The 115,343-nt window shown below is 71.0% G+C and carries 77 protein-coding genes and 11 pseudogenes (2 of these 88 only partly in view); 49 read left to right on the top strand and 39 right to left on the bottom strand.

Annotated elements, in window-relative coordinates:
• Positions 1–194, bottom strand: partial view of a 5'-3' exonuclease gene (locus tag HUV60_RS27790; RefSeq protein WP_257850289.1) — the 5' portion only. It extends 760 nt beyond the left edge of the window; only the first 194 of its 954 coding nucleotides appear in the window; the start codon lies at positions 192–194; its stop codon lies beyond the left edge, outside the window.
• A gap of 384 nt (positions 195–578) precedes the next feature.
• Between HUV60_RS27790 and HUV60_RS27795 the strand changes: the two genes are divergently transcribed.
• From HUV60_RS27795 to HUV60_RS27820, 6 genes are all read left to right on the top strand, one after another.
• Complete coding sequence (locus tag HUV60_RS27795) at positions 579–2,168, top strand: IS1634 family transposase (protein WP_257849920.1); 1,590 nt, start codon at positions 579–581, stop codon at positions 2,166–2,168.
• 47 nt (positions 2,169–2,215) lie between these two features.
• A complete protein-coding gene (locus HUV60_RS27800) occupies positions 2,216–3,298 on the top strand; it encodes a quaternary amine ABC transporter ATP-binding protein (protein ID WP_257849921.1) in 1,083 nt (360 codons plus the stop codon).
• Positions 3,291–5,915 (top strand): ABC transporter permease/substrate binding protein, encoded by a 2,625-nt coding sequence (locus HUV60_RS27805; RefSeq protein ID WP_257849922.1) that lies wholly within the window; start codon positions 3,291–3,293, stop codon positions 5,913–5,915. The genes HUV60_RS27800 and HUV60_RS27805 overlap by 8 nt, the downstream gene beginning before the upstream one ends.
• Positions 5,916–6,428: 513 nt before the next feature.
• Complete coding sequence (locus HUV60_RS27810; RefSeq protein WP_257849923.1) at positions 6,429–6,998, top strand: helix-turn-helix domain-containing protein; 570 nt, start codon at positions 6,429–6,431, stop codon at positions 6,996–6,998.
• A gap of 5 nt (positions 6,999–7,003) precedes the next feature.
• Positions 7,004–7,726: a helical backbone metal receptor gene (locus tag HUV60_RS27815; RefSeq protein ID WP_257850290.1), complete on the top strand. Its 723-nt coding sequence runs from the start codon at positions 7,004–7,006 to the stop codon at positions 7,724–7,726.
• Positions 7,727–7,750: 24 nt separating this feature from the next.
• Positions 7,751–8,686, top strand: coding sequence for a LysR family transcriptional regulator (locus tag HUV60_RS27820; protein ID WP_257849924.1), 936 nt, complete (start codon positions 7,751–7,753; stop codon positions 8,684–8,686).
• Positions 8,687–8,726: 40 nt separating this feature from the next.
• On the opposite strand, the gene HUV60_RS27825 is transcribed toward HUV60_RS27820, so the two are convergent.
• From HUV60_RS27825 to HUV60_RS27835, 3 genes are all read right to left on the bottom strand, one after another.
• A complete protein-coding gene (locus tag HUV60_RS27825) occupies positions 8,727–9,419 on the bottom strand; it encodes a gamma-glutamyl-gamma-aminobutyrate hydrolase family protein (RefSeq protein WP_257849925.1) in 693 nt (230 codons plus the stop codon).
• Between the two features lie 32 nt (positions 9,420–9,451).
• Positions 9,452–10,861: an ethanolamine permease gene (eat, locus tag HUV60_RS27830; RefSeq protein ID WP_257850291.1), complete on the bottom strand. Its 1,410-nt coding sequence runs from the start codon at positions 10,859–10,861 to the stop codon at positions 9,452–9,454.
• A gap of 373 nt (positions 10,862–11,234) precedes the next feature.
• The gene (locus tag HUV60_RS27835; RefSeq protein WP_257849926.1) at positions 11,235–11,969 is read right to left on the bottom strand and encodes a FadR/GntR family transcriptional regulator; all 735 of its coding nucleotides are present in this window, start codon (positions 11,967–11,969) and stop codon (positions 11,235–11,237) included.
• Positions 11,970–12,064: 95 nt separating this feature from the next.
• Here HUV60_RS27835 and HUV60_RS27840 point away from each other — a divergent pair, with 95 nt between their 5' ends.
• From HUV60_RS27840 to HUV60_RS27855, 4 genes are all read left to right on the top strand, one after another.
• A complete protein-coding gene (locus HUV60_RS27840) occupies positions 12,065–13,438 on the top strand; it encodes a glutamine synthetase family protein (protein WP_257849927.1) in 1,374 nt (457 codons plus the stop codon).
• An 8-nt stretch (positions 13,439–13,446) separates the two neighbouring features.
• Positions 13,447–14,913 (top strand): aldehyde dehydrogenase family protein, encoded by a 1,467-nt coding sequence (locus HUV60_RS27845; protein ID WP_257849928.1) that lies wholly within the window; start codon positions 13,447–13,449, stop codon positions 14,911–14,913.
• The gene (locus HUV60_RS27850; RefSeq protein ID WP_257849929.1) at positions 14,910–15,704 is read left to right on the top strand and encodes a 3-oxoacyl-ACP reductase; all 795 of its coding nucleotides are present in this window, start codon (positions 14,910–14,912) and stop codon (positions 15,702–15,704) included. The genes HUV60_RS27845 and HUV60_RS27850 overlap by 4 nt, the downstream gene beginning before the upstream one ends.
• A 232-nt stretch (positions 15,705–15,936) precedes the next feature.
• The gene (locus tag HUV60_RS27855) at positions 15,937–16,857 is read left to right on the top strand and encodes a DUF2510 domain-containing protein (protein WP_257850292.1); all 921 of its coding nucleotides are present in this window, start codon (positions 15,937–15,939) and stop codon (positions 16,855–16,857) included.
• On the opposite strand, the gene HUV60_RS27860 is transcribed toward HUV60_RS27855, so the two are convergent.
• The gene (locus HUV60_RS27860) at positions 16,854–18,056 is read right to left on the bottom strand and encodes an amino acid deaminase/aldolase (protein WP_257849930.1); all 1,203 of its coding nucleotides are present in this window, start codon (positions 18,054–18,056) and stop codon (positions 16,854–16,856) included. The two genes, HUV60_RS27855 and HUV60_RS27860, sit on opposite strands and share 4 nt — an antisense overlap.
• 285 nt (positions 18,057–18,341) lie before the next feature.
• On the opposite strand from HUV60_RS27860, the gene HUV60_RS27865 reads away from it, so the two are divergent.
• Together HUV60_RS27865 and mycP are read left to right on the top strand one after the other, a co-directional pair.
• On the top strand, positions 18,342–20,099 hold the full coding sequence (locus HUV60_RS27865; RefSeq protein ID WP_257849931.1) for a hypothetical protein: 1,758 nt from the start codon (positions 18,342–18,344) through the stop codon (positions 20,097–20,099).
• Entirely contained in the window at positions 20,096–21,286 is a 1,191-nt protein-coding gene (gene mycP, locus HUV60_RS27870; protein ID WP_257849932.1) for a type VII secretion-associated serine protease mycosin, read from the top strand. Before HUV60_RS27865 ends, mycP begins: the two co-directional genes overlap by 4 nt.
• Here mycP and HUV60_RS27875 read toward each other — a convergent pair.
• On the bottom strand, positions 21,274–22,182 hold the full coding sequence (locus HUV60_RS27875) for a class A beta-lactamase-related serine hydrolase (protein WP_257849933.1): 909 nt from the start codon (positions 22,180–22,182) through the stop codon (positions 21,274–21,276). The genes mycP and HUV60_RS27875 overlap by 13 nt on opposite strands.
• A 263-nt stretch (positions 22,183–22,445) precedes the next feature.
• On the opposite strand from HUV60_RS27875, the gene HUV60_RS27880 reads away from it, so the two are divergent.
• Entirely contained in the window at positions 22,446–23,204 is a 759-nt protein-coding gene (locus tag HUV60_RS27880) for an SseB family protein (RefSeq protein WP_257849934.1), read from the top strand.
• Here HUV60_RS27880 and HUV60_RS27885 read toward each other — a convergent pair.
• Positions 23,195–23,572, bottom strand: a complete 378-nt coding sequence (locus HUV60_RS27885; protein ID WP_257849935.1) for a DUF1844 domain-containing protein — start codon at positions 23,570–23,572, stop codon at positions 23,195–23,197. The genes HUV60_RS27880 and HUV60_RS27885 overlap by 10 nt on opposite strands.
• A 404-nt stretch (positions 23,573–23,976) precedes the next feature.
• Between HUV60_RS27885 and infC the strand changes: the two genes are divergently transcribed.
• The 10 genes from infC to HUV60_RS27935 all read left to right on the top strand — a co-directional run bounded on the left by infC (position 23,977) and on the right by HUV60_RS27935 (position 35,330).
• Entirely contained in the window at positions 23,977–24,645 is a 669-nt protein-coding gene (infC, locus tag HUV60_RS27890) for a translation initiation factor IF-3 (protein ID WP_257850293.1), read from the top strand.
• Positions 24,646–24,765: 120 nt separating this feature from the next.
• Positions 24,766–24,960 (top strand): 50S ribosomal protein L35, encoded by a 195-nt coding sequence (gene rpmI, locus HUV60_RS27895; protein WP_015661694.1) that lies wholly within the window; start codon positions 24,766–24,768, stop codon positions 24,958–24,960.
• 100 nt (positions 24,961–25,060) lie between these two features.
• Entirely contained in the window at positions 25,061–25,444 is a 384-nt protein-coding gene (gene rplT / locus HUV60_RS27900) for a 50S ribosomal protein L20 (protein WP_004933571.1), read from the top strand.
• A gap of 120 nt (positions 25,445–25,564) precedes the next feature.
• Positions 25,565–26,455: a TrmH family RNA methyltransferase gene (locus tag HUV60_RS27905; RefSeq protein WP_269441243.1), complete on the top strand. Its 891-nt coding sequence runs from the start codon at positions 25,565–25,567 to the stop codon at positions 26,453–26,455.
• Between the two features lie 130 nt (positions 26,456–26,585).
• Complete coding sequence (locus HUV60_RS27910) at positions 26,586–27,731, top strand: sensor histidine kinase (RefSeq protein WP_257849939.1); 1,146 nt, start codon at positions 26,586–26,588, stop codon at positions 27,729–27,731.
• 148 nt (positions 27,732–27,879) lie between these two features.
• The gene (gene pheS / locus HUV60_RS27915) at positions 27,880–29,025 is read left to right on the top strand and encodes a phenylalanine--tRNA ligase subunit alpha (protein ID WP_257849940.1); all 1,146 of its coding nucleotides are present in this window, start codon (positions 27,880–27,882) and stop codon (positions 29,023–29,025) included.
• On the top strand, positions 29,025–31,535 hold the full coding sequence (gene pheT / locus HUV60_RS27920; RefSeq protein ID WP_257849941.1) for a phenylalanine--tRNA ligase subunit beta: 2,511 nt from the start codon (positions 29,025–29,027) through the stop codon (positions 31,533–31,535). Before pheS ends, pheT begins: the two co-directional genes overlap by 1 nt.
• A 444-nt stretch (positions 31,536–31,979) precedes the next feature.
• Positions 31,980–33,026, top strand: a complete 1,047-nt coding sequence (locus HUV60_RS27925; protein WP_257849942.1) for a PP2C family protein-serine/threonine phosphatase — start codon at positions 31,980–31,982, stop codon at positions 33,024–33,026.
• Between the two features lie 275 nt (positions 33,027–33,301).
• Positions 33,302–34,642, top strand: a complete 1,341-nt coding sequence (locus HUV60_RS27930; protein ID WP_257849943.1) for a transcriptional regulator — start codon at positions 33,302–33,304, stop codon at positions 34,640–34,642.
• Positions 34,643–34,784: 142 nt separating this feature from the next.
• The gene (locus tag HUV60_RS27935) at positions 34,785–35,330 is read left to right on the top strand and encodes an NUDIX hydrolase (protein WP_257849944.1); all 546 of its coding nucleotides are present in this window, start codon (positions 34,785–34,787) and stop codon (positions 35,328–35,330) included.
• 40 nt (positions 35,331–35,370) lie between these two features.
• Here HUV60_RS27935 and HUV60_RS27940 read toward each other — a convergent pair whose 3' ends face one another.
• From HUV60_RS27940 to HUV60_RS27965, 6 genes and pseudogenes are all read right to left on the bottom strand, one after another.
• Positions 35,371–35,628: a hypothetical protein gene (locus HUV60_RS27940; RefSeq protein ID WP_257849945.1), complete on the bottom strand. Its 258-nt coding sequence runs from the start codon at positions 35,626–35,628 to the stop codon at positions 35,371–35,373.
• A gap of 240 nt (positions 35,629–35,868) precedes the next feature.
• Positions 35,869–35,991 (bottom strand): annotated as a pseudogene (locus HUV60_RS27945) (3-hydroxyacyl-CoA dehydrogenase family protein); the annotation flags it as partial.
• Positions 35,992–36,189: 198 nt separating this feature from the next.
• Positions 36,190–36,498, bottom strand: a pseudogene (locus HUV60_RS27950) (transcriptional regulator); the annotation flags it as partial.
• 152 nt (positions 36,499–36,650) lie between these two features.
• Complete coding sequence (locus tag HUV60_RS27955; protein ID WP_257849947.1) at positions 36,651–37,937, bottom strand: cation:proton antiporter domain-containing protein; 1,287 nt, start codon at positions 37,935–37,937, stop codon at positions 36,651–36,653.
• Positions 37,934–38,173: an acyl carrier protein gene (locus HUV60_RS27960; protein ID WP_257849948.1), complete on the bottom strand. Its 240-nt coding sequence runs from the start codon at positions 38,171–38,173 to the stop codon at positions 37,934–37,936. The genes HUV60_RS27955 and HUV60_RS27960 overlap by 4 nt, the downstream gene beginning before the upstream one ends.
• Complete coding sequence (locus HUV60_RS27965) at positions 38,170–40,056, bottom strand: HAD-IIIC family phosphatase (protein WP_257849949.1); 1,887 nt, start codon at positions 40,054–40,056, stop codon at positions 38,170–38,172. Before HUV60_RS27965 ends, HUV60_RS27960 begins: the two co-directional genes overlap by 4 nt.
• A 375-nt stretch (positions 40,057–40,431) precedes the next feature.
• Here HUV60_RS27965 and HUV60_RS27970 point away from each other — a divergent pair, with 375 nt between their 5' ends.
• From HUV60_RS27970 to HUV60_RS28010, 9 genes are all read left to right on the top strand, one after another.
• On the top strand, positions 40,432–42,393 hold the full coding sequence (locus HUV60_RS27970) for a B12-binding domain-containing radical SAM protein (protein ID WP_257849950.1): 1,962 nt from the start codon (positions 40,432–40,434) through the stop codon (positions 42,391–42,393).
• A 20-nt stretch (positions 42,394–42,413) separates the two neighbouring features.
• A complete protein-coding gene (locus HUV60_RS27975) occupies positions 42,414–43,229 on the top strand; it encodes a Rossmann-like domain-containing protein (protein WP_257849951.1) in 816 nt (271 codons plus the stop codon).
• A 132-nt stretch (positions 43,230–43,361) separates the two neighbouring features.
• A complete protein-coding gene (locus HUV60_RS27980) occupies positions 43,362–54,038 on the top strand; it encodes an amino acid adenylation domain-containing protein (protein ID WP_443047438.1) in 10,677 nt (3,558 codons plus the stop codon).
• A 161-nt stretch (positions 54,039–54,199) separates the two neighbouring features.
• The gene (locus HUV60_RS27985) at positions 54,200–54,418 is read left to right on the top strand and encodes an MbtH family protein (protein ID WP_257849953.1); all 219 of its coding nucleotides are present in this window, start codon (positions 54,200–54,202) and stop codon (positions 54,416–54,418) included.
• A 59-nt stretch (positions 54,419–54,477) separates the two neighbouring features.
• Positions 54,478–55,233, top strand: a complete 756-nt coding sequence (locus HUV60_RS27990) for a thioesterase II family protein (protein ID WP_257849954.1) — start codon at positions 54,478–54,480, stop codon at positions 55,231–55,233.
• Positions 55,230–57,053, top strand: coding sequence for a non-ribosomal peptide synthetase (locus HUV60_RS27995; RefSeq protein WP_257849955.1), 1,824 nt, complete (start codon positions 55,230–55,232; stop codon positions 57,051–57,053). The genes HUV60_RS27990 and HUV60_RS27995 overlap by 4 nt, the downstream gene beginning before the upstream one ends.
• A complete protein-coding gene (locus tag HUV60_RS28000; RefSeq protein WP_257849957.1) occupies positions 57,050–58,312 on the top strand; it encodes a cytochrome P450 in 1,263 nt (420 codons plus the stop codon). Before HUV60_RS27995 ends, HUV60_RS28000 begins: the two co-directional genes overlap by 4 nt.
• Position 58,313: 1 nt before the next feature.
• The gene (locus tag HUV60_RS28005; protein WP_257849958.1) at positions 58,314–60,092 is read left to right on the top strand and encodes an AMP-binding protein; all 1,779 of its coding nucleotides are present in this window, start codon (positions 58,314–58,316) and stop codon (positions 60,090–60,092) included.
• A 26-nt stretch (positions 60,093–60,118) separates the two neighbouring features.
• Positions 60,119–60,895: an O-methyltransferase gene (locus HUV60_RS28010; RefSeq protein WP_257849959.1), complete on the top strand. Its 777-nt coding sequence runs from the start codon at positions 60,119–60,121 to the stop codon at positions 60,893–60,895.
• Between the two features lie 63 nt (positions 60,896–60,958).
• Here the strand turns inward: HUV60_RS28010 and HUV60_RS28015 are convergent, their stop codons facing one another.
• From HUV60_RS28015 to HUV60_RS28035, 5 genes are all read right to left on the bottom strand, one after another.
• Entirely contained in the window at positions 60,959–61,996 is a 1,038-nt protein-coding gene (locus HUV60_RS28015; RefSeq protein ID WP_257849960.1) for a ketoacyl-ACP synthase III family protein, read from the bottom strand.
• 14 nt (positions 61,997–62,010) lie between these two features.
• The gene (locus HUV60_RS28020; protein ID WP_257849961.1) at positions 62,011–64,173 is read right to left on the bottom strand and encodes an alpha-ketoacid dehydrogenase subunit alpha/beta; all 2,163 of its coding nucleotides are present in this window, start codon (positions 64,171–64,173) and stop codon (positions 62,011–62,013) included.
• 69 nt (positions 64,174–64,242) lie between these two features.
• Complete coding sequence (locus HUV60_RS28025) at positions 64,243–64,995, bottom strand: thioesterase II family protein (RefSeq protein WP_257849962.1); 753 nt, start codon at positions 64,993–64,995, stop codon at positions 64,243–64,245.
• A 55-nt stretch (positions 64,996–65,050) separates the two neighbouring features.
• Positions 65,051–66,235, bottom strand: coding sequence for an NAD(P)/FAD-dependent oxidoreductase (locus HUV60_RS28030; RefSeq protein ID WP_257849963.1), 1,185 nt, complete (start codon positions 66,233–66,235; stop codon positions 65,051–65,053).
• Positions 66,236–66,412: 177 nt separating this feature from the next.
• A complete protein-coding gene (locus tag HUV60_RS28035; RefSeq protein ID WP_257849964.1) occupies positions 66,413–67,291 on the bottom strand; it encodes a pyrroline-5-carboxylate reductase family protein in 879 nt (292 codons plus the stop codon).
• Positions 67,292–67,400: 109 nt separating this feature from the next.
• On the opposite strand from HUV60_RS28035, the gene HUV60_RS28040 reads away from it, so the two are divergent.
• The 6 genes and pseudogenes from HUV60_RS28040 to HUV60_RS28065 form a co-directional block, all read left to right on the top strand.
• Positions 67,401–68,018: a sugar O-acetyltransferase gene (locus HUV60_RS28040; RefSeq protein WP_269441244.1), complete on the top strand. Its 618-nt coding sequence runs from the start codon at positions 67,401–67,403 to the stop codon at positions 68,016–68,018.
• A gap of 79 nt (positions 68,019–68,097) precedes the next feature.
• On the top strand, positions 68,098–69,228 hold the full coding sequence (gene dnaN / locus HUV60_RS28045; protein ID WP_257849965.1) for a DNA polymerase III subunit beta: 1,131 nt from the start codon (positions 68,098–68,100) through the stop codon (positions 69,226–69,228).
• 19 nt (positions 69,229–69,247) lie between these two features.
• Positions 69,248–69,604, top strand: a complete 357-nt coding sequence (locus tag HUV60_RS28050; RefSeq protein WP_257849966.1) for a tRNA-binding protein — start codon at positions 69,248–69,250, stop codon at positions 69,602–69,604.
• A gap of 241 nt (positions 69,605–69,845) precedes the next feature.
• Entirely contained in the window at positions 69,846–71,177 is a 1,332-nt protein-coding gene (locus HUV60_RS28055; protein ID WP_257849967.1) for an NAD(P)/FAD-dependent oxidoreductase, read from the top strand.
• Between the two features lie 127 nt (positions 71,178–71,304).
• Positions 71,305–81,759 (top strand): non-ribosomal peptide synthetase, encoded by a 10,455-nt coding sequence (locus tag HUV60_RS28060; protein WP_269441245.1) that lies wholly within the window; start codon positions 71,305–71,307, stop codon positions 81,757–81,759.
• A pseudogene (locus HUV60_RS28065) lies at positions 81,654–85,424 on the top strand (amino acid adenylation domain-containing protein); the annotation flags it as partial. The gene HUV60_RS28060 and the pseudogene HUV60_RS28065, both read left to right, overlap by 106 nt.
• 97 nt (positions 85,425–85,521) lie before the next feature.
• Here HUV60_RS28065 and leuD read toward each other — a convergent pair.
• The 10 genes and pseudogenes from leuD to HUV60_RS28120 all read right to left on the bottom strand — a co-directional run bounded on the left by leuD (position 85,522) and on the right by HUV60_RS28120 (position 95,961).
• The gene (gene leuD / locus HUV60_RS28070; protein ID WP_257849970.1) at positions 85,522–86,109 is read right to left on the bottom strand and encodes a 3-isopropylmalate dehydratase small subunit; all 588 of its coding nucleotides are present in this window, start codon (positions 86,107–86,109) and stop codon (positions 85,522–85,524) included.
• Between the two features lie 6 nt (positions 86,110–86,115).
• Complete coding sequence (leuC, locus tag HUV60_RS28075; protein ID WP_257849971.1) at positions 86,116–87,525, bottom strand: 3-isopropylmalate dehydratase large subunit; 1,410 nt, start codon at positions 87,523–87,525, stop codon at positions 86,116–86,118.
• 27 nt (positions 87,526–87,552) lie between these two features.
• Positions 87,553–88,722 (bottom strand): LeuA family protein, encoded by a 1,170-nt coding sequence (locus tag HUV60_RS28080; RefSeq protein ID WP_257850295.1) that lies wholly within the window; start codon positions 88,720–88,722, stop codon positions 87,553–87,555.
• Between the two features lie 614 nt (positions 88,723–89,336).
• A pseudogene (locus tag HUV60_RS28085) lies at positions 89,337–89,471 on the bottom strand (IS481 family transposase); the annotation flags it as partial.
• Complete coding sequence (locus HUV60_RS28090; protein ID WP_257849972.1) at positions 89,468–89,977, bottom strand: hypothetical protein; 510 nt, start codon at positions 89,975–89,977, stop codon at positions 89,468–89,470. The gene HUV60_RS28090 and the pseudogene HUV60_RS28085, both read right to left, overlap by 4 nt.
• A 332-nt stretch (positions 89,978–90,309) precedes the next feature.
• A pseudogene (locus HUV60_RS28100) lies at positions 90,310–91,168 on the bottom strand (IS5 family transposase).
• 61 nt (positions 91,169–91,229) lie between these two features.
• Positions 91,230–91,718: pseudogene (locus HUV60_RS28105) on the bottom strand (transposase family protein); the annotation flags it as partial.
• 130 nt (positions 91,719–91,848) lie between these two features.
• The gene (gene ltrA, locus HUV60_RS28110; protein ID WP_257849975.1) at positions 91,849–93,288 is read right to left on the bottom strand and encodes a group II intron reverse transcriptase/maturase; all 1,440 of its coding nucleotides are present in this window, start codon (positions 93,286–93,288) and stop codon (positions 91,849–91,851) included.
• A 598-nt stretch (positions 93,289–93,886) separates the two neighbouring features.
• Positions 93,887–95,080: pseudogene (locus HUV60_RS28115) on the bottom strand (ISAzo13 family transposase); the annotation flags it as partial.
• Between the two features lie 72 nt (positions 95,081–95,152).
• Positions 95,153–95,961 (bottom strand): IS5 family transposase gene (locus tag HUV60_RS28120; protein WP_257849976.1). Its coding sequence is split into 2 segments (ribosomal slippage): positions 95,153–95,641 and positions 95,644–95,961, totalling 807 coding nucleotides; the frame shifts between segments, so codons are not numbered across the junction.
• A 111-nt stretch (positions 95,962–96,072) separates the two neighbouring features.
• Between HUV60_RS28120 and HUV60_RS28125 the strand changes: the two genes are divergently transcribed.
• Positions 96,073–96,435, top strand: a complete 363-nt coding sequence (locus tag HUV60_RS28125; protein ID WP_257849977.1) for a hypothetical protein — start codon at positions 96,073–96,075, stop codon at positions 96,433–96,435.
• Between the two features lie 295 nt (positions 96,436–96,730).
• On the opposite strand, the gene HUV60_RS28130 is transcribed toward HUV60_RS28125, so the two are convergent.
• The gene (locus tag HUV60_RS28130; protein WP_257849978.1) at positions 96,731–97,045 is read right to left on the bottom strand and encodes a 3'-5' exonuclease; all 315 of its coding nucleotides are present in this window, start codon (positions 97,043–97,045) and stop codon (positions 96,731–96,733) included.
• On the opposite strand from HUV60_RS28130, the pseudogene HUV60_RS34105 reads away from it, so the two are divergent.
• A pseudogene (locus HUV60_RS34105) lies at positions 97,044–97,641 on the top strand (8-oxoguanine DNA glycosylase OGG fold protein). The gene HUV60_RS28130 and the pseudogene HUV60_RS34105 overlap by 2 nt on opposite strands.
• Entirely contained in the window at positions 97,575–98,300 is a 726-nt protein-coding gene (locus tag HUV60_RS28135; RefSeq protein WP_257849979.1) for a DUF4839 domain-containing protein, read from the top strand. Before HUV60_RS34105 ends, HUV60_RS28135 begins: the two are co-directional and overlap by 67 nt.
• Positions 98,301–99,113: 813 nt before the next feature.
• On the opposite strand, the gene HUV60_RS28140 is transcribed toward HUV60_RS28135, so the two are convergent.
• Entirely contained in the window at positions 99,114–99,971 is an 858-nt protein-coding gene (locus tag HUV60_RS28140; RefSeq protein ID WP_257849980.1) for a 3-hydroxybutyryl-CoA dehydrogenase, read from the bottom strand.
• A 203-nt stretch (positions 99,972–100,174) separates the two neighbouring features.
• On the opposite strand from HUV60_RS28140, the gene HUV60_RS28145 reads away from it, so the two are divergent.
• A complete protein-coding gene (locus HUV60_RS28145) occupies positions 100,175–101,446 on the top strand; it encodes a glycoside hydrolase family 10 protein (RefSeq protein WP_257849981.1) in 1,272 nt (423 codons plus the stop codon).
• 32 nt (positions 101,447–101,478) lie between these two features.
• Here HUV60_RS28145 and HUV60_RS28150 read toward each other — a convergent pair whose 3' ends face one another.
• Positions 101,479–101,673 (bottom strand): DUF1918 domain-containing protein, encoded by a 195-nt coding sequence (locus tag HUV60_RS28150; protein ID WP_257849982.1) that lies wholly within the window; start codon positions 101,671–101,673, stop codon positions 101,479–101,481.
• A gap of 127 nt (positions 101,674–101,800) precedes the next feature.
• Entirely contained in the window at positions 101,801–102,757 is a 957-nt protein-coding gene (locus tag HUV60_RS33670) for a DMT family transporter (RefSeq protein WP_443047551.1), read from the bottom strand.
• Between the two features lie 217 nt (positions 102,758–102,974).
• Between HUV60_RS33670 and HUV60_RS28160 the strand changes: the two genes are divergently transcribed.
• Positions 102,975–104,477 carry an aminotransferase-like domain-containing protein gene (locus HUV60_RS28160; protein ID WP_257849984.1) on the top strand — a complete coding sequence of 501 codons (1,503 nt, stop codon included), beginning with the start codon at positions 102,975–102,977 and terminating at the stop codon, positions 104,475–104,477.
• Positions 104,478–104,581: 104 nt separating this feature from the next.
• On the top strand, positions 104,582–105,175 hold the full coding sequence (locus tag HUV60_RS28165) for a histidine phosphatase family protein (RefSeq protein ID WP_257849985.1): 594 nt from the start codon (positions 104,582–104,584) through the stop codon (positions 105,173–105,175).
• 56 nt (positions 105,176–105,231) lie between these two features.
• Here the strand turns inward: HUV60_RS28165 and HUV60_RS28170 are convergent, their stop codons facing one another.
• From HUV60_RS28170 to HUV60_RS28185, 4 genes and pseudogenes are all read right to left on the bottom strand, one after another.
• The gene (locus tag HUV60_RS28170; protein ID WP_257849986.1) at positions 105,232–105,651 is read right to left on the bottom strand and encodes a DUF6314 family protein; all 420 of its coding nucleotides are present in this window, start codon (positions 105,649–105,651) and stop codon (positions 105,232–105,234) included.
• Between the two features lie 248 nt (positions 105,652–105,899).
• Positions 105,900–106,403 (bottom strand): annotated as a pseudogene (locus HUV60_RS28175) (ISAzo13-like element transposase-related protein); the annotation flags it as partial.
• Positions 106,388–106,750: pseudogene (locus tag HUV60_RS28180) on the bottom strand (IS701 family transposase); the annotation flags it as partial. The pseudogenes HUV60_RS28180 and HUV60_RS28175, both read right to left, overlap by 16 nt.
• Positions 106,744–107,459 (bottom strand): annotated as a pseudogene (locus HUV60_RS28185) (GlxA family transcriptional regulator); the annotation flags it as partial. The pseudogenes HUV60_RS28185 and HUV60_RS28180, both read right to left, overlap by 7 nt.
• A gap of 213 nt (positions 107,460–107,672) precedes the next feature.
• On the opposite strand from HUV60_RS28185, the gene argC reads away from it, so the two are divergent.
• The 5 genes from argC (at position 107,673) to HUV60_RS28210 (ending at position 112,621) form a co-directional block, all read left to right on the top strand.
• Positions 107,673–108,713, top strand: a complete 1,041-nt coding sequence (argC, locus tag HUV60_RS28190; protein WP_257849987.1) for an N-acetyl-gamma-glutamyl-phosphate reductase — start codon at positions 107,673–107,675, stop codon at positions 108,711–108,713.
• Positions 108,710–109,861: a bifunctional glutamate N-acetyltransferase/amino-acid acetyltransferase ArgJ gene (gene argJ, locus HUV60_RS28195; RefSeq protein WP_257849988.1), complete on the top strand. Its 1,152-nt coding sequence runs from the start codon at positions 108,710–108,712 to the stop codon at positions 109,859–109,861. Before argC ends, argJ begins: the two co-directional genes overlap by 4 nt.
• On the top strand, positions 109,858–110,772 hold the full coding sequence (argB, locus tag HUV60_RS28200) for an acetylglutamate kinase (protein ID WP_257849990.1): 915 nt from the start codon (positions 109,858–109,860) through the stop codon (positions 110,770–110,772). The genes argJ and argB overlap by 4 nt, the downstream gene beginning before the upstream one ends.
• Entirely contained in the window at positions 110,769–111,977 is a 1,209-nt protein-coding gene (locus HUV60_RS28205) for an acetylornithine transaminase (RefSeq protein ID WP_257849991.1), read from the top strand. Before argB ends, HUV60_RS28205 begins: the two co-directional genes overlap by 4 nt.
• A 104-nt stretch (positions 111,978–112,081) precedes the next feature.
• Positions 112,082–112,621 carry an arginine repressor gene (locus HUV60_RS28210; protein ID WP_257849992.1) on the top strand — a complete coding sequence of 180 codons (540 nt, stop codon included), beginning with the start codon at positions 112,082–112,084 and terminating at the stop codon, positions 112,619–112,621.
• Positions 112,622–112,664: 43 nt separating this feature from the next.
• Here HUV60_RS28210 and HUV60_RS28215 read toward each other — a convergent pair whose 3' ends face one another.
• The 3 genes in view from HUV60_RS28215 to HUV60_RS28225 are tightly spaced (at most 55 nt apart) and all read right to left on the bottom strand, a layout consistent with a single transcriptional unit that may run on beyond the window.
• A complete protein-coding gene (locus HUV60_RS28215; protein WP_257850296.1) occupies positions 112,665–113,402 on the bottom strand; it encodes an FAD:protein FMN transferase in 738 nt (245 codons plus the stop codon).
• Between the two features lie 55 nt (positions 113,403–113,457).
• A complete protein-coding gene (locus HUV60_RS28220; RefSeq protein WP_257849994.1) occupies positions 113,458–114,624 on the bottom strand; it encodes an FMN-binding protein in 1,167 nt (388 codons plus the stop codon).
• Positions 114,625–114,663: 39 nt separating this feature from the next.
• A protein-coding gene (locus tag HUV60_RS28225) for a ferredoxin reductase family protein (RefSeq protein ID WP_257849996.1) crosses the window boundary here: on the bottom strand, positions 114,664–115,343 show its 3' portion. The gene runs 703 nt beyond the window's last position; the window shows 680 of its 1,383 coding nt (coding positions 704–1,383); its start codon lies off the right edge, out of view; its stop codon occupies positions 114,664–114,666.

Consider the following 115,343-nt stretch of genomic DNA (forward strand, 5'->3'; position numbering starts at 1 on the left):
TCGGCGTCCATACAGGCCACCAGCTCGTCCGGGTGATGGTCCTTGACCAGGCGGTCGATGAAGTCGAGCAGCCCGCGCACGGCGTTCACCGGCGAGCCGTCCGGGGCCCTGACGGAGTCCGGGACGCCGAAGTAGGCCCGGAAGTAAAGAGAAGCGGTATCGAGGAGCATCAGTCGTCCGGTCACGCTCCGCATCATGCCGTACGCCACCGACAGGGCCCGGCAGCCGCCCGGCAGCACCGGCCCGTCACGCGCCGCGCACGGCACGACACGGCTTGGATGTGACGCAGGACACGATTGTGTTTGGGGTGGACGAAAGGGGGGAGGCGCGGCCCCGGAGCGATGCCCGTTGCGAGTTCAACTCCTCTTCATTGCCGTCGAGACAAGAGGTACGCGTGTCATCCAGGCTAGACCCATCCTCCGCGCGTAGCGGTATCGGTTGAATCCGCTGGTGGGCCGTAACGGTGGGCGGGGTGTCGGTGTTGTCTGAGCATGTTGATGACTCCGCCTCCTGCCCGCCGTGTCGCTGTCCGGCGTGAGCGTGGCCCGCTGCGCATGCGTGCGGTGGTGACGCAGGTGGTGACCAAGCGTCTGGGCGCTCTGCCCGTGGTCGCGGAGTTTCTGCATCGACTGCGGGTGGCCGATACCGTCGATGGGCTGTGTCCGGTGCGGGATCTGGCGCTGGCCACGCACGGCGAGGTGATCGAGGCCCTGGTCGCCAACCGGCTCACCAGCCCCCGGCCTTTGGTCCGTGTGGAGGACTGGGCCCGGACCTGGGCGGTCAAGGAGGTCATGGAGCTCGATCCCGGGCTGCTCAACGACGACCGGCTCGGCCGCGCCCTGGACGCGATCGCCCCGCACCTGGACGAGATCACCGGATCGATCGCCGCCCGGGCGATCTGCGAGTTCGGGATCGACACCGCCACCTTGCACTGGGACATGACCTCGATGTCGCTGACCGGGGCCTTCGACCCCGAAGACCAGGACCCGGACTATCCCACGGTCGCCTACGGGCACCCGAAGGACCGGCGGGTGGACCTCAAGCAGATCCAGGCCGGCCTGGGGATCAGCGCGGACGGGGCCATCCCCCTGCTGGCCACCGCGGTCTCCGGCCAGAGCGGCGAGATCACCCAGGTGGTCTCGGCGATGGCGCGGTTCCAGAAGACCGCCGCCGTCAAGCGCTTCCTGATGATCGGGGACAGCAAACTGGTCTCCTACGACAACCTCACCGCGCTGTCCGGCGCGCAGGTCGAGTTCATCGCACCGCTCGCGGCCTCGGCCACCGACACGGCGGTGTTCGCCGCCCTCGACCCCGCCACCGCGGAGCGAGTCGACTACGTCCCGGTGCGGGTGGCCGACCGCCCCACCATGGACCGCCCCGACTACCGGGTCCTGGAAGACACCCACACCCTGACCGGCAAACGCAGAAGCGACCCGCCGATCACCGTGCGCCGCATCCTGGTCCACAGCGCCGGCAACGCCCTCGCGCAGGCCAAGGCCCGCGACAAACGCCTTTCCAAGGCCCGTGAAGACCTGGACAAGCTCGCGCGGCTGGCCGGCAGTCGCTACTACCCGACCCGCGACAAGGTCTCCGCGAAGATCGGGGTGATCGCCGCCAAGCGGCGCGTCACCGACTGCCTGCGCACCCACATCACCGACGGCCCCGACGGGAAACCCGCCCTCACCTGGCACTTCGACCAGGACGTGCTCGACATCCAGGCCAACGCCGACGGCTGGTACGCACTGATCACCAACCAGGACCCCATCAAAGCCGACGCCGCCGCGGTGTTCCTGGCCTACAAGGGCCAGCCCCAGGTCGAGCGCCGCTACAGCGAACTCAAGGGCCCCCTGGCCGTCGCGCCGCTCTTCCTCCACGGCAACAAACGCATCGCCGCGCTGCTGCACGTACTCATGCTCGCCCTGCTGGTCTACAGCCTGATCGAACGACAGGTACGCCGAGCCCTGGAACGCGATGGCAGCCCGGACGGCAGGATGACCGGCCTCTACCCGGACAACCGCCGCGAACGCCCCACCGCCCGCATGATCTTCTACCACCTCGGTGAACTCGACCTGGCCACCAGCCCCGGCAACTGCACGCCCCAAGTACTCCACATCACCCGCGGCGTGCAGCTGCACCTCCTCGACCTGCTGGAAATCAACCTGTCCTGACCAGCGCCAGCCCGACAGACGTCACTCAGACCAGTGACGTGCGGAGGATGGGGCTAGAGGCCGAACACCTCTACAAGGCGTTCGGCAGACGACCGGGCCAGGCGGTCGAGAGACTGCGCCAGAACGAGACCGACCGTGAGGAGTTACGTGCCCGCGGCACGACGGCAGCCGTCATCGACGCCTCGTTCGCCGTGGAGCCCGGCGAGATCTTCGTCGTGATGGGCCTGTCCGGTTCCGGCAAGTCCACTCTGCTGCGCATGCTGAACGGCCTGTCGGAGCCGACCGCCGGAGTGGTGCGCTTCGACGGCGAGGACCTCACCGCGCTGTCCGACCGCGAGCTGCGCGCGGTCCGCTCCAGGAAGATCAGCATGGTCTTCCAGCACTTCGCGCTGTTCCCGCACCGCAGCGTTCGTGAGAACGCCGCCTACGGTCTTGAAGTGCAGGGCGTGCCCCGCGCCGAGCGCGAACGCCGCGCCGACGAGGCGCTCGCCCTGTGTGGCCTGGCCGGCTGGGAGCGGTCCTGGCCCGACGAGCTCTCCGGCGGCATGCAGCAGCGTGTGGGCCTCGCCCGCGCGCTCGCGACCGACGCCGACCTGTTGCTGATGGACGAGTCCTTCAGCGCGCTCGACCCGCTGATCCGCCGCGACATGCAGGACCAGCTGGTGGAGCTGCAGAAGAAGCTGAAGAAGACGATCGTCTTCATCACGCACGACCTCAACGAGGCCATGCGCCTGGGTGACCGCATCGCGGTGATGCGCGACGGCCGTATCGTGCAGATCGGCACCGCGCAGGACATCCTGATCCGCCCGGCCAACGACTACGTCGCCTCCTTCACCCAGGACGTCGACCGCTCCCGGGTGCTGACCGCCGGCGCCGTGATGGAGCGCGAGGTGCGCGGCGACGAGGCCGACTGCACGTGCGAGACCGCGACGGCGCAGACGCCGTTCACCGACCTGTGCGCGATGAGTGCCCGTGCGGCGCACCCCGTGGCGGTCCTCGACGGCGAGGGCACGGTCATCGGCGTCGTGCCCCGGCAGCGGCTCGTCGGTTCCATCGGTGACGAGGAGGGTGCCCCCGGTACCTGCGACTCCCCGCGCGGCGAGGGCGAGAAGGTGATGGCCCGTGCCTAGGATCCCGCTCGGCGAATGGGTCAACAGCGGTGTCGACTGGCTGCTCGCCAACGTGACCTGGCTGTTCGACTTCTTCAAGGCCGTCTTCACCGGTGCCTACGACGGCGTCAACGCCGTCCTCCAGGCCCCCGAGCCGCTGCTGCTCGCCGGTATCTTCGCGGTGATCGCCTTCTGGCTGCGCGGCACCCTTGCCGGTGTCCTCACCTTCCTGGGATTCGCCTTCATCGATTCCATGGAACTGTGGGCGGACTCGATGGTGACGCTGTCACTGGTCCTCGTGGCCACCCTCATCGCGCTGGTCATCGGAGTGCCCGTAGGTATCTGGGCGGCACGCTCGGACCGGGTCAGCGCCCTGGTGCGGCCGGTCCTGGACTTCATGCAGACGCTGCCCGCGATGATCTACCTCATCCCGGCGATCCTCTTCTTCGGGACGGGCCCCGCCCCCGGCATCGTCGCCACCCTGATCTTCGCGCTTGCCCCCGGCGTGCGCATGACCGAGCTGGGCATCCGCCAGGTCGACAAGGACCTCGTGGAGGCGGCCGAGGCGTTCGGCACCACGCCCCGCAACACGCTGCTGCGCGTCCAGCTGCCGCTGGCGCTGCCCACTGTGATGGCGGGCGTCAACCAGGTGATCATGCTCGGTCTGTCCATGGCCGCGATCGCCGGCATGGTCGGCACCGGCGGCCTCGGCGGTGCGGTCATCGAGGCCATCGGCCAGCTCAACATCGGTCTCGGTGCCGAGTCCGGCCTCGCCATCGTCATCCTGGCGATCTATCTCGACCGCATGACCAGTGCCCTGGGCACCCAGGTGTCCCCGCTCGGCCGTCGCGCCGCCGCCAGGGCCCGCGCCGCCCAGGGACTGAAGATCTGGTCCTACCGGCCCCGCCCGCAGGTCGCCGTGATCGGTGTCGTCGTCCTGGCCCTGGTGGCCGGCGGCATGGGCGTCTTCGGCGGCAGTGGCAAGAGCGGCGGTACCGACACCGTTGCCGACGCCGGGAACGTCGGCAACGGCAAGAAGATCTCCATCGGTTACATCCCCTGGGACGAGGGCGTCGCCTCCACCTTCCTGTGGAAGGAGGTCCTCGAGCGGCGCGGCTTCGAGGTCGAGGCCACGCAGTTCGACGCCGGCCCGCTCTACACCGCGCTCGCGCAGGGCGACATCGACTTCCAGACGGACTCGTGGCTGCCCACCACCCACGCCGAGTACTGGAAGAAGTACGGCGGCAAGCTCGAGGACCTCGGCACCTGGTACGAGGAGACGACGCTCGAACTCGCCGTGCCCGCCTACATGGAGGACTTCGACTCCCTCGAGGACCTCGAGGGCAGAGCCGACACCTTCGACGGGAAGATCACCGGCATCGAGTCCAGCGCCGGCATGATGGGCCTGCTCAAGGACAGGGTCCTGCCGGGATACGGCCTGGACGAGGAGTACAAGGTCGTCGACAGCTCCACGCCGGCGATGCTGGCCGAGCTCAAGCGCGCCTACGGCAAGCAGGAACCGGTCGTCGTCACGCTCTGGTCGCCGCACTGGGCGTACAGCGACTACGACCTGAAGAAGCTCAAGGACCCCAAGGGCGCCTGGGGCGAGGGTGACGCCGTGCACACCCTGGGGCGCAAGGGCTTCACCGCCGAGAACCCCACCGCCGGCCAGTGGCTGAAGGACTTCTCGATGAGCGAGGAGGAACTCACCAGCCTGGAGGCCGGGATCAACAGGGCCGGCAAGGGCAGGCAGCAGGACGCCGTCCGCGCGTGGCTCAAGGACAACCCGGACGTCGTCGACAAGCTGGCCCCGGTGAAGTCCGGTTCCGCCGCCACCCCGGCCGAGGCGAAGCGCCCGCTGACCGTCGCGTGGTTCCCCTGGGAGGAGGACATCGCGATCACCTACCTGTGGAAGAACGTCCTCGAGCGGCGCGGCTACAGGATGAACCTGAAGCAGATGGAGGTCGGCCCGGTCTACACCGGCCTCGCCGGTGGGGACATCGACCTCAACTTCGACGCCTGGCTGCCGTATGCCCAGAAGAACTTCTGGGACCAGAGCAAGGACAGACTGGTCGACCTCGGCACCTGGTACGAGCCGACCTCGCTGGAGGTCTCCGTCCCCTCGTACGTCAAGGACGTCAAGTCCCTCGAGGACCTCAAGGGCAAGGCGGACCTCTTCGACGGGCGGATCGTCGGCATCGAACCGGGTACCGGCGAGATGGACCTGCTCAAGAACAAGGTCCTGCCGGGATACGGCCTGGACGAGGAGTACAAGGTCGTCGACGGCTCCACGCCGGCGATGCTGGCCGAGCTCAAGCGCGCCTACTCCAAGAAGGAGCCGATCGCGGTCACCCTCTGGTCCCCGCACTGGTCGTACAGCGAGTACGAGCTGACCAAGCTGAAGGACGACAAGAAGCTCTTCGGCGAGGGCAACACCATCCGCACCATCGCGAAGAAGGCGTTTCCCGGGCAGTACCCCGAACTCACCAAGTGGATCAAGGGTTTCAGGATGAGTGAGGACGAGCTCGGCACGCTCGAGAAGGAGATCAAGGACCGCGGCCAGGGCAAGGAGGAGGCAGCCGTCGCCGCCTGGCTCGAGGAGCACCCGGACGTGGTGGGACGCATGACCCCGCAGTGACGCCCGAGGTCACCGCGGCGATCACCGGTCACCGCGGCGATCACCGGCACCGCTCGCTTCCCGAGGGGCGGGCCCGGCCCCGCACCTGACAGCGGGGCCGGGCCCGCCCCTCGGGGCATGTACGCCCGAAGCGGACGGGGCGCGCGGCCCGTAACGGGCGCAGCGTCACAACGGGCGCACACCGAACGGGAACACGGTAGGAATCCGGCCAATCACACAGTGCTATGCCCACCCCGAACCTCCGGGCCTTCGCCGTGACCTCCCGCCCCTCTTCGGGGGACAATGGCGGAAACACCCTGCGTCCTGCGCACGGCGCACCGGAGGGCTCGCGCATCGGCTGGCGTGAACTGCGGGTTGTGTGCGGTCCCGCGGGACGACGACGTGACAGACGCCTGAACGGTCTGCCGAACATGCGTAGGGTGCAGACAACCCAACAGGAGGAGTGCGCCGGGACCACGGGGCACGGATGCGGGCACAGGCACGGGACGACAGGCGAAGGAGGGCGCCGAAGCGATGGGCGACCACAAAGAACAGCCACTGCGCGTGGGCGCGGCCGTGCGGCGGCGCCGTCGCACGCTCGATCTCACGCTCGCCGTCGTGGCCCAGCGCAGCGGCCTGTCTGTCCCGTTCCTGAGCCAGATCGAGAACGAGCGCGCGCGCCCCAGCCAGAGTTCCCTGGAGAAGGTCGCCGACGCCCTGCGCACCACCGCCGTGGAACTCCTCGCCGCCGCCGACCCGGCGTGCAGTGTCGACGTCGTCCGCGCGGAGGGCACCGAGCAGTTGCCGGAACCTCGTGTCCGGTCCCTGGTACGGGGCCATCACCAGATGCACGCCTCCGAGTTCACCGGCGACCACGACGCCGGGCGTGAATTCCATTTCCGCAACGACCAGTTGATGTACGTCGCGGACGGTGCCGTGGAGGTCGAGGCGGAAGGCCGCGCCTACCGCCTCGGCCGCGGCGACACCCTGTACCTCACCGGAGGCGTCCGGCACCGGTGGCGGGCCGCGGTCGCGGAGACCCGGCTGGTCGTCGTCGCCGTCGCCGAGCACATCGAGGCGGTCCGGGACAAGCCCCGCCGGTGAGTTCCGTGCGGATCGTCTCCCTCGTCCCGTCCCTCACCGAGGCCGTGGCGCTGTCCGCTCCCGGTACCCTGGTCGGCGCCACCGACTGGTGCACGCATCCCGCCGGACTGGACGTGGTACGGATCGGCGGCACGAAGAACCCGGAGGTCGGCCGGATCACCGCCCTCGCCCCCGATCTGGTGATCGCCAACGAGGAGGAGAACCGCGCCCCCGACCTCGACGGCCTGCGCGCGGCGGGCCTCGAGGTCCTGGTGACAAAGGTACGGACGCTGCCCCAGGCCTTCGGCGAGCTGGCAAGGGTGCTCACGGCGTGCGGCGTGAGCACCCGCACCCGATGGCTGGACGACGCCGAAGCCGCCTGGGAGGCCGTGGCAGCCCCGGCGGCCCGCCGGACCGCGGTCGTGCCGGTCTGGCGGCGGCCCTGGATGGTGCTGGGCCGCGACACCTTCGCCGGCGACCTGCTGTCCCGCCTCGGCATCGACCACCTGTACGCAGGACATCCGGAACGCTATCCCCGCGTACCCCTGGACGCGTTGCGCGCGAAGACCCCGGACCTCGTCGTGCTGCCCGACGAGCCGTACCGCTTCACCGCCGACGACGGCCCCGATGCCTTTCCCGGACTGCCCTGTGCCCTGGTCGGCGGCCGGCACCTCACCTGGTACGGGCCGTCGCTGGCCGAGGCGGCGGCGGTGCTGCCCCGGGAACTGCGAGCGGCAGACCGCCGATAGCACCGCGCGGCATAGGCTGGCGTGATGAGTACGACGGACGACCACGCGGGACAGCGGCCTGTGACCACGGGGACCCTGGCCCACCGGGTGCCGGACCTCGGGGCGCTGGAGCTGCTGCTGGCGGTGGCGCGGGTCGGGAGCCTGGGCGGCGCGGCGCGCGAGCTGGGCATCACCCAGCCCGCGGCCAGCAGCCGCGTCCGGTCCATGGAGCGGCAGCTCGGCGTGGCGCTGGTGGACCGCTCACCGCGCGGATCGCGCCTGACCGACGCCGGAGCGCTCGTCACCGACTGGGCACGGCGGATCGTGGAGGCCGCGGAGGCCTTCGACGCCGGCGCGCAGGCACTGCGGGACCGCAGGGACTCACGGCTGCGGGTGGCAGCGAGCATGACGATCGCCGAGTACCTGCTGCCGGGCTGGCTGCTCGCGCTGCGTGCGCAGCGGCCGGACACGGCGGTGTCCCTGCTGGCCGGGAACTCCGCGACGGTCGCGGAGCGGCTGCTCACGGACGAGGCGGACGTGGGCTTCGTCGAGGGGCTGACCGTGCCGACGGGCCTGGACTCCGTGGTGATCGCCCACGACCGGCTGATCGTGGTGACGGCGCCGTCCCATGCCTGGGCCCGCCGCCGTCGCCCGCTCGCCGCCGAGGAGCTGGCGACCACCCCGCTCATCCTGCGCGAGAAGGGCTCCGGCACCCGGCAGGTCCTGGACACCGCGCTGGGCGGCCTGGCCCGCCCGCTGATCGAACTGTCCTCCACGACCGCGGTGAAGGCCGCCGCGGTGAGCGGCGCGGGCCCGGCCGTCCTCAGCGAACTGGCCGTGGGGGAGGAGCTGGCGATGCGCCGCCTCATCCGCGTCCCCGTGGACGGCATCGCCCTGGCCCGCGACCTGCGCGCGGTCTGGCCCACCGGCCACCGCCCCACGGGCCCGGCCCGTGACCTGTTGGCCCTGACCCGAGGCTGAGCACCCGGCGCGCCGGGCACCGGGTGCCGCGCGGAAGGGGTCACGGTGGGGTGGCCGCCTGGACCAGATGGCGTACCACCCGCAGGTCCTCGTCCATCTCCGGATGCCACTGCACGCCCAGGACCCATGCACCCGTCGGGAGTTCGACCGCCTCCACGGTCCCGTCCGCCGCGTACGCCGACGGGACCAGGCCCTCGCCGAGACGGTCCACCGCCTGGTGGTGGAAGGCCGGTACGGACGTCTCCTCCGGGACGGCGTCGGCGTACCGCGTGCCCGGCACCGGCTTGACCGGGTGCCGGCCGAAGACCCCCGGCAGCACCCCCCGGTGGCCGTCGAGGTGCTGGACGAGGGTGCCGCCCAGGGCCACGTTCAGCAACTGCAGGCCCCGGCAGATCCCGAGCAGCGGAACGCGGCGGTCCAGCGCCGCTCGGATCAGGGCGAGTTCCCAGGTGTCCCGGGCACGGTCGGGCGGCCCGGTGCGCGGGTCGGGCTCGGCGCCGTAGCGGACCGGCTCCACGTCGGCCCCGCCCGCGACGACCAGCCCGTCGAGCCGGGCCACCGTCGCGGCGGCCTGCTCGGGCGCGTCCGGCGGGAGCATCGCGGCCAGTCCGCCGGCCCGCTGCACGAGCCGCGGATACCCGATGGGCAACAGCGCGGCGTCCATCTGCCACGCGCCCCACCGGACCCCGGACTCCTCGTACGTGCTGATGCCGATCAGCGGCCTGGCCGTCATGCTCTGCTCCTCTGTCTCCGACGCCGGTCCGGTCAGCCCCGGGACAACTCCGCCTCGGCCGCCGCCAGCGCCGCGAACTCCTCCTCCGGTGCCCTCGCCACCAGATGCCTGCGGCTGTACAGGCCGAAGTACGCCACGGCCACGATGTACACCGCCAGCGCGATGAACGCAGCCGTCACATCGACCAGGAAGGTCGCCGCCAGCGCCGCACAGGCGAGCACCAGCGCGACCGACGAGGTCAGCACCCCGCCCGGCGTAGGGTACGGCCGCGGCAGCTCCGGTTCGCGGCGGCGCAGCACGATGTGCGACAGGGACATCAGCGCGTAGGAGATGGTCGCGCCGAAGACGGCGACGTTCAGCATGCGCGCGCCGTTGCCCGTGCCGGCGGCCAGCGCGAAGCCGATCGCGCCGGGCACCAGCAGTCCGAGGTACGGGGCCCTGCGGCGGTTGGTGAGGGACAGGAACCTCGGCAGATAGCCCGCACGGGACAGCGCGAACAGCTGACGGGACCCGGCGTAGATCAGCGAGAAGAACGACGCCACCAGGCCGGCGAGCCCCGCGTAGTTCACGATCCGGCTGAGCACGGTCGCCTCACCGTCCGGCTGGAGCGCCTCCACCAGCGGGTTGCCCGCGTCCTGCACGGCGGCCGAGCCACGCGCCCCGGCCGCGGCGAAGAAGGTGACCACCGCCAGGACCACGAGGATGCCCATGGACCAGCGGATCGCCTTCGGCAGCGTCCTGGCGGGGTCCCTGGTCTCCTCGGCGGCGAGCGGTACGCCCTCGACGCCCAGGAAGAACCACATGCCGAACGGGAACGCCGCCCAGATGCCGAGCAGACCCATCGGCAGCCAGGAGTTCGCGCCGAAGGACGACGCGTCCACCGGGATGTCGTCGAGCGAGGACGCGTCGAACGAGGGCAGCGCGCCCAGCGCGAAGACGATCAGGGCGGCCACGGCGATCCCGGTGACGACGAAGCTGAACCGCAGCGCCTCGCCGACGCCCCACAGGTGGATGCCGATGAAGACCACGAAGCAGGCGAGGTAGACCGGCCAGCCGGACTCGAGGCCGAACAGGCCCAGCGACTCGACGTAGTCACCGATGAAGATGGAGATCGCGGCGGGTGCGAGGACGTACTCGATCAGGATGGCGGTGCCGGTGAGGAAACCGCCCCAGGGGCCGAGCGCCCGGCGGGCGAAGCCGTAGCCGCCGCCGGCGGTGGGCAGGACCGAGGACAGCTCGGCGAGCGCGAAGACCATGCAGACGTACAGGGTGCCCATGAGCACCATGGCGATCGCCAGACCGCCGAAACCGCCTTCGGCCAGGCCGAAGTTCCAGCCCGAGTAGTCGCCGGACACGACGTACGCGACGCCGAGACCGGTCAGCAGCATCCAGCCGGCGCTGCCGCGGCGCAGCTTCCTGCGGTCCAGATAGTCGTCCGGCACACCGCCGGTGCCGTGGTCCGCGCCCCCGGTGGGCGGTGAGGAGGACGACGGCGAGGGAGAGGACGGTGAGGGAGAGGACGGTGGTGGCGGAAGGCTCACGGGGTGACTCCCCAGGGGGCGGTGACGAGGAAGCGGGCAATGGAGCGGATCCAGACCTTTGTGGGCCCATACCCTCCCGGCGTGGCCGGCGGGACGCAAGACCCTCGCACCGGACCCGTGTACGAAGCCCCGTACGGGGCCCTCGCGTCCAGGGCCCCTGCCGAAGCCCGCCCGCACCCGCCGCACCCGCCGCACCTGCACCGGAGCCCCGCGCCGGCCCGCGTGGCGCGCCCCGCGCCCGGGCCGCCGGCGTCACCGCCCCGTCACCCGGGTGTCACGCCAGGAAACCCCGCAGCAGTGCCGCCGTCCCCGCGCAGTGCTCGCGCGCGATCTCCCGCGCCCCGTCCGCGTCCCCGTCCAGCACCGCCTCGGCCAGCATGGTGTGCTGTCGCTGCGAGTGCTCCAGATTGCGCACCAGCAGGGGGATGCAGTCCAGCAGGTCGTTCACCGTCGCCCGTACGGCCGCGTACTGCGCGGTCAGCGTCGGCGAGCCGGACAGCTCCGCCAGCGTGAGGTGGAACAGCGTGTCCAGGCGGCGGTACCCGGCCAGCGGGGCGTCCCGTGTGCCCCTCAGCGCCCCACGGAGCCGCGCCGCCCGCGCGTCCGACAGACCGTGGTCGGCGCACAGACCCGCCGCGCCGACCTCCAGCACCTCCCGGAACCGCAGTACGTCCTCGATGTCGACCTCGGCGATCCGCCGCCGCAGTTCGGTCCCGCCCGCGTCCGTCGGCCGGGACAGCACGAACGTGCCGCCGTACCTGCCGCGCCGGGGCTCCACGAGGCCCTGGTCCTGGAGCACCTTCAGCACCTCGCGCAGCGTCACCCGGCTGATCCCCAGCCGCTCCGCCAGCTCCCGCTCGGCCGGCAGCCGCTCCCCGCCCGGCACCAGACCCAGCCGCACCACCTGCAGGATCTGCTCCAGCGCCTCCTCGAAGCCGTTGCCCGCGCGCACCGGCCGCAGCACCGGCGCGAGACCGTCACCGAGCGCGCCGTCCTCTTCCTCCGACATGCGGCCGTGCCCCCTTCCCAAGCAATGGTTCTCAGCAATACCTTATGACTCCTGGCTGACCGAAGAAGTCCGAAGAAGCCCGAGGAGGCTCTCCCGTGCCAGACCCCACGCCCCCGCTCGGTGTCGAGGAACTGCACGCCCTCGTCGCGGGCGGTGAGATCGACACGGTCGTCCTGGCCTTCCCCGACATGCAGGGGAGGCTCCAGGGCAAGCGGTTCGCCGCGCGCTTCTTCCTCGACGAGGTGCTCCGGCACGGCACCGAGGGCTGCAACTACCTGCTGGCCGTCGACGCCGACATGAACACCGTCGACGGCTACGCCATGTCCTCCTGGGAGCGCGGCTACGGTGACTTCGCCATGTTCCCCGACCTCGACACGCTCCGCCGCGTGCCGTGGAACGAGGGCACCGCCCTGGTCGTGGCCGACCTGGCCTGGGCCGACGGCTCCCCGGTCGTCGCCGCCCCCCGCCAGATACTGCGCCGCCAGCTGGAGCGCCTGGCCGCACTCGGGTACACCGCCCAGGTCGGCACCGAGCTGGAGTTCATCGTCTTCCGGGACACCTACGAGCAGGCCTGGGACGCCGGCTACCGCGGGCTCACCCCGGCCAACCAGTACAACGTCGACTACTCGGTGCTCGGCACCGGCCGGATCGAACCCCTGCTGCGCCGCATCCGCAACGAGATGGCCGCCGCCGGCCTCACCGTCGAGTCCGCCAAGGGCGAGTGCAACCCCGGCCAGCACGAAATCGCCTTCCGCTACGACGAGGCCCTGGTCACCTGCGACCAGCACGCCGTCTACAAGACCGGCGCCAAGGAGATCGCCGCCCAGGAGGGCGTGTCGATCACCTTCATGGCCAAGTACAACGAACGCGAGGGCAACTCCTGCCACATCCACCTCTCCCTCGCCGGCCTCGACGGCACCACCAGCGCCATGCCGGGTTCAGCGCAGGACCCCGACTCCATGTCGGACGTCATGCGGCACTTCCTCGCCGGACAGCTCGTCGTGCTCCGTGAGTTCTCCCTGCTCTACGCCCCGCACATCAACTCCTACAAGCGGTTCCAGCCGGGCTCGTTCGCGCCGACCGCCGTCGCCTGGGGGCACGACAACCGCACTTGTGCCCTGCGCGTCGTCGGCCACGGCCGTTCCCTGCGCTTCGAGAACCGGCTGCCCGGCGGTGACGTCAACCCGCATCTCGCCGTGGCGGGCATGGTCGCGGCCGGGCTGTACGGCGTCGAGCACGGTCTTGAACTGCCCGAGCCCTGTCCGGGCAACGCCTACGCCGCCGGCTTCGAGCGCGTTCCGACGACCCTGCGGGAAGCCGCCGAACTGTGGGAGAACAGCAGCATCGCGAAGGCGGCCTTCGGCGACGAGGTCGTCGCGCACTACCTCAACATGGCGCGCGTCGAGGTGGACGCCTACGACGCCGCGGTCACCGACTGGGAGCTGCGCCGCTCCTTCGAACGCATGTGAGGCCCCCGTTGCCGCTGCCCGACGCACTGCCCGCCGACGTGTCGCTGACCGCCGAGCTGCACGTACTGAACCCCGCCACCGAAGAGACCGTCGCCACCGTCCCCGCCGCCTCCGCGGCCGACGTCGACGCCGCCGTCACAGCGGCCGCGCGGGCGCAGACGACCTGGGCCGCCCTGGGCCCCGGCGACCGCGCCCGGCTGCTGCGCCGGTTCGCCGCCACCGTCGACGAGCACCTGGAGGAACTGGCCCGCCTCGAGGTCCGGGAGGCCGGGCACACCCTCGGCAACGCCCGCTGGGAGGCCGGAAACGTCCGGGATTTGCTCGACTACGCCGCCGGGGGGGTGGAGCGGCTCACCGGCCGGCAGATCCCGGCCGCCGGCGGCCTGGACGTCACGTTCCTCGAACCGCTCGGCGTCGTCGGCGTCATCGCGCCCTGGAACTTCCCGATGCCGATCGCGGCCTGGGGCGCGGTACCGGCCCTCGCGGCAGGCAACGCGGTCCTCCTCAAACCCGCCGAGACGACCCCGCTCACCGCGCTGCGCCTGGCCCGGCTCGGCCTGGAGGCGGGTCTGCCCGAAGGGCTGTTCCAGGTGCTGCCCGGCCATGGGCCGGTCGCCGGCGACGCGCTCGTCGAGCACCCCGGCGTCGCCAAGATCGTGTTCACCGGCTCGACGGCCGTGGGCCGGCGGGTGGCGGCCAAGGGCGCGGCACTGCTCAAGCCGGTCACCCTCGAACTCGGCGGCAAGAGCCCCAACATCGTCTTCGCCGACGCCGATCTCGAAGCCGCCGCGGCCACCGCCCCCATGTCCTTCCTGGACAACGCCGGCCAGGACTGCTGCGCCCGCACCCGCATCCTCGTCCAGCGCTCGGCGTACGACCGCTTCCTCGGCCTTCTCGCCCCCGCGATCGAGTCCGTCGTCGTCGGCGACCCGGCCGGCGAGCGGACCGACATGGGCCCGCTGATCTCCCGGGCCCAGCTGGACCGCGTCCGCTCCTACGTCCCCGACGACGCCGACAAAATCCGCGGCAAGGCCCCCGAGGGCGGCCCGGGCTTCTGGTTCCCGCCCACCGTCCTCACCGGTGTCGACCCGCACGCGCGCGTGGCCGTCGAGGAGGTCTTCGGGCCCGTCGCCGTCGTGCTGCCCTTCGAGGACGAGGCCGATGCGATCCGCCTGGCCAATGCCACCGAGTACGGCCTGTCCGGCTCGGTCTGGACCCGGGACGTCGGCCGTGCCCTGCGGGTCTCGGGCGCCGTCCGCGCCGGGAACCTGTCCGTCAACTCCCACTCCAGCGTCCGCTACTCGACGCCTTTCGGGGGGTTCAAGCAGTCCGGCCTCGGCCGTGAACTCGGCCCCGACGCCCTGGCCGCCTTCACCGGGACCAAGAACGTCTTCATCAGCACCGAAGGTACGGCGAGCAGCGCGAGCACATCAAGCACCGAGAGCACCGAAGGCACGGAGGGCCCCGCACAGTGAGCGAAGCGACCGAGGACATCATCTGCCGCCGCCTGGCCGGCCGCACCGCCGTCGTCACCGGAGCGGGCAGCGGCATCGGCCTGGCCACCGCCCGTCGGCTCGCCTCCGAGGGCGCCCACGTCGTCTGCGGCGACGTGGACGAGGCGCGCGGCAGGGCGACCGCCGAGGAGACCGGCGGCGTCTTCGTGCACGTCGACGTCACCGACTCCGAGCAGGTCGAGGCCCTCTTCGCAGCCGCCCACGACACCTACGGCAGCGTCGACGTCGCCTTCAACAACGCCGGTATCTCCCCGCCCGACGACGACTCCATCCTGGAGACCGGACTCGACGCCTGGAAGCGCGTCCAGGAGGTCAACCTCACCTCCGTCTACCTGTGCTGCAAGGCAGCGATCCCCTACATGCGCCGCCAGGGCAAGGGCTCCATCATCAACACCGCGTCCTTCGTGGCCCGGATGGGCGCGGCGACCAGCCAGATCTCCTACACCGCGTCCAAGGGCGGCGTCCTCGCCATGTCCCGCGAACTCGGCGTGCAGTTCGCCCGCGAGGGCATCCGCGTCAACGCGCTGTGCCCCGGCCCGGTCAACACCCCGCTGCTGCGGGAACTGTTCGCCAAGGATCCGGAGCGCGCCGCCCGCCGGCTCGTGCACATCCCGCTCGGCCGGTTCGCCGAGGCCGAGGAGATCGCCGCCGCCGTCGCCTTCCTGGCCAGCGACGACTCCTCCTTCGTCAACGCCACCGACTTCCTCGTCGACGGCGGCATCTCGGGGGCGTACGTCACACCAGTCACCTAGGCCCCGTCGTCCGCCACGGATGCCGCCGTTCCGGGCCCGGCGCACGCCGCGCGTGCCGCCGGGCCCGTCGTCGCGCGCCGCCTGCCGTCCGCCGCCCCGCGCGCACCTTTCGCCACCACCCGACGCGGACGCCGCCGCCCGCGCCCGGGACGGCAACCCGTCCCGGGCGCGGACGAGTTGTGAGGACGGAGGCGGGCTTCGCCGGTCCTCGTCCTAAAGTGCTCGGATGAGCATGAAGCCCGCACCCGGCTGGTACCCCGACCCGCATGCCCCGCACCTGGAACGCCGGTGGGACGGCACGGCCTGGACCGAGCACCGGCGCATCCCGGAGGCCCCCGGCGGCCGTGCCCGGACGGTCGCCCTCGTCACGGCGGCGGCCGTGCTCGTCGCCGCGATCGTCACCGGCGCGGTGCTGCTGGGCGACGACGGCGGCGACCCGGGGACCAGGACCGGCTCGTCCGCCGCGCCCTCCGCCCTCTCACCGGACGACGGCGGCCCCGCGCCGTCCGCCTCCGTATCGGCGTCCGAGCCCTCCGCCGACGACCCGGACATCGTCGAGGACCAGCTCAACGGCGTCACCTTCCCGCTCCTCGACGGCTGGGTCCGGCCAAAGAACGTCAGCCAGGACGACGTCGTCATGACCACTTCCGGCATCCACGACTGCCCCGGCGAGGGCAGCGTCTGCCGTCACGGCCTCGTCATCTCCCGCACGGTGACCGCGACCGACGAGACCTCGCCCGAACTGCTCGCCGAGGAGGACATCCTTGACGCGGCCGAGGACGCCTTCGAGGAGGACGCCCTCGACCAGAGCCCCTACGGCGGTATCGAGTCCCACACGGTCCTGAAGTCCGGCCCGGTCGCGGTGGCGGGCCGCGCCGGGTACTACGTCCGCTGGCGGGTGACGACCGGCAAGGGCCCCGGCGGGTACGTGCAGTCGCTGGTCTTCCCCTCCACCGTCGGCACCGGGGCCCCGATCGTCGTCCGCTACGTGTTCGAAGCGGGCGACGGCGCACCGCCCCCGGCCGACATGGACCGCATCACCAAGGGCATCCGCGCGGTCGGCGGCGCTGACCCGGGCGGCGGTGTGGGCAACAGCGTCGGCCCCATCCCCCGACCCGCGGCGGACCGGGCCCCGCCAGCCGGGGCGGGCTAAAGGAAAGTCATGCCCTCGCCGCGGTACGTCGGTACGGTGTCCGTCACCGCGCCGCCCTCGACCAGCCGCAGGGCGTCGAACCGTTCGCACAGCTCGCCCGCCTTGGCATGCCGGAACCACACCTTGTCGCCGATCAGTAGATCGTCGGCCGGCGAGCCCAGCAGCGGTGTCTGGACCTCGCCGGGTCCCTCCTGCGGGTCGTAGCGCAGCCCCTCGGGCAGGTACGGCACCGGCAGCCGGTCGGTGCCGGCCGCGCCGGACGCCGGATAACCGCCGCCGAGCACCGTCACCACGCCCACGCCCGGCCGCCGTACGACGGGCAGGGCGAAGAGCGCCGCCGGACGCCCGGTGAACGACGTGTAGTTGTCGAACAGTCGCGGTACGTACAGCCCCGAACCCGCCGCGATCTCGGTGACCGCGTCCTCCTCGGCGGTGTACTGCACACTGCCCGTGCCACCGCCGTTGACGAACTCCAGACCCGGCACGACCTCCCGTACCGCCCGCACCACCGCCGCTCGCCGCGCGGCGATCTCCCGCCGGGCGGCGGCCTGCATCAGCCGTACGGCCCGGGACCGCAGCGGCTGCCCGGCCACCGCGTCTCCGACCCCCGCGACATGACCCTCGTACGCCATGATCCCCACGACCTCGAACCCGGGGCGCCGGGCCACCGCGCGGGCCGACTCGGCGACCTGCGCGGGGGAGCGGAGCGGGGAACGCCGGGCGCCGATCCGCACCCGTCCGCCGAGCAGCCTCAGCGAGGTGTCCAGCTCCAGACAGACCCGCACCACCTCCCCGCCCCCTGCGCGCGCGGCGTCGATCAGGTCCAGCTGCGCCGGGTCGTCGACCATGACGGTGACGGCGGCGGCGAGCTTGGGATCGGCGGCCAGTTCGGCGTAACCGGAGCGGTCGGCGGAGGGGTAGGCGAGCAGGATGTCGTCGAAACCGGAGCGGGCCAGCCACAGGGACTCGGCAAGGGTGAACGACATGATGCCCGCGAAGCCGTCCCTGGCGAGCACCCGTTCGAGCAGGACGCGGCAGCGCACGGACTTGCTGGCCACCCGCACCGGCTTCCCGCCGGCCCGGCGCAGCAGATCGTCCGCGTTGGCGTCGAAGGCGTCCAGATCGGCGATCGCGAGCGGGGCGTCGAGGTGGGCGGTGGCCTGGTCGTAACGGGCCCGGTCGGAGGCGCGCACAGTCATGGACGCAGCCTGCCAGAAGGGTTTGCCGCAGGGGTAGGGGGACGTTCCGGGCAGATGCCGCGGGCCTGCGGACTGGTTCCCGTTCGGCCGGTGTCACGCCGTAGAGTGACGCGCACGTCCGGCGGCCCACGCCGGGCAAAGGCCCGTGCCGGGATGATGCTCCTCCCGTGCGGGTATCTGTGCCCGGGACGGCTTCGTACCGGGTCCGGCGGCAGACACCGGCCCGCGGCGAGGAAACGGTCCGGGCACGAGGAAACGGTCCGGGCACGAGGAAACGGGGGGTGCATGAGCACGGAAGCGCAGCGCGCCCCCCACCCTCCCCGCCCCGCGACCCCTCCGCCGCCGTCCACGCCCCCGCGCCCGCCCCACCCGCCGGCCGACGACACCCACGAGCCGGACCGGTGGCGGCCGGGCACCGGCACCGGTCCGCGCGGGACCTCCGGCACGACGCCCACCGGGGGAGCGGCGAACGGGACCAACGGCACCGCGCCGGTGCAGCCCAAGGGACGGACCTCCGGCGGAACCGGCGCGTTCGACGTGCGCCGGCCGGCCGCGTCACCGTCCGCCGACACCGGCGGAGCGGAGGGCGACGCGGGGGACGCACCCGTGCCCGCCCTCTCTTCCCCGGCGTCCTCACCGCCCCGGCCCTCCTTCCCGGGTTTCGGCGCCGGCGGTCGGAGCGGCCAGGGCGGACCGGCGGGTACAGGTGCGGGTAGGGGTACGGACGGAGCGGCACCGCCCCCGCCGAGGGCGTCCGCCCGCTTTCCGGACACCCCGCCCGCCGTGGGCCGCGGGACACCGTCCCCGGCCACCTCGCCGAACGGTCCGGCCACCGTGCCACCGCAGCCCGCGCACGGACCCGACCGCCCCGGCCGGCAGCAGCGCCCCGCCGCGGTCCACACGGACACCCTCCGTACCGACGCGCGCCCCAAGAACCCGCCGGAGACGACGACCCGTCCGGGCCCGGCCCCCGTACGGGCATCCGCACCGGCACAGCCGACCGTCCCCCCGGTCACGCGACCCCCGGTCGTCCCCTCCCGGCCGGCCGCGCCCCCGCTCCGTGCGGAGCGGGACGGCGCATGGGTTCCGGCTCCGCGTCCGGGTGCCGAGGAGTCGTACGGCTCCGGGCGGGCCACAGTCGCGCACCTCGGCCCGGGCACCCCCGACCCCGCGTTCTCCTGGAGCCCTCCCGTGGCACCCGGCGGTGCCTCCGGCCCCGGCCGGCCGGTCGTGACGTTCGCGCGGCCCGAGGGGTACGACGAGAACGGCCGGCCGCACCCGCTCGGACGGCGGGTCCGCTCCCAGGCCGTGGCCGCCGCGGTCTGTCTCGTTCTCGGCGTGGGCCTCATCGGCGGTGCCGCCGCCGGGAGCTGGCTCGCCGGGGACTCCGGCGAGACGGAGGCAAGCAGCGGCTTCGCCGTCGCCGGAAGCATGTGGCACAACGTCCCGGTCGACGAACTCTTCCCGCCCACCCTCCAGGGCAAGGGAGCCGGCCCCGGCGACGCCGACCGGGTCTGGACCCGGATAGCGGTGGCCCCGGACAGCGGCTGCGAGGACGCCTTCGATCCGCTGCTGCGCAAGCTGCTCGCTCCCGCCGGTTGCGAACGGCTGCTGCGCGCCACCTACACCGACGTCACCCAGAGCCATGTCACCACCGTCGGCCTGCTGTTCACCCAGGCCGACGCCGTCGCGATGGCCTCCCTCGCCGACCGGTTCGACAAGGAGCGCCTGGACCGCCGTACCGACCTGATGCCCCGCCCGTACGCGGCGAAGGGCACCGCGGCCGCCGGCTTCGGCGCCGGACAGCGTGCCGCCTGGGCGATCTCCGTCCTCACCGACGCCCCCGTCGTCGTCTACACCGTGTCCGGCTGGGCCGACGGCCGCGGCGTCGACACCCCCCTGCCCGCCGAGGACGCCATGGAGTCCGGCGCCACCACCGCCCCCGCCCAGGCAGGCCTCGGCCACGAGGCGCGGGGCCTCGCCGACCGGGTCGAACGCGGCCTGCGCAAGAACATCGGTACGACCACGGAGCAGCCGTCATGAGGCCCGCGACCGCCCGGACCGCGACCCTGAGCGTCCTGCTGGCCGCCGGCCTCGCCCTGCTCCCCGCCACCGCCGCGTACGCCGACAGCATCCGCGACAGGCAGTGGGGCCTGGACGCCCTGCACACCGACGAGGCCTGGCGCACCACGCAGGGTGCGGGTGTCACCGTCGCCGTCCTGGACACCGGGGTCGACGCCGAGCACCCCGACCTCGACGGCAACGTCCTGGCCGGCAAGGACCTGGTCGGCTTCGGCGCCGAGGCAGGCGACCGCGCCTGGGCCCGGCACGGCACCGCCATGGCCGGCATCATCGCAGGTCACGGACACGGCGCCGGGAACGGCGAAGGCGTCCTGGGCATCGCGCCCGAGGCGAGGATCCTCCCCGTCCGCGTGATCCTGGAGGACGGCGACCCCTCCCGCGCCGAGGCCCGCAGCACCCGCGGCAACGCCCTCGCCGAAGGCATCCGCTGGGCCGCCGACCACGGCGCCGACGTCATCAACCTCTCCCTCGGCGACGACTCCGCCTCCGCACACCCCGAGTCCGGAGAGGACGAGGCCATCCAGTACGCCCTCCGCAAGGGTGTGGCCGTCGTCGCCTCCGCCGGGAACGGCGGCGAGAAGGGCGACCGCGTCTCCTACCCGGCCGCCTACCCGGGCGTCATCGCCGTCACCGCCGTCGACCGCTACGGCACCCGCGCCCCCTTCTCCACCCGGCGCTGGTACGCCACGGTCAGCGCGCCCGGCGTCGACGTGATCATCGCCGACCCCGACCGCAAGTACTACGAAGGCTGGGGCACCAGCGCCGCCGCCGCGTTCGTCTCCGGAGCCGTCGCCCTGATCAAGGCGGCCCACCCCGGACTGACCCCGGCCCAGCTCAAGAAGCTCCTGGAGGACACCGCCCGCAACGCCCCCGCCGACGGCCGTGACGACTCCCGCGGCTTCGGTTTCGTCGACCCGGCCGCCGCCATCGAGGCCGCTGCCCGCCTGAAGCCCGGGAACCTGGAGTCGGCGGCCCACGGCGAGCGGTACTTCGGCCCCGGACCGGGTACCGCCGAGTCCGACACCGGCACTTCCGACTGGGCCGCCCCCCTCGCGGGCGGCGCGGGCGGCGTCCTCCTGGTCGCCACGGTCGTGCTGTGGCGCGGCCGCCGCGAGGCGCGGCACGACGACGGCGTTCAGGTGCACTGATCACGGCTCCTGTCGACGCAGGCGGGGCTCGATCCGCCGGACAGCCCCCGACCGGAGGCCGAGGCCGCGGTGCGGCCGCCGGTGAACTCCGCGACCGCTGCCCTGGCCGCCGCCTCGACCAGCGCGATGCCCGTCGCCTGCGTCGCGTTGCCGTTGGACAGGACGGCCACCAGGCAGTCGCGTCCGCCGGCCGTCACCCGCCCGATGCTGTTGACGTCCCACAGCCCCGTGGTACTGCGTGGCAGCCAGCCGTTCTTCAGTGCCCACGCGGATCCGTCGGCGGCGGCCGAGACACCCCAGTGCTGGCCGGGGGCGATCTGCTGCATCAGATCCTGGAGATACGTCCGCGAGGCCCCGCTCAGTTCCGAGTCGTCCCCGAAGACCTGCTGAAGCAGAGTGAGCTGGTCGGCGGCCGTGGTCCGGGTCAGCCCCCACAGCATGTCGTTGCCGCCCGCGGTGTCCGCGAGTCCGAGACGCTCGTTCGCGGCGTCCAGTCCTTCCGCCTTGCCGATGATCCGCCACAGCGCCGACGCCGAGGCGTTGTCGCTGTGGCGGATCATCGCGGTGGCGCACGTCTTCTCCGCCGCGGTGAGGTGCCGGCCCGCGTCCTGGGCCTGGAGCAGGAGCGTCGCCAGTATGTCCACTTTGACGATGCTCGCCGTGTCGAAGGCGTCGTCCCCCTGGGCGGCGCTCTCCCCGGACTCCACGTCCAACACCGCCACCGACACCTTCGCGCCGGCCGGAACGGACACCGCCGCCGGCGCGCGGGCCGGTAACCGGTCCCGGTCCACGTCCGGCTCCGCCACGGGTTCCACCGATACCTCCCCCTCGGCCGACGGCTTCGCCGACGACGATACGGTGCCGGTCCCCGGGTACGCCCGCGTGGTGTCCTCCATGGTGCCCGCGGCCGTACCTCCGAGTACGGCGACCGCGACGAGTGCGGTGCGCGGGGGGAAGCCGCGCGACGGGCGGGTGCGGCGGCACCAGGGCGCTCCGGAGGACTCCGTGCCCGCGGTGATCGGGGCGGTTGGCCGTGCGGGCCGTCGGACGGAGGAGGGAGCTTCGTCGGGGGGACCTGGGAGATCCGTGAATCCCGTGCCCGTACGGTTTGGGGGGCCGCGCAAGCGCGGTGGCATCTCCCTCTATAGGCTCGACGACCGTGGCGAACAAGAACATTCCCGACCCCGGCTACCGTGACGACGACGGTTCCGCAGACCCCCGGCTGAGCGCGGCGCTCGCCGTCTGGGCCGAGGACGGCAACACCGTCGCCCCGGTCCTCGACGCGCTCAGGGGCACCCGGCTGCTGGTCCCCGTGGTGGCCGTCCTCGGCGAGACCGAGGAGGACGAACGAGGGCTGCGCCGCGAGAAGACCAGCGACATGGCCGTCCCCACGCTGAAGGCCGGCGACCGCACCGCGCTGCCCGCCTTCACCTCCACCGACTCGCTCGCCCGCTGGGACCCGAGGGCTCGCCCGGTCGCCGTACCGCTGAACCAGGCCCTGCAGGCCGCCGCGCACGAGAGGGCGGACACGGTCGTCCTCGACCTGGCCGGGCCCGTGCCCTTCGAACTGACCGGCCCGCTGCTGCTCGCGCTCGCCGAGGGGCGTACGACCACCGACCCGCTGGCCGACCCCGCGGTCACCGGCGCCCTGCACGCGGTCGTCGCCGCGGAACCCGCCGTCCTGCGTGCCCACCTCGGGCCGGGGCAGGCCGACGGCACCCTCGCCCTGGTCCTCGACCCCGCCGCTCCCGTCGCCGAGGCAGCCCGCGCCGTGGCACGGCGACTCGCCGCCGACGAAACACTGAGGGCCCGCCTGGTGCGCGGCCTCGACCTGGCGGTACTGCCGGCCGAAGCGACGCCCCCGGGCGAGCCCTTCTACGTACGCGGGGAGTCCGTGCCCCGCCGTGCTCAGCCGTAGATCGCGCCCGTGTACTTCTCGCCCGGGCCCTGCCCGGGCTCGTCCTTGATGAGCGAGGCCTCGCGGAACGCCAGCTGGAGCGACTTCAGGCCGTCGCGCAGCGGCGCCGCGTGGAAGGAACTGATCTCGGTCGCGGACGCGTCCAGCAGACCGGCCAGCGCGTGCACCAGCTTGCGGGCCTCGTCCAGGTCCTTGTGCTCGTCGCCCTCCTCGGTCAGACCGAGCTTCACGGCCGCGGCGCTCATCAGGTTGACGGCGACCGTCACGATCACCTCGACGGCCGGGACCTCGGCGATGTCTCGGGCCATGGCGTCGAAGTCGGGGGTGTCGGCGGTTGTGGGGGTGTCCGCGGGGGAGGTCTCACTCATGTCCCACACGATAGGGCCCGGGGTGTGTCCCCTTGACGGCAGGAGTGCGCCGACCAGGGCGCGATGCAGGCGGTTAGCGCACCCTCGCGGAAGCTGCTAGCCTTGTGTAACGACCGGTCGGACCCGTCTGCCCACGGCATACGCGCCCGGCCCACAAGTGGAGGCTTTCGAACTCCCACCTGGCCGTCCCCTGGATGGCAGGTCACCGGTCAGGCGGTGCCGCTCAGCGGCGGTCCGCCCGAACGTGCGCCCCGCGGTGACCGCGGCGGTGCTCCGGTAGTTCGAGGAGCCCCGCCTGTGATCGTCCGGGGTGTTTTTGTTGCTTCGGCTCGGTCAGGTCTAACGAATACAGATGTTACGCGGCTGTCCGCCAGGCCGTCGCGTGGTGCTATCTAGGAGGATCCATCAGCGCCGAGCCCCGCATCAACGACCGGATTCGCGTTCCCGAGGTGCGACTTGTCGGTCCCAGTGGCGAGCAGGTGGGCATCGTCCCACTGGCCAAGGCACTGGAGCTTGCGCAGGAGTACGACCTGGACCTGGTCGAGGTCGCGGCGAACGCCCGCCCGCCCGTGTGCAAGCTCATGGACTACGGGAAGTTCAAGTACGAGTCGGCCATGAAGGCCCGTGAGGCGCGCAAGAACCAGGCGCACACGGTCATCAAGGAGATGAAGCTCCGGCCGAAGATCGACCCGCACGACTACGACACCAAGAAGGGTCACGTCGTCCGGTTCCTCAAGCAGGGCGACAAGGTCAAGATCACGATCATGTTCCGTGGTCGCGAGCAGTCCCGGCCCGAGCTGGGCTACCGGCTGCTGCAGCGGCTCGCGGAGGACGTCCAGGACCTCGGGTTCATCGAGTCGAACCCGAAGCAGGACGGCCGGAACATGATCATGGTTCTCGGTCCGCACAAGAAGAAGACCGAGGCGATGGCCGAGGCCCGTCAGGCGCAGGAAGCCCGCAAGGCTGACGCGAAGGCCAACCCCGGCCGCTCGCAGAACGCCGCGGAGGCCGAGGAGTCGGACGACGCCGAGGCACCGGCCGAAATCCAGGCCGAGGCTCCCGCGGACGCGTGACCGCATGACCTCGGGGGCCGCAGGCCCTCAGGGACATAACCGAAACAAGTACGACGCTCCACCGTGCCCGGTTTTCGTGACCGGGCACCGGAGCGCCACCGACGAGGAGATAACGGCGCCATGCCGAAGAACAAGTCGCACAGCGGTGCCAGCAAGCGCTTCAAGGTCACCGGCTCCGGCAAGGTGCTCCGCGAGCGAGCCGGCAAGCGCCACCTGCTCGAGCACAAGTCGTCCCGCGTGACGCGTCGCCTCACCGGCAACGCCGAGATGGCCCCGGGCGACGCCAAGAAGATCAAGAAGCTTCTCGGCAAGTGACGTGCCGGCGCTCCGGCGCCGTCCGTACGTCAGGACCGGGACCCAATCGATTTCGGGCCGCGTGACCATCAACCGCGGCCCCGCTACAAGGAGTTAACAAGTGGCACGCGTCAAGCGGGCAGTCAACGCCCACAAGAAGCGCCGGGCGATCCTCGAGCAGGCCTCCGGCTACCGCGGTCAGCGTTCGCGCCTGTACCGCAAGGCCAAGGAGCAGGTCACCCACTCGCTGGTCTACAACTACAACGACCGCAAGAAGCGCAAGGGTGACTTCCGCCAGCTGTGGATCCAGCGCATCAACGCCGCTGCCCGCGCGAACGGCATCACGTACAACCGCTTCATCCAGGGTCTGAAGGCCGCGAACGTCGAGGTCGACCGCAAGATCCTGGCCGAGCTGGCCGTCAACGACGCCACCGCCTTCGCCGCGCTCGTCGAGGTCGCCCAGAAGGCGCTGCCGGCGGACGTGAACGCGCCCAAGGCCGCGTGACGCCGCGCCGGCCTCGAAACCGGCGTGATCCAACGGACCCGCAGGCGCTGCCTGCGGGTCCGTAGTCCGTCCGGGTCCGGAAGCCGGGGTGGCACCCATGCGGGAGCCGTCGCCGAAGCTGTGAGCGAAAGTGAACCGAATGCCCCCGCCACCCCCGAGTTGATCTCCTCCCGCTCGCCCCGCGTGCTGGCCGCGCGGCGGCTGGCCAAGCGGAACTTCCGGGGCAAGGAGCGGCTGTTCCTTGCCGAGGGGCCACAGGCCGTGCGGGAGGCCGCCGTGCACCGCGGTACCGGCGGGCACGGCGGCGCCGCCACTCTCGTCGAGCTGTTCGTCACCCCGGAGGCAGCCGAGCGGTACACCGACATCATCGGCGCCGCCCGGGACGCCGGCGCCCGCATCCACCTCGCCGCAGAGCAGGTCGTCGCCGACATCTCCACCACCGTCACCCCGCAGGGCCTCGTCGGGGTGTGCCGCTTCCTCGACACCCCCTTCGAGGAGATCCTCGCCGCCCGCCCCCGGCTCGTCGCCGTCCTCGCCCACGTACGCGATCCCGGCAACGCCGGCACCGTCCTGCGGTGCGCCGACGCCGCCGGCGCCGAGGCCGTCGTCCTGACCGACGCCTCCGTCGACCTCTACAACCCCAAGGCCGTCCGCGCCTCCGTCGGATCGCTGTTCCACCTGCCCGTCGCGGTCGGCGTGCCCGTCGAGCACGCCGTGGCCGCCCTGCGGGACACCGGAGTACGGGTGCTCGCCGCGGACGGCGCGGGCGACCACGACCTCGACGACGAACTCGACCGGGACACCATGGGCGGGCCCACCGCCTGGGTCTTCGGCAACGAGGCATGGGGACTTCCCGAGGAGACCCGGGCCCTCACCGACGCCGTCGTCCGTGTTCCGATTCACGGAAAGGCCGAAAGTCTGAACCTCGCCACCGCCGCCGCCGTATGTCTCTACGCGTCGGCGCGTGCACAGCGCGCCGTCGGAGGGTGCCGCTCCGTCACCGAGAGCTAGTAAGGTGACCTGCCCGGGGACCCTCCCCCCGCTCTCGGCCGTACCCCAGGCTTCCCGGCTCCGACCGGACCGGGGCACCCCGCACGGGCACGGGGCACCCCGAGGGAGTACGGAGAGGTGGGGTACGGGGATGACCGTCGGCACGAGCAGCGCACCGGGAGCACCGCGGGCGGCGCACCCGCCCGCGCCCCGGTCCGCCGGCCCCGCTGAGCTGGGCGTCGATCCCGACCAGCTGCCCGACGGCCTCGTCGTCGCCGACGAGCACGGCAGGGTCATCTGCTTCAACGCCGCCGCCGCCCGCATCACCGCCGTCCCCGCCGAGCGGGCTCTCGGCAGACGGCTCGATACGGCCCTGCCGCTGGAGGACCTGGAGGGCCGGCGCTGGTGGCAGCTCACCGATCCCTACGGCGGCCTCGCCATCCGGGTGGGCCAGCCCGAGTGCAACCTGCTGCTGCCCGGTGGCCGGGAGGTCCTCGTCTCCGCGCGCTACGTCCGCACCCGGCCCACCGGACCCGTCCAGCGCGTCGTCGTGTCGCTGCGCGACACCGAGGCCCGCCGCCGCACCGAACGCAGCCACGCCGAACTGATCGCCATCGTCGCCCACGAACTGCGCTCCCCGCTCACCTCCGTCAAGGGCTTCACCGCCACCCTGCTTGCCAAGTGGGAGCGCTTCACCGACGAGCAGAAACAGCTCATGCTGGAGACCGTCGACGCCGACGCCGACCGGGTCACCCGGCTCATCGCCGAACTCCTCGACATATCCCGCATCGACTCCGGGCGCCTCGAACTGCGCCGCCAGCCCGTCGACATCGGGGCCGCCGTCGGACGGCACATCCAGGCCTACGTCGCCGCCGGACAGAGCGCCGACCGGTTCCTGCTGCGCGTCCAGCACCCCCTGCCCGGCCTGTGGGCCGACCCCGACAAGGTCGACCAGGTGCTCAGCAACCTGCTGGAAAATGCGGTGCGCCACGGTGAGGGAACCGTCACCATCGACATCACGCCCTCGGCGTCCCCCCGAGACCGGGAGAACGGCGAGCACGCGGCCACGTCGGTCACCGTGAGCGACGAGGGCCCCGGCATCCCGGAGGAGTCCATGAACCGCGTCTTCACCCGCTTCTGGCGGGGCAGCAAGCGCGGCGGCACCGGCCTCGGGCTGTACATCGTCAAGGGCATCGTCGAGGCCCACGGCGGCACCATCACGGTCGGCCGCGCCCCCAGTGGCGGCGCGGAGCTCCGATTTACGTTGCCCGTGGCGGCCCCCGCGTATCTCACCTAGCGCGCACCCCGGGCCCCACGGGCGCGTTCACGGTCCCTCACCCCGTTAGACTCGGCCTCTGGCACCTTTGTGTCCCACAGACGGAGACGCTTCGGCCACGAGCCGGTGACGGGGACCATCAGCCAGCCAATCGGAAGTACGGGAAGAGATGTCGGCACCCAATAAGTCGTACGACCCTGTCGAGGTCGAGGCGTTGAAACCGGAAGAGATCGAGCGCATGCGGGACGAGGCGCTCGCCGCCTTCGCCGCCGCGGACTCCCTCGACACGCTCCACGAGGCCAAGATCGCCCACACCGGCCCCGCCTCGCCGCTGGCCCTCGCCAACCGGGAGATCGGCGCCCTGCCCCCGCACGCCAAGGCCGACGCGGGCAAGCGCGTGGGCCAGGCACGCGGCGCGGTGAACAAGGCCCTCGTCGGCCGTCAGAGCGAACTGGAGGCCGAGCGGGACGCCCGGGTCCTGGTGGAGGAGGCGGTCGACGTCACCCTGCCCCACGACCGCGTACCGCCCGGCGCCCGGCACCCGCTGACCACGCTGTCCGAACGCATCGAGGACATCTTCGTGGCCATGGGCTACGAGGTCGCCGAGGGCCCCCAGGCCGAGGCCGAGTGGTTCAACTTCGACGCCCTCAACATCGGCCCGGACCACCCGGCCCGCGGCGAGGCCGACACCTTCTTCGTCGAGACCGCGCCCGACAGCGGCTCAGCCGCGGGCTCGGGCGGCACCGAGTCCGGCGTCGTCCTGCGCACCCACACCTCGCCCGTGCAGGTCCGCTCCCTGCTCGGCCGCGAGCTGCCGGTCTACGTGATCTGCCCCGGCCGCGTCTACCGCACCGACGAACTGGACGCGACCCACACCCCCGTCTTCCACCAGGTGGAACTCCTCGCCGTGGACGAGGGCCTCACCATGGCGGACCTCAAGGGCACCCTGGACCACATGGTGCAGTCGCTGTTCGGCGAGGGCATGAAGACCAGGCTGCGGCCGAACTTCTTCCCCTTCACCGAGCCGAGCGCCGAGATGGACATGCTCTGCTACGTCTGCAAGGGAGAGTCCGTCGGCAACACCGACCGCCCCTGCCGCACCTGCTCCTCCGAGGGCTGGATCGAGCTCGGAGGCTGCGGCATGGTCAACCCGCGGGTGCTGACCGCCTGCGGCGTCGACCCCGAGAAGTACAGCGGCTTCGCCTTCGGGTTCGGCATCGAGCGGATGCTGATGTTCCGCCACAACGTCGAGGACATGCGAGACATGGTCGAGGGCGACGTCCGGTTCACCCGGCCGTTCGGGATGGAGATCTGATGCGGGTCCCGCTTTCCTGGCTGCGGGAGTACGTCGACCTGCCGGCGACTGAGACCGGGCGCGACGTCCAGGCCAAGCTCATTTCGGCCGGCCTCGAGGTCGAGACGGTCGAACACCTCGGCGCCGACCTCAAGGGCCCCCTGGCCGTCGGCCAGGTGCTCACCATCGAGGAGCTGGAGGGCTTCAAGAAGCCCATCCGCTTCTGCACCGTCGATGTCGGAAGGGCCAACGGCACCGGTGCGCCCCAGGAGATCGTCTGCGGCGCCCGCAACTTCTCAGTCGGTGACAAGGTCGTCGTGGTGCTGCCCGGCGCGGTGCTGCCCGGAGGGTTCGCGATCGCCGCCCGCAAGACCTACGGCAAGGTCTCGCACGGCATGATCTGCTCCGGCGACGAGCTGGGCATGGGCGACGACGGCAGCAAGGGCATCATCGTCCTGCCGCCCGAGACCGAGGTCGGCACGGACGCCGTCGAACTGCTCGAGCTGGTCGACGAGGTCCTCGACATCGCCGTCACCCCGGACCGCGGCTACTGCCTGTCGATGCGCGGCGTGGCCCGTGAGACCGCCACCGCCTATGGGCTGCCGCTGCGCGACCCGGCCCTGCTCGACGTCCCCGGCCCGAACGCCTTCGGCCACCCGGTGAAGGTCTCCGACCCCGTCGGCTGCGACCGCTTCACCGCCCGCACGGTGACCGGGCTCAGCCCCGACGCCCGGTCCCCGATCTGGCTCACCCGCCGGCTGCAGAAGGCCGGCATGCGCCCGGTCTCCCTCGCCGTCGACGTCACCAACTACGTGATGCTGGAGCTCGGTCAGCCGCTGCACGCCTACGACCGCTCCCTGCTCCGGGGGGCCATCGGTGTGCGCCGGGCCGGGCAGGGCGAGAAGCTCACCACCCTCGACGGCATGCGGCGCACCCTCGACGCCGAGGACCTGGTGATCACCGACGAGCGCGGTCCGATCGGCCTCGCCGGTGTCATGGGCGGCGCCGACACCGAGATCGCCGGCCACGGCCTCGACCAGGCGACCTCCGAGGTCGTTGTCGAAGCCGCGCACTTCGACCCGGTGTCCATCGCCCGTACGGCCCGCCGGCACAAGCTGCCCTCCGAGGCGTCCCGGCGCTTCGAGCGCGGCGTCGACCCGCAGGCCGCCGCCGCCGCCGCGCAGCGCACCGTCGACCTGCTGGTGCTGCTCGCCGGCGGTACCGCCGAGGCCGGGGTCACCGAGGTCGTCGCCCCGTCCGCGCCCCACACGATCACCATCCCGGCCGACCACCCCGACAAGGTCGCCGGTGTCGCCTACGGCCGGGAGACCGTCGTACGCAGCCTCCAGCAGGTGGGCTGCGACGTCTACGGTCAGGACGAGCTGATCGTCACCGTGCCCTCCTGGCGGCCCGACCTCACCGATCCGAACGACCTGGCCGAAGAGGTCATCCGGCTCGAGGGCTACGAGAACCTGCCCGCCACCCTGCCCCGGCCGCCCGCCGGACGCGGGCTGACCTCCCGGCAGCGGCTGCACCGCCGGACCGGCCGTGCCCTGGCCGGTGCCGGATACGTCGAGGCGCCGAACCACCCGTTCGTCGGTGAGCAGATCTTCGACCAGCTCGGCCTGGACGCCGACGACCCGGCCCGCAGGGTGGTGAAGCTGACCAACCCGCTCAACGACGAGGAGCCCGCGCTGCGCACCTCGCTGCTGCCGGGCCTGCTCGGCGCGCTGCGGCGCAACGACGGACGCGGCAGCCACGACCTCGCGTTGTTCGAGACCGGCCTCGTCTTCAAGCCGCGTGAGGAGCAGCGGACCGCCGTCCGGCTGCCCGTGGACCGACGGCCCACCGACGAGGAACTCGCCGGCCTCGACGCGGCGCTGCCACACCAGCCGCGGCACGTCGCGGTCGTCCTCGCCGGTGCCCGCGAACAGGCCGGCTGGTGGGGCGCGGACCGTTCGGCCGGCTGGGCCGACGCGGTCGAGGCCGCCCGTACCGTCGCCGCCGAGGCGGGCGCCGGACTCGTCGTCCGCAAGGGCCGGTACGGCCCGTGGCACCCGGGCCGCTGCGCCGAACTGGCGGTCACCGCCGACGGCACCGAGCGGGTCGTCGGCCACGCCGGTGAGCTGCACCCGCGCGTGGTGAAGAATTTGGGCCTGCCTTTGCGTACCTGCGCGATGGAGATCGACCTGGACGCCCTGGAGCAGGCCGGCGGAGGCATCCCGCAGGCACCGGCCATCTCCACCTTCCCGGTCGCCACACAGGACGTCGCCCTGGTCGTCGACGGGGCCGTGCCGGCCTCGGACGTCGAGGCGGCGCTGTGCGAGGGGGCCGGTGAACTGCTGGAGTCCATCCGGCTGTTCGACGTGTACGAGAACGCCGAGCAGTTGGGCGAGGGCCGCAAGTCCCTGGCATACGCGCTGAGGTTCCGCGCGGCCGACCGGACACTGACGGTCGACGAGGCGTCCGCGGCCCGTGACGCGGCGGTCGCCCTCGCGGGCGAGCGCACCGGGGCGGTTCTCCGGGGCTGACATCCTCCGGGGCCCGGAGAAGCTCGCCGGAGACGACGGGTCCCCCGGGGACCGCGTGATCAGCCGGGCACGGTTCGCCGTGCCGCGGCGGGCCGCGCGGTCCCCGCGCGTTCCAGGGCTCACTGCTCCTGGGGGCGGGGGAGGGCCTGGAGGGACGACCGGTGGCTCACACCGGTGCCGCTGGGACCGGCCCACCCGGCCCGGCTTCACCGGACGGGCACCGTCGGCCGCCTCAGGGCTTGACGGGGCGGGCAGGCCCATCCGTCCCTCGGGGACCCATGCGCCCCATACACATCTGTTCACCTCCCTTCCCGAGGGGCACCTCACTCGTTCGGATGACATTTCCGGGCGATACGTCCGGATCGGGTGATCCGGACGACAGAATCGGACCGGCCTTTCCAGGCCGGTCTACGCTGTCAGGGCCAAGAGTGGGGGGCCATCGGCATGATTCGCTTCAAGGCTGGAGCGCCCCGCACGGGGCGGTCCAGGACCAGCCCGTGGGCGTCCGACCACTGTTGTCCGCTGCGCCGGGCGCTCGCCCGTGGACTGCAGCCCGGCGTCCTCGGCGCTCTCGGTACCGGGCTGGCTCTGCACGTCGGGCGGAGCCTGCTGCGGGAGGTGCGGCAGAACCGTACGACGGCCCGCACCGCGCAGCGGATGCTGAGGCCGCCTCCCCGTGTCGACGGGCTGGCCGTCGCCGCCGTCCAACTGTCCGCCGACCGGGGCGCCCGGCTCGGCGGCGATCTGTACGAGGTGGTCGCCACCGAGTACGGCGTACGGGCGATCATCGGCGACGTCCGCGGACACGGGCTCGTAGCGGTCCCCGCCGTCAGCGCCGTTCTCGACGGCTTCCGCGAGGCCGCGCACGGCGAGTCCGACCTGAGCGGAGTCCTGCGCCAGCTGGAACGGGCGATGGGCCGTCACCTGCGGAAGCGGGCGCGTGACGAGCGCCTGCCGGCGGGCACCGACCACGGCTTGTGGATCGCCGAGGAGTTCGTCACCGTACTGCTGCTCGAGATCCTTCCCGACGGGGAGATGCGCGCCCTGAACTGCGGGCACCCCTGGCCCCATCTGCTGAGCGGTGCACGGGCCGAACCGCTCGCCCGTACCGGCCCGCTCCCGCCGCTCGGCCCGTTCCCGCTGCCCGCGAAGCTCCCTGTCGTTTCCTGCGGCAGGCTGCTGCCAGGGGACACGCTCGTCCTGCACACGGACGGAGTCGAGGACGCACGGGACGCCGACGGCACCTTCTTCCCACTGCCCGAGGTGCTCGCCTCGGCCGCGTGCGAGGCCCCGCCCGCACCGCAGTCCGTCCTGCGGACGATCCTCACGGCGCTGGTCCGCCACACGGGCGGTCCCCCCAAGGACGACGTCGCCCTGCTGGTTCTCAGGAACGAGCGCCCGTCCCCCCGCGCACCCGCAAAGCCTCGGGGCGCTGCTTGCCCGGACCCGGCCGGCCCCTCCCCGACGGGCCCGCTGCAGCACCCGGCGTGACCGGCGTGCCCGGCGCGATCGTCGTCGGGGCCGGCGGTGCCGTCCGCCCTGCCACGGAGTGTCGGGCAGGCAGCCGGGCGGACGGCGCACAAGCGGGCCGCCGCAGTGTGCGAGGGGGAGTCGCGGCCCGGCCGGCCTCTTTCGAGACACCTCAGTCAACCGGACGGCAACTCTCCGCGACAGTGCGCGCACCCTGAGGATGCGGGCACTCCGTTCACACCCCGTGTGAACGCCCGCCCACTACTCTGTCGGCACCGATCCCCCCGGGGGGCCTCATGCAGCCCAACACTCTGCTCGACGCGGTCCTGGACGAGGCCGGTGTCTCGCACGCGGGCCTGGCCGTGCACGTCAACCAGGCCGGCCGGACGCGCGGACTGTCCCTCAGATACGAACACACCGCCGTGGCCCGCTGGTTGAAAGGGCAGCGGCCCCGGGGCCAGGTACCCGACCTGATCTGCGAGGTGCTGGCCGTCCGGCTGCAGCGCCCGGTCACCCTCGACGACATCGGCCTCGGTGTCCCCGGCGAACCCGCCGCCCCGCACGCGGGCACACTCTGTGGCTTCGTCGAGCGGGCCACCGCGCTGTGGCGCTCCGACCAGCAGCGGCGCCCGCACATACTGGGCGCGCCCGCCGTCACCGGCACCCCCGCCGTGATGCCCGTCTGGGAGTGGGAGAACCCGCCCGAGGACGTCGACGTCTCACGCGGAGGCCGGCACCGGGTCACACCCGGCGACCTGGACATGCTGCGCGCCGCCCGCAGCCACTACGAGCAGATGTACCGCAAGGCAGGCGGCGTCGCGATCCGTAACCGCATCGTCGGCTTCCTCAACGCCGAGGCCGCCCCGTTGCTCCGCGGCGGCTACACCGACGCCGTGGGCCGTCAACTGCACCGGGCCACCGGCGGGTTGGTGGCCGTCGCCGGGATCTGCGCATACGACTCCGACGCCCACGGCCTCGCCCAGCGCTACTTCCACCAGGCGCTGAGACTGGCAAAAGCCAGTGAGGACCGGGGGCTTGGCGCATACGTGATCGCACTCCTCGTCAACCAGTCGCTGTTCATGCGGGAGTACCGGCAGGCCGTCGCCTTCGCGGAGGCCGCGCTCCGCGCCGCCGGCAAGCACATCACCCCGGCACTCGCCTCCGACCTGTACGCGATGCAGGCCAAGGCCTACGCCCACCTCGGCGACAGCACCGGCGCGCTGTCCTGCATCCGGCGTGCCGAGCAGGCCGCCGAGCGCATCCGGCGCGGCCACGAACCCGACGAGACCGGCTATGTCCAGCCCGGCCTGGTCAACGTACAGGTGGCGGAGGCCCTGCTCAGCCTCGGTGAGCTGGCCGCGGCGGGTGAGCACGCGGCCGCCGCCGTCGACAACCCCGCGCACGACCGGGGCCGGGTGCACCGGCTCGCCATGCTCAGCACCGTGGAACTGCGGCAGGGCAACGCCGACAGAGCGGTCGCCATCGCCATGCAGATGGCCGAGCAGGCCCGGGGAATGGAGTCGCAACGGCTGCGCGACAGACTCCGCGCCGTGCGTGAGCACCTGGTGCGCAACGGCTGTGAGGGGACCGCCGAGGCGGCCGAACTCATCGACGGGGCACTGCGCGTACCGTTGTAGTTGTGGCCGGCTGCAGCCGGGTGCTCCGCGCCGTGCGCCCGTGCCGCGCCGCCCGCTGCGCCGCGGGCGCACTCCTGTGCGCCTGCTGTCGCGCCGTAACTGCTGCGATATTGCCACCTACCGAACGGAAGGTGGCATAACCGTGCAGTGGACGAACAAGAACGAACAAACCGTGTACGCCAACCGCTGGTTCAGCGTCAACCTCGCGGATGTCGAGCTGCCGGACGGCCGGCAGCTCGACCACTTCCTCATCCGGCTGCGGCCCGTCGCCGTGGCCACGGTGGTGAACGAGGCCAACGAGGTCCTCCTCCTGTGGCGCCACCGCTTCATCACCGACAGCTGGGGGTGGGAACTCGCGGCCGGAGTCGTCGAGGACGGCGAGGACGTCGTCCGGGCGGCGGCCAGGGAGCTGGAGGAGGAGACCGGCTGGCGGCCGGGGCCCCTGCACCACCTCATGAGCGTGGAGCCGTCCAACGGTCTCACCGACGCCCGGCATCACATCTACTGGGCCGACGAGGGCGAGTACCTCGGGCATCCGGTGGACGACTTCGAGTCGGACCGCCGGGAGTGGGTACCGCTCAAGGTGGTCCCCGACCTGGTCGCCCGTGGCGAGGTCCCGGCCGCGAACATGGCGGCCGCGTTACTCCTGCTGCACCATCTCAGGCTGGGTCAGGACATCATGCCCTGACCCCTCCGCGGCCGTCAGCCGTCCGGCCCGGGTGCGTGATTCAGCGGCCGAACGCCTGCCAGGCCGTCACGACGAGCGCGCCCACGGCCGTGACGGCCGCGACCGCCTGGAGCGGCCAGCGGGCGTGTTCCAGGGCGACGAGCCGGGTGTTCAGCTCGTCCAGTTCCCTGGCCGCCTCCTCGGTGCGATGGCTGAGCAGTGCCAGTCCGCCCTCGACGCGGGCGTATGCCACATCGAGGCGGCGCCGTAACTCCGCGACTTCACCCTGGACGGCGGGCTGTTCGGGATCAGCGGTCACAAGTCCGCTCCTCTCCGTCATCCTTCTCATCCCTTGCCTGCGTAGGGTGAGTCAACTCCCCTGGCGGGTGCGGAGTAAGAGTGTGCGGGGGGCATATGCGAGCCCGGAGCGCACACGGTGTGTGAACGCCGCGGGCCCGGCGCCCTCGGTGGTCCAGGGAAGCCGGGCCCGTTCGCATGACCGGAGTGTCGCGTTCGGCGAACGTGTCGGGGCGTCAGTTCTCCGTCACCTACGGCTGTCTCAGCCGTAGGTGTAGAAGCCGGAGCCGCTCTTGCGGCCCAGCCGCCCCGCGTCGACCATGCGCTGGAGCAGCGGGGGAGCGGCGTACAGGGGCTCCTTGTACTCCGCGTACAACTGGTCGGCGCTGCATGTAGCGCTGTGACCTGCGGTTTCTTCGGTTGTGTGGCGGCTTTGACGGCGCCAGGGACTTCTCGGGGACTTTCGATCCCGCATCACACGAGCCACGTATCCATCGCGGCCAGTCCGCGCTTGCCTGCGCCCGGCATGAAAGGGTCCGCGATCCAGCGCCCTGCTCTCGTCGAACCTGCGTCCTGGTGCGTGTCACGACGTCGCGAACGTCAGTAGGTGGCAGGCCAGGTCGTGCTCGGTGCCCGGAAGGACAGCGGCGATGGCCTGTGCCCGCTGACGGCCCATGGTGTTGGGCTTCGACTCCGCCGCAGCTGCGAACTGGTGGGCGACGTACGCTCCGCGGTTTACGTCGCCGCCGCGCAGAAGTGCCGATGCCAGGTTCCCGAGGACGACCACTCCGGACTCGGGTAGTTCGCCACCGAGGCGCTCGACTGCGGAGTCGGCTGTGGCCGTCAGCTCCTGACGCTTGAGTTCGCCGAAGACCGAGAGAGCTAGGTGTTCTGTCCACGGAGGTTGGGGACGCGGCTGGCAGGTGGTACTGGCGACGGCCGGACTGCAGCAGGACGAATGCCTGTGTACCGCATTTCCGGCATGCCGCCGACGTCTACCCAGGTCATCCTTCGACAACGCGTCGAAGAGGTCAGCAGGCGTCTTCACTCGGACTTGCTGGCCTTCGTGAGGACAGGGCTGTTGGTGCATGGGACGAGAGGCGAGGCGGGCTCGGACGTTTCGGTGCGCATGATGCGGGTGAGCAGGGGGCCGGTGATCGCTGTGGTGGTCACCGCCATCACCACCATCAGGGAGTAGAGCCTGTTGTCCAGTACGCCCAGTTCCAGGCCCACGCCGAGCACCACGAGTTCGGTGAGCCCGCGGGTGTTCAGCAGGGTGCCCAGCGCGGCGGCGTGGCGGTTGTCCAAGCCGCCGAGCCGGGCTCCGAGGTAGGCGCCGAGGAACTTGCCGGTGACGGCCACGACGAGGATGGCGGCCAGTTCACCGAGGTCCGACGCGTTCAGCCGGGAGAGGTCGACCTTGAGGCCGGAGAGCACGAAGTAGACGGGCAGCAGGAGCAGGCCGCACAGCGGTTCGACCCGTTGGAGTACGCCCGCGCGCAGCGTGCCGCCGCTGCCTCGAGGCATGACGGCACCGAACAGGAACGCCCCGAAGATGTAGTGCAGGCCCAGCCACTCGGTGCAGGCCGCCGAGACGAGTAGCCCGCCCAGGACCAAGGCCAGGAAGTCCCGTCCCGATCCCGGGCCGTCCGGCTCCGAACCGGGGCCCCGCTCGCTCGCCCCGCGGAGCAGCGGGCGGACGACGGTGACCATCAGGGCGACGTAGGGCACCAGCAGCGCGAGGCGCCAGTCAAGCTGCTTGCCCGTGGTGACGGCCACGACTACTGCCAGCAGGGTCCATGCCAGGAGGTCGGTGATCGCCGCGCACGTGAGAGCGGTCGTGCCGAGCCGGGTGTGGGCCAGCTTGCGGTCGGCGATGATCCGGGCCAGTACGGGGAACGCCGTCACGGCCATCGCGACCGCGAAGAACAGCACGAAGCCCACGGACGACACATGTTGGTGCATGCCCATCAGCGGCCACGCGAGCGCCGCGCCCAGACCCAGTGGCAGCGCGGTCGAGAAGAGGGTGGCCCACAGGGTGACCGGGCCTCCTCCACGCAGGATGCCGAGATCGACCTCCATGCCGACGATGAACATGAAGAGGGCGATGCCCACACCGGCGAGCGCACCCAGCAGCGGCCGAACCTCGGTGGGGAAGAGAGCGCCGGAGAGGTGTTCGCCCAACAGCGTGGGCCCGAGCAGTACGCCGGCCAGGATTTCGCCGATGACCGACGGCTGGCCCAGGGCGCGCGCCACCGCGCCCATGACGCGGGCCAGGCCCAGGATGAGGGCCAGGTCCAGGAGGAGGTAGACCGTCTGCGAGGTCGTCACCTGGGGTCGCCGCCCTCGATGACCCGTTGGTACACGCCTTCGAGGGACTGCTCCGTGAGCAGCCGGCTCACGGAGATGCGGTGGCCGGTCTCACGCTCCAGTGCCACCACGAGACGCAGCACGTGAAGCGACTCCCAGTGCAGCAACTGATCAAAATCGGTGCCCAGTTCGAGCTTCGTCAGGGGGAGACCCAGCTCGTCGCGCACGATGTCCAGGAAGGCCGAGCGGGTGATCACGAGGGCCCCTCGAAGTCGTTGGCGAGCTGGAGGTGGTCGGGGACACCGGGCACCTCTTCGAGGCTGTGGCGGAACTCGGCCTCCGCCTCGGTGCTGTCGTTGCGGGTGAAACCGAGTGTGGGGTAGAAGTCCGCGAACCGGCGGTTGCGCTCGGTGGCGCGATACGTCCCGGTGACGGCCGTGTGGCCGAGCGCGCGGGCGTGGGTCAGGAGGGACACCATGGTCGCCGTCTCGACTCCCCGGTCGAAGACGCGGCAGCTGAGCAGCATGTTGTCGATGTGCAGTGCGCTGCCCCGGCGGCGGGCGAAGACGGCGCCGATCAGTCCGTTGTCGCCGAAGCGGTCGGCCGACCGTACGGAGAGCACCAGGCACTCGGGGTCCGCGCATCGTGTCGTGACCTCGGCCGCGCTCAGACGTTCACCGGTGAGGTTGAACTGGTTAGTCCGCAACGTCAGTTGTGAGAGCCGCTCTGTTTCGAATCCCTTGGTGCGCGATACGGCGACCGTGACACCGAGGTCCCGGAGGTAGGACTCCGCGGATCCGGCGGCGTCACGAAGCTGCTGACGCGCCGTCTGTGTGTGGTAGCTCTCGCTCCGGCGACGGTCCTCGTCGGTGAGCCGAGGGGTCGCGAACCAGTCGTCCATGAGCAGACGTTCGACGTGCAGGGCGGGTTCGTCGTCCAGCCCTACCACGGCGACCTGCGGCAGCGTGGACGCGACCAGGCCGCACTCGGCCGGGGAATCGTCGACGAAGACGAAGCTGTCCAGACCAAGATCGAGTTCCTGGGCGATGAGGCGCAGATTCGCATCCTTGGACTGCCAGTTGGCCACAATCCTGACGAAATTCCGCTGACGTAACGCCATGTCCGTGTGCTCGGCGAGAACTTGGAGGACGAGCGCCTCGTCGTTCTTGCTGCACACTGCCAACAGCACGCCCTGCGATGACAGTTGCCGAACAACGCGCTGGAAGGCGCCGAACGCCTCACCGCGCAGCGTCGAGGCCGCCGCGATGCCGTCCGGGCCGTCGTCGCCGAGTATGCCGTCCCACAGCGTGTTGTCGAGGTCCACAACCAGGATCTTCCTGCTCCGGCCACGAAACGCACGGACAAGGTGGGCCACTTCGCGGGCGTAAGCGGCAAGCAGCTCGTCACTCAAGCGCATCTTCGCGTACTGGGCCATCCGCGCGTCGCTGAGGGGACCGCTCGCGGCCATCAGCGGCTCCATGTCGATGACCGCGATACGGTCGGAGCGGGCGGCGAGCCTGAGCAGCCGGATGTTCAACTCCCGCCACACAATACCTATCTGACAGCGCGTCGCGTAATCGATGACCTGATGGGTCAGCGAGCGCGGCAGGGCGATGGTGTTGAGCACCAATCGTCCGGAGCCCTCGGTCAGGTAACGCTCGGTGAGCTCTTCGAGTTCGGTGCCGAAGTCGGATGCCGCCGCCTCCACATCGGAGGCGGTCCATGGCCCGGGGAGTCGGTCGAGTACCGCCTGTGCGTCCAGGACGCAGAGCACGGCTTCGAAGCTGCCGGTGTAGAGCCGGCCTGTCGTGTCGCTCAGATCCTTGCGATACGAGGCGAAATCGCTGACGTAAGGATCGAGTACCCAGCCATGCCTGGCGAGTTCGGCGGTCAGCGGAGCGATCAGCCCATCGAGGGTGGACCAGCCGGTCACCGCGAGCGACACCGTCTGTGTCCCGGGATGGCGCTCTTTGATCAGATCGGGGTCAAGCCGTTTCAGCAGCGTCCCGGCACGTATCAGGTCGGCGGCTGTGCCGTCTGCCGCAATGTCGGCCAGGATCCCGGCCACCGAGCCGTAGTGCTCGGCAAGATCACCTTGGCCGGCAAGGTCACGCAGGCGGGCGAGTGGCGCTTTTGTCACTCGTAACTCCTTGTCGTACACAGGAAACTGACGCGACCACACGACGCGACGGAGTTGATCGTAGGCGGTCATAAGATAGTCGCCAAGGATCAAGTTGGGCCATGTAAGATCCAAAAAATTGCTCGCCGACCGGTGGATCTCTGTCCCCGGGGACCAAAGGGCGGGCAGCGACAGTTGGGGGGCTGTGGTGACGGGACCGTGTACGGCCAATGAGGCCGACAAGACGTGTGTTCGCGTTGATCCGCCCCTGGCCCGGCCGTCGAGACCGTGACATCCACGCCCTGTTCACTCCGCGATCGCTCTGTCACTGCTCCCGCGTTCGTCCCGCTCGCCGCATGCCGATGAACGGCCGCAGGCTCACCGGAAGGGGAAGTCATGCTCGCTCGAAGGGTCATCGTTCACTCCTGTTACGCAGGAACTCCGAGCTTCGACGAGGCGTCAACAGAGGCGGCGAAAAGGGAAGTCGGGCTTCTGAGGGAGCGCCGACTCGCGGAACTGGCGGCTTTGTCGGGGCACCGTGATCCGGCGCGGATCGACTGGAACGCGCGACGATTTCCGGTCCTCGCCGCGCTCGCTCCGGTGATGACCTCCGTGGAGGGTGAGATCACCTATCCCGGCGATCCCATGTGCCTGTACGCCGCGCTGAGCGTGGTGGTGGACAACGGGCTCCGTTCGGCCCGGCACGGCGCGGGCGACGCCTCACCGTTCTCGGACCTCTGCCCGGACTGGGGCACTCCGGTGACGAAGCGGCAGCGGCTGACCGCGGAACACGGTCTGCGCGCGTGGGACGAGAACGACAGCACACCCGACCACACCGTCTTCGACCCCAGGGTGTGGGACGAGCGGGCGCAGGCCGACCTGCGCGCCGAACTCGTCCGCCGTCAGCCGCGCGTCTTACTGATCAGCACGGTCTCGCCCGGGCATCGCTACGCCCTGGAGATGGCCGCCGTCGCCCGCGACGTCGTGCCCGACTGCCTGGTCGTCTTCGGCGGCCGCCACATCGACGAGACCATGCGGTATGTGCCCGCCGGGAAGACCCTCGCCCTGGAGTACAGCAGCACCCTGCGCGCGATCGACGATGGCCGGGTGGGCCCGGTCGTGGACTTCCTGGTCTCCGGTGAGGGCTACTTCGCGCTCGACCTGCTGATGCGGGCCATCGCCCTCGCCATGGACCTGGGGCGCACCCGGGCCGGCGTTGGCGATGTGGTACGAATGCTCGACCTGCTGGGAACCGCCGGTGAGCGCATACCCGGGTCGTCCCTGATCTGCGCCGTGCTGCCCGAGGCCGTGGAGGCCTTTCCCGTCCGTGGCCCCCAGTTCGACCTGGCCAACCTGCCCTCCCCGTACCAGGGTTTCGCCGTCCGCTCCCGCTTCCCTGTCTTCCCGCTGGCCGACGGCAGCGCCGCCCGCACGGCCCATATGACCGTCTCCAACGCGTGCCCATACCACTGCGACTTCTGCTCGGAGTCGGCGGTGCTCGCCGGCGGCCTCAAGCGCTTCGTCAAGTCGCCGGCCGAGGCGGCGCTGGAGCGGGTCTGCGAGTACGTGAGCTACGGCGCGGAGGCCGTCTTCTTCGACGATTCCATCTTCTGGAGCGGCACCTTCCCGGCCATCCGAGCCTTCTGCGCGGCGCTGCGGGCCGCCCGCACCGCGTCGGGGTCCGAGGAGCTGCCGGAGCGCTGCCGGAAGTGGATCAGGGACGACGCGGACTGGGAGCGCCTGCGGAACCTCCAGGTCGGCTGTCAGGTGACGGTCGACCTGCTGACCACACTGCACAAGGAGCAGGACGTCCGGGAGGTCCTGGACGCGCTCCGCGAGGCCGGGTGCACCTACCTTTACATGGGTATCGAGAGCATGTCGGCCGAGGTGATGCAGCACGTGCACAAGAACGTCCGCCGCAGCACCGACTTCCCCTGGAACGCCAAGGTGCGCATGGCCCTGGAACGTATCCGGGACGCCGGTATCCCCGTGGGCAGCTCGGTGCTGTTCGGCCTGGAGGGCGAGACCAGGCGGTCCATCGAGGAGACGATCGCCGAGGTGGGGCAGCTCATCGACGACGGCCTGCTGGTCCTGGCCAGCCCTAACATCCTGACGTACCACCCCGGCACCCCCATCACCAGGGCGCACGGGATGACGGAGAAGCTCGACTACCACTCGCCGGACGTGGAGAACCGCCCGCCCTACACCTTCTTCGAGGAGGCGTTCCCGGGCGTGGTCTCGCTGCGGCTGAGCGAGGAGGAGGTCTGGTTCATCCATGAGGCCACCGCGAAACGCTGGGGCACCGTGCGCAACTCCGCCGAGCCGGAGCCCCGGACCGCTGCCGCGGTCACCGTATGAGGCCTGAGGAGAGCATGGGCATGGAGAAGATCCTGGACACGCTGCGCGCGGTGGTGGCCGAGCGCGGCAAGGGGCTGCCGGACGAGGATTTCGTGCTGCGCAGCATGTGGGGGGTGGACTACCGGTCCCAGCCCACGGCGTACGAACGGTTCATGGTTTACAGCTTCGTCATGGCGCAGACGGTGCGCCAGGGCTGTTGTTACGCCGACTTCGGAACCGTCGATCTCGGGGAGTCGCACGACGCGCTGATCGGCCGGGACGCCCGCGAGGTGCGCGGCGGCACGGTCGCGGAGGACATCGCGATCCTCGATTCCGCCTTCGGCGTCCTGCCCCGCGAGCCGTACCGGACACTGAGCATCGACGGCACGCCGGAGCGCAAGGCGCTGGCCCGGGCCGAGGTCGTGGTCGGCGAGGCGATGGAGCAGCTGCGCCGGACCGGGGGACGCCGGGTCGCTCAGGTCGGGGTCATGGGCAATCTGATCCACTTCCTCCAGAAAGAGGACGTTTCCCTCACGGTGAGCGACTTCGACCCGGAGCTGATCGAGCGCGGGGTCCTCGGAGTCCCCGTGGTGTCCGGCGACGAGAGCGCGCGGCTCGTCGCGGAGAGCGATGTCGCGCTGGTGTGCGGGGAAACCCTGGCCAGTGAGACGCTCGAAGAACTCGTGCTGACGGCACGTCGACACCGCACGCGGCTGGTCGTGTTCGCGGTCTCAGGCTGTCACTTCGCCCAGGAGTACTGCCGCACCTTCGGAATCGACACCGTCATCTCCGAACCGCAGCCGCAGTATCTCTTCCAGGGTCCCTCGACGCTGGAGATCCATCGCAAGGACGCTTAGGCGTGAAATGCCTTGTGATTAAAAGGCTTTGATGCGCCATCAGTATTTTTATTTCGTCAATTCGTTCGACAGCACATTGGTACGATGGTCATTCGGACCGACGGTGGTTCAGCCGCTGACTCGTCGCTAGGAGTGCAAGACATGAGCCTCGGTGAACTGTTCGAGGAGCGGGCGCGGCGCAGTCCGTCCGCGACCGCCGTCGTCTGCGGCGACGAGCGGCTCTCCTACGCCGAACTCGACGCTCGGGCCAACCGGTTGGCCCGGAGGCTGCTGGCTGGGGGAGCGGGGCCCGAGCGCCTGGTCGCGCTCGTCCTCGGCAGAGCGGCGGATACCGTCGTGGCCCTGCTCGCCGTGGTCAAGTCGGGTGCCGCGTACGTACCCATCAGCCCCGGCCATCCGGCCGAGCGCATCTCGCTGATCGTCCGTGACTCCGCCCCCGTCTGCGTCCTCGCCGACGCCGCGACGGCACCCGGCCTGCCCTCGCTCGACGTTCCCGTCCTCGTGCTGGACGACCAGGACACGGCCGATGGCCTCGCCGGGCTGAGCGACGGACCGGTCGGCGACGACGAGCGCGGCGGCACCCGCGACGCCGGTCAGGCGGCGTACGTCATCTACACCTCCGGATCGACCGGCGTCCCCAAGGGCGTTCTGACCACGCACGCCAACGCCCTGCGGCTTTTCCGCCGTGAGGACCACTGGCTGGAGTGCGGCCCCTCGGACGTCTGGGCGTGGTTCCACTCGTACGCCTTCGACTTCTCCGTGTGGGAGATCTGGGGAGCCCTGCTCACCGGGGCACGGCTCGTGGTCGTACCCCGGGACGTCAGCCGCTCGCCCGGCGAGCTGCTCCACCTGCTCGCCCGGGAGCAGGTCACCGTCCTCAGCCAGACGCCGTCCGCCTTCGACGAACTGCTGGCCGCCGGTGTCGAGACGGGGATCTGGCCCCGGCTCGCCCTGCGCCGCGTGGTGTTCGGCGGCGAGGCCCTGTCGGCGCGCGCCGTCTCGGAGCTGCACGAGGTGCTGCCCGACTGCCGCGCGGTCAACATCTACGGACCGACCGAGACCACCGTCCACGCCACCGTCGGCTACGTGGAACCGGACGGGAACCCTCCGTCGATCGGGCGCCCGGTCGACGGCTCACGGGTCTTCGTCCTGGACGCGTCGCTGCGTCCTGTGCTCCCCGGGGTCACCGGCGAGCTGTACGTCGCCGGAGCCGGACTCGGCCGCGGCTACCTCGCCCGCCCCGGCCTGACCGCCACCCGGTTCGTGGCCAACCCCTTCGGCGAACCCGGCGAGCGGATGTACCGGACGGGTGATCTCGTCCGCTGGCGCTCCGACCGCCGCCTGGAGTTCGTGGGCCGCGCCGACGGCCAGGTCAAGCTACGCGGCTTCCGCGTCGAGCTGGGCGAGATCGAAGCGGTGCTGGCCGAGCATCCCGCCGTGGCCCGGGCCGTGGTGGCGCTGCGCGAGGACCGGCCCGGGGACAAGCGCCTGGTCGGCTACGTCGTCGCGGAGCGGGACGAGGAGCTGGCCGAGCGCGAGTTCGCCTTCGCCAGGCTGCTGCGGGACTACCTCCAGCGGCGACTGCCGGAGCACATGGTCCCGTCCGCCTTCGTCGTCCTGGACACCTTCCCGCTGAACGCGAACGGCAAGCTCGACCGCTCCGTGCTGCCGGAACCCGACGCCGGGACGATCTCGATGGGCCGCAGACCCCGCAATCCGCAGGAGGAGATCCTCTGCGACCTCTTCGCCGAGGTGCTGGGTCTGCCCTCGGTCGGCGTGGACGACAGCTTCTTCGACCTTGGTGGCCACTCGCTCATGGCCACCCGCCTGATCAACCGCATCCGGGCCACCCTGGGTGCCGAACTGGCCATCCGGATGCTGTTCCAGTCACCCACCGTCGAGGGCCTCTCCCGGCGCATCGACAGCTCCGGCACCGTACGTCCCCCGGTGCGGCCGATGGAACGGCCCGGTCTGGTGCCGCTGTCGTACGCCCAGCGGCGGCTGTGGTTCCTCCAGAAGTTCGAGGACTCGCCCGCCTACAACATCCCCCTGGCGCTGCGGCTGTCGGGGGAGCTGGACCGGGAGGCGTTGCGGGCGGCGCTGGGTGATGTGGTGGGCCGGCACGAGAGCCTGCGCACGCTGTTCCCGGAAGTGGACGGTGTCCCGGCTCAATCGGTGCTGACGGACATCCGGATACCTTTCCTGCCGACAGAGATGTCCGAGGAGGAGTTGACCGCGGCGTTGGCGGCTTCGGCTCGGCGGGGGTTCGACCTGGAGCGTGAGCTTCCGCTGCGGGCGGAGGTGTTCGTGGTGGGTCCGCGGGAGCATGTGCTGTTGTTGTTGCTGCATCACATCGCTGGTGACGGGTGGTCGTTGGGGCCGCTGACGCGGGATCTGGCGCAGGCGTACGGTGCGCGGTGCCGGGGTGAGGTTCCGGTGTGGGAGCCGTTGCCGGTGCAGTACGCGGATTACGCGTTGTGGCAGCGGGAGTTGCTGGGGTCGCAGAGTGATCCGGGGAGTTTGTTCAGTGCGCAGGTGGCTTTCTGGCGGGATGCGTTGGCGGGGTTGCCGGAGCAGGTGAGTCTGCCGTTCGACCGGCCGCGTCCGGCGGTGGCGTCGTCGCGGGGTGAGGTGAGTCCGTTCGTCCTCGGTGCGGGTGTGCACGGGGGTGTGGTGGCGCTGGCGCGTGAGTGTGGTGTCAGTGTGTTCATGGTGTTGCAGGCGTCGTTGGCGGCGTTGTTCACGCGTCTGGGTGCGGGGACGGACATCGCGTTGGGTACGCCTGTGGCGGGGCGTACGGATCAGGCGCTGGATGAGTTGGTCGGGTTCTTCGTGAACACGCTGGTGCTGCGGACGGATACCTCCGGTGATCCCTCGTTCCGTGAGTTGCTGGGCCGGGTGCGGGAGGTGGATCTGGCGGCGTACGGGCATCAGGATCTGCCGTTCGAGCAACTGGTGGAGGTGCTCAATCCGCAGCGGTCCCTGTCCCATCACCCGCTGTTCCAGGTCTCTCTGGTCCTCCAGAACACCCCGCAGGGCACGTTCGAACTTCCGGGCCTCGAACTCGCCCCGGAACCGACATCGACGGGCAGCTCACGCTTCGACCTCTTTCTGAGCCTGTGGGAACGTCGCGCCGCCGACAGCTCCCCGGGCGGCCTCGACGGCGTCGTGGAGTTCGCCACTGACCTGTTCGACCGCAGCACGGTCGAGACCCTCGTCACCCGCTGGGAGCGGCTGCTGGAGGAGTTCGTCGCGGCTCCGGACCGCCCGATCGGCTCCGCCGACGTGCTGTTCCCGGACGAGCGGAGGGCGCTGCTGGACGGCGTCGCCGACGGTGGCGCCCCGGCGCCCTGGGTGCCGCTCGGTGTGTCCGTGGAGCGGCAGGTGGCCCGGGAGCCGGGTGCCCTCGCCGTGGTGTGCGGGGACGAGGAGCTGACCTACGAGGAGCTGAACGCGCGGGCGAACCAACTGGCCCGGGTGCTGCTGGAGCGTGGCGCGGGCCCGGAGACGGTGGTCGCTCTCGCCCTGCCCCGCTCCGCCGACCTTGTGGTGGGATTCCTCGCCACATTGAAGGCGGGCGCCGTCTACCTGCCGATCGACGTCCACCTGCCGGCCGAGCGCATAGCCTTCATGCTGGCCGACAGCGCCCCCGCCGCCGTGGTGACGGTGGCGCCCTGGGCGCACGTACTGCCCGAAACCACCGAGCTTCTGCTCCTGGACGATCCGAAGTCGGCCGGAAACCTGGCCGGGCGGTCCGCCACCGACGTCACCGACGCCGAGCGCGGCGCGCCCCTGACGCCCGACCACGGCCTGTTCGTCCTCTACACCTCGGGCACCACCGGCATCCCCAAGGGTGTGGTCATGCGCGCCGGTGTGTACGCGAACATGCTGGTCTGGCACGAGTCCATCGTCGGCGGCGGGGTGGGCCGCCGAGTGGCCCAGTTCACCGCGCTCACCTTCGACGTGTCGGTCCAGGAGATGCTCTCCAGCCTGGTCGCCGGCAAGGAGCTGTGGCTGCCCTCCGAGGAGGTGCGCCGCAGCGGTGAGCTGCTCGCCCGCTGGCTGGACGAGAACGCCATCGTGGAGCTGCACGCCCCCACGCTCGTCATCGACGCGGTCTGCGAGGCGGCCGACGAGCACGACCTGCCGATGCCCGCGCTCCGGCTGATGTCCCAGGCCGGTGAGGCGCTGAAGCTCAGCCGGCACATCCGGCGGTTCTTCACCACGCACCCGCACGTCGAGCTGCACAACGTCTACGGCCCCACCGAGACGTACGCCATCACCGCCGAGGTGCTCACCCGGGATGTGGCTGAGTGGCCCCCTGCGGCCTCCATCGGCCTGCCCATCCCCGGTCAGCGCGTCTACGTCCTGGACGAGGGGCTGCGGCCCGTGCCGCCGGGCGTGCCCGGTGAGTTGTACGTGGCCGCCCGGGGCGCCGCCCGCGGTTATGTGCACCGGCCCGGCCTGACGGCGGAGCGGTTCGTGGCCGACCCGTACGGTCCGGCGGGTTCGCGGATGTACCGCACCGGTGACCTGGTGCGCTGGCGCGCCGACGGCAAGCTCGACTACCTCGGACGTACCGATCACCAGGTCAAGGTCCGCGGGTACCGGATCGAGCCGGCCGAGATCGAGAACACCCTCACCGCCTGCCCAGGCGTCGGCCAGGCCGTCGTGCTCACCGACACCGACAACGGCCCCGCACGGCTGCTCGCCTACGTCCAGATGGCGGACGGCAGCGACCTGTCCTCCGGCGCGCTGCGCGAGTACGTGGCCGCCCGCCTGCCCGACTACATGGTGCCGTCCGCGATCATGGTTCTGGACGAGTTGCCACTGACGACGAACCGCAAGGTGGACCGGCGGGCGTTGCCCAGGCCCCGGCTCGAGAGCGCCGACCGCCGCCGGGCGCGCAGCCCGCGCGAGGAGATCCTGTGCGAGTTGTTCGCCGAGGTGCTCGGTGTGCCCTCGGTCGGTGTGGAGGACAACTTCTTCGACCTGGGCGGGCACTCCCTGCTGGCGACGCGGCTGATCAGCCGGGTGCGCAGGGTGCTGGGCGCGGAGCTGCCGATCCGTACGCTCTTCGAGCGGCCGACGGTGGCGGGGCTCGTGGGGGCGCTGGACGACGGGGGCGAGGTGCGTCCGCCGCTGCGGGCCGTACGGCGGCCCGAGGTCGTACCGCTGTCGTACGCGCAGCGTCGGCTGTGGTTCCTGCACTGTCTGGAAGGCGCCACGCCCACCTACAACATGCCCGCCCAGCTGCGGCTCTCCGGCCCGCTGGAGGAACAGGCGTTCCGGGCGGCGCTGGGTGACGTGGTCACCCGGCACGAGAGCCTGCGCACCGTCTTCCCCGAGATCGACGGGGTACCGCGTCAGCTGATTCTCGATCCCGCCGAGGCGGAGGTCGACGTCACGGTCACCGACGCCTCCGCCGGCGGCCTCGGAGCCGCCATGGCCCGCTCGGCCCGCCGCGGTTTCGAACTGCAGCGTGAACTGCCCCTGCGCGTCGACGTGTTCGTGCGTGGTCCCGAGGACTACCTGGTCCTCGTCGTGCTGCACCACATCGCGGGCGACGGCTGGTCGCTGGGGCCGCTCACCCGGGACCTGGAGCGGGCGTACGACGCGCGGCGCCACGGCGAGGCACCCTTGTGGGAGCCGTTGCCGGTGCAGTACGCGGACTACACGCTGTGGCAGCGGGAGCTGCTGGGCGCGCCGGACGACCCGGACAGCCTCCTCAACGCGCAGCTCGCCTTCTGGAAGGACGCGCTGGCCGGGCTGCCCGAGCAGCTGAACCTGCCCGCCGACCGGCCACGCCCCGCGGTGAACACCTACCGGGGCGACGCCCTCGGCCTGCGCTTCGGCCAGGCCGTGCACGGGGGTGTGGTGGCGCTGGCGCGTGAGTGTGGTGTCAGTGTGTTCATGGTGTTGCAGGCGTCGTTGGCGGCGTTGTTCACGCGTCTGGGTGCGGGGACGGACATCGCGTTGGGTACGCCTGTGGCGGGGCGTACGGATCAGGCGCTGGATGAGTTGGTCGGGTTCTTCGTGAACACGCTGGTGCTGCGGACGGATACCTCCGGTGATCCCTCGTTCCGTGAGTTGCTGGGCCGGGTGCGGGAGGTGGATCTGGCGGCGTACGGGCATCAGGATCTGCCGTTCGAGCAACTGGTGGAGGTGCTCAATCCGCAGCGGTCCCTGTCCCATCACCCGTTGTTCCAGGTCATGTTCGCCCTGCAGAACGCCCCCGGCGGACAGGCGGAGCTTCCTGGAGCCGGCGAGCGGCCGGAGCACGCCGACGAGCACGGCGAGCGCGTCGGAACCTCCCGCTTCGACCTGTTCTTCAATGTCACCGAGACCTACGGTCCCCAGGGCGAGGCCAACGGCCTCGACGTGGTGGCCGAGTTCAGCACCGACCTGTTCGACCGCGTCACCGTCGAGCTGATCGGCCGGCGCTGGGAACTCCTTCTCCAGGCGCTGATCAGCGCCCCCGACGGCCCGATCGGCTCCGCCGACGTGCTGTTCCCGGACGAGCGGAGGGCGCTGCTGGACGGCGTCGCCGACGGTGGCGCCCCGGCGCCCTGGGTGCCGCTCGGTGTGTCCGTGGAGCGGCAGGTGGCCCGGGAGCCGGGTGTCCTCGCCGTGGTGTGCGGGGACGAGGAGCTGACCTACGAGGAGCTGAACGCGCGGGCGAACCAACTGGCCCGGGTGCTGCTGGAGCGTGGCGCGGGCCCGGAGACGGTGGTCGCTCTCGCCCTGCCCCGCTCCGCCGACCTTGTCGTCGCCCTGCTGGCCACTGCCAAGACGTACGCCGCGTTCCAGCCCATGGGCCCCGACTGGCCGCAGGAGTGGGCCGAGGCCGTCCTCGCCGGCACGTCGCCCGTCCTCGCCGTCACCGTGTCCGGAGCGGCGGCGGCCTTCCGGCCGGCGATCCCGAAGCTGACCCTGGACGACCCGGTGCTGCTCGCCGACCTGCGTGAACGGCCCGCCCACGACCTCACGGACGCCGAACGCCCCGCCCCGGGTACCGCAGCTCAGGCCGCGTACGTCGTCCACGCACCGGGGCCCCGGCAACCTCTGCTGCCCGTCGTCGTTCCCGGCACCCGCCTCACTCAGCCGGAGGCGACCCCGGCCACCGGCGACGTACGGCCGCACCGGTCCGTCCTCACCACCGAGACGGGCGTACGGGACCTGCTGGCCGCGCTCACCTCCGGGGGGACGCTCGACCTCACCACGGCCGAGGATCATGATCCGGCGGCGTCCGCGGCACGCCAGGACCTCATCCGTGCCGAGGGCGGGACCCGCGCCCATGTGCTGGACGACCGGCTCGGGCCCGTGCCGCCCCAGGTGCCCGGCGAGCTGTACCTCGCCGGGCCGGAGCTGGCGCGCGGCTACGCCGGCCTGCCCGCCCTGACCGCCGCCCGCTTCGTGGCCGACCCGCACGGGGCGCCGGGGGCCCGGATGTTCCGTACCGGTGAGATCGCGCGCCGGGACGCCGACGGAACGCTGTACCGCCTGGGCCCGGTGGAGGAGCAGGCCGAGATCCGCGGAGTCCGGGTCGATAGACCGGCCGTCGAGGCCGCCATGGACGCGTGCCCCGGGGTGCTGCGGTCCGCGCTCGCCGTCCGCACCGCAGGCTCCGGCACGACGGACACACCGGCCCGCGAGGACGCGCTGCTCGTCGGCTACGTCGTCCCCGCCCCCGGCGCGGTGATCGACCCGGTGGACCTGCGCCGGCAACTTCAGGAGCGGCTGCCGGACCCGATGGTCCCCGACGTGGTGCTCACGCTCGACGCCCTGCCGGTGACCGCCTGGGGCACGCTCGACCGCGCGGCACTGCCGGCGCCGAGCTTCGGGCCCGCCCGGCACCGCATCGCCCGGGCGCCGCAGGAGGAGATCCTGTGCGAGCTGTTCGCGGACATCCTCGGCGTCCCCGAGGTCTCCGTGGACGACAGCTTCTTCGACCTCGGCGGCCACTCGCTGATGGGCATCCGCCTCACCTCGCGCATCCGGACCGTGCTCGGCGCCGAGCTGGGCGTGGGACACCTCTTCAAGGCCCCCACGGCCCGGGAGCTGGCCACCCTGATGAACGAGATGCGCGCCGGCACCGTGCGGCCCCCGCTGCTGCCGGCCGAGCGTGAGAACCCGCTGCCACTGTCGTTCGCGCAGCGCCGCCTGTGGTTCCTCCAGCACATCGAGCCGGGCCTGACCGCGTACAACATCCCGCTCGTGCTGCGGCTGACCGGCCGCCTCGACGAAGAGGCCCTGCACCGGGCGCTCGACGACGTACTGGCCCGGCACGAGTCCCTGCGCACCGTCTTCCCCGAGCGGGACGGCGCCCCCCACCAGCTCGTGGTGGAGGCCGGCCGGGCGCGGACCGACTACACCGTGACCGACGTGGACCCGGAAGGACTCGATCCGGCGCTGTCCGCCGCCGCCGAGCGGGGATTCGACCTGGAGCGCGACCTCCCCGTCCGGGCCACGGTCTTCCGGCTGGGCCCCGACGAGCACGTTCTGCTGCTCGTGCTGCACCACATCGCGGGTGACGGCTGGTCCATGGGCCCGCTCACCCGCGACCTGGGACGGGCCTACGCCGCCTGCTGCCGCGGACAGCGGCCCGGCTGGGAACCGCTGCCCGTCCAGTACGCCGACTACACCCTGTGGCAGCAGCGGCTCCTGGGCGCGGACAACGACGAGGACAGCCTGATCAGCAGCCAGCTGGCCTACTGGTCGCAGGCGCTGGACGGGCTTCCGGAGCAGATCGCGCTGCCGCTGTCCAGGCCGCGCCCCGCCGTGAACTCCTACCGTGGCGACGTCACGGCCTTCGCGCTCGACGCCGCGCTGCACCGGGACCTGGCCGACCTCGCCCGGACGAGCGGCACCAGCCTCTTCATGGTGCTCCAGGCCGGACTGGCCACGCTGTTGTCCCGGCTGGGCGCGGGCGACGACATCCCGCTGGGCACCCCGGTCGCGGGCCGGATGGACGAAGCCCTGGACGACCTGGTCGGCTTCTTCATCAACACCCTCGTGCTGCGCACCGACCTGACCGGCGACCCCACCTTCCGGGAACTGCTGGAACGGGTGCGGGAAGCCGACCTGGCGGCCTACGCCCACCAAGACCTGCCCTTCGAGTACCTCGTGGAGCTGCTCAATCCGCAGCGCTCGCTCTCCCACCACCCGCTGTTCCAGGTCTCCCTGGCGCTCCAGAACACACCCCAGGGCGCCTTCGAACTGCCCGGTCTCCAGGTGGAGATGGCGAGCGTCGAGGCCAAGTCCGCCAAGTTCGACCTGTCCTTCCAGCTCTACGAGCGCCGGAGGGCGGACGGAGAGAGCGCCGGCATCCAGGGAGCGGTGGAGTACTCCACCGACGTGTTCGACCGGGCTACCGTCGACGCCCTCCTGGCACGCTGGCGGAGCCTGATGGAAGCGCTGGTGGCCGCCCCCGACGAGCCCGTCAGCCGGATCGGACGGCGCAGCGCCGCGGCGGGCCGGCCGGCCACCGCGCCGTCGGCCGGGAGCGTCGAGTTCGCCGAGATCACCGCGGCGGTCACCGCGCACCCCGAGGTCGTCGAGGCCGAGCTGGCCGTGCGCGAGGACGAGCCCGGGCAGCCGCGCCTGGTCGTCTACGCGACCGTCGGCGAAGGACACGGGCTGGACGAAGGCGCGCTCATGGCCCACCTGCGGCTGCGCCTGCCCGACGCGCTGCTGCCGTCCTCGGCGGTGCTCTTCGAGCAGCCGCCGGCCGACGACGAGGACGACGAGCCGTACGACACGGCCGACGCGCTCGGCGCCGCCGCGGTCCGCCCGCCCGGCTCGCCGCGCGAAGAGCTGCTGTGCGCCGTGTTCGCCGAGGTCCTCGAACGGCCGGTGGTGAGCGTGGACGCCGGATTCTTCGAACTCGGCGGACACTCCCTGCTGGCGGTACGCCTGGTGCGGCGCGTCCAGGAGACCTTGGGGGCAGAGGTCAGCGTGCTCGACCTGTTCGAGGCACCGACCGTGGCCGAACTGGCCGTCAAGCTTGACCAGGGCACGAGCACCGATCCCCTCGGCGTGCTGCTGCCCCTGCGCCCGCGCGGCGACCGGCAGCCGGTCTTCTGTGTGCACCCGGGCTCCGGCGTGAGCTGGTCGTACGCGCGGCTCGCCCAGTACCTGCCGGCGGACCGGCCGCTGTACGCGCTCCAGGCGCGTGGCCTGACCGGCGGCGAACCGCGCCCGTCCGGCATCGAGGAGATGGCCGCGGACTACCTCCGGCAGATCCGGTCCGTGCAGCCCGAGGGCCCCTACCACCTGCTCGGCTGGTCCTTCGGCGGTGTCGTGGCCCACGCGATCGCCACGCGGCTCCAGCGGGAGGGGGAGAAGGTCGGGATGCTGACCATCCTCGACGCCTACCCGCTGAGCGCCCTGGCCCGCGAGGTGCCGGTGCCCGACAAGCGGGAGATCGTCTCGGGCCTGCTGGCCTTCCTCGGACACCCGGTCGAGGAGGGCGTCCCGCTCGACTTCGCCGAAGCCGTGCAGATCATGCGCGGCCGGGGCAGCGCCCTCGCGGCTCTGGACGACCGGGCCATCGAGGGGGTCGTGGACACCTTCCAGAACAACATCGTGCTCCAGCGCGCCTACCAGCCGGAGGTGTTCCAGGGGCCGGTCCGGCTGATCACGACCAGCGCGAACACCCACCAGAAGGACTGGCCCGGACAGGACACCTGGCGGCCGTACGTGGACGGCGAACTGCACGTCCACGACGTCGCCACCGAGCACGGCCGGCTGCTGGACGCGGAGGCACTGGCCGCGTATGGCCCGGTCGTCGCGGCCGATCTGGACTGACACCCACCGGGTCCGGACCGACCCCCACCGACCTCCCCGACCGCCGGGGTGGGCGCGCGCCGCGCCCACCGGCCGGACCGGAAGCCGTACCGAGAAGCCCGTAGGGCGAGACGTCGTACCAGAAACGCACCGACAAGCCGCACCGAGAAAGAGGGAACGACATGACGAACCCGTTCGACGACCCGGACGCCACCTACCTCGTGCTCGTCAACCACGAGGCGCAGTACTCGCTCTGGCCCGCCTTCGCTGAGGTCCCGGCCGGCTGGACCGTCGCCCACGAACAGGACACCCGACAGGTCTGTCTCGACTACATCGAGGCCAACTGGACGGACATGCGCCCCAAGAGCCTGATCGAGGCCATGGAGGGTTCCGCGAGCTGACGACGCCGTGGTGACCCGCACACCGGAGACAACGGCACGCGCTACTTCGAGGTAAAGAAATGGAAACCAGGTCCACACCACCACGATGGCTGCTCCGCCGTCCCAGGGAGGGTGCTGCCGCCCGCCTCTTCTGCCTGCCGTACTCCGGTGTCGGGGCATCCATGTACGCGCGCTGGCCGCGGCGGATCGGCCCGGCCGAGGTCTGCCTGATCCAGCTCCCTGGCCGGGAGAACCGGGCGAAGGACCCCCACTACGGCACCTACGAGGCGCTCGCCAAATCGCTGACCGGGGCCTTGGAGCCGTACCTCGACGTGCCCTTCGCCTTCTTCGGCCACTGCAGCTCGGCACTCGCCGCCTTCGAGACCGCGCGGCAGCTCCACCGCAAGGGCATGCCGGTGCCCGACCGGCTCTTCATCTCCTCCCAGGTCGCGCCGCACGACGGGCCCTACGGCCGCTTCCTCGGCATGACCGACGACGAGCTGGCGGCCGAACTCGCCGGACTCACCCGGGCGATGGGCGGCGAACCCGACCCCGAGATGATCCGGTTCGGCCTCGGTGTCATGCGTGCAGATGTCGAGGCGAACAAGCGGTACCGGCTCCCCGCCCCGGAGCCGCTGCCCAGCGGCATCACCGTGCTCGGCTGGAAAGACGACGCCGAGGTGGCGCCCGCCCTGATGACGGGCTGGCGTCAGTACGCCGACGACGTGCGCTTCACCACGCTCCAGGGCTCCCACCACAGCTTCCTCACCGCGCCGCTGGCCCTGCGCGCCGAACTCGAACTGGACCTCAAGACCGCCCTGGAGGGCAGGCAGTGACCGCCGACCTCACACCGGCCGCGCGGGCCGACGCATCCAGCGTGCACGCGCTCTTCGCGGCACGGGCCGTGGCCACCCCCACCGCCCTGGCGGTGACCTGGCGCGACCTGACGCTCACCTACGAGGAACTCGACACCCGGGCCAACCGGCTGGCGCACCACCTGCGGGCGCGGGGCGTACGGTTCGAGACGCCCGTGGCGCTGTACGTCGAGCGCTCCCTCGACCTCGTGGTCGGCCTGCTCGGCATCCTCAAGGCCGGAGGCAGCTACCTGTCCCTGGACGCCACCATGCCGACGGAGCGGCAGCGCGCCGTCCTCGAAGACGCCGGCGTGACGACGATCCTCACGCAGGAGAGCCTTCTGCCCGTCCTCGCCGACGGCCTCGACGTCGTCTGCCTCGACCGGGACCGCGCCGAGGTGGACCGGATGCCCGCCACCGCCCCGGCCGTCGACGTCCACGGCGACACCATCGCCTACCTCGCGTACACCTCCGGCTCCACGGGAACCCCCAAGGGGGTCGCCGTCCCGCACCGCGCCGTCCTGCGGCTCGCCCTCGACCCGGACCACGTGTCCGTGGCGGGCGACGACATCGTCCTCCAGTTCGCCTCGCCTGCCTTCGACGCGTCGACCTTCGAGATCTGGGTGCCGCTGCTGTGCGGGGCGCGTCTCGCCGTGTATCCGGACTCCGGCGCCTCCCTCACCACCCTGGTGGACACGGTGCACCGCGAGGGGGTCACCGTGCTGTGGCTCACCGCGGGCCTCTTCCACCGGCTCACGGAGCGGCAGATCGCGAAGCTGTCCAGCGTGCGCCGGCTGCTCGCCGGGGGCGACGTCCTCTCCGCCGCCCAGGTCGACCGGGTACGGGCCCTGCTCCCGGACCTGGACGTCGTCAACGGGTACGGCCCCACCGAGAACACCACGTTCACCGCCTGTCATCTCGTCACCGGCCCGCCCGGAGCCGGCGGCGTGCCCATTGGCCGTCCCGTCCTGAACACCGGCATCCGGATTCTGGACGACAAGCTGCGCCCCGTACCGGACGGCGAACCCGGAGAGCTGTACGCCACCGGCGAGGGCCTGGCCCGTGGCTACGCGCGGCGCCCCGCCGCCACCGCCGAGCGCTTCGTCGCGGACTTCCTCGCCGACCGCCCCGGCGCGCGCATGTACCGGACCGGCGACCTGGTGCGCCGCCGTCCCGACGGCACGCTGGAGTTCCTCGGACGCATCGACCAGCAGGTCAAGATCCGTGGTTTCCGCGTGGAGCCGGGCGAGACCGAGGCCGTGCTCACCGCGCAGCCCGGGGTGCGCGACGCCGTCGTCGTACCGCAGCCGGGCCCCGGTGGCGACCGCAAGCTCGTCGCCTTCTTCGTACCCGAGCGCGGCGCGCGGCCCTCCACGCTGACTCTGCGGCGCCGGCTCGCCGAGATCCTGCCCGGCTACGCCGTACCGGCCTCCTTCGTCCAGCTTGACGTGCTGCCGCTGACGGCCAATGGCAAGGTGGACCGGGCCGAGCTGGCCGACCGTGTCAGCGAGGAACGGCCCGAGGTCACGGCCGGGTTCACCCCGCCCGGCACCGCACTGGAGGCCGCGCTCGCCACGGTCTGGACGGACCGGCTCGGCCTGACGGAGGTCGGCGTGCACGACGACTTCTTCGAGCTGGGCGGCTACTCGCTGGTGGGCATGCAGATCACCGCCGAGATCGCCGCCGAGTACGGCGTCTCCATGACCGCGCAGCGCTTCTACGAGAACGCCACGGTCGCGGGTCTCGCCCGGGCGGTCGAGGAACTCCTCGCCGACCGCCGCGGCGGAGAGGAGCAGCTGTGAGAATCACCGTTCCGCCGCAGCGGCCGGACGTCGACCTGGAGAAGATCGACCTCTTCGACCCCGGTCTGTACGCCGACGGCGATCCGCACCCGATCTGGAAGGTGATGCGCGCACAGGCACCGGTCCACCACCAGGTGCTCCCGGATGGCCGTGCCTTCTGGTCGGTCACCCGCTACGCCGACGCCTGCCGGGTGCTCGACGACCACACGGACTTCACCTCCCAGCGCGGCACCCTGCTCTCCGCCCTGGACCTCGGCGACCCGGCCGGCGGCAAGATGATGGCGGCCACCGACCCGCCCCGGCACTCAGCGATGCGGGACCCGCTGGCCCGCGCCCTGGCACCCAAGGCACTGGCGTCACGCGAGCACCTCCTGCGGGCCGCCGTCCACGCGATGCTCGCCCCGGCGCTGACCGAAGACCGCTGGGATCTCGCCGCGGCCGCGGCCGCGTTCCCCATGGCCTTCACCGGCGCCCTGATGGGCGTCCCGGAACAGGACTGGCCGCGGCTCACCCGGTGCACGACGATGGCTGTCGCCCCGGACGACACCGAGTTCCAGGAGGGCGACAGCGCGACGACGCTGATGAGCGTCCATCACGAGCTGTTCGAATACTTCGCCGGGGAGATCCGGGAACGCGCGGGCGACCCGCCGGACGACCTGATCGGCTTCCTCATGACCATGAACGCGGGCGGCGAACCGCTCGACGTGCAGGAACTGGTCTACAACTGCTACAGCCTGCTCCTCGGGGCCAATGTCACCACCCCGCACGTCCTGACGGGCCTGTTCCTCGCCCTGATCGAGGACCCGGACAGCTTCCGCCGCATGGCCGAGACACCCTCCCTGATACCCAGCGGGGTCGAGGAGGGGCTGCGCTGGTCGTCACCGGCCAACCACTTCATGCGGTACACCCTGCGGGACGTCACCCTCGCCGGACAGCACATCCCGGCCGGCTCCGCGGTCGCGGTCTGGCTGGGCTCCGCCAACCGCGACGAGTCGGTCTTCGAGGACCCGTACCGCTTCGAGGTGGCCCGCACCGGCAACCGGCACCTGGCGTTCGGTTACGGCAACCACTACTGCGTCGGCGCCTCGCTGGCCCGGATCACGCTGCGCATGCTCGTGAAGGAGATGTTCGCCCTGTTCGAGTCGATCGAGCTCGATGGGCCCGTGGAGCACCTGCGCTCCAACTTCGTGGCCGGAATCAAACACATGCCGGTGCGCACCAGGCTGTGCCCGGGTGCCGCCCAGACGTTGGCGGTGTGACGTGACCGTACCTGGCACGGACGCCGCACCCGGCGATCCCACCACGGCGTTCCGGCAGGCCCGGGACGTGCTGCTGACCCACCACGACGATCATGAGCGGGCCTGCCGGGAGTTCTCTTGGCCCCGGCTCACCGCCTTCAACTGGGCCCTCGACTGGTTCGACGTGGTGGCGCGCACACCCGAGCGCCGCGATGCGACCGCGCTGCACGTGATGGACCTGGCGGCCGGCACGGGCGGTGACACGTCCCTGACGTACGCCGAGATGTCCGAGCGCTCCGGCCAGGTCGCCACCTGGCTGGCGGAGCTGGGCGTACGGCGGGGCGACCCGCTGCTGCTGATGCTGGACAACCGGGTGGACCTGTGGATCACCCTGCTGGCCGCGCTCAAGCTCGGCGCGGTGGTCGTCCCCGCCACCACCCTGCTCGGCGAGGACGACCTGAGCGTCCGCATGCGGCAGGCCGGCGTGCGGCACGTCGTGACAAGGGCCGCCGACACCCCGAAGTTCCGCCGCATCCCGGGAATCCGGACGAGGATCGTCAGCCTGTCCGCCACTGACGGCCGCGCCCCCGAGGGCTGGCACGACCTGGCCACGGCCCCTCGGGTCGGCTCCGCCTTCCGGCCCGAGGGGACGACCCTCGCCACGGACCCGCTCTTCCGGTACTTCACCTCCGGCACGACCTCCCGGCCGAAGCTGGTGCAGCACAGCCACGCCTCATACCCCGTCGGTCAGCTGACGACCATGTACCTCGTCGGCCAGCGCTCCGGCGACACGCACACGACGATCGCCCAGCCCGGCTGGGCCAAGCACGCGTGCAGCATGGTCTTCGCGCCGTGGTCCGCCGAGGCGGGCGTACTGGCCCTCGCGCAGCCCCGCTTCGACGTCGAGGCGACACTGGACGCGCTGGTCAGGGGCGAGGTGACCACGTTCTGCGCGCCGCCGACCGTCTGGCGCATGATCGTGCAGCAGCCACTGGACCGGTGGAAGGTCTCGCTGCGCGAGGCCGTCTCCGCCGGCGAACCGCTCAACGCGGAGATCATCGAACGGATCCGGAGGGCCTGGGGGGTGACCGTCCGTGACGGCTACGGGCAGACGGAGGCCACCGGACTGGTGGGAAACCCACCGGGCCTCCCGGTCAAGCCCGGGGCGATGGGCCGCCCGCTGCCCGGCTACCGGGTCGAACTGCTGGGCCCGGACGGACTCCCCGCAGAGGAGGGAGAGATCTGCCTCGACGTCACCGAGCGCCCGCTGGGCCTGCTGACCGGTTACGCCGACGACGAGGGACAGCCGCTGGACCCCTGCGCCGGGCGGTGGTACCGCACCGGGGACGTGGCCCAGCGGGACGTCGACGGCTACTACACCTACGTGGGGCGGCAGGACGACGTCTTCAAGTCCTCCGACTACCGCATCTCACCGTTTCAGTTGGAGAGCGTGCTGCTCCAGCACGAGAGCGTGGCCGAGGCCGCGGTGGTGCCCGCGGCCGACGAGAGGCGACTGGCCGTGCCCAAGGCCTACGTGACCCTGGCCGCCACCGCCGAACCGTCGCGCGAGACGGCCACCGAGCTGTTCACCTTCCTGTCCACGCGCCTGGCTCCTTACCAGCGCATCCGCCGGATCGAATTCGCGGAGTTGCCGAAGAACTCCTCGGGCAAGATCGAGCGCTCCGTGCTGAAGGCCTTCGAGACGTCGTCCGGGCAGCGGAGGGACACCGAGTTCCGCGAGGAAGACCTGCTGAACCGACGCCTGCCGCAGCAGGACTCATCACCCGTCGTACCCAACTGATCCACGAAATGAAGAGGGGGAACTCCGTGTTCCATCGCAAGGACGTAGTTTTCAAGAAGCCGTCGATCTTCCGGCCGGGAATCGAGGAGTACGCGGAGGCTCATTCGACGCCGTCGTCCGAGGACCTGGAGGAGCTGCACGCCGACACCGAGCGGCTCTGCCCGGAGTGGGCGGACATCGCGACGTCGTCGGCGCAAGTGTCCTTCCTGTCGATGCTGGTCGACACGGTCGGCGCCAGACGCATCCTGGAGATCGGCACGTTCACCGGCCACGCCACCATCGGACTCGCCGCCGCGCTGCCGGACGACGGTGAACTCGTCACCGTCGACAGCTACGTGGCCGACGAGCGGGCGCGGGACCTCGCCCTCAAGGCCTTCGCGCGCAGTGCCCACGGCCACAAGATCAAGCTCGTGGAGGCCGACGCGCTGGAGACCCTGCGTACCCTGGAGGGCCCGTTCGACTTCATATTCGTCGACGCGGACAAGCCGAACTACGCCCAGTACTTCGACACGATCCTCGAACGCGGGCTGCTTGCCGACAACGGGATCCTCGCGATCGACAACACCCTGTGGGGTGGCATCGTCGTGGACTCGCTGACCCAGAAGTCCGAGGACGCGGACCGGATCCTCGCCGCCGGGGACGAGCAGCAGGCCGTCAGCGGTGACGAGTGGCTCTCCACCATGCTCACCGAATGGGGCGCCTATGTGGTGGCCTTCAACGACAAGGTGGCCAAGGACCCGCGGGTGCGGGCCGTGATGCTGACGGTCAAGGACGGCATCACGCTGGTCCGGCACGCCCGCTGAGACCCCCAGGACATCGATGCCTCGGGCCCCGCGCGGGCCCGAGGCATCGACATGCCGGCCGGCCTACCAGCCGGGCGCCCGGAGCACCTCGAAAACCGCCGCCGTCCACAGATAGCCGATGCCCACCCCGATGGTGAGGATCAGGTCGCCCCGGTCGGCGCGCCCGCCGGCGAGCAGGTGATCGAGGCCCGCGAACTGGTCGCCCGCGCCGAGATGACCGTAGTCCTGCGCCCAGGCGTAGACGGTGCGCTCCGGGGCGATGCCCAGCTGGGCGACGTAGGAGTACTCCACGATGGTCCGCCCGATGGCCGGGTGCACCACGAACGCCACCTCTTCCAGCTTGGTGTCGGCGTCGGCGAGCGCCTCGCGTACGACCAGCTCCAGGCTCTCGCCGGTCCGGGCGATGACCTCGTCGTAGCGGAACGGGTCGGCCAGCAGGTAGTCCCGGGTGCGGGTGCGCAGGTCGACGGGCCACTCGGCCGGGTCGGGGCCGGCGGACCAGCCGCCCGTGCCCCGGTACACAGGCTCCAGCGCGGGCACGGAGCGGGAGGCCGTCGACCGCAGGCGCGCGACACCCTCCCGGCGGGACAGCACCACGGCGGTGCCGGCGTCGCCGTACACCTGCTGGTTCTCGGTGCGCCAGCGGTCCACGTAGGGCAGCCGGAAGGCGTCGCCCGTGGTGATCAGCGCGGCGGTCGCGTCGGGCCGGGCGGTCAGCTGCGCGGCGGCCAGCTCCAGCGCGGCGAGGCCGCCGTTGGAGCCCTGCCGGATTTCGACCGCCGGACCGTGCCCGCCGACCGTCTCCCGCTGCACGTAGTGGGCCGGGGTCCAGAAGTCCCGCCCCTGGTAGCCCATGCACCCGTGCAGCACCCACGCGAAGTCCTCGGCGGCGTGCCCCGAGCGCTCCACCGCCCGTTGTCCCGCCCGCGCCGCCAGGACGGCCGGCGCCTCGTCCTTTCCGGCGGTCCGCACCGCGCGGATGCCGTTGGACGCGTGCTCCTCGGCGGAGTAGCGCCCCGCCGCGATCGCCTCCTCCGCACTTTCCGCGTGCTCGGGGAAGTACGCCCCGGTGCCCGCCAGATAGAGATGGTTCCAGCGCATAGCGACCTCCCGGGTCAGTGGGCCTTCAGCAGTTCGTGGACCGCGGTGACGATGTCGGCGGTGCCGATGACCGCCTGCTGCTCCAGCACGGGTGTCACCGGTTGTACGTCGGCGCAGGCGAGGTACGACAGGCGGTGGACCCCGGCCTGCCGGCCCACGAGGTCGGCGATGAGCCGCGGCGCGATCGACTGGCCACGTGCCGCGGGGTCGACGAACAGACCGTGTCCTCCGGTGCGGGCCAGGGACGACTCCAGGGTGGCCCAGTCCGTCGAGAGGGTGTCGAGCGCCCGCAGGTCCACGACCTCGGCCGAGCGGCCCGCCGCCGCCAGCTCGTCGGCGGCCGCCCGCGCCCAGTTCACCCCGATGCCGTACGAGAAGATGCTGACGTCGGTGCCCTCGCTGACGACCCGTGCGCCCTCCAGTGGCAGGCGGCGGGTGAAATCGTCCTCGGAGAGTTCGAAGACCTCGTCGTACAGCGAGGCGAACTCGATCAGCAGGACCGGGTCGTCGCACCGCAGCGCGGAGTTCAGCGTGCCCAGATACTCCCGGGGGTCGGTCGGGGCGTACACGCGCCAGCCCGGGAATGAGGTGAACAGGCCGGCCGGATTCAGTCCGTGCTGCGGTCCGTAGCCGCGTCCGATCGGCACCTTGGCCCGCACGATCACCGGCGCCTGTGCCGTGTTGCCGTACAGCGCGCGGATCACGCCGATGTGGTTGAACAACTGGTCGGCGGCGATCAGGGCGAAGCTGCCGTACATCAGCTCCACGACGGGGCGCACGCCCGCCATGGCGGCCCCGCAGGACATGCCCACGAAACCGGCCTCGGAGATGGGCATGTTGACGATGCGAGAGCCGACCAGGGTCCGGTCGAGACGGCCGGCCTGCCAGAGCAGACCGCCGGGGTTGGCGACCTCCTCACCGAGGAAGACCACGTCGGGCGAGTGCCGCAGGGCGCCGGCTATGCCCTCCGCGATGGCGTTCTTGAAGGTCCACTTGGTGCGCGGTGCCTGCTCCTCCGTGCTCGCCCGCTCCTCGCGCTCCTCGCGCTCCTCGCGCTCCTCTCGCGCCTCCCGCGCGGGGCCGCGCAGCAGAGTGCGGACGTCCAGGACCGGCGGGACCGTGCTCGGCGCCGGCGTGGCGTCGAAGGCCCGCTCGACGAACGCCGTCGCGGCCGCGCGGATCGCCTCGTCCTCGTCGGCCGTCAGCAGTCCGTGGGCCATCAGCGTCCTCGGTAGCGAGGCCATGGGGTCGCGTTCCAGCCAGACGTCCTCCTCGGCCGCGCTGCGGTACCCGACGGCGCTGCCCCGCTCGGGGCCGGTGTGGTCGAAGTGCCGGTACGTCTCCACCTCGATGATCGCGGGCCCCGCTCCGCGCCGCATCGAGGAGAGGAGGTCCTCGGCCGTCCGGTGCAGCCCGGCGTGGTCACCGCCCCCGACGGTCGCGGCCCGCAGCCCGTGGGCGAGGCCCTGGGAGGCCAGCGGCAGGACGGCCGACGCCTCCTCGGGCCGGGTCGCCTCGGCGTAGCCGTTGTTCTCCATGACGATGAGGAGGGGCAGGCCCAGGACGCCCGCGAGGTTGGCCGTCTCGTGGAACGTGCCCTGGTTGACCGCGCCGTCGCCGATGAAGCAGACCGCGCAGGCGCCGGTTTCCCGGAGTCGGTTCGCGTACGCCAGACCGGCGGCGAGGGGTATCCCGCCGCCGACGATGGCGCTCGACCCCATGAAGCCGACCTTCTCGTGGCGCAGGTGCATGGAACCGCCCACGCCGTGGTTCACCCCGGTCGGGCGGCCCAGGATCTCGGCGAACGCCGAGGTCAGCAGCGCCTCCGCAGCCGCGGGCGGGGCGTCAGTGAGGGGGTTCCAGGCGTCCGCGACCGTACGGGCCAGTCCCTGGGCCAGGAAGTGGTGGTGGGAACGGTGGGTGCCGACCACCTGGTCGCCGTCCCGCAGGTGCCGGCAGACCGCCACGGCCACTCCTTCCTGGCCTATGGAGGTGTGCAGGGGACCGGAGACCTCGCCCCGGTCCGCGCACTGGAGCAGCCGCTGCTCGAAGGCGCGGATCGTGGCCATGTCGAAGAGCGTGCGCCGAAAGGCGGCCCGTCCGATGTACCGGAGGTCGGACGGCTCGCCGTGCTGGTGGGCGACGCGCCCCGAGGCCTCGATGTATTCGTTCCGCATAAGGATGACCTCACCCGTGGTGGCTGACGTGGATGGTGTGAAGAGGACCGAGCTCGGGGGTGGGTCGGTTCAGTCCTGGCGCAGTTGCTCGGTGATGTCCGCGACGAGAGCCTTCTCGCGCGGCACCACGTAGAAGTGGTCGCCTTCGAAGACCCGGAGGCGGAAACCGGCGGCGCTCACCGCGCTCCAGCCCTCCACGTCCGCCGTGGAGACCTCGGGGTCGGCGTCACCGCTGTACGCGGTGATCGGGCTCTTGACGGTCCGGACCTCCCGTGGCTGGTAGTCGCGCACCAGGCCGTAGTCCGCGCGGATCGCGGGAAGGACCAGCTCGCGCAGGGCCAGGTCGTCCAGAGCGGCGCCGCTGTTGCTGTCCAGCCGCCGTACGTCGGCGACCAGCGCCTCGTCGTCCAGGTCGAAGTGGTAGGCGGGCAGCAGCTGGGGGGCGGGGCGCGCGGAGACCATGAGCCGGTGGAGCGTGAAGCCGCGCCGTGCTTCCAGGCGGACGGCCGTCTCGTGGGCGATCGAGGCGCCCATGCTGTGCCCGAAGAAGGCCAGCGGCCGGTCCAGCAGCGGTGTCACCGCCTCGGCTATCGCGTCCGCGAGCGGCTCCATCGTCTTGATGAAGGGTTCGGCCAGGCGGTCCTCGCGGCCCGGGTAGCGCAACGACAGCACCTCCACGTCGGAGGGCACCTGTTTCGGCCAGTTGCGGAAGAAGCTCGCGGTGCCGCCGGCGTGCGGGAAGCACAAGAGCCTGATCCGAGGATCGCCGACCGGCAGATGGCGTCGGATCCAGCGGCTGGCGGGGCCGGTCGAAACGATCATGACGGGACTCCGGGAATCGGTGGGTTCGAGGCGGATACGGCTGCGGTGCCGGCGATCAGTAGAGGAGGTCCAGCAGATCGGGCGTGTACAGATCCTCCGTCGCGCAGTCCCCGGCCACGGCGGCGAAGTAGCGCTCGGTGAACTCCGGCTTGCTCGCCACCGCCCGGAGCATGGCCAGCCGGTCCTTGCGCACGGTCAGCGCCGCGGTGAACAGCGTGCTCTGGTAACCGTCGACGAGCAGGTCCTCATGGCCTTCCGCGTAGGTCCGCAGGGCCTCCTCCAGCCGCGCCGGTTCGCGCAGGTCCTCCCCTACCGCCCCGGCGAGTGCCTCGGCCTGGAGGAAGGCGTCGGTGATGCCCTTCGCGGTGATGGAGTCCTTGTGGTGGGCGGCGTCCCCCACCAGGGCCCAGCCGGGGCCCGCTGCCCTGCGGAAGAAGTTCCGCTGGTCTCCGCTGCCGTAGAACTTGTCCGCCCGCTCCTGGCCCGCCATCCGGTCGTACAGCGTGGGGGCCGTGGTCCGTACGGCGTCCAGGTAGGCCGTCTCGACATCCGCCCGGACCCGGTTGAACTCGGCCTGCGGGAAGTACGAGGCGACCAGGGTCAGTCCGTCGTTCGTCGGGATCACGCCGATCCAGCGGCCGGGCGTCTCGTGCAGCTCGAAGTGGTCGGACACGCCTTCCCAGTAGGTGTAGTACGCGCAGGTCATGAGCGGGTCCTCGGCGACGAAGGGCGCCTTGACCGCCTCGGCCACCCGGGAGCGCATGCCGTCCGCGCCGACCACCAGCGCGGCGCGCTCCTCCATCACCGCGCCACCGGAGGTGCGGCAGCGCACGCCCACCACGCGGTCGTCCTCGAAGAGCACGTCCTCGACGGTGCAGCCCTCACGGAACTCCGCGCCCGCCGCGACGGCAGCACGCGCGAGGATCGTGTCGAGGTGGTGGCGCCGCGGGGCGTACGCGGCGCGCTGCCCGGCCACCGGCCAGGAGCAGCCGGAGAGTTCGACGTCGGCGACCCGGTAGGTGACCCGGTCCAGCGCGGGGGCTCCCGTCGCGACGATGTCGTCCAGCACATCCCACTGGGCGAGCCGGGCGACCCCTGGCTGATGGATGTAGAGGGTGGACAGCGTGTCCCGGGGGAACGTGGCCCGGTCGACCATCAGTACACGGTGGCCCGCCCGTGCGAGCAGAAGGGCCGTCGAGGCGCCGGCGCATCGGGCGCCCACCACTATCACGTCATACACGGCGTGCCGCCTTCGGATCCGATGGGATGAGTTCACTGAGGTGTTGGAGAGGTGCGCGGAGGTCGGGCCGAGCGTGAGCCGGCGAGGGGCCGCTCCGGGCCCGGTCCGGCGGGGCGGTTCCCGCTGGAGTTGATCATTCGCGCGAGAAGGTCATCCTCCAGGGGGAGTTGACGGGGGTCAAGTAGCTTCGGCCGGCGTCGGTGTGACGACCCGGGCGCGGTCCACGGCCGCCCGCACCGCCTCGGCCATGTGGTCCGACACGCCGTGACTCATCAGCGAGTCGATGCCTGCGGCCGTGAGCCCGCCGGGGGTGACCAGGGATGCCCAGGGTTCGGCCGACGCGGGGCCCGCCTGCCGGAGGAGGGCGGCGGCGCATTCGAGGGCCTCCACCGTGAAGAGCAGGGCGTGCTCCGGTGCGACGCCGGCGGCGCTCGCCGCCTCGCGGACGCCGGCGGCCGCGAGGGCGAGGAACGCCGCCCCGCTGCCGAGGGTCGACGCGGCCGTGTCCTGCTGGGACTCCGGAAGGGGCACGAAGGTGCCCAGAGGGCGCAGGGCGGCCGTGACGTGTTCCAGAGACTCGGCGGGGCTGGACGGCGCCGTGGAGACGGCCAGCACCCCGGACTTCTCCAGCGCCGCGACGTTGGTGGCCACACGGAACGCGTGCACCGGCGTGGGGCCCGCGGCCGACGTCAGCCGTGCCAGTGAGAAGCCCGCCACGAAGGAGACGACGTATCGGGCCGGCTCCGCCACCCGCAGCGCCTGGGCCAGGACGGCGTCGGCCTGGTCCGGGCGTACAGCGAGGACCAGGATGTCCGCCCCCGAGGCCGCCTCGGCGTTGTCCTCGCCGGTCGCGATCCCGTATGCGGCGGCGATTTCCGCAGCGTGAGCGCGGGACCGGGTCGTGGCTCGGAGGCGGGACGGGGGATGTCCGCCGGCGAGAAGCCGGGCCACCACGGTGCCGCCGATGTGGCCCGCTCCGAGAACCGCGACAAGCGGTACCCGATCATCGGTAAACGGAGTCCGATCATCCGTAAGTATGCAGCTAGTCTGCGACATTGATCCCCCATCAGTTGAGGTCCGAGTCTCCCACGACCGTGAAGCGGGGACCGGCGCAGGAGGTAGGCTCGCCGGTGAAACAAGGCGGTCCAGCAGGGGAAGTTCACTGGTGACGACGTACCGGGAAAAGATGACCGCGGGTGACCTCTTCGTATATGGCGACGAACAGCTGGCGGACGACCGCCTTCGCGCGGCGCTTCTCGTCGAGCGGTACAACGCGACCAGTGTCGGTGACTCGGGCGGACGCCGGAAGATTCTCGAGGAACTCCTCGGCTCCGTGGGCGAGGACATCGAGGTGCGTTCTCCGTTCCACTGCCTGTACGGCCGCAACATCTCCCTCTCCGACAAAGTGTTCGTTAATTTCGGGGGCGTGTTCCTGGACACGGCCCCCATCCGGATAGGCGCCCGGACCCTGATCGGCCCGAACGTCCAGCTGCTCACCGCGACCCACCCGCTCGAACCCGGACTGCGCCGGCAGGGGTACGAGTTCGGCGAGGAGATCGTCATCGGCGGCAACGTCTGGATCGGCGGCGGTGCCATCGTCTGCCCCGGCGTGACCATCGGCGACGACGCGGTGGTGGGAGCCGGCAGCGTGGTCACCCGGGACGTGCCGCCCGGTGTCCTTGTGCGCGGGAACCCCGCCCGGGTCGTCGGCCCGTTGCCGTTGGGGGACGATTCCGACGCCTGGACCCGGCGGCCGGCGCGCGACGACGACGCCACCCCGTAGCTTGAGCGCCACGGGGCCGGTCATGCTTGACTCGGTCCCCTGACAGAGAACGTGAACGACCCAGAGGTAGGGGGGCACCATGAAATTCCGAGTGGAGCGCGACGAGATTGTGGAGGCGACGGCGTGGGCGGCGCGCAGTCTGGCCTCCAGGCCGACAGTGCCGATCCTCGCCGGCATTCTGCTGAAGGCCGACGAGAGGCTGACGCTCTCCGGTTACGACTACGAGGTCTCCACCCGCGCCGAAGTCGACGTCGAGGTCATCGAGCCCGGCACCGCGCTGGTCTCCGGCCGTCTGCTGGCCGAGATCATGCGTAGCATGCCGCCGGGCGTCATCGAGCTGGTGGGCGACGCGACCAGGGTCACGTTGGAGGGGAGCGGCACCCGCTTCACCCTCCAGACGCTGCCCGTCGAGGACTACCCTGCCCTGCCGGTCGTACCGGGCCTGGCGGGTACGGTCGCCGGTGACGCCTTCAGCGCCGCGGTCGCGCACGTCGCCCTCGCCGCCTCGCGCGACGAGTCGGTCCCCATCCTCACCGGCCTCCACCTGGAGGCCAAGGGCGATGTGCTCACCCTGGCCTGCACCGACCGCTACCGCATCGCCATGCGGGAGCTGAAGTGGAACCCCGTCGATCCCGACGTGTCGCTCAGCGCCGTCATACCGGCCAAGGCGATCGCGCAGACCGCCAAGTCCATGCCGTCCGGGGCCGCCATCTCGCTCAGCCTCAGCGGGAACAGCGAGTCCGGCGGGGCCGAGACCATCGGATTCGAGTTCCAGGGCCGGCGGGCCACCTCGCGCCTCATCGGTGCCGAGTTCATCAACTACCGGCAGCGGCTGCCCCGCGAGTTCGCCACCCGCGCCGCCGTGCGCACCGCGCCGTTCATGGACGCCATCAAGCGGGTGTCGCTGGTGGCCAACCGGAACTCCCCGGTGCGGCTGAGCTTCCAGGGCAGTGAGGTGATCCTGGAGGCGGCGACCGGCGATGAGGCCCAGGCCATGGCGTCGATGGACGCGCACATCGACGGCGAGGACATCGCCATCGCCTTCAACCCGCAGTTCCTCCTCGACGCGCTCAGCGCCGTCGAGACCGAGGTGGCCGTGCTCAACTGCCAGGCCCCGCTGAAGTCGGCCGTGCTGACCGGGCGGACCGCCGACGGCGAGGACGTGGCGGACTACCAGTGCGTCATCATGCCAGTCCGGATGTCCTACTAGAAACCGGAGCCCCTGGAACATGACCAGCAGCCAGGAACCCAAGCCGCAGAGCGATCCGGCACACTTCTTCTCGATCGACATCCGGGTCGGCCGGGTCGTGTCGGTAGAACCCTTCCCGGAGACGCGCAGGCCCGCCTGCAAACTCCGCGTGGACTTCGGCCCGTCGATGGGGGAGCTGTCGACCAGCGCGCAGGTGACCGACTATCCGGCCGACGAGCTGAAGGACCGTCTGGTGGTGGGCGCCGTCAATCTCGGGAGAAAGCGCATCGCCGGATTCGCCAGCGAATTCCTGCTCCTGGGGTCGTACGACAAGGACGGGAGGGTCCTCCTGCTGTCTCCTGATCCAGGGGCCGGCCCCGGTGACGTCGTCGGTTGATCTCCGGCGTCGAGTCGCGTACTGAGGCCTGTCAAGGGTGAGTTGACAGCATGTCAGGTCCCTTGATCGCTTACTCGGCGACCAGTGGATATGCCAAGATGACCCTGTCGCACAAGAATGCGGAAGATGCCGGGCGTGACGGGGGAGACGCGGTTCGGCCGGGCGCCCTCGGTGACGCCCTCTCTCCCTCGTCCCCTTGGCTCGTCCTTCGCGGCGCGAGCCAGGAAGCAAAGGAGTGTCAGTGGCGAATCCGGATGCGAACACTTTCGATGTCGTCGTCGTGGGCGGTGGCCCCGCGGGGTCGTCCGCCGCGGTGACGATGGCCCGCAAAGGACTCTCCGTCCTCGTCCTGGAGCGTGCGGCGTTTCCTCGGTTCCACATCGGTGAGTCCATGCTCACCTACACGTCCGCGATGCTGGACAAGCTGGGCGTGACCGAGAAGGTGAAGGCCGAGGGCTTCCCGGTCAAGACGGGCGCGGAGTTCTGTCACACCGGCGAGGGTTTCCACCGGGTCGACTTCACCGACCAGGGCACGGGCCGCGCCCTGACCACCTTCCAGCTGGAGCGCGCCGACTTCGACGTGATCATGCTGGACCATGCCGCCGAGTGCGGGGCCACGGTCGTCCAGGAGGCGCGGGTCACCAAGGTCGACATGGAGGGCGACCGGGTCGTCGGCGTCACCTACACCGCCCAGGGCACCGAGCACAGCGTCCGGGCGCGCCGGGTCATCGACGCCAGCGGCCGCGCCGGCCTCATCACCAAGAACGTGCTGCGCAGCCGCAAGTACCCCCAGACCACCCGGACGGTCGCCGTCTTCCGCCACTACACCGGTGTCGACGAGGCGACCAACCCCGGTGTCGAGGGCGACATCCAGGTCGGCGCCCACGCGGACGGCTGGCTGTGGGCGATACCCGTGCGCAAGGACAAGCTCAGCGTCGGCACCGTGGTCCCCGCGAGCATGCTGCAGAGCGTCGAGTCGCCCGACGCCCTGTTCGAGGAGCACGTCAGCCGCGTCCCCCGCATCCGGCAGCGCATCGAGGGTGCCGAGCACGACGGGACCCTCGTCGAGAGCGAGTTCACGTACTACTCCGACCAGGTCGCGGGCCCCGGCTTCTTCGTCGTCGGCGACGCGGGCGCCTTCGCCAACCCGATCTTCTCCGCTGGCGTGTACCTCGCGCTCGTCTCCGGCACCCACGCCGGTGAGCTGACCGCCGGGCTGTTGAGCGGCGAGCGGGAGGAGGAGTCCACCGTCGACGAGTACCAGCGCTTTTACAAGACGGGCTACGACACCTACACCCGGCTGATTCACGGTTTCTACGACCATGACTACAACCTGGGCAAGTTCCTCAAGAGCACGGGTGCCCGCGTGGCCCCCATGTGGGTCGCCCGGCTCCTGGGCGGAGACTTCTGGAGCGAGAAGAACCCGCTCGGCCGTCACCTGCGCGACCTGCCCGACAACAGCACCTTCTCCCCGTACGAGCCGATGTACGGGTGCCCGGTCTACCCCGGGCTCGACTCCACCGAGCCGGCCGACACCAAGCTGCACGAGCCGCTGACCACGGCGCTCGACTGATCTGAGGCCCGAGGTCCTTGTCAGGGCCGTAACGGCGCCGGCGCTCCACCGCGCTGGCGCCGCTTCGTACGCATGCCCTCGCGCGGCGACGCGGAGGGGCCGATCGTCTAGGGGAACGAGAACCAGGATGTCCGAATCGCAGAGCACCTCGCACTCGCTGCTCGCAGCGCAGACTGGTATCTGGATGGGGCAGTCCCTCGATCCATCGAGCCCCGCCTACCTGTGGGGCAACTACCTCGAGTTGCACGGCCCGATCGACGTCCCCCTGTTCCAGGCGGTCGTGGCCCGCGTGGTCGCCGAGAGCGAGACACTGCACGCGCGTTTCGTGGACGGCCCCGACGGACCGCGTCAGATATCCGTTCCGCCCACCGACTGGACCCTGCCCGTCGTCGACGTGAGCGACGGGCCCGACCCCCTGCGGACCGTCGACGCCTGGGTGCGCGACGACCTGGCGGCCGCACCGGACCTGCGCGACGGGCGTCCCTTCCGCCAGGTGCTCTTCCGTGCAGCGCCCGACCGGTTCTTCTGGTACCAGAGCTACCACCACATCGTGCTGGACGCCTACGGGTCCGCCCTGATCAACCGCCGGGTGGCCGACCTCTACAGCGCCCTGCGGGCAGGCGCCGAGGTCTCCCCGGACAATCCGTTCGGTTCCATGGCCGCGCTCCTCGCCGAGGAGCGGTCCTACCTCGCCTCCCCGCAGCACCAGGCGGACCAGGAGTTCTGGAGCGAGCGCTTCGCCGACCGGCCCGAGCAGATCAGCCTCACCCGCGCGTCCGCCGAGCCGCAGAACCGCTTCGTCCGCTACCGCCACGAGATGACCGCGGACGCCACCCGGTCGCTGACGGAGGCCGCCGGTGCGTTCGGCACCCGCCCGTCACGCCTGCTGATCGCCTCCACCGCCCTCTACCTGAGCCGCCTCACGGGCAGCCGGGACGTCGTCCTCGGCCTGCCGGTCGCCACGCGTCTCGACCCGGAGGCCCGGCGCACCCCCGCCATGACTGCCAACGTCGTGCCCCTGCGCGTCACCGTGCACCCGGCCATGACCGCCGCCGAACTCGTCGCCCAGGTCTCCGGCGAGCTGAGGTCGGCGCTGCGCCATCAGCGGCGCCGCGGCGAGGACATCCGGCGTGACCTTCAGCTGCCGGGCGCCCCGAGGCGATTCTTCGGCCCCGTCCTGAACGTCATGCGCTTCGAGACGCTGCGGTTCGGCGAGTGCGCCAGCACGATGCACAATCCCGCGGCCCCGCTGCTCGAGGACCTGTCGATCGTCGCCTACGACCGCCCCGACGCCGAGGGCCTGCGGATCGACGTCAACGGCAACCCGCGGCTGTACACCGCCGACGACCTCCACGCGCACGGCTCCCGGCTCATCACCACCCTGCGCACCCTCGCGGACCACCCCGACCGGCCGACGGGCCGCCTGGACGTGATGTCCGCCAACGAGCTCGGCCGGGTGCTGCCCTCGGCGGCCCCCGGGCCCCGCGCGGCCACCCCGCGCACCCTCCCGCAGACCTACGCCGCCGCGCCCCGAGACCCCTCGGCAACGGCCGTGGTCTGCGGCGGCACCACGCTGACGTACGCCGAACTCGACGCCCGGACCAACCGGCTGGCCCGGCTCCTGATCGAGGCGGGCGTGGGCCCGGAAACGGTGGTGGCGCTGGCGCTGCCCCGGTCTGTGGAGACCGTCGTCGCGGCGCTCGCCGTGAGCAAGGCCGGCGGCGCGTACCTGCCCATCGACCCGTCCCTGCCCGCGGACCGGATCGCCTTCATGGCCGCCGGCACCCGGCCCGTCGTGGGGCTCGCCCTGTCCGCCACGCGGGAGACCCTTCCCGCCTCGCTGCCGGTGCTCGTCCTGGACGATCCCGGCACCGCGCAGCGGGCGGCGGCCTTCGGCCCCGCCGACATCCGCGACGAGGAGCGGCGCGGGGTGCTGCGGCCGGAGCACCCGGCGTACGTCATCTACACCTCGGGGTCCACCGGAACACCCAAGGGCGTCGTGGTCTCCCACCACAACGTGCGGCGGCTCTTCACCGGCACCGCGCGGCAGTTCGCCTTCGGCCCCGACGACGTCTGGACGCTGTTCCACTCCTACGCTTTCGACTTCTCTGTCTGGGAGATGTGGGGCGCGCTCCTGCACGGCGGATGTGTGGTCGTCGTGCCCTTCGACGTGAGCCGGTCGCCCGACGACTTCCTGCGGCTCCTCGCCGACCAGCGGGTCACGGTGCTCAACCAGACCCCGTCGGCCTTCTACCAGCTCGTCGAGGCCGGCGGCCGGGACCCCGAGGCGGAGCGCCGGCTCGCGCTGCGCTGGGTCGTGTTCGGCGGCGAGGCGCTGGAACCCGCCCGGCTCGCCGGGTGGTTCGCCCGGCGTGGCGACACCGTGCCCACGCTCGTGAACATGTACGGCATCACCGAGACGACCGTGCATGTCACCCGGCTGCCGCTCGTCGTCGCGGACGCCACCGGCCCGGAGCCCTCCCGGAGCCCCATCGGCTTCGCGCTGCCCGACCTCTCCCTGTACGTACTGGACGGCGCGCTGCGTCCGGTGCCGGTGGGCGGGACGGGCGAGCTGTACGTGTCCGGCGACGGTGTGGCGCGCGGCTACGCCGACCAGCGGGGCCTGACGGCGGAGCGGTTCGTGGCCGACCCGTACGGGCCGGCGGGTTCGCGGATGTACCGCACCGGTGACGTCGTGCGCCGGCGGGCGGACGGCGGGCTGGAGTACTTGGGGCGTGCGGACGACCAGGTCAAGATCCGTGGCTTCCGCATCGAACTGGGTGAGATCGAGGCGGTGCTCGCTCGGCACGCCGGCGTCCGGGGCGCCGTCGTCCTGGCGCGGGAGGACACGCCGGGTGAGGTACGGCTGGTCGCCTATGTGATCCCCGGGGAGGACGTCGAGGCCAACCCCCGGGAGCTGCGCGGGTTCGTCGGGGAGCGGCTGCCGGAGTACATGGTCCCGGCGGCCGTCGTCCTCCTCGACGCTTTCCCGCTGACCTCGAACGGGAAGGTGGACCGGCGGGCGCTGCCCGAGCCGCGTTTCACCACGGACGGCCGCCGCCGGGCGCGCAGCCCGCGCGAGGACATCCTGTGCGAGCTGTTCGCCGAAGTGCTCGGCGTGCCCTCGGTCGGTGTGGAGGACAACTTCTTCGACCTGGGCGGGCACTCCCTGCTGGGTACGCGGTTGATCAGCCGGATCCGGGCCGTGCTGGGCGCGGAGGTCTCGATCCGGGCGCTGTTCGAGGCCCCGACCGTGGAAGGGCTGGCCCGGCGGCTGGACACCGAGACGCAGGTCCGTCCGCCCGTGACGCGCGGGACACGTCCCGGGGTGCTGCCGCTGTCGTTCGCCCAGCGCCGCCTGTGGTTCCTGCGCCGCCTGGAGGGCATCAGCGCCACCTACAACATGGTCACCGCCGTCCGGCTCTCCGGGGCGCTCGACGTCGAGGCGCTGCGGACGGCCCTCGGTGACGTGATGGCCCGGCACGAGAGCCTGCGCACGGTGTTCCCCGAGATCGACGGGGTGCCATGTCAGCTGATCCTCGGCCCCGCCGAGGCCGGGGACCGGTTCGCCTTCTCGCTCACGGACGTGACGCCGGAGGAAGTGGACTCCGCACTGGCGGCCTCCGCCCGGCACGGCTTCGACCTGGAGCGTGAGCTTGCGCTGCGGGTGGAGGTGTTCTCGGTGGGTCCGCGGGAGCATGTGCTGTCGCTGGTGCTGCATCACGTCGCCGGCGACGGATGGTCGCTGGCCCCGCTCACCCGGGATCTGGCGCAGGCGTACGGTGCGCGGTGCCGCGGTGAGGCGCCGGTGTGGGAGCCGTTGCCGGTGCAGTACGCGGACTACACGTTGTGGCAGCGGGAGTTGCTGGGCGCACAGGACGACCCGGACAGCCTGCTCAGCACCCAGCTCGCCTTCTGGAAGGAGGCGCTGGCCGGACTGCCCGAGCAGCACTCCCTCCCCACCGACCGCCCCCGCCCCGAGGTGAGCTCCTACCGGGGGGACGGCCTGGAGACCTGCTTCGGCGCCGCCGTCCACCAGGGTGTCGCCGACCTGGCCCGCCGGTGCGGGGTCAGCGTGTTCATGGTGTTGCAGGCATCGCTGGCGGCGCTGTTCACACGGCTGGGCGCCGGCACGGACATCGCGCTGGGCACCCCGGTCGCGGGGCGCACCGACCAGGCCTTCGACGACCTCGTCGGCTACTTCGTCAACACCCTCGTGCTCCGCACCGACACCTCCGGCGACCCGACGTTCCGTGACCTGCTGGAGCGGGTGCGGGAAGCCGATCTGGCCGCGTACGCCCACCAGGACGTGCCGCTGGAGAACGTGGTCGAGGTCCTCAACCCGCTGCGGTCCCTCGCGTACCACCCCCTCTTCCAGATCATGCTGGTGCTCCAGAGCGCCACGGGCGAACTGGCGGCGTTCGACGGCCTGCGGACCCGGTACCGCCCGATGGGCAGCGGTGGCTCCCGCTTCGACATGGCGCTGAGTCTGTCGGAGACCCGCGACGCGGACGGCTCCCCGGCCGGCCTGGACGTGGTCGTTGAGTTCGCCACGGATCTGTTCGACCGGGGGTCGGTGGAGTCTTTGGTGGCGCGTTGGGAGCGGTTGCTGGGGGAGTTCGTGGTGGCTCCGGACCGTCGGATCGGGTCGGTTGATGTGCTGTCCCGGGATGAGCGGCGTGCGCTGCTCGACGGGGTCGGTGATGGTGGTGCGGCGGTGCCGTGGGTGTCGTTGGCGGGGATGGTGGAGCGGCGGGTGGCGGTTGATCCGGGCGCGCTTGCTGTGGTCTGTGGTGATCAGCGGTTGTCATATGGGGAGTTGGACGCGGCGGCGAGCCGGTTGGCGGGGTTGTTGGTGGGGCGGGGTGTGGGGCCTGAGTCGTTGGTGGCTTTGGTGTTGCCGCGGTCGGTGGAGATGGTCGTGGCGGTGTTGGCGGTGAGTAAGGCGGGTGGTGCGTATCTGCCGGTTGATCCGTCGTTGCCGTTGGACCGGGTGGCGTTCATGGTGGCTGATACGCGGCCGGTGGTGGGTGTTGTGCTGTCGGGGACGCGGGGGGTGGTGCCCGTTGGTCTGCCGGTGGTGGTGCTGGATGATCCGGAGACCGTGGCGGGTCTCGCGGGTATGGGGTTTGGTGAGGTGCGGGGTGGGGTGGTGCGGCCGGAGCATCCGGCGTATGTGATTTATACGTCGGGTTCGACGGGGATGCCGAAGGGTGTGGTGGTGCCGTCGGCGCAGTTGATGAGTTTCGCGTCGGTGATGGCGGATCGGTTCGGGGTGGTGCCGGGGCAGCGGGTGCTCATGGTGGCGTCTCCGAGTTTTGACGCGTCGGTGATGGAGTTGTTGATGGGGTTGCCGTGGGGCGCCGCGTTGGTGGTGGCTCCGGCGGGTGTGGTCGCGGGTGAGGAACTCGCCGCGCTCCTACGCGAACACCACGTCAGTCACGCACTGCTGCCGACCGCCCTCATGGCCACCGTCCCCGACGACGACCTGCCCGATCTCGTCTCCGTGGTCACCGGGGGCGCCGCGGTGGGGGAGGAGCTGTCGCGGCGTTGGGCGGCGGGGCGGGCGATGTTCAATGCCTACGGGCCGACCGAGGCGACGATCTGTGCCACGCTGAGCGAGCGGCTGGAGTCGGGTGGTACGCCTCCGATCGGGGGTCCGATCAAGGGGCAGCGGGCGTATGTGCTGGACGAGGCGGTGCGGCCGGTTCCCGTCGGGGTCGTGGGTGAGCTGTATCTGGCCGGGCCCGGTCTGGCGCGTGGTTATGTGAACCGTCCCGGTCTTACGGCGGAGCGGTTCGTGGCCGATCCCTTCGGTCCGGCGGGTTCGCGGATGTACCGCACCGGTGACTTGGTGCGCTGGCGCGCGGACGGCCAGCTGGACTACGTCGGCCGCATCGACCACCAGGTGAAGGTCCGCGGCTTCAGGATCGAACTCGGCGAGATCGACGCCGTACTGGCGGAGCACCCCGGTGTACGGGACGCGGTCGTCCTGGCGCGGGAGGACAGAGCGGGCGAGGCGATGCTCGTCGCCTACGTGGTCCCCGAGGGCGGCGCCGAGGCAGACCCCCGGGAGCTGCGCGGATTCGTGGGGGACCGGCTGCCGGAGTACATGGTCCCGGCTGCCGTCGTCCTCCTGGACGCCTTCCCGTTCAACTCCAACGGAAAGCTCGACCGGGCCGCGCTGCCCGTCCCGGTGCTGGAGGGCAGCGGCGAGGGCCGTGCGCCGCGGGGGCCGTACGAGGAGACGCTCTGTGCCCTGTTCGCCGAGGTGCTGGATGTGCCCTCGGTCGGTGTGGAGGACAACTTCTTCGACCTGGGCGGGCACTCCCTGCTGGGTACGCAGCTGATCAGCCGGATCCGGGCCGTGCTCGGCGCCGAGGTCTCGATCCGGGCCCTCTTCGAGGCCCCGACCGTGGAAGGGCTGGCCGCCCTGCTCACGGGGAGCCAGGACGACGCCGAACCCGCAGGCCCCGTCCGGCTCTCCCTGAGCGCCGTCGAGCGCTCCGACCCGGTGCCCCTGTCGTTCGCCCAGCGCCGCCTGTGGTTCCTGCACCGCCTCGAAGGCGCCACCTCCACGTACAACGTCTCCTTTGTCCTACGGCTCACCGGCCGCCTCGACCGGGAGGCCCTGCGGGCGGCCCTGGGCGATGCGGTGGCCCGGCACGAGAGCCTGCGCACCGTCTTCCCCGAGGACGACGGCACACCACGTCAGCACATCCTCGATCCCGCCGAGGCCCACCTCGCCTACACGGTGCGCGCGGCCGACCCCGGCCGCCTCGACGCGCTGCTCGCCGAGGCGGCTGGCCGTGGATTCGACCTGGAGCGGGACATCCCGATACGGGCTCACGTCTTCGAGCTGGCCCCGGACGACCACGCCCTCCTGCTCGTCCTGCACCACATCGCGAGCGACGGCTGGTCCATGGGCCCGCTCACCCGGGACCTGGCGCGGGCGTACGCGGCCCGGTGCCAGGGGGCGGCTCCCGACTGGGAGCCGCTGCCCGTCCAGTACGCCGACTACACCCTGTGGCAGCAGCGCCTGCTCGGCGACCAGGACGACCCGGACAGCGTGCTCACCCAGCAGGTCGAGTACTGGAAGGGCGCCCTGGTGGACCTGCCCGAACAGCTCGCCCTGCCGACCGACCGGCCACGCCCGCCCGTCAACTCGTATCGGGGCGACGTCCTGCCCCTCTCCCTGTCCGCCGACGTCCACCGCAAGCTCACGGAACTCGCCCGTACCAGCGGCGTCAGCGTTTTCATGGTCCTCCAGGCCTCCCTGGCGGCCCTGCTCACCCGCCTCGGCTCAGGCACGGACATCCCCCTCGGCACCCCGGTGGCCGGCCGCACCGACCAGGCCCTGGACGACCTGGTCGGCTTCTTCGTCAACACCCTCGTGCTGCGCACCGACACCTCCGGCGACCCGGCCTTCCGCGACCTGCTCGCCCGCGTCCGGGACACCGACCTCGCCGCGTACGCGCACCAGGACCTGCCCTTCGAGCACCTGGTCGGGATCCTCAACCCGCAGCGCACCGTGGCCCACCACCCGCTGTTCCAGATGCTGCTGGTCCTCCAGAACACCCCACGGGCCCGGTTCGACCTGCCCGGCCTGAGCCTCAGCTCCCGGCAGCACATCGAGGGCGTCTCCCGGTTCGACCTGTCCGTGAGCCTGGCGGAACGCCACGACGCCGACGGCGCTCCGGCCGGCCTGGACGGTGTGTTGGAGTACGCCATCGACCTGTTCGACAGGTCGTCCGTGGAGGTGCTGGCCGCACGGTGGCTGCGTCTGCTGGAACAGGCGTTGGCCGACCCCGGCCGCACCATCGGTGCACTGGAGATCCTGACCGCCGACGAGCGCCGCGCGCTCCTGGAGGAGACCAACGACGGCGGCCCCGTGGCGCCGTGGGTCCCCATGGCCGAGAGCGTCGAGGCGCAGACCGCCCGCCACCCGGACGCGGTCGCGGTGGCCGACGGCACCCAGTCGCTCACGTACCGCGCGCTCAACTCCCGCGCGAACCGGCTCGCCCGGGTGATGGCCGGCCGGGGCGTGCGCCCCGACACCGTCGTGGCGATGGCCCTGCCCCGTTCCGCCGACGCGATCGTGACGCTGCTTGCCCTGCTCAAGTGCGGCGCGGCCTATCTGCCACTCGGCGCCGAACACCCCGCCGAACGCGTCTCCTTCATGCTCTACGACGCCCGCCCCGTGCTCGCCGTGACGACGACGGAACGGGCGGGAACGCTGCCCGCCTGGGCGCCGCTGCTGGTGCTGGACGACTCGGCGACGCTCAGCGAACTGGCCGCCTCGCCCGACACGGACCTGTCCGATGCCGAACGCGGCTCGGCGCTCCACCCGGACCACGGCCTGTTCGTGATCTACACATCGGGGACGACCGGCACCCCCAAGGGTGTCCTCATGCGCGCGGGCGCCGTCGCCAGCATGCTGGAATGGCACGCCCGGGTGGTCGGCGGCGGTGCCGGCCGGCGGGTGACGCAATTCACCGCGCTGACCTTCGACGTGTCCGTCCAGGAGATCTACTCCTCCCTCCTCGCGGGCAAGGAACTGTGGCTGCCGTCCGAGGAGGTGCGCCGCAGCGGTGAACTCCTGGCCCGTTGGCTGGACGAGAACGGCATCGCCGAGCTGTACGCACCCAACCTCGTCGTGGAGGCGGTGTGCGAGGCGGCCAACGAGCAGGGACTCGCGCTGGGATCGCTGCGCCTCATCTCGCAGGCCGGCGAGGCGCTGACGCTGAGCCACCACATCCGCAGGTTCTTCGGCGAGCGGCCGGGCGTGGAGCTGCACAACCTCTACGGACCGGCCGAGACCTGGACGGTTTCCGCGCACCTTCTGCGAGGCACCGCCGACACCTGGCGGGCGCCGGTGTCGATCGGCGTACCCATTCCCGGTCAGCGGGTCTACGTCCTGGACGCGTGGCTGCGGCCGGTCCCGGCTGGCGTGCCCGGAGAGCTGTACGTCACTGGCGCCGGGATGACCCGCGGTTATGTGCACCGGCCCGGCCTGACGGCGGAGCGGTTCGTGGCCGACCCGTACGGTCCGGCGGGTTCGCGGATGTACCGCACCGGTGACCTGGTGCGCTGGCGCGCCGACGGCGAGCTGGACTACCTCGGCCGTATTGACCACCAGGTGAAGATCCGGGGCTTCCGGATCGAACTAGGCGAGATCGAGGCCGTACTGGCCGGCTGCCCGGGCGTGGGCCAGTCGGTGGTCGTGGTCGACGAGGACAACGGTCCGGCCCGGCTGGTCGCCTACGTCGCGTCCTCGGCCGGAGCCGCCATCGAGGAGCCGACCACACGACAGTGGCTGGCCGCCCGCCTGCCCGACTACATGGTGCCGTCCGCGATCATGGTTCTGGACGAGTTGCCACTGACGACGAACCGCAAGGTGGACCGGCGGGCGTTGCCCAGGCCCCGGCTCGAGAGCGCCGACCGCCGCCGGGCGCGCAGCCCGCGCGAGGAGATCCTGTGCGAGTTGTTCGCCGAGGTGCTCGGTGTGCCCTCGGTCGGTGTGGAGGACAACTTCTTCGACCTGGGCGGGCACTCCCTGCTGGCGACGCGGCTGATCAGCCGGGTGCGCAGGGTGCTGGGCGCGGAGCTGCCGATCCGTACGCTCTTCGAGCGGCCGACGGTGGCGGGGCTCGTGGGGGCGCTGGACGACGGGGGCGAGGTGCGTCCGCCGCTGCGGGCCGTACGGCGGCCCGAGGTCGTACCGCTGTCGTACGCGCAGCGTCGGCTGTGGTTCCTCCAGAAGCTGGAGGAGACCTCGACGGCGTACCACCTGCCTCTGGCCCTGCGGTTGTCGGGGGAGCTGGACCGGGAGGCGATGCGGGCGGCGCTGGGTGATGTGGTGGGCCGGCATGAGAGTCTGCGGACGTTGTTCCCGGAAGTAGACGGTATTCCGGCCCAGTTGGTGCTGACCGGTGTGCAAGTCGCCTGTGCTGTGCAGGATGTGACACAGAAGGAGTTGACCGCGGCGTTGGCGGCTTCGGCTCGGCGGGGGTTCGACCTGGAGCGTGAGCTTCCGCTGCGGGCGGAGGTGTTCGTGGTGGGTCCGCGGGAGCATGTGCTGTTGTTGTTGCTGCATCACATCGCTGGTGACGGCTGGTCGTTGGGGCCGCTGACGCGGGATCTGGCGCAGGCGTACGGTGCGCGGTGCCGGGGTGAGGTTCCGGTGTGGGAGCCGTTGCCGGTGCAGTACGCGGATTACGCGTTGTGGCAGCGGGAGTTGCTGGGGTCGCAGAGTGATCCGGGGAGTTTGTTCAGTGCGCAGGTGGCTTTCTGGCGGGATGCGTTGGCGGGGTTGCCGGAGCAGGTGAGTCTGCCGTTCGACCGGCCGCGTCCGGCGGTGGCGTCGTCGCGGGGTGAGGTGAGTCCGTTCGTCCTCGGTGCGGGTGTGCACGGGGTGTGGTGGCGCTGGCGCGTGAGTGTGGTGTCAGTGTGTTCATGGTGTTGCAGGCGTCGTTGGCGGCGTTGTTCACGCGTCTGGGTGCGGGGACGGACATCGCGTTGGGTACGCCTGTGGCGGGGCGTACGGATCAGGCGCTGGATGAGTTGGTCGGGTTCTTCGTGAACACGCTGGTGCTGCGGACGGATACCTCCGGTGATCCCTCGTTCCGTGAGTTGCTGGGCCGGGTGCGGGAGGTGGATCTGGCGGCGTACGGGCATCAGGATCTGCCGTTCGAGCAACTAGTGGAGGTGCTCAATCCGCAGCGGTCCCTGTCCCATCACCCGCTGTTCCAGGTCTCTCTGGTCCTCCAGAACACCCCGCAGGACCAGCCCGGTCTCCCCGGTCTCCAGGTCGATCCGCAGCCGGTCGGCACCGGCAGCGCTCGGGCCGACATGGCGCTGAGTCTGTCGGAGACCCGCGACGCGGACGGCTCCCCGGCCGGCCTGGACGTGGTCGTTGAGTTCGCCACGGATCTGTTCGACCGGGGGTCGGTGGAGTCTTTGGTGGCGCGTTGGGAGCGGTTGCTGGGGGAGTTCGTGGTGGCTCCGGACCGTCGGATCGGGTCGGTTGATGTGCTGTCCCGGGATGAGCGGCGTGCGCTGCTCGACGGGGTCGGTGATGGTGGTGCGGCGGTGCCGTGGGTGTCGTTGGCGGGGATGGTGGAGCGGCGGGTGGCGGTTGATCCGGGCGCGCTTGCTGTGGTCTGTGGTGATCAGCGGTTGTCATATGGGGAGTTGGACGCGGCGGCGAGCCGGTTGGCGGGGTTGTTGGTGGGGCGGGGTGTGGGGCCTGAGTCGTTGGTGGCTTTGGTGTTGCCGCGGTCGGTGGAGATGGTCGTGGCGGTGTTGGCGGTGAGTAAGGCGGGTGGTGCGTATCTGCCGGTTGATCCGTCGTTGCCGTTGGACCGGGTGGCGTTCATGGTGGCTGATACGCGGCCGGTGGTGGGTGTTGTGCTGTCGGGGACGCGGGGGGTGGTGCCCGTTGGTCTGCCGGTGGTGGTGCTGGATGATCCGGAGACCGTGGCGGGTCTCGCGGGTATGGGGTTTGGTGAGGTGCGGGGTGGGGTGGTGCGGCCGGAGCATCCGGCGTATGTGATTTATACGTCGGGTTCGACGGGGATGCCGAAGGGTGTGGTGGTGCCGTCGGCGCAGTTGATGAGTTTCGCGTCGGTGATGGCGGATCGGTTCGGGGTGGTGCCGGGGCAGCGGGTGCTCATGGTGGCGTCTCCGAGTTTTGACGCGTCGGTGATGGAGTTGTTGATGGGGTTGCCGTGGGGCGCCGCGTTGGTGGTGGCTCCGGCGGGTGTGGTCGCGGGTGAGGAACTCGCCGCGCTCCTACGCGAACACCACGTCAACCATATGATGCTCCCCCCGGCCCTGCTGGCCACCCTGCCGGACACCGACCTGCCCGATCTCGTCTCCGTGGTCACCGGGGGCGCCGCGGTGGGGGAGGAGCTGTCGCGGCGTTGGGCGGCGGGGCGGGCGATGTTCAATGCCTACGGGCCGACCGAGGCGACGATCTGTGCCACGCTGAGCGAGCGGCTGGAGTCGGGTGGTACGCCTCCGATCGGGGGTCCGATCAAGGGGCAGCGGGCGTATGTGTTGGACGAGGCGGTGCGGCCGGTTCCCGTCGGGGTCGTGGGTGAGCTGTATCTGGCCGGGCCCGGTCTGGCGCGTGGTTATGTGAACCGTCCCGGTCTTACGGCGGAGCGGTTCGTGGCCGATCCCTTCGGTCCGGCGGGTTCGCGGATGTACCGCACCGGTGACTTGGTGCGCTGGCGCGCGGACGGCCAGCTGGAGTACCTGGGGCGTGCGGACGACCAGGTCAAGATCCGTGGCTTCCGCATCGAGCCGGGTGAGATCGAGGCGGTGCTGGCTCGGCACGCCGGCGTCCGGGGCGCCGTCGTCCTGGCGCGGGAGGACACCCCGGGTGAGGTGCGGCTGGTCGCCTACGTGGTCCCCGAGGGCGGCGCCGAGGCAGACCCCCGGGAGCTGCGCGGATTCGTGGGGGACCGGCTGCCGGAGTACATGGTCCCGGCTGCCGTCGTCCTTCTGGACGCCTTCCCGCTGACCTCGAACGGGAAGGTGGACCGGCAGGCGCTGCCCGTCCCGGTGCTGGAGGGCAGCGGCGAGGGCCGTGCGCCGCGGGGGCCGTACGAGGAGACGCTCTGTGCCCTGTTCGCCGAGGTGCTGGATGTGCCCTCGGTCGGTGTGGAGGACAACTTCTTCGACCTGGGCGGGCACTCCCTGCTGGGTACGCAGCTGATCAGCCGGATCCGGGCCGTGCTCGGCGCCGAGGTCTCGATCCGGGCCCTCTTCGAGGCCCCGACCGTGGAAGGGCTGGCGCGCAGGCTGGAGGCCTCGGCGGACACGATTCTGCGTCCACCGGTGGTTCCCATGAGACGGCCCGAGTCGCTACCCCTGTCGTTCGCCCAGCGGCGCCTGTGGTTCCTCCAGCGCTTCGAGAAGTCGTCCACCTATCACATTCCCATTGCGCTCCATCTGAAGGGAGAGCTGGTCGTCGAGGCGCTGCGCTGGGCCCTGGACGATGTGATGGCCCGACACGAGAGCCTGCGCACCATCTTCCCCGAGGTCGACGGCGCACCTGTGCAGCAGATCCTCTGCCCGGCCGAGGCGGCCGTCGACTTCGCGGTCGTACCCGCCAGCGCCGACACCGTGGAGAACTTGGTCGGGGAGGAGTCCCGCCGGCCGTTCGATCTGCGCAAGGAGCCGCCGCTGCGCGCCCGGGTGTTCACGATCGACGGGAACACCCATGTGCTGCTCCTGGTGCTGCACCACATCGCCGGTGACGGCTGGTCGATGGGTCCGCTCACCCGGGACCTGGCGCGGGCCTACGGGGCGCGGTCCATGGGGGCCACTCCCGACTGGGAGCCGCTGCCGGTGCAGTACGCCGACTACACCCTGTGGCAGCGGCGGCTGCTCGGCGACCAGGGCGAACCGGACAGCGTGCTCACCCAGCAGGTCGAGTACTGGACGAAGACCCTGTCCGGGCTGCCGGACCGCATCTCGCTCCCCGTCGACCGGCCGTACCCGGAAGTCAGCTCCTATCGGGGCGCGTGGCGGTCGTTCGGTCTGGACGCCGACGTGCACCGGGGGGTCATCCGGATGGCCCAGGAATCCGACGTCACGCTGTTCATGGTGTTGCAGGCGTCCTTGGCCGCGCTGCTCACCCGTATGGGCGCCGGTTCGGACATCCCGCTGGGCAGTCCGATCGCGAACCGCACGGACCGGGCGCTGGAGGATCTGGTCGGGTTCTTCGTCAACACGTTGGTGCTGCGCACCGACACATCGGGTGATCCGACGTTCCGGGAGTTGCTGGACCGGGTGCGCCAGGTCGATCTGGCCGCCTACGCGCACCAGGATCTCCCCTTCGACCTCGTGGTGGAGCGGCTCAATCCGCAGCGGACTCTCTCCCACCACCCCCTGTTCCAGGTCATGCTCGCGCTGCAGAACACCGCGCAGGGGCGGCTGTCCCTGCAAGGGCTGTCCGCCACCTACCAGAAGGTGGACACGGGGACGTCGAGGTTCGACCTCTTCTTCAGTCTCTGGGAGCGGTTCGAGGAGGACGGCGATCCGGCCGGTATCGACGGCACGATCGAGTACTCGGCGGATCTCTTCGAGACCGCGACCATCGACGCGCTCGTGCGGCGGTGGGCCACGGTTCTCCAGCAGGTGGTGGCCGACCCGGACCTGCGCATCGACGCGATCGAGATCATGACCGAAGAGGAACGACAGTGGCTGCTGGGTGACTGGTCACAGGGTGACTGACGCACCAGGGCCCCTCCTTCGCCAAGGGGTGAAGGAGGGGCCCTCGTCATCGTCTCGCGTACCGGACCGCGACACCGCCTGCCGGCGGTGCGAACCGTCATGACGTCAAAGGCAGATGGGTCCGGCGCCCGCGTTCGTATGCCGCGATCTCCTCCGCGTGGGAGAGGGTGGCGGCGATGGGGTCGAGCCCGGTCATCAGCCGGCGCCGTATCTCCGGGTCGAAGGTGAAGGACTGGGTCCGGTCGAGCCAGCGCACCTCCAGCCGTTCGAGGTCCACCGTGACCTCGGTCACTGGGTCGGCGGTGGCAGCCGCCCACAGCGACTCCACCACCTCGGTGGGGACGACTACGGTCAGCAGGCCGTTGAGCGCCGCGTTCCCCCGGAAGATCTCCCCGAAGCGGGGGGCGATGACGGCCCGTATGCCATAGTCCTGGAGTGCCCAGACCGCGTACTCGCGTGAGGAGCCGGTGCCGAAGTCGGTTCCGGTGACGAGGACCGACGCCCCCTGGTGCTCCTGTCGGTTGAGGACGAACGACGGATCGTCGCGCCAGTCCGCGAACAGCGCGTCCGCGTGGCCGTGTCGGGTGGACCGGGTGCAGAAGCGGACCGGGATGATTTGGTCCGTGTCGACGTTGCTGCGGCGCAGCGGTACCGCGGCGCCCCGGTGGACGGTGAACCTGGCCATGGCCGCTCAGCCCCTTTCTTCCAGGTCGGCGGGCACGGCCAGTCGGCCGGCGACGGCGGTGGCCGCGGCGACCGCCGGGGCGACGAGGTGGGTACGGGCACCCTTGCCCTGGCGTCCTTCGTAGTTGCGGTTGGTGGTCGACGCGGCACGTTGGCCGGGGCCGAGCCGGTCTTCGTTCAGGGCGGCGCACATGGAGCAGCCGGCCGCTGCCCGGAAGTCGGCCCCGGCCTCCCCGAAGACGAGGTCCAGCCCCTCGGCGAGGGCCTGTCTCCGCACCTGAGCCGAGCCCGGGACGATGATCACGCTGACCTCCTCGGAGACCGTGCGGCCCCTCAGTACCTCGGCCACGACCCGCAGATCCTCGATGCGCCCGTTGGTGCAGGACCCGATGAAGACCGTGTCGACCCGGATGTCACGCATCCGGGTGCCGGGCTTCACGTCCATGTACTCCAGAGCACGTTCGGCCGCCGCGCGCTCCTCCTCGTTTTGGATGGCGGCGGGGTCCGGAACGGTGTCGTGCAAGGGCACGCTCTGCCCGGGGTGCGTCCCCCAGGACACATAAGGGCTCAGCTCGGCGGCGTCCAGGACGACCTCATGGTCGAAGACCGCGTCCTCGTCCGTGCGCAGCGACTCCCAGAAGGCGGTCTCGGCCTCCCAGTCGGCGCCCTGAGGCATGCCGGGACGGTCGCGCAGAAACGCGAAGGTGGTCTCGTCGGGTGCGACGAGACCGGCCCTGGCCCCCGCTTCGACGGACATGTTGCACAGCGTCATCCGCCCCTCCATGGAGAGGGAGGTGATCGCCTCACCCCGGTACTCGATGATGCTGCCCCGGCCGCCCGCCGTACCGATGCGGGCGATCAGGGCCATGGCGAGATCCTTCGCGGTCACTCCGGACGGAAGCGCGCCGTTCACGGTGACCGCCATGGTGCCCGGCCACCGCAGCGGGAGTGTCTGGGTGGCCAGTACATGCTCGACCTGACTGGTACCGATGCCCAGGGCCAGGGCCCCGAACGCGCCGTGGGTGGTCGTGTGCGAATCGCAGCAGACGATGGTCATCCCCGGACGGGTCAGGCCCAGCTCCGGCCCGATGACGTGGACGATGCCCTGCCCCGGATCCCCGAGGCGGTGCAGCGGGATGCCGAACTCTTGGCAGTTCGCCCGCATGAGCGCCGACTGCTCCACCGCCCGGGGGTCCCGGACGGCACGGTCGACGGAGATGGTGGGGGTGTTGTGATCCTCGGTCCCGACGGTCAGGTCGGGCCTGCGAACCGTGCGCCCCGCCGCGCGCAGCCCGTCGAACGCCTGAGGCGTGTTGACCTCGTGCAGCAGGTGCAGGTCGATGTAGAGGAGGTCGTCGCCCCCCATGGATGCCACCCGATGGAGATCCCAGATCTTCCTGGCCAGTGTGGTGCCCATGCGTACGCGTCCCTCGGCCGGCGCCACTCAGGCCCGGGCCGCGGCGCCGTCACGCTCGGCAAAGGCCATGCCGAGTCGCTCTTTGAGGACGTCCAGGCCCTCGCAGTCAGCGTTCACCCGCTCGGCTATGTGGACCCGGTACAGCTCGGCCAGCTCCGCGTCGTCGACCTCGACCCCAAGCTCTCCCAGGAGGTGACGCAGCACGGCGCGCCCGGAGTGGCGCCCGATCAGCAGGGAGCGCTCACGGCCGAACCTGGTCGGCTCCACGTACTCGTACGTCGCCGGGTTGCGCAGCACGCCCTGCTGGTGGATACCCGCTGCCGTGCCGAAGGCGTAGGTGCCGAAGACGGCCTTGGTCCGCGGCTCAGGCAGCCGGATCACGTCACGGAGCGCGGAGTAGGCCGCGTACATGTCCTCGGTTGTGATGGTGGTGTAGAACCCGTAATGGTCCTTCTTGTAGAGGAGCAGAGCGGCCAGCTCCTCCAGGGGGGTGTTGCCCGCCCGTTCCCCGATGCCGCCCAGGGTGACCTGTGCCTCGTCGGCACCGGCCTGAAGACCGCTCACCGCGTTGGCGAGGGAGAGCCCGAAGTCGTTGTGACAGTGGGTGGAGACCCCCACCGACGGCGGCGCCCATTCCCGGAAGGCGGCGATGACGTCGGCGTACTGGTCCGGTGTCGAGTACCCGCAGGTGTCCGCCGGTACGAGGCGTGTGGCGCCGGCCTCGACGGCACCCTCCGTGTAGGCCCGCAGGAGATCGTGCTCGCCGCGACTGGCGTCCTCGATCGCGAGAGCGATGGACTCCACGCCGAGGGAGCGTGCGTAGGCCACGGCATCGACGACCTCACGGATGCCTTCGCGACGGCTGATCCCGCGCTTGTGTTCCAGGTGCAGGTCGCTGCCCGAGACGAGCACCTGGATCTCGTGCCGCTCCGTGCCGCCCGCCCGTACGGCGGTCTCGACATCCTCGCGGACCGCTCGGGAGAGGGTGGCGAATTGCGCCGTCGTCAGGTGCTGGGAGATTAGTTGGGCGGCTTCGAAGTCGCTGGGGGAGGAAGCCGGGAAACCCACTTCGATACGGTCGACGCCGAGCTTCTCCAGGAGGAGCGCGATATTCAACTTCTGCTTTGGAGACATGGCGTTTCCCGGCGCCTGTTCGCCGTCCCGCAGTGTTGTGTCAAAGGTGGTTATTCGGCGCATGGGGTGGTCTCCCTCGGTGAGCTCCGGCGTGCGGTTGGGGGAACGGCCGACGAACACCCTGGACGGAGAGTCGCCCTGGCGCCGCGTCTGTGGGCGGGGCGTGAACTTGATCAAGGGTAGCCCATCTCATTGAGATATTAGCTGAAGTCCTTGTTCTGGACAGCGACTTGATGATGGATCCCCGCCGTACTCGGTCGAGGGACGGCTGCGTGGGAGGCGGCGGAGGACACCGGCCACTTGAACTCACCGCCTCGCGCCGACGCAGGGGAGGGTCTGGCCCATACAAGTTTGTCCTTGCAGGATCGGCGTCCCAGAGCGGCAGGAAAAGATCTGCTACCGAATACCGCAACCTTGGAATAGGTACCTGGTTCCAGCTGTCCGGGCGAAACTGGATCCGATGGTAGTTACGAGGCTCGGCGAAGCCCGAGAAGACAGAAGCTCGCGACCCTGGTTGTTACCGCCCCAGGCGGGTGTCGTTGGCGGAGATGCCGTGCGCCCGCATGCCGAGATACTGATGGTCGTCCTTGTGGAGCAAGGCGCTCAGTCGTCGGCGATCTGAGGAGCCGGCGTGAAGTGCTCGCCGTCTGTCCCTGCGAGCAGGCTGTCGGACAGCATCGAGTGACCCACTCCGACGCGCACGCCCGGGGTGCGCCCATCTCGGCTGAGACGTGGGCAATCGGTCTCGTCCGGCAACGCTCGACCAGGCGACGGCGTCCCTCGACGGTGAGGGGCGCGTTCCGGTGTGTCAGGCAGTGGGGCCGGGCGCGGAGGGCCGTTTGGTGGTGTCCCGCTCGGAGATGGCCTCTGCCACCTCATCAAGGGCGGTGCGCAGGAAGGCGCCATATGCGTCCTGACGGAGGTTGGGGGCGTGCTCCTTGGCCGCGTTGATGTGGTCGGTGGCCGCATCGAAGGACCCGAGTCGGCGGTAGTTGTCGGCCAGGTTGAGGTGGAGGGAGGGGTAGAACCCGGCGATGCTGAGGCTGGCGTGGTGCTCTTGGACGCGCTGCTCGGTCACGGCGCCGGCAGCGTCCAGGGCTCGGACGTCCCAGGCGAGGGCCTGGGCAGGATCTTCGTAGAGATCTGCCAGATAGTGGGCGACTGAGCAACGGTGCAGCGGGTCGCCGGTGACGCCGATCACCGACCACAGGTGCAGAAGCTTCTGTCGGGCGGAAAGAGTGTTGCCCGTTCGGCCTTCGGTAACGGCCTGGCCGATGGCTTCCATGGTCGGGTCGGGACTGGCGGGTGCGGTAAGCATGAAGTGTTCCTCGTTGTCGTTCTGAGGATGAGTGGTCGACCTTGACGGGCATGGCCAGGGCGGTGAGATCGCCGCGGTCGGCGGAGCGGATGGTGACGGGCCCGTCGTGTCCCCGCGGGGTTGCGCAGTACGTCGGGACCGATGGCTGTGCTCACGGCGGGATAGAGCGTGGTCATCTCGAACCGGATATGGAGAGCCCCGCCCGTCACGGTGGCGGGGAGCTGGACACTAGGTGGCTCGTCGTTCGGGGCCGGACGTTCACTCCGTGATCGGAGACGTACAGCGCCACGCGTTCGCCGCGGTGTTCTTCCAGAGCGCGCAGCAGAAGATCATTAAGAGGTCCTAACAAGGGCGTTGGACGAGTCGGTGGGTGATGGGCCGGTGGCGAGACCGAGGAAGGGTTCCTGGATGTCATCGCGTCGTTCCCAGCGGATGCGGATGCGGATGCGGAAGTGTGGGAAGCCGTGGAGCCAGGGCGATGGTGCGCTCGCCCCCCCAGCGGTGAACGCCGAGGCCGGAGCCGTGCGGCACTCCGCGGCGGGCGATGACCGGTTTGATGCCTTGAGCCCGGACCAGGCGGCGGTACTCGTCGTGGTCATAGCCGCGGTCGCCGAGAAGGACGTCAGGCCGCTGACGTGGTCGTCCGACAAGTCCAGGGACGGAGGGAGTCTTCGTCCGGAGGGGCATCAGCTGGGAGACGTCGTTGCGGTTTCCGCCGGTCAGGGAAATCGCGAGTGGGATGCCCTGCCCGTCGACGAGGATGTGGTGCTTGCTGCCCGGCCGTGCGCGGTCAACCAGGCTGGACCCGCTTTTGGGCCTCGCCGAGCGGCCCGCACATGGGAGGAGTCGATCACCGCCCGCGACCAGTCCAGCCGTTTCGCCGCTCGCAGCCTTGCCAACAGCACGACGTGGAGCCGGTCCCAGACGCCAGCCTCGTTCCAGGCCGTAAGCCGACGCAAGCATGTCATGCCCGAACCGAAGCCCGTCTCCTGCGGCAGGAACCTTCACTGGGTCCCCGGTATGCAGCACAAACAGGATCCCGCACAGCGCTTGGCGGTCAGGCATTCTCGGCCGACCGGTCACCAGTTTCGGCCCCGCATTAGGCAAAAAAGGCTCGATCAGCGACCACGGTTCATCCGAGGCGACCCACAGACGCGACTCTCTCTTCCCCACGAACAACCCAACGAGCATCCAAGTCAACAGTCACAGCACCAGCGACTTCTGTATGGGATCTCTAAGGGCTTGCCGGGAATCAACACGTCGGTTTGATCTTGTTTTTGTCGAGGTCGAGGTATCTCGCGATGTCAGTCGGTGTGCGGAAGCGGGCGGTCGAGGCGGGGATGTGAACTCCGTGGGCTTCCAGGATCGGGCGGACGTCTTTCGCTGCGCGGCTGATGGTCATGGCGGTGGTGTTGAAGAGCTGGCCCAGAAGGTCCATGGTCGCGAGTTTTCGCAGGTGGAGCACTGTGGCGAGGACCTGGTCGGCTGAGGTGAGCTTGGGTTTGGCGCCTGTGCCGGGGGCCACCAGGCGTTCGTGGCCTCTGCGGGTGCGGAGCACTTGCTCGCGTTGAATCTCCATCGCTGGAGTCAGCACGTCGATGAGTTCGTTGAGCTGCCGGCGGGTCATCCCGGTCAGTTCCGGGTCCTGTAGCGAACGCCGCGTGAGGCGGGCCGGTCCGTCCGCCAGGGCCTCGTCCTGTGTGCTGGTGGTGGTCGCCGTGTCCGTCGGGCGCTGGGGGTGGTGAAGTCGGCCCGAAGCGCGGTCTCATCTTTCGATTGAGCCGTTTCTTCGGGCCGCTTCCCGCACCCGGCGTGCCACTCTCATGGCACCGGGCGCTCCACAAGTCCCGCTTTGCTGTCGATGATCGTCCTCATGCCATGGTCGGCCAGGGGGAAGGGATAGCCGCGCCCCGGTAGCGGTAGCGCGTTGTGCGCACCTTTCCGGGATCGAACAGCGTCCGTTCCTCCCCAGTCGGCCACCAGCCTCCCCCGCAGTAGCGGCGGCGGAGGTCCTTCCAGGTGATCCGGCGATGTTTGCGGCGCAGCCATTTCATGACCTGGCTCCATGTGTACGAGCTCAGGTATTGGAATGTCGCGCTGGACACGCCGGGTCGGAAGTAGGCGCACCAGCCCGGCAGCATCCGGTTGAGCTGGATGAGCTGGATGAGCAGGGTGTCAAGCGGCTGGTTTGTGGCCATCTTCCGGCACGTCGTCTTGGCCTTGCCCATCACAGCCGCGAGGGCCTTGCGTGAGGGGTAGGTGTAGACGTAGTACCGGCTGGTTCCTCGTTTGCGGTGGCGCTGGATGTGCCACCCGAGGAAGTCCAGTCCCTCATCGATGTGGGTGATCAGGGTCTTCTCCGGGGACAAGCGCAGGCTCATCGTGGACAAGACCCCTGCGATCTCCTCGCGCAGGGCTTCGGCATCGCCCTCGGTGCCGTGGACCATCAGGCACCAGTCGTCCGCATACCTGGAAATACGGTAGTTGGGAAGACCTTGACGGCGACGCTGTTCCCGCCCCAGCTTGCTGCTTCCGGGTCCTCCCGGCCCCTGGGCGACGTACTCGTCCAGGACCGACAGGGCCACGTTGCTGAGCAACGGCGACAAGATCGAACCCTGCGGGGTTCCGGCGCTGGTTTCTCGCAGCACGCGATCCTCACCGAGGATGCCTGCCTTGAGGAACGCCTTCACCAGGTCAAGAACGCGTTTGTCCCCGATCCGAAGCCGCACCCGGTCCAGCAGGGCCGGATGCGAAATCTCGTCGAAGCAGGCTTTGATGTCACCTTCCACGATCCACTCATATCCGTGGGACGTGAAGTGGCGGACCTCGGCCACCGCGTCGTGAGCCCGGCGGTTCGGACGGAACCCGTAGGAGCACGGGAGGAAATCCGCCTCGAAAATCGGCTCCAGCACCAGCTTCAAGGACGCCTGCACCACCCGGTCGGCGATTGTCGCGATCCCCAGGCGGCGCAGCTTGCCGCCCGTCTTGGGGATCATTCGCTCCCGCACCGGCAGCGGACGGAAACTACGATCCTTGATCGAGCCTCGTAGTGCGTCGAGGAACTCCTCAACGCCCGTCCGCTCCGCGATGGACGCCGCTGTGCGGCCATCCACCCCGGCGGTCTTGGCACCCTTGTTAACCCGCACCCGATCCCACGCGACCAGCAAGAACGCGGGATCGGCACAGAGGTTGAAGAGGTCATCGAACCTGCGATGAGGATCATCACGGGCCCAACGGTGCAGCTTGGCCTGGATCTCCAGTACCCGGCGCTCCGCCTCATACGTGGCGTGCTCCAGTTCGTCGGTATTCACCGATGACCTCCCGGTCTTCCAGTTCCTCGACTGCTGAGTTGCTGGCCCCCTTCGCCATGTGCGCGCCATTAACACGCTCGGACTACTACGGGGCCTCCGCCACGTCCTGGCATCGTCAGCCGACGACGGGCCTTGCCCTCCGCCTGGCTGGATGCCAGACGGGAAGGGCGACACCAGGACGCTTCCCACGTTCACCACCAACCGGTTGACGAGCGAGCCGTCCAGCTCTACCCCGACAGCATCGCCACGCCTACGCCGCAGGCTTTCAACGTGGCCTCCCCACCGACACCCTGAAGTCGGCTTCGGAGTCGCCTCCCGAAGGAGGCGTGCGCTGCACCCGGCCCATATCCTCCAGATTGGAGCCGGTGGAACTCTTACGGGGCGTCAGGCACTGGTTCCTCTCGTACGGCGTCTCGTCTTGCTTGCCGGACCCGCGCCGTCTGGAAGTACCGACGCGTCCCGTCGTTGTCAGGGCTGCTCCCACCTCCGCGTGCATCTCCATGCATCGGCTGCCCTCAGCTTCACCAGCCTGATGCGACAGGCCGGCGGTAGGGGTCTTTCACCCCTACCCGGTATCAAGTGGCGCCTCGTGGCGCACGAGGGTGTAGTTCCAGTCGCCGTGGAAGCGGTGGCGGGTGATGGGCAGGGCGGCGATCTCGTCGTCGCTGACGCGGATGCCGGTGGGGTACCCACCGGCATCCAGTTCGGCCTGGACCGTGAGGCCGGTGCGGCTGGTGGTCGCGGCGATGGTCTGGAGCATGACTTCGTGGCTGGTCAGGGGCCTGCCTCGCCAGTTCATGGTGATGTGGGAGAACAGCCGGTGCTCGATCTTGTTCCACTTCGAGGTGCCGGGCGGAAGGTGACACACCGTGATCTCAAGGCCGGTCTCGGCGGCGAGGTCGGCGAGCTGGGTCTTCCAGCCCCGGGTGCGGTAGCCGTTGGAGCCGCCACCGTCAGCGGTGATCAGCAGCCGGCGGGCGCCGGGGTAGTCGTGCCGGCCGACCGCCTGCCACCAGCGGCGGATCGAGGCGACGGCGTACGCCGCCGTGTCGTGATCGGTGCCGATGCTGACCCAGCCGGTGTTCGCCGTCATGTCGTAAATTCCGTAGGGAACTGCCTTGGCGGCCTGGCCGGGGAAGTCGTGCGCCTTGACCCTCACGGGCTGTCCTGCGGGCTGCCATTCATGGCCGGCGTTCTTATAGTGGCCGATCAGTTCCTTCTTCTTGCTGTCCACGCTGATCACCGGGTCACCGGCGTCCCTGTGCTCTCGCGCCTGCTCGTTGAGGTAGTGAAACTGGGCGTCCCTGTCGGGGTGCTGCGCGCCTTCGATGGTCTTGGCGTTGGCCTGCAGACTGAAGCCCTCCTCCCGCAGCAGGCCGGCGACCGTGTCGGCGGAGACCCGGTGCCCCTGCCGGGTCAGCTCCGCCGCCAGCTTCCGGGTCGACTTCGTCGTCCACCGCAGCGGCGACATCGGATCACCCCGCTCATCGGGCTCTACCAACGCAAGCAGAGCCGGACGCAGCCCCGGATCAAGGTCCACGGCCTTCTCCCGGCCTCCACCAGGACGACGAACCCGCCCCAACAGAGCTTGACCCGAAGCTAGTTCAGCCGCACCGCGCGAGACCGTGCCCTCCCGAACGCCGGCCGCGGCAGCGACCAGTCTCATCCCACCATGCCCCAGCGACAGTGCTTCCGCCCCTATGGCCAGCCGACGCTGACGCTCGTCCAGATGCGGCAACAACACCTGGAACTTCGCCGCCAGGACATCCTCGGCCCCCTCCGGTCTCCCCATACCAGAACAACGAGCCCGCCTGCCGGAAGCCACGACTTGTTTCCCGGCAAGCCCTAAGAGCTCGTAACACGATCATGATTGGGCCTTCTTGAGTCGTCTCCAGCAGATGAGGCTGCAGGCGAGGGAGACGAAGGCGTCGTGGAGTTCAGTTCGGCGTTCCCAGCGGACTGCGAGGCGTTTGAAGTGGTGGAGCAGGGCGAAGGTCTGCTCCACGACGTAGCGGAGCTTGCCGATGCCCTTGATGTTGGGTGATCCCTTGCGGGAGATTACGGGCAGGATCCGCCGGTGACGGAGCTCGTCGCGGTGTGCGTTGGAGTCGTAGCCCTTGTCGCCGAGCAGGGCGTCGGGCCGTCGGCGGGGGCGGCCTGGACGGCCCGAGACGGGAGGGATCCCGTCGACCAGCGCGAGGGTCTGGGTGACATCGTTAACGTTGGCCGCGGTCGTGATGACTTTGAGCGGGATGCCGCGTCCGTCGCAGATCAGGTGGTGTTTGCTGCCCGTCTTCCGCCGGTCGACCGGCGACGGACCGGTGTCGGCGCTCCCTTTTTCGCGCGGATGTGGGAACCGTCCACACACGCACGTGACCAGTCGAGTTGGCCGGCCGCGTTCAGCTCAGCGAGCAGGACTCGGTGCAACTGGTCAAAGACCCCTGCCTTCTGCCACCGGTCCAGCCGGTGCCAGCACGTCTGTCCCGAGCCGAACCCCAGCTCCGAGGGCAGGAGTTGCCAGGCTATGTCGTTGTGGAGGACGAACAGGATGCCCTGCAGGCAGAGCCGGTCCGACACCGGCCGCGGCCCGGGCGACCGCTCCGGCCCCGGCGGCAGCAACGGTTCAATCAGAGCCCACAACTCATCGTCCACGATCCACGGTCGAGTACCCACACCTCACGAACGGCCGAATCATCACACCGGTCACGGCCTACCCGGCCGTTTCAACAAGATCGTGTTACGAGCTCTCAGGAGTGGACGCCCGGGGGCAAGGTCCGTGACGGCGTGGAGACGTCGTGGGACAAGGGCAGCGTCGGGGGCTGGATCCAGACGTTCGGCGGTGGGGCGGTCAGCGTCTCGTTCTTCGTCTGGATCCGCGACGTCGACGAGTCGGGCTACTTCGACGACCTGGATGCCGTCTACGAGCAGGGGGAGCAGGTGCTGGCCAACTTCCTCCCCGAGATCGAGGAGTCCCCGCTTGCCGGCCACCTCATCGAGGCCGAGGTGACGGAGGCGGACAGGGACGAGTTCATCAAGCTGAAGAAGTGGACACTCGACGTCCGGATTCTGACCGCCGGTGTGATCCAGCATGACACCGATCTTCCGGTGATGGTCATGGTGGTGCTGGAGGAGCCCGGCGCTGCCTGACTGAGCCTGTACGCCAGGGCGCCCGCGTCTCCATCCGATGCCGGGCCCGCCCTGGCGTACGCGAATCATGGTGGCGAGACCGGGCATCTAAAGACGAGGCTTCGCCGCTGCGGACCGATGCGATGGCGTTGCAGACGATCCCCGGAGCACAGCGTTGTCGGGCGAGGAGAACGTCAGGGACGGCGTCGGAGAGTCGGACGTCGTAGCTGCAGCCTGCAGCCCGCGGGCAAGGGGGCGGGCGCAGGTCATCCAGACGGAGGTCTGGCGTCCCCTACGAGTAGGACTTCGTCTTTCGCTATCGGGAGATATAAGGGCTCGATGCCCCGTGCCAGCTGATGCGGTGGGCGTCGCGGGCGCGGGTGGCGACGAAGAGGAGGGACCGGGCCTTGTGTACCTCGCTGGCGTAGCGCTGAGGGTCGGATTCGCGGTATCGGTCGATGGCTGCGGTGCGGGGGATGACACCGTCGCGGGCGCCGACGATGGCGAGTTTCTGGTATTCGAGGCCCTTGAACCGGTGCATGGTGCCGACGTGGACTTCGCCGTCGCCCTTGACGCCGTCCTTGGTGAGCTCGGCTACCGTGATGCCGGCCTCGGTGGCGAGGTAAAACATGACCTGGTTGACGGAGTCACAGTCGGCGATATTGCCGCGAGGGTCGCGGCGCGGGTTGTTGCCACCGTCGCCGGAGGTGAGTTCCTCGCGCGAGACACTCGTCGCCAGCTACGTCTGGGGACAGGGTGACATCGGCTACGGGGCCCACCGGCTGGGTGAGACCCTGCGCTCAGCGCCGGTTGAGGCGGTGCTGGCACAGGCTGTTGCGCTGCTGGCGACCGATGGCGCCGTGGCGGGCTACCGCAGGCCTTGGACCGGCGTTCCTTACCAAGTTCCTCTACTTCGCCGGCGGCGCCGTAGTGGATGCGCCGGGGCCGCGCCCGCTCATCCTCGACCAGCGCATGGCTCGTGTCCTGCGCGCGTACATGACACGACTGGTGGCTGGCCAGCGTGCACACTGGCCGACTCGTGGTCCGAATCGCAAGCGCGGGGCCGAGGGTGACGCCGGTGATGGCGAGTTCCTTGCGGAGTCCGCTTGTGCTCGCGAGGCAGTTGGTATGAACAGTCCATTTAGGGGGAGCGGAGCCTCATGGCCGACGGGATCAAGTACGAGCATAAGACCGTGCAGACAGTTCGCGGCACCGACGGCTTGGTGATCTCGAAGCTGGAGAAGGACGGCTGGGAGCTCGTTGAACAGACCCAGGGCGTGCTTCGCTCCACCCTCACATTTCGTCGGCCGAAGAAACCGCAGCCGTGGCTCCTGATCGGCTCGGCAGCCGCCGTCCTCGTGATCCTGGCCGTCGTCATCGGCGCTGCCTCTGTGCTCAGTGACGGAGACGGGAAGAAGGACGATGCAGGCAAGTCGATGACTGCTGCGACCGAGAAGCCTTCCACTACGCCGACGCCGACCGCGGCCAAGTCGGCTGCCGCCGAGGTGATCACGCCCGAGAACAAACCGGAGTTCGCGGCATTGCTGAAGGCGGACTCGTGCGATGACGTGAACCTGGACTTCGCGACGAGGTATGAGGGCCAGACGGTCGCGTTCAACGGTTTGATCAGGCACATGGTGCCCCACGGTGACTACGAGACCCGCTACGACTTCCTTCTGGGCCCAGGCGACGAGGGGTCGAACACGACGATCGGCCCGGCCTTCAAGTACGAGGACGTCAACACCGGGAACCTGAACCTGACCGGCAAGAAGATCCCCGCCACCGTCGGCGTAGGCGACAAGTTCCGCTTCATCGCCGAGGTACGCGAATTCAACGCGGCCCAGTGCCTCTTCTTCCTCGATCCGATCTCAACAGAAGTCCGGTAGCCGAAATGGGCAGCCACGTCAGCACGGGGCAGTGTTCCCGACCGGCTAGCGCCTTCTTCCGCAGCGTCCTGACGGCCTACACACTCGGCCACGTCCCTTGTCCTGGCCGCCGGTAGTTACGCCGCATCAGGCCGGGGACAATTCGACCCGCCGACGCTGACGCGCATCCTGCTGCGTGGCTGGTCCGATCACCCGCCTTACGGTGTCCAGCCCGAGCACGTCCCTGCGGCACACGGGACGCATGTACTTCCCGTAGCGCGCGGACCACGTCGACTCTCTGAGCCAATGAGCCAACGAGCCGCCGGACTGCAGTGCCCATGCTTTCCCAGGCGCGGACAGTTGTGGTGAGTCGCCGCGCCGCCCGGAGGGGGCCGTCGCAGAGTCAGTGAGGGCGAAGGGGAGCGCGGACCCCTCTGGACGTGCCGACACGGGACATCATGAACGCTTTTAGCTAGTGCCTTCTGACCAGGCGAAACGACACCTGGCGGCACTCCCGCGCTGTGTGTCAGGATCGCTCGCGTACTCGCAATGCGTAGGTCCCGGGTCTGAGCCGCCAGGGACTTGTCAGGGACCTTCAGCTCTGTCGGAGGGACATCCGGGGGAGTTTCCGCAGTACAAGCACGGAAGGCTGCGACAGCGGTGAAAGGCTCAGAGCTTCGGGCCCGCGCATTCGTGCCGTCGCCCCGTAGCGCTCCGGCGCGGCGTCGGGTTGGCAGTGGCAGAGGAGGTCTTCGGGCCGCACACGGTCCTGACCTCGGGGAACGTGCCCCGGCGGGCCCGGCTGCGTGAGCGCCGAGCCCGCCGGTAGGACACTCAGTAGGGGTAGAAGCCCGAGCCCGTCTTGCGGCCCAGCCGGCCCGCGTCGACCATCCGCTGCAGCAGCGGGGGAGCGGCGTACAGCGGCTCCTTGTACTCCTCGTACATCGAATACGCGACCGAGGCCACCGTGTCCAGGCCGATCAGGTCGGACAGCTTCAGCGGGCCCATCGGGTGGGCGCAGCCCATCTCCATGCCGTTGTCGATGTCCTCGCGGCTGGCGATGCCCGACTCGAACATCCGGATCGCGGAGAGCAGGTACGGGATCAGCAGCGCGTTCACGACGAACCCGGAACGGTCCTGGGCATGGATCGCGTGCTTGCCCAGCACCTTCTCGGCGAAGAGTTGCGCCCGGCTGATCGTGCCCTCGGAGGTGGTGAGCGCCGGGATCAGCTCGACCAGCTTCTGCACGGGGGCCGGGTTGAAGAAGTGGATGCCGATGACGTGGTCCGGCCGCGAGGTGGCGACCGCCAGCTTCACCAGCGGGATGGAGGAGGTGTTCGAGGCCAGGATCGCGTCCGGCCGGGTCACCACCTGGTCGAGGACCAGGAAGATCTCCGCCTTGACCTGCTCGTTCTCGACGACGGCCTCGATCACCAGATCGCGGTCCGCGAACTCGCCCAGGTCCGTGGTGAAGCTCAGCAGGGCCTGGGTGGCCTCCAGCTCCTCAGCCGTGATCTTGCCGCGTTCGGCCGCCTTCGTCAGCGAGTTGAACAGCCGGGTGCGGCCGATCTCCAGGGCCTCGCCGGTGGTCTCGGCGACCATCACGTCCAGTCCGGCGCGGGCGCACACCTCGGCGATCCCTGCGCCCATCTGACCGCAGCCCACCACTCCGACGCGTTCGATGTCGGTCACATCGTCCCTTTCGCTTCCTGGCGCGGCACGGATCCTTCTGGCCTGCGCTGTCTACGACTCCTGGCAGGAGTACCGGGTTTCGGCCGCCTGCTCCGTTCGTGCACGTTACCCGGAAGTATCGATGATCGATCGCCGGGGGAGGGCATTCTGGCCGGGGAGCGGTCCGCGCTCGGGCGGATCGCGGCTTTTGTGACGGGTGTGAAATGGGACGAGTGTCACGCAGGGCGTTCGCGGCGGCGGCGCTGTCGGCGGTGACGATGATGACGGCCGCGTCGTCCGCCCCGGGTCGGCCGATGTCCGGACCGGTGGGAGCGGCGGGCGGCCGGGGCACGGCCGCCGGTGCGATGCGGGGCGTGTGGCTGGCGACCGTCGCGGGCCGGGACTGGCCGTCCCGCCCGGGGCTGAGCGCCGCCGGACAGCGGGCCGAGCTGATCGCCCATCTCGACGCGGCCGTCCGCAGCCGTCTCAACACCGTGATCCTCCAGGTGCGGCCCACGGCCGACGCCCTGTGGCCGTCCCCGCACGAACCCTGGTCCGCCTGCCTCACCGGCACCCAGGGTGTGCACCCCGGCTGGGACCCGCTCGGCACCGCCGTCACCGAGGCCCATGCCCGTGGCCTGGAACTGCACGCCTGGTTCAACCCGTACCGGGTCGCTGCGCACACCGACCCCACCCGGCTCGCCGCCACGCACCCGGCCCGCAGGAACCCCGGCTGGGTGGTTCCGTACGGCGGGAAGCTCTACTACAACCCCGGTCTGCCCGAGGTCCGTGCCTTCGTCGAGGACGCCATGCTCGACGCGGTGCGCCGCTATCCCGTCGACGCGGTCCACTTCGACGACTACTTCTACCCGTACCCGGTGGCGGACCAGACCTTCGACGACGACGCCGCCTACAACACCCACGGCGGCGCCTTCCCCGACCGGGCGGCCTGGCGGCGGGACAACATCGACCTGCTGGTGCGCGAGACGGCGGCGCGGATCAGGGAAACCAGGCCCGGCACCCGCTTCGGCATCAGTCCCTTCGGGGTCTGGCGCAACGCGGCGACCGATCCCCTCGGCTCGGACACCCGGGCGGGCGTGCAGACCTACGACGACCTGCACGCGGACACCCGCCGATGGGCGCGGGAGAACTGGATCGACTACATCTGCCCGCAGCTGTATTGGTTGACACAACCGCTTGACCGGCAGGTTCCTGCGAACTACGCCGTCCTGGTCGACTGGTGGAGTCAGGTGGTTCGGGGGTCCGGCACGAAGCTCTACATCGGGGAGGCCCTCTACAAGGCGGGCGACCCGGCGCAGCCCGCCGCCTGGCAGGACCCGGCCGAGCTGTCGCGGCACCTCACGCTCGCGACGTCCTGCCCGCAGGCGCGGGGGCACGTCTTCTTCGCCGCCCGGGAAGTGGCCGCCGACCGGACCGGCGCGATGGCCCGCGTGGTCGCCGACCACTACGGGCAGCCGGTACCGCCCCTGCCCTGACAGGGCGAAGGAGCGGCGGGCCGGTCCTTCGCCTAGTGCTGGTGGTTCCTGTGCCGGATCTCGGAATCCGGGCCGGGTGAGCACACGGCCTCGTGCCCGTCCTCGAAGCGGACGCGGTAGGGCGGATCGCCCTGCCTGCCCATCACCTCGACGATCTCGGCGACCTTGTCGTGCTGACCGACCAGCCTGCCGTGCTGGACAAGCTGGTCGCCCACGGTTGCGTGCATCGGGGTCTCCTCACCACGTGCGGGTGCAGCGGTCCGTGGTATCGAGTCTACGGCGGGCCGGGCCACCCGGCAGGACGTCCGACGGGCGGCCCGGCACTTCGCCGCCCGGTGCGTGCGGCGGGGCTCCTCAGCCGCGGGCCCGCTGGGTGACGGCGATGCACACCAGTACCGCCGCCGCCGTCAGCGGGGCGGCCGCGGTCAGGTGCTCGCCCAGCAGGAGCACCGACCACACCAGGGTGAGCAGCGGCTGGGCGAGCTGGAGCTGACTGGCCCGGGGAATGCCGATCGCCGCCATGCCCCGGTACCAGGCGACCAGCCCCAGGAACTGGGACCCCGCCGCCACCCACAGCACTCCGGCCACGCTGTGCGTGGTCAGCCGCACCGGCTCGAGGGCCAGCGCCAGGGCCGCGGCCGGTACGGCGAGCGGCAGGCACAGCACCAGCGCCCAGCCGATCACCTGCCAGCCCGGCATCACCCGGGCCAGCCTGCCGCCTTCCGTGTACCCGGCCGCGCACACCACCAGCGCCGCGAAGAGGTACAGATCGGCCGTGGTCAGCGCGCCGCCGCTCTGCCGCACCGTGAAGACCGCCACCGCGGCGGCACCGGCCAGCGCCGCAGCCCAGAAGGTACGTGACGGGCGGGAGCCGACGCGCAGGGCGGAGAACAGCGCGGTGGTGAGCGGGAGCAGCCCGACCACGACCGCCGCGTGCGCGGTGGTCGACGTCTGCAGGGCCAGTGTGGTCAGCAGCGGGAACCCGAGGACGACCCCGGCGGCGACCACCGCGAGCCCCGGCCGGTGCCTGCGGGCGGGCAGCGGCACGCCGCGCCACCGCGTCGGACCCTTCCGGCGGCGCGCCACGGCCCCCGCCGCTTCCGCCCCCGGGGCCTCCGCCCTCGCCGCTTCCGCCCTCGCCGCTTCCGCCCCCGGGGCCTCCGCCCTCGCCGCTTCCGCCCTCGCCGCTTCCGCCCTCGCCGCTTCCGCCCTCGCCGCTTCCGCCCTCGCCGCTTCCGCCCCCGGGGCCTCCGCCCTCGCCGCTTCCGCCCTCGCCGCTTCCGCCCCCGGGGCCTCCGCCCGCGTCCCCACCGCGAGCAGGCAGCCGCCGGCGATCAGTCCTGCCAGCACGCAGCGCACGGCCACCAGCGACCAGGGACCGAAGCCCTCCAGTCCCCAGGCGGTGGCCGGGAAGGTGAGCGAGAAGGCGATGACGCCGAGGGCGGCCTGCAGGGTGCCGAAGCCGGCCCGGTCCCGTCGGGCGGGGACCGCTATCGGGGGCATGGCAGTAGCGCTACTCTGTGTTCTCATGCATGAGCGTAGCAGCGTTGCCGGACTGGTGGATCGGCTGCGGCAGGAGCTGGACCGCTACTCGCCAGGTGGAAAGCTCCCGTCGAGCCGGGCCCTCGTGGAGCGGTTCCGGGTGAGCCCCGTGACCGTCTCGCGGGCGCTGGCGCAGCTCGCCGCCGAGGGACTGGTGGTGACCCGGCCCGGCGCCGGCGCGTTCCGTGCCGCCGCCCGTCCCGCCTCCCCGGCCGCCACGGCCGGGGACACCTCCTGGCAGGAGGTCGTCCTCAGCGCCGAGGGTGCCGCCGATCTCGTCCCGCGCTCGGTCGACGCCTCCGGCGTCCTGGTCTCGCTCGCCGCCCCGGCGCCCGGCGTGATCGAGTTCAACGGAGGCTATCTCCACCCCTCGCTGCAGCCGGAGCGCGCGATGGCGGCGGCGCTGTCCCGGGCCGGGCGCCGGCCGGGAGCCTGGGGGAGACCACCCGTGGAAGGGCTGTCGGAGCTGCGCGAGTGGTTCGCCCGCAGCATCGGGGGCGCGGTCACCGCGGCGGGGGTGCTGATCACCGCGGGCGGCCAGTCCGCGCTGACCACCGCCCTGCGCGCGCTCGCCCCGCTCGGTGCCCCCGTTCTCGTGGAATCGCCCACCTACCCCGGCATGCTGGCCGTCGCCCGCGCCGCCGGACTGCGCCCGGTACCCGTCCCGGTGGACGCGGACGGCGTACGGCCGGAGCTGCTCGCCGACGCCTTCCGCGCCACCGGCGCCCGGATTTTCGTCTGCCAGCCCCTGTTCCAGAACCCCACCGGCGCCGTACTCGCCCCCGAACGGCGCGGCGAGGTACTGCGCATCGCACGCGAGGCGGGGGCGTTCGTCGTCGAGGACGACTTCGTCCGGCGCCTGGTCCACGAGGACGCGGGCCCGCTCCCGCGCCCGCTGGCCGCCGACGACCCGGACGGTGTCGTCGTCCACGTCTGCTCGCTCACCAAGGCGACCTCGCCGAGCTTCCGGGTGAGCGCCCTGGCCGCGCACGGCCCGGTCCTGGAACGGCTGCGCGCCATCCAGATCGTCGACACCTTCTTCGTCCCCCGCCCTCTCCAGGAGGCCGCGCTCGAACTCGTCGGCTCGCCCGCCTGGCCACGCCATCTGCGTTCTGTCTCCGCCGAGCTGAGGGTCCGCCGGGACGCGATGACCGCCGCGCTCCGGCTCCGGCTGCCCGAACTGGCCCTGCCGCACGTCCCGGCCGGCGGCTACCACCTGTGGCTGCGCCTGCCCGACGGCACCGGGGGCACCTCCCAGGCTTTCGGCCCCGGGGGAGAGTCCGCCCTGACCGTGGCGGCCCTGCGCGCCGGCGTGGCGGTCACCCCGGGCCGCCCGTACTTCAGCGCGGAGCCCCCGGCCCCGCAGCTGCGGCTGAGCTTCGCGGCGGTCGCGGGCACCGGGGAGATCACGGAGGGCGTACGGCGACTGCGTGCCGCCTGCGACGAGGTACTGGAACAGGCGGGGCGCGGACGCAGGCGCTTCACGTGACTTGTCCGGCATGCCCCGATCGGTGCCGCACCATCTGACGGACTCCGGGTAACGCCCTGGCTTTACCCCTTGATTTGCGTACTTCGGAGGCCGACCATCGCGGCATGGCACTTCGGGTCACGTTCGTTGCCGCAGCGGGGAGCGCCTCGCGACTGACCGAGCGTTTCGAGGACGACCGGCCGCTGGATCATGCAGGGTGGGGCGATGTGCAGCGAGTGGCCCGTGAGCTGCTGCCGCTCGCCGCGGCCGATCTGCGCTACTGCTCGCCGAACCCGCGCAGCCGTGCCACCGGGGAAGGCCTCGGCTACGCCCCGCTGGTTCAGCTCGCCCTGCGCGACTGCGCCATGGGTCGCTGGCGAGGGCTGACCCTGGGGGAAGCCATGGCCAGCGAACCGGAATCCGTGGACGCCTGGCTCGCCGACCCGCGCGCCACCCCGCACGGCGGGGAGTCGCTTCTGGACTTCATCACCCGCGTCGGCAACTGGCTCGACACCCGGCCGGCCGAGGAGGACTGCCGGGTCGTCGCGGTGGCCGAACCGTCCGTCATCCGCGCCGCGCTGGTGTACGCGTTGAAGGCGCCGCCCGCGACCTACTGGAACATCGACGTCCGCTCGCTGTCACGGGTCGGCGTCACCGGACGGGCGGGCCGCTGGAGCCTGCGCATCGAAGGGGTCGCCGCCCGGTCGACGCGGATCTAGGGTCCTCCCGCCGCCCGGGCGGCGGTGACCGTTCGACGGCCAGGGGTGGTGGCCGGTCAGCCGACGCGGACGTAGCCGGTGTCGAGTACGAGGTCCTTGGCCGGGCCGCGCACCCGCCAGACCGTCCGCCAGTGGTCCTCGTCGAGGAGGGTGGACTCGCCCCGGTAGAGGTCCGCGGCACAGCGGTGGTCGGCGACGCACCGGCCTGCCGAGAGGTCCAGACGGCGGAACGGTCGGCCGTCGTCGAACCGCACGTCCACCGCGCCGCCGGGGTGTGCCCCGCGGCCCGTCGCCGGCAGGAAGCGCAGGGTGCGTTCCGTGGGCCGGGGGACGCCCTGCCGGGTGAAGGTGCCGGACTCCTGGTGCAGCAGGCCGCCGTCCTCCGGTGGGCCGCCGCCCTTCAGCGGGCCGAAGAACGTGGTGCCCTCGAACCGTCCGAGGCCGCCGCCCGCCAGGTCCCGCACGGTCCGGGTCACCCGCCAGCTTCCCCTCGGAAAGGCCGGTGCGTCCGGTACCGGTCAGAACTCGCCCATCCCGCAGCACTCCCGTCGTCTCCGTCGCGCACGAACCATTGACGTGCCCCTGTCTCCCCTCTATCTCACCGTTCGAAGTGCTGACTATCGCTCGAAATGCCGAACACATCTCGAGAATGCCGGGCGAAGCTCCGCCCCCTCCTGCCGAGAGCCGCGGAGTGCCCATGTCACGCACCACCCGCACCCGTCCACCCGCCGGCGTCGGCGGTGATCAGCAACCGGGTTGCGTGTGGGTGGTGCACCCGTCCGCGGCGCTGTCACCAGCGGGGTATGGACCCGACCGCGAACTCGGCGGTGTCATGGCCAGTTCCGACGTTGACCCAGCCGGTGCTGGTGGCGATGTCGTAGATCCCGTAGGGGATGGCGACGGGCTGGTCGCTGGTGGTGAAGGTGTGACAGCCGACTCTGATCGGGTCCTTGCCTGGCCGCCAGGTGCGGCCGGGCCGGTCGCGGTTGCCGAGCCATTCCCTGGCCTTGGTGTCGACGCTGATCACCGGCTGCCGGTCGTCGAGGAACGCGGTGGCCGTGGCGTTCAGGTGGGCGAACCGGGCGTCGCGGTCCGGGTGGCTGGCGCCTTCGGTGGTCTTGACGGTGCCCGGCAGGCTGTAGCCGAGGCCGTGCGGCAGACGCCCGAGGGTTGCGGCGCTGGCCCGGTGGCCCTGCGCCGTGAGAGTCGAGGTTAGGGCCCGCGACGAGTGCCAGTGTGACCGTCTCGGCGCGCGTGCGCTGATGAGGTGTTGGTGAAGGGCGACGGGTGAGTGGCTAGTTGCCAGGAGTCGCCGAACTTCTGCCATGGTGAGGGGTGTGAGGCAGGAACCGTTTCTGCTGCCCCCTTTGCCGCGGCACCGGCGTCCATGACGGCCAGGAAGGCATGCGCCGGCATGGCCAGGGCGATGTGCCGCATCCAGCCGGTGTAGCGGCGGACTTCGTACTGGCCGAGGCCGCATTCGTTCTTCGCGACCTGGAAGGCTTCCTCGATGGCCCAGCGCATCCCGGCGACGCGGACGAGGTGCTCGATGGTGGTGTCGAGCGGTGCATCGGCGTGTACCCCGTGTCCTCGGTGAAGCGTCGCGAGAACGTGCGCGGCGACACCGCCGCATGCCGGGCGAGCGCTTCAAGGGTGAGGGCCTCGCCGAGCCGGTGCAGCGCCCACTCCCGGGTGGCGGCGAACCGCTCGCCGGGCGGCTCGGGCACACTGCGCGGCACGTACTGCGCCGGACCGCCGCTGCGGTAGGGGGCCGCTACCAGGCGCCTGGCCGCGTGGTTCGACGCGGCCCCCCGAGATCGCCGCGCAGAATGTGCAGGCACAGGTCGATGCCGGAGGCGGCGCCGGCCGAGGTGAGCACGCTGCCCTCGTCGACGAACAGAACGTTCTCGTCGACCTGGACGAGCGGATGCTTCGCCGGGAGTGCCCGTGTGGAGTGCCCGTGTGTCGTGGCGCGCCTGCCGTCGAGCAGGCCCGTGGCGGCGAGCGCGAAGGCGCCCGTCGCCACGGCGGCGAGCAGCGCGCCCCGGTCGTGGGCGCCGGTCAGCGCGTCGACGACGGCCCGCTCAAGTGTGCGGAGGCCGTGGGCGACGTAGTGCGACGGGCCGTCGCCGCCGGTCACGAGACCGGATTCCGCGCCGCGCACCCGCACCTCGTACGGCATGCCCGCGCGGGTCGTGAACACCTGCGCGGGGCTACCGACATCGAGAGGCTTCGCACCCTCGAGCACGAGGACGGTGACGTGATGCGGGGACGGAGCGGGCACGGGGAAGAGGGGACGCGGGGGTGCGGGGGCGCATCGGCCTGGTTGCGAAAGCCGGGCAGGGCAGCCGAGGGCTCGGCCCACCTGCGGGCCGGCTCGACCGCTCACGGGCCGCCTCGGGAACCCGGTCGCCCGGCCGCACGGGACCGCGGCCCGACCCTCATTGCATAAACCTGCGCATGTACGTATAGTCATGCCATCGAGGAGGAGGTTTCCGTGAGCGTACGAGTAGCCGTGGCCGGGGCCAGTGGATATGCGGGCGGGGAGCTCTTGAGGCTGCTGCTCGCGCACCCGGGAGTGAAGATCGGTGCGCTGACCGGGAACTCCAACGCCGGACAGCGGCTCGGGAGCCTGCAGCCGCATCTGGTGCCGCTCGCCGAGCGGGTGCTGGAGCCGACCACGGCCGAGGTGCTCGCCGGACAGGGCCGACGGCACGACGTGGTCTTCCTCGCGCTGCCGCACGGCCAGTCCGCCGCCGTCGCCGAGCAGCTCGGGCCGGACGTGCTCGTCGTCGACATGGGCGCCGACCACCGGCTCGCCGACGCCGGTGACTGGGAGAGGTTCTACGGCTCCCCGCACGCCGGTACCTGGCCCTACGGCCTGCCCGAACTGCCGGGCGGTCGCGCCGCGCTGGAGGGGGCCAAGCGCATCGCGGTGCCCGGCTGCTACCCGACCGCCGTCTCGCTCGCCCTGTTCCCGGCGTACACGGCGGGCCTCGCCGAGGCGGAGGCGGTGATCGTCGCCGCCTCCGGCACCTCCGGCGCCGGCAAGGCGGCCAAGCCGCATCTGCTGGGCAGCGAGGTCATGGGGTCGATGTCGCCGTACGGCGTCGGAGGTGTCCACCGGCACACCCCCGAGATGATCCAGAACCTCAGCGCCGCGGCGGGGGAGCGGGTCTTCGTCTCCTTCACCCCGACGCTCGCGCCGATGCCCCGCGGCATCCTCGCCACCTGCACCACCAAGGCCCGGCCCGGCGTCACCGCCGCGGCCGTCCGGGCCGCCTACGAGAAGGCGTTCGCCGACGAACCCTTCGTCCACCTCCTCCCCGAGGGCCGGTGGCCCGCGACGGCGTCCGTCCACGGTTCCAACGCCGTTCAGGTCCAGGTCGCGTACGACGAGGCCGTGGGGCGGATCATCGCGATCAGCGCCATCGACAACCTCACCAAGGGCACCGCGGGCGGCGCTCTGCAGAGCATGAACATCGCCCTCGGGCTCGACGAGTCCACCGGACTGACCACGATCGGAGTCGCGCCGTGAGTGTGACGGCAGCAAAGGGATTCACGGCGGCGGGCGTCGCTGCCGGGATCAAGGAGAACGGCAGCCCTGACCTGGCCCTCGTGGTCAACAACGGGCCGCGCCGCGCCGCCGCGGGTGTCTTCACCTCCAACCGCGTCAAGGCCGCCCCCGTGCTCTGGTCCGAGCAGGTGCTCAAGAGCGGCCAGGTCGGCGCCGTCGTCCTCAACTCAGGTGGCGCCAACGCCTGTACGGGACCCAAGGGGTTCCAGGACACCCACACCACCGCCGAGCGGGCCGCGGAGATCCTCGGCACGGGCGCGGGCGGGATCGCCGTCTGCTCCACCGGGCTCATCGGCGTCACCCTCCCCATGGACAAGCTGCTGCCGGGACTGGAGACGGCCGCCGGCCAGTTGTCCGAGCACGGGGGTGAGAAGGCCGCCATCGCCATCAAGACCACGGACAGCGCGCACAAGACCGCCGTGGTGACGAAGGACGGCTGGACCGTCGGCGGCATGGCCAAGGGCGCCGGCATGCTCGCCCCCGGCCTCGCCACCATGCTGGTCGTCCTCACCACCGACGCCGACGTCGAAGCCGGGGCACTGGACCGGGCCCTGCGCGCCGCCACCCGGGTCACCTTCGACCGCGTCGACTCCGACGGCTGCATGTCCACCAACGACACCGTGCTGCTGCTCGCCTCCGGCGCCACCGGCGTCACCCCCGCGTACGAGGAGTTCGCCGAGGCCGTACGCGCCGTCTGCGACGACCTCGGCCAGCAGCTCATCCGTGACGCCGAGGGCGCCAGCAAGGACATCAGGGTCGAGGTCGTGGGCGCCGCGACCGAGGACGACGCCGTCGAGGTGGGCCGTTCCATCGCCCGAAACAACCTCCTCAAGTGCGCCATCCACGGCGAGGACCCCAACTGGGGCCGGGTGCTGTCCGCGATCGGCACGACGAAGGCCGCCTTCGAGCCCGACGCACTCGACGTCGCCATCAACGGCGTCTGGGTGTGCAAGAACGGCGGTGTCGGCGAGGAACGCGACAAGGTGGACATGCGCTACCGCGAGGTCCACATCGTCGCCGACCTGGGCGCCGGTGACGCGACCGCCACCATCTGGACCAACGACCTCACCGCGGACTACGTCCACGAGAACAGCGCGTACTCCTCATGAGCACCACACGCAAGCACACCGCCCTGCCCAAGGCGCAGATCCTCATCGAGGCGCTGCCCTGGCTGACCCGGCACCACGGGAGGACCGTCGTCATCAAGTTCGGCGGCAACGCCATGGTCAACGAGGAACTGAAGAACGCCTTCGCCCAGGACGTCGTCTTCCTGCGGCACGCCGGCCTCAAGCCCGTCGTCGTGCACGGCGGCGGCCCGCAGATCAGCGCCGCGCTCGACCGGCACGGCATCGTCAGCGAGTTCAAGGCCGGCCTCAGGGTGACCACCGAGGACGCCATGGACGTCGTACGGATGGTGCTGGCCGGGCAGGTGCAGCGTGAGCTGGTCGGACTGCTCAACCGGCACGGACCGTTCGCCGTCGGCCTCACCGGCGAGGACGCGCACACCATCACCGCGACCCGCCACCGGCCCGAGATCGACGGCGAGTTCGTCGACATCGGCCGGGTCGGGGAGATCACCGAGATCGACACCGGCGCCATCGAGGCCCTGCTCGCCGACGGCCGTATACCGGTCGTCTCGTCCATCGCCCGGAGCAAGGACGACCACCATGTCTACAACGTCAATGCTGATACGGCGGCTGCGGCACTCGCTGCTGCTCTGGACGCCGAGACCCTCATGGTCCTCACCGACGTCGAGGGGCTCTACGAGGACTGGCCGAACTCCGACGAGGTGATCAGCCGCCTCACCGCGTCCCAGCTCGAGAAACTGCTGCCGGAGCTGTCCTCGGGCATGGTGCCGAAGATGGAGGGCTGCCTGCATGCCGTACGCAACGGCGTGACCACCGCCCGCGTCATCGACGGCCGGGTCCAGCACTCGATCCTGCTGGAGATCTTCACCGACGAGGGCATCGGAACCATGGTCGTGCCCGACGAGACACCGCACGCACAGGGGGAGTCATGAGCAACGAGGAGCTGAGCGCCCGGTGGCAGGGCGCGCTCATGAACAACTACGGCACTCCGAGGCTGTCCCTGGTCGGTGGCGCGGGTGCCACCGTCCGCGACGCCGACGGCAAGGAGTACACCGACTTCGTCGGCGGCATCGCCGTCAACGCGCTCGGCCACGCCCACCCGGCCGTCGTCGAGGCCGTCAGCCGGCAGATCGCCTCCCTCGGCCATGTCTCCAACCTGTTCGTCGCCGAGCCGCCCGTCGCGCTCGCCGAACGGCTCCTGAGGCTCTTCGGCCGCGACGGCCGGGTGTACTTCTGCAACTCGGGCGCCGAGGCCAACGAGGCCGCCTTCAAGATCGGACGGCTCACCGGCCGGGCCCGCATGGTCGCCACCGACGGCGGCTTCCACGGCCGCACCATGGGCGCCCTCGCGCTCACCGGCCAGCCGGGCAAGCGGGAGCCGTTCGCGCCGCTGCCCGGGGAGGTCACCCACGTCCCCTACGGTGACGCGCAGGCCCTGGCCGCCGTGGTCACCGACGACACGGCGCTGGTGATCATCGAGCCGATCCAGGGCGAGAACGGGGTCGTGGTGCCCCCGCCCGGCTATCTGAAGGCCGCCCGCGCCATCACGGCCGCCACGGGCGCGCTGCTCGTCCTGGACGAGGTGCAGACCGGTATCGGCCGCACCGGCAACTGGTTCGAGTACCAGGCCCACGAAGGTGTCCTGCCCGACGTCGTCACCCTCGCCAAAGGGCTCGGCGGCGGGCTGCCGATCGGCGCGACGGTCGCCTTCGGGCGCGCCGCGGTCCTGCTGCACCCCGGCCAGCACGGCACGACCTTCGGGGGCAACCCGGTCGCCTGCGCCGCCGGACTCGCCGTCCTCGACACCATCGAGAACGAAGGACTGCTCCAGAACGTCAAGCGGCAGGGCGAGTGGCTGCGCGACGGGATCGAGTCCCTCGGCAACCCGTTGATCAGCCATGTCCGGGGCGCCGGCCTGCTCCTGGGTATCGTGCTCACCGAACCGCTCGCGCCCCAGGTGCAACAGGCGGCTCAGGACGCCGGTTTCCTGGTGAACGCGCCCGCCCCCGATGTCGTACGGCTCATGCCGCCGCTGATCCTCGGGGCCGACGCGGTGGACGCCTTCCTCGGGGCGCTGCCCGGCATCCTGGACACCGTCGACCGGGCGGCGGACGCGGAAGGACGAGCCGGACAGTGAGCCGGAGGACGAACCGGGCGAGACCCGCACGACGAGCAGGGCGATGAACCGGATCACGAGCCGTCCGGAGCATGCCCCGAGGACGACCGGAGAATGAGACGACGATGAGCCACGATCAGGACCACGGACAGCCTGCCGGGCCTGCCGTACCGCAGACCCGCACCGCGCGCCACCGCCGGATCGTGGACATCCTCAACCGGCAACCCGTGCGCTCACAGAGCCAGCTGGCGAAGCTGCTCGCCGACCACGGACTGACCGTCACCCAGGCGACGCTCTCCCGGGACCTGGACGAGCTGAACGCGGTGAAGATCCGCGACACCGACGGCGACCTCATCTACGCGGTGCCGAGCGAGGGCGGCTTCCGCACTCCGCGCGCACCGCTCGGGGAGTCCGCGAAGGAGGAACGGATGCGGCGGCTCTCCCAGGAACTGCTGATCTCCGCGGAGGCGTCCGCCAACCTCGTCGTCCTGCGCACCCCGCCGGGGGCCGCGCAGTTCCTGGCCTCGGCGATCGACCAGGCCGAGCTGCACGACATCCTGGGGACCATCGCCGGTGACGACACCCTCATGCTGATCAGCCGCGATCCGGTGGGCGGACAGGCGCTGGCCGAGCACATGCTGAGGCTGGCGCAGAACGGGAACTGAACGGGCCGCAGGGCCGCCTGTGGTTTACGGGGCCCGGCGTCACTCACCCCAGCCGGGACGCCAGGCCCCCCGTGCAGCGCACCTCGTCGCCTGCGGTGATCAGCAGCGCCTCCACGCCGGGCAGGGTCTCCAACCACGCGAGGCCCTCCCTCGACCCCATCGCGAAGGCGGCCGTGGCCCAGCAGTCGGCCCAGGTCAGCCTGGGCGCCACCACGGTCACCGCGACCAGGTCGGTGACCGCGGAGCGGCCGGTGCGCGGGTCGACGATGTGATCGCCGCGCTCGACGGTGCCCGAGGTGGCGACGGCCAGTTCGTCGGCCCCGGCGGCGGAGACGACGGCCGCGAGGCCGCCCGGACGGAGCGGGTCCGCCACACCCACCCGCCACGGCCGCCCGGCGCCCGGCGTACCCAGCAGCTGCACGTCACCGCCGCCGTTGAGACTCACCCCGACCGCCCCGGCCCGAGCGAGCCGTCGCGCGGCCCGCTCGGTCGCCCAGCCCTTGACGATGCCGGTCGGGTCGAGCCGGCCGTGGTAGCGCGTGCTGAACCAGCCGTCGCTCACCCGCTCCGCCTCCGCGGCCAGCTCCAGCACCTCGGCGACCTCGGGGTCGCATTCCCCGACCGTCAGCTCGCCGCGCGCCAGCCGCGAGATCTGCGAGTCGTCGCGGTAGGTGCTGAACACCTGGTCGACGCGGCGCAGCCCGGAGGCCGCATCCTCCAACGCCGCGTGCACGGCGGCGGGTTCCCCGCCGCGGACGTCGAAGGAGAAGACGGTCCCCATCGTCTCCTCCGTGCGACGCACCGCGGCGGGAGCCTGTGCGGACTCGGCCACCGTCTCAGCCACCGGCCTGGTCCAGTGCGGACTGCAGCGACTTCTTGTATCCGGCGCTGGTGTACGTGGCGCCCGACACGGCGTCGATGTCCGCGCCGCCGGTCTTCACGACGGCCTGGTTGAGCCTCGGGACCGACAGGTTGGTGACCCGGTCGCTCTGGCCGCCCTTGGGCGCCTGCACGGCCTCGGTCTTGGTGATCCTCCCGCCCTCGACGGTGATCCGGACCTGCACGGCTCCGTACTCCGTCTGCACCGCGTCACCGGTCACCGTGCCGTCCTCGAGGGAGGCCTGGGCGTTCCCGCCGCCCTCGCCCTGACCGCTCCCGTCGGAACTGTCTCCGTCGGAACCGTCTCCGATGGCGTCGCCCCCGCTCCCGGCGGCCCCGGCCGCTCCGGCTGCCTTCGCCTGGTCCAGTGCGGACTGCAGCGACTTCTTGTATCCGGCGCTGGTGTACGTCGCACCGGACACCGCGTCGATCTCGCCGCTCTGCGCGGCGACCGCGGCCTGGTTGAGTTTCGGTACGGCGTTGGCGTTGATCTGGTCGCTCTGGCCGCCTTCGGGGGACTGGACGGCCTCGGCCTTGGTGATCTTTCCGCCGCTCACCGTCAGGCGCACCTGCACCGCGCCGTACTGGGTGTCGACCGCGTCACCGGTGACCGTGCCGTCGCCGAGGGCCTGCGCACTCCCCGCGCCGCCCTCACCGGTCCCGCTCCCGGCCGCTCCGGCTGCCTTCGCCTTGTCCAGTGCGGACTGCAGCGACTTCTTGTATCCGGCGCTGGTGTACGTCGCACCGGACACCGCGTCGATCTCGCCGCTCTGCGCGGCGACCGCGGCCTGGTTGAGTTTCGGTACGGCGTTGGCGTTGATCTGGTCGCTCTGGCCGCCCTCGGGGGACTGGACGGCCTCGGCCTTGGTGATCTTTCCGCCGCTCACCGTCAGGCGCACCTGCACCGCGCCGTACTGGGTGTCGACCGCGTCACCGGTGACCGTGCCGTTCGCGATGGCCTGGGCGCCGCCCTGCGGGGACTGCGCGGCCGCGGGCGGGACGGCGCCGGCCGCATCCGCCGAGCCCTGGTCGGAATCGGGCTTCAGCGTCAGCAGCAGCACGATCCCGGAGACGGTGGCGGCGGTGGCCAGCACGGCACGCCGGACGGGGTGGCTCTTCCTCATCGTTTCTCAAGCTCCTGATGGGTGTGGATGACCCGTCGCTCACATCTCGAACGACTCGTGGTGGATACGGCGGGCGGGGACCCCGGCGCCGCGCAGTGCGTCGTAGACCGACTGGGCGAACCCGGGTGGGCCGCACATGAAGACGTCGTGGTCGTCGATGTCGGGAATCTTGCGGCGCAGGCTCTCTGCGGAGATGTCGGGGCGTTCCCCCTCGGGGCTGTTCACCGCGTACATCAGACGGGCGCCGCGCTCGTCGGCGATCTTGGCCAGCTCGCTCCACAGGGCTAGGTCATGGGTGCTGTTGGCCCGGTAGAGCAGGGTGATGTCGCCGGAGGCGCCGGGCAGTGTCTCGAACAGGGCCCGCATCGGAGTGATGCCCACACCGCCGGCGACCAGCAGCACCTTGCCGCGGCTGCGGCGCTGGGCGGTCAGCGCCCCGTAGGGACCCTCCGCCCACACCCGGGTGCCGGGCTCCAGCTCGCGCAGCCGGGTGGTGTGGTCGCCGATCGCCTTCACCGTGATCCGCAGGATGTCGGGGCGGGGTGTCGCCGACAGCGAGTACGGGTGGGAGCTGAACCGCATCCCCGGCGCCAGGAACCGCCAGCGGAAGAACTGCCCCGCCTCGGCGCCGATCCGGTGCAGCCTGCGCCCGTTGATCAGCACCGACACGATGCCCGGCGTCTCCTCGATGACCGCCTCGACCCGCATCCGGTGCCGCA

Source organism: Streptomyces sp. KMM 9044, from assembly GCF_024701375.2.
Taxonomy (GTDB): Bacteria; Actinomycetota; Actinomycetes; order Streptomycetales; family Streptomycetaceae; genus Streptomyces.

Excerpts from the sequence above, each read along its gene's own strand:
- HUV60_RS27800 (WP_257849921.1), top strand. The coding sequence starts at position 2,216 with ATGGGGCTAGAGGCCGAACACCTCTACAAGGCGTTCGGCAGACGACCG.
- HUV60_RS27810 (WP_257849923.1), top strand. The coding sequence starts at position 6,429 with ATGGGCGACCACAAAGAACAGCCACTGCGCGTGGGCGCGGCCGTGCGG.
- HUV60_RS27820 (WP_257849924.1), top strand. The coding sequence starts at position 7,751 with ATGAGTACGACGGACGACCACGCGGGACAGCGGCCTGTGACCACGGGG.
- HUV60_RS27825 (WP_257849925.1), bottom strand. The coding sequence starts at position 9,419 with ATGACGGCCAGGCCGCTGATCGGCATCAGCACGTACGAGGAGTCCGGG.
- HUV60_RS27835 (WP_257849926.1), bottom strand. The coding sequence starts at position 11,969 with ATGTCGGAGGAAGAGGACGGCGCGCTCGGTGACGGTCTCGCGCCGGTG.
- HUV60_RS27855 (WP_257850292.1), top strand. The coding sequence starts at position 15,937 with ATGAAGCCCGCACCCGGCTGGTACCCCGACCCGCATGCCCCGCACCTG.
- HUV60_RS27860 (WP_257849930.1), bottom strand. The coding sequence starts at position 18,056 with ATGACTGTGCGCGCCTCCGACCGGGCCCGTTACGACCAGGCCACCGCC.
- HUV60_RS27865 (WP_257849931.1), top strand. The coding sequence starts at position 18,342 with ATGAGCACGGAAGCGCAGCGCGCCCCCCACCCTCCCCGCCCCGCGACC.
- mycP (WP_257849932.1), top strand. The coding sequence starts at position 20,096 with ATGAGGCCCGCGACCGCCCGGACCGCGACCCTGAGCGTCCTGCTGGCC.
- HUV60_RS27875 (WP_257849933.1), bottom strand. The coding sequence starts at position 22,182 with ATGGAGGACACCACGCGGGCGTACCCGGGGACCGGCACCGTATCGTCG.
- HUV60_RS27885 (WP_257849935.1), bottom strand. The coding sequence starts at position 23,572 with ATGAGTGAGACCTCCCCCGCGGACACCCCCACAACCGCCGACACCCCC.
- rpmI (WP_015661694.1), top strand. The coding sequence starts at position 24,766 with ATGCCGAAGAACAAGTCGCACAGCGGTGCCAGCAAGCGCTTCAAGGTC.
- HUV60_RS27910 (WP_257849939.1), top strand. The coding sequence starts at position 26,586 with ATGACCGTCGGCACGAGCAGCGCACCGGGAGCACCGCGGGCGGCGCAC.
- pheS (WP_257849940.1), top strand. The coding sequence starts at position 27,880 with ATGTCGGCACCCAATAAGTCGTACGACCCTGTCGAGGTCGAGGCGTTG.
- pheT (WP_257849941.1), top strand. The coding sequence starts at position 29,025 with ATGCGGGTCCCGCTTTCCTGGCTGCGGGAGTACGTCGACCTGCCGGCG.
- HUV60_RS27925 (WP_257849942.1), top strand. The coding sequence starts at position 31,980 with ATGATTCGCTTCAAGGCTGGAGCGCCCCGCACGGGGCGGTCCAGGACC.
- HUV60_RS27930 (WP_257849943.1), top strand. The coding sequence starts at position 33,302 with ATGCAGCCCAACACTCTGCTCGACGCGGTCCTGGACGAGGCCGGTGTC.
- HUV60_RS27970 (WP_257849950.1), top strand. The coding sequence starts at position 40,432 with ATGCTCGCTCGAAGGGTCATCGTTCACTCCTGTTACGCAGGAACTCCG.
- HUV60_RS27975 (WP_257849951.1), top strand. The coding sequence starts at position 42,414 with ATGGAGAAGATCCTGGACACGCTGCGCGCGGTGGTGGCCGAGCGCGGC.
- HUV60_RS27985 (WP_257849953.1), top strand. The coding sequence starts at position 54,200 with ATGACGAACCCGTTCGACGACCCGGACGCCACCTACCTCGTGCTCGTC.
- HUV60_RS27990 (WP_257849954.1), top strand. The coding sequence starts at position 54,478 with ATGGAAACCAGGTCCACACCACCACGATGGCTGCTCCGCCGTCCCAGG.
- HUV60_RS28015 (WP_257849960.1), bottom strand. The coding sequence starts at position 61,996 with ATGCGCTGGAACCATCTCTATCTGGCGGGCACCGGGGCGTACTTCCCC.
- HUV60_RS28020 (WP_257849961.1), bottom strand. The coding sequence starts at position 64,173 with ATGCGGAACGAATACATCGAGGCCTCGGGGCGCGTCGCCCACCAGCAC.
- HUV60_RS28025 (WP_257849962.1), bottom strand. The coding sequence starts at position 64,995 with ATGATCGTTTCGACCGGCCCCGCCAGCCGCTGGATCCGACGCCATCTG.
- HUV60_RS28035 (WP_257849964.1), bottom strand. The coding sequence starts at position 67,291 with ATGTCGCAGACTAGCTGCATACTTACGGATGATCGGACTCCGTTTACC.
- dnaN (WP_257849965.1), top strand. The coding sequence starts at position 68,098 with ATGAAATTCCGAGTGGAGCGCGACGAGATTGTGGAGGCGACGGCGTGG.
- HUV60_RS28050 (WP_257849966.1), top strand. The coding sequence starts at position 69,248 with ATGACCAGCAGCCAGGAACCCAAGCCGCAGAGCGATCCGGCACACTTC.
- HUV60_RS28060 (WP_269441245.1), top strand. The coding sequence starts at position 71,305 with ATGTCCGAATCGCAGAGCACCTCGCACTCGCTGCTCGCAGCGCAGACT.
- leuD (WP_257849970.1), bottom strand. The coding sequence starts at position 86,109 with ATGGCCAGGTTCACCGTCCACCGGGGCGCCGCGGTACCGCTGCGCCGC.
- leuC (WP_257849971.1), bottom strand. The coding sequence starts at position 87,525 with ATGGGCACCACACTGGCCAGGAAGATCTGGGATCTCCATCGGGTGGCA.
- HUV60_RS28080 (WP_257850295.1), bottom strand. The coding sequence starts at position 88,722 with ATGCGCCGAATAACCACCTTTGACACAACACTGCGGGACGGCGAACAG.
- HUV60_RS28090 (WP_257849972.1), bottom strand. The coding sequence starts at position 89,977 with ATGCTTACCGCACCCGCCAGTCCCGACCCGACCATGGAAGCCATCGGC.
- HUV60_RS28130 (WP_257849978.1), bottom strand. The coding sequence starts at position 97,045 with ATGTTTTACCTCGCCACCGAGGCCGGCATCACGGTAGCCGAGCTCACC.
- HUV60_RS28135 (WP_257849979.1), top strand. The coding sequence starts at position 97,575 with ATGGCCGACGGGATCAAGTACGAGCATAAGACCGTGCAGACAGTTCGC.
- HUV60_RS28145 (WP_257849981.1), top strand. The coding sequence starts at position 100,175 with ATGGGACGAGTGTCACGCAGGGCGTTCGCGGCGGCGGCGCTGTCGGCG.
- HUV60_RS28150 (WP_257849982.1), bottom strand. The coding sequence starts at position 101,673 with ATGCACGCAACCGTGGGCGACCAGCTTGTCCAGCACGGCAGGCTGGTC.
- HUV60_RS28160 (WP_257849984.1), top strand. The coding sequence starts at position 102,975 with ATGCATGAGCGTAGCAGCGTTGCCGGACTGGTGGATCGGCTGCGGCAG.
- HUV60_RS28165 (WP_257849985.1), top strand. The coding sequence starts at position 104,582 with ATGGCACTTCGGGTCACGTTCGTTGCCGCAGCGGGGAGCGCCTCGCGA.
- argB (WP_257849990.1), top strand. The coding sequence starts at position 109,858 with ATGAGCACCACACGCAAGCACACCGCCCTGCCCAAGGCGCAGATCCTC.
- HUV60_RS28205 (WP_257849991.1), top strand. The coding sequence starts at position 110,769 with ATGAGCAACGAGGAGCTGAGCGCCCGGTGGCAGGGCGCGCTCATGAAC.
- HUV60_RS28210 (WP_257849992.1), top strand. The coding sequence starts at position 112,082 with ATGAGCCACGATCAGGACCACGGACAGCCTGCCGGGCCTGCCGTACCG.
- HUV60_RS28215 (WP_257850296.1), bottom strand. The coding sequence starts at position 113,402 with ATGGGGACCGTCTTCTCCTTCGACGTCCGCGGCGGGGAACCCGCCGCC.
- HUV60_RS28220 (WP_257849994.1), bottom strand. The coding sequence starts at position 114,624 with ATGAGGAAGAGCCACCCCGTCCGGCGTGCCGTGCTGGCCACCGCCGCC.